General features: G+C 65.0%; 115 protein-coding genes and 1 pseudogene (1 of these 116 cut by a window edge). 58 read left to right on the top strand and 58 right to left on the bottom strand.

Features of this window, described 5'->3' with window-relative positions:
- The first annotated feature begins 54 nt into the window (after nt 1-54).
- A complete protein-coding gene (locus G9Q80_RS21205) occupies nt 55-522 on the top strand; it encodes a MarR family winged helix-turn-helix transcriptional regulator (protein ID WP_069209357.1) in 468 nt (155 codons plus the stop codon).
- A gap of 385 nt (nt 523-907) precedes the next feature.
- On the opposite strand, the gene G9Q80_RS21200 is transcribed toward G9Q80_RS21205, so the two are convergent.
- On the bottom strand, nt 908-1,594 hold the full coding sequence (locus G9Q80_RS21200; protein ID WP_043136238.1) for a response regulator transcription factor: 687 nt from the start codon (nt 1,592-1,594) through the stop codon (nt 908-910).
- Nucleotides 1,595-1,740: 146 nt separating this feature from the next.
- Here G9Q80_RS21200 and ribA point away from each other — a divergent pair, with 146 nt between their 5' ends.
- The 11 genes from ribA (at nt 1,741) to G9Q80_RS21145 (ending at nt 14,023) form a co-directional block, all read left to right on the top strand.
- A complete protein-coding gene (gene ribA / locus G9Q80_RS21195; RefSeq protein ID WP_088715213.1) occupies nt 1,741-2,823 on the top strand; it encodes a GTP cyclohydrolase II in 1,083 nt (360 codons plus the stop codon).
- Nucleotides 2,824-2,980: 157 nt separating this feature from the next.
- Nucleotides 2,981-3,982: an LLM class flavin-dependent oxidoreductase gene (locus tag G9Q80_RS21190; protein ID WP_088715214.1), complete on the top strand. Its 1,002-nt coding sequence runs from the start codon at nt 2,981-2,983 to the stop codon at nt 3,980-3,982.
- Between the two features lie 3 nt (nt 3,983-3,985).
- Nucleotides 3,986-4,444 (top strand): DUF2267 domain-containing protein, encoded by a 459-nt coding sequence (locus G9Q80_RS21185; RefSeq protein ID WP_088715215.1) that lies wholly within the window; start codon nt 3,986-3,988, stop codon nt 4,442-4,444.
- Nucleotides 4,441-4,971, top strand: a complete 531-nt coding sequence (locus G9Q80_RS21180; protein WP_088715216.1) for a L,D-transpeptidase family protein — start codon at nt 4,441-4,443, stop codon at nt 4,969-4,971. The genes G9Q80_RS21185 and G9Q80_RS21180 overlap by 4 nt, the downstream gene beginning before the upstream one ends.
- Nucleotides 4,972-5,225: 254 nt before the next feature.
- Nucleotides 5,226-6,329 carry an ABC transporter ATP-binding protein gene (locus G9Q80_RS21175; RefSeq protein ID WP_043136250.1) on the top strand — a complete coding sequence of 368 codons (1,104 nt, stop codon included), beginning with the start codon at nt 5,226-5,228 and terminating at the stop codon, nt 6,327-6,329.
- A 115-nt stretch (nt 6,330-6,444) separates the two neighbouring features.
- Nucleotides 6,445-7,560 (top strand): extracellular solute-binding protein, encoded by a 1,116-nt coding sequence (locus G9Q80_RS21170; RefSeq protein ID WP_069209221.1) that lies wholly within the window; start codon nt 6,445-6,447, stop codon nt 7,558-7,560.
- Nucleotides 7,561-7,662: 102 nt separating this feature from the next.
- On the top strand, nt 7,663-8,268 hold the full coding sequence (locus G9Q80_RS28590) for a DUF1330 domain-containing protein (protein WP_308421209.1): 606 nt from the start codon (nt 7,663-7,665) through the stop codon (nt 8,266-8,268).
- Nucleotides 8,265-10,037, top strand: coding sequence for an ABC transporter permease (locus G9Q80_RS21160; protein ID WP_083242254.1), 1,773 nt, complete (start codon nt 8,265-8,267; stop codon nt 10,035-10,037). Before G9Q80_RS28590 ends, G9Q80_RS21160 begins: the two co-directional genes overlap by 4 nt.
- A 113-nt stretch (nt 10,038-10,150) precedes the next feature.
- Nucleotides 10,151-11,335, top strand: a complete 1,185-nt coding sequence (locus G9Q80_RS21155) for an ABC transporter permease (protein WP_088715217.1) — start codon at nt 10,151-10,153, stop codon at nt 11,333-11,335.
- Nucleotides 11,336-11,445: 110 nt separating this feature from the next.
- A complete protein-coding gene (locus G9Q80_RS21150) occupies nt 11,446-12,684 on the top strand; it encodes a PAS domain-containing protein (RefSeq protein ID WP_088715218.1) in 1,239 nt (412 codons plus the stop codon).
- A 91-nt stretch (nt 12,685-12,775) separates the two neighbouring features.
- Nucleotides 12,776-14,023 carry a PAS domain-containing protein gene (locus tag G9Q80_RS21145; protein WP_088715219.1) on the top strand — a complete coding sequence of 416 codons (1,248 nt, stop codon included), beginning with the start codon at nt 12,776-12,778 and terminating at the stop codon, nt 14,021-14,023.
- Nucleotides 14,024-14,058: 35 nt separating this feature from the next.
- On the opposite strand, the gene dxs is transcribed toward G9Q80_RS21145, so the two are convergent.
- From dxs to G9Q80_RS21115, 6 genes are all read right to left on the bottom strand, one after another.
- Nucleotides 14,059-15,984, bottom strand: a complete 1,926-nt coding sequence (gene dxs / locus G9Q80_RS21140) for a 1-deoxy-D-xylulose-5-phosphate synthase (RefSeq protein ID WP_088715220.1) — start codon at nt 15,982-15,984, stop codon at nt 14,059-14,061.
- A gap of 16 nt (nt 15,985-16,000) precedes the next feature.
- Entirely contained in the window at nt 16,001-16,873 is an 873-nt protein-coding gene (locus G9Q80_RS21135; RefSeq protein WP_088715221.1) for a polyprenyl synthetase family protein, read from the bottom strand.
- Nucleotides 16,873-17,115, bottom strand: coding sequence for an exodeoxyribonuclease VII small subunit (locus G9Q80_RS21130; protein ID WP_043136271.1), 243 nt, complete (start codon nt 17,113-17,115; stop codon nt 16,873-16,875). The genes G9Q80_RS21135 and G9Q80_RS21130 overlap by 1 nt, the downstream gene beginning before the upstream one ends.
- Nucleotides 17,112-18,035 carry a histone deacetylase family protein gene (locus G9Q80_RS21125; RefSeq protein WP_088715222.1) on the bottom strand — a complete coding sequence of 308 codons (924 nt, stop codon included), beginning with the start codon at nt 18,033-18,035 and terminating at the stop codon, nt 17,112-17,114. The genes G9Q80_RS21130 and G9Q80_RS21125 overlap by 4 nt, the downstream gene beginning before the upstream one ends.
- Before the next feature lie 100 nt (nt 18,036-18,135).
- Nucleotides 18,136-18,837, bottom strand: a complete 702-nt coding sequence (locus tag G9Q80_RS21120; protein WP_069209215.1) for a response regulator — start codon at nt 18,835-18,837, stop codon at nt 18,136-18,138.
- On the bottom strand, nt 18,834-19,337 hold the full coding sequence (locus G9Q80_RS21115; RefSeq protein WP_043136758.1) for a MarR family winged helix-turn-helix transcriptional regulator: 504 nt from the start codon (nt 19,335-19,337) through the stop codon (nt 18,834-18,836). The genes G9Q80_RS21120 and G9Q80_RS21115 overlap by 4 nt, the downstream gene beginning before the upstream one ends.
- A gap of 168 nt (nt 19,338-19,505) precedes the next feature.
- Here G9Q80_RS21115 and G9Q80_RS21110 point away from each other — a divergent pair, with 168 nt between their 5' ends.
- Nucleotides 19,506-20,378 (top strand): branched-chain amino acid aminotransferase, encoded by an 873-nt coding sequence (locus tag G9Q80_RS21110; protein WP_043136279.1) that lies wholly within the window; start codon nt 19,506-19,508, stop codon nt 20,376-20,378.
- A 49-nt stretch (nt 20,379-20,427) separates the two neighbouring features.
- Here the strand turns inward: G9Q80_RS21110 and G9Q80_RS21105 are convergent, their stop codons facing one another.
- The gene (locus G9Q80_RS21105; protein WP_088715223.1) at nt 20,428-21,051 is read right to left on the bottom strand and encodes an exopolysaccharide biosynthesis protein; all 624 of its coding nucleotides are present in this window, start codon (nt 21,049-21,051) and stop codon (nt 20,428-20,430) included.
- The gene (locus G9Q80_RS21100; protein WP_088715224.1) at nt 21,048-21,914 is read right to left on the bottom strand and encodes an SDR family oxidoreductase; all 867 of its coding nucleotides are present in this window, start codon (nt 21,912-21,914) and stop codon (nt 21,048-21,050) included. Before G9Q80_RS21100 ends, G9Q80_RS21105 begins: the two co-directional genes overlap by 4 nt.
- Before the next feature lie 185 nt (nt 21,915-22,099).
- On the opposite strand from G9Q80_RS21100, the gene G9Q80_RS21095 reads away from it, so the two are divergent.
- Together G9Q80_RS21095 and G9Q80_RS21090 are read left to right on the top strand one after the other, a co-directional pair.
- Nucleotides 22,100-22,579 (top strand): transglycosylase SLT domain-containing protein, encoded by a 480-nt coding sequence (locus G9Q80_RS21095; RefSeq protein WP_052244208.1) that lies wholly within the window; start codon nt 22,100-22,102, stop codon nt 22,577-22,579.
- A 35-nt stretch (nt 22,580-22,614) separates the two neighbouring features.
- Nucleotides 22,615-23,241, top strand: a complete 627-nt coding sequence (locus G9Q80_RS21090; protein ID WP_088715225.1) for a class I SAM-dependent DNA methyltransferase — start codon at nt 22,615-22,617, stop codon at nt 23,239-23,241.
- 17 nt (nt 23,242-23,258) lie between these two features.
- Here G9Q80_RS21090 and G9Q80_RS21085 read toward each other — a convergent pair whose 3' ends face one another.
- The 3 genes from G9Q80_RS21085 to G9Q80_RS21075 all read right to left on the bottom strand — a co-directional run bounded on the left by G9Q80_RS21085 (nt 23,259) and on the right by G9Q80_RS21075 (nt 25,023).
- Nucleotides 23,259-24,014 (bottom strand): class II aldolase and adducin N-terminal domain-containing protein, encoded by a 756-nt coding sequence (locus tag G9Q80_RS21085; protein ID WP_088715226.1) that lies wholly within the window; start codon nt 24,012-24,014, stop codon nt 23,259-23,261.
- Nucleotides 24,015-24,049: 35 nt separating this feature from the next.
- Nucleotides 24,050-24,532, bottom strand: coding sequence for a hypothetical protein (locus G9Q80_RS21080; protein ID WP_088715227.1), 483 nt, complete (start codon nt 24,530-24,532; stop codon nt 24,050-24,052).
- A gap of 71 nt (nt 24,533-24,603) precedes the next feature.
- Nucleotides 24,604-25,023, bottom strand: a complete 420-nt coding sequence (locus G9Q80_RS21075) for a VOC family protein (protein ID WP_088715228.1) — start codon at nt 25,021-25,023, stop codon at nt 24,604-24,606.
- A gap of 80 nt (nt 25,024-25,103) precedes the next feature.
- Between G9Q80_RS21075 and G9Q80_RS21070 the strand changes: the two genes are divergently transcribed.
- Both G9Q80_RS21070 and G9Q80_RS21065 read left to right on the top strand, forming a co-directional pair.
- Nucleotides 25,104-26,588 (top strand): AMP nucleosidase, encoded by a 1,485-nt coding sequence (locus G9Q80_RS21070; RefSeq protein ID WP_088715229.1) that lies wholly within the window; start codon nt 25,104-25,106, stop codon nt 26,586-26,588.
- Between the two features lie 134 nt (nt 26,589-26,722).
- On the top strand, nt 26,723-27,010 hold the full coding sequence (locus G9Q80_RS21065) for an HU family DNA-binding protein (RefSeq protein WP_043136303.1): 288 nt from the start codon (nt 26,723-26,725) through the stop codon (nt 27,008-27,010).
- A 126-nt stretch (nt 27,011-27,136) separates the two neighbouring features.
- On the opposite strand, the gene G9Q80_RS21060 is transcribed toward G9Q80_RS21065, so the two are convergent.
- The 3 genes from G9Q80_RS21060 to G9Q80_RS21050 form a co-directional block, all read right to left on the bottom strand.
- Entirely contained in the window at nt 27,137-27,733 is a 597-nt protein-coding gene (locus G9Q80_RS21060) for an ImmA/IrrE family metallo-endopeptidase (RefSeq protein WP_088715230.1), read from the bottom strand.
- 123 nt (nt 27,734-27,856) lie between these two features.
- Nucleotides 27,857-28,552, bottom strand: coding sequence for a GNAT family N-acetyltransferase (locus tag G9Q80_RS21055; RefSeq protein ID WP_088715231.1), 696 nt, complete (start codon nt 28,550-28,552; stop codon nt 27,857-27,859).
- Nucleotides 28,553-29,944 (bottom strand): aminotransferase family protein, encoded by a 1,392-nt coding sequence (locus tag G9Q80_RS21050; protein ID WP_088715232.1) that lies wholly within the window; start codon nt 29,942-29,944, stop codon nt 28,553-28,555.
- 369 nt (nt 29,945-30,313) lie between these two features.
- Between G9Q80_RS21050 and G9Q80_RS21045 the strand changes: the two genes are divergently transcribed.
- From G9Q80_RS21045 to G9Q80_RS21035, 3 genes are all read left to right on the top strand, one after another.
- A complete protein-coding gene (locus tag G9Q80_RS21045; protein WP_088669616.1) occupies nt 30,314-31,315 on the top strand; it encodes a taurine ABC transporter substrate-binding protein in 1,002 nt (333 codons plus the stop codon).
- Nucleotides 31,316-31,432: 117 nt separating this feature from the next.
- A complete protein-coding gene (locus tag G9Q80_RS21040) occupies nt 31,433-32,239 on the top strand; it encodes a taurine ABC transporter ATP-binding protein (protein WP_043136316.1) in 807 nt (268 codons plus the stop codon).
- A gap of 19 nt (nt 32,240-32,258) precedes the next feature.
- Nucleotides 32,259-33,524: an ABC transporter permease gene (locus G9Q80_RS21035; protein ID WP_088715233.1), complete on the top strand. Its 1,266-nt coding sequence runs from the start codon at nt 32,259-32,261 to the stop codon at nt 33,522-33,524.
- A 129-nt stretch (nt 33,525-33,653) separates the two neighbouring features.
- On the opposite strand, the gene G9Q80_RS21030 is transcribed toward G9Q80_RS21035, so the two are convergent.
- Nucleotides 33,654-34,553, bottom strand: coding sequence for a zinc-ribbon domain-containing protein (locus tag G9Q80_RS21030; protein WP_088715234.1), 900 nt, complete (start codon nt 34,551-34,553; stop codon nt 33,654-33,656).
- Nucleotides 34,554-34,724: 171 nt separating this feature from the next.
- Between G9Q80_RS21030 and G9Q80_RS21025 the strand changes: the two genes are divergently transcribed.
- The 5 genes from G9Q80_RS21025 (at nt 34,725) to G9Q80_RS21005 (ending at nt 38,436) form a co-directional block, all read left to right on the top strand.
- Nucleotides 34,725-35,402 (top strand): cell division ATP-binding protein FtsE, encoded by a 678-nt coding sequence (locus G9Q80_RS21025; protein ID WP_043136765.1) that lies wholly within the window; start codon nt 34,725-34,727, stop codon nt 35,400-35,402.
- A complete protein-coding gene (locus G9Q80_RS21020) occupies nt 35,399-36,301 on the top strand; it encodes a cell division protein FtsX (RefSeq protein ID WP_088715235.1) in 903 nt (300 codons plus the stop codon). The genes G9Q80_RS21025 and G9Q80_RS21020 overlap by 4 nt, the downstream gene beginning before the upstream one ends.
- Nucleotides 36,301-37,032 (top strand): lysophospholipid acyltransferase family protein, encoded by a 732-nt coding sequence (locus G9Q80_RS21015; RefSeq protein WP_168246577.1) that lies wholly within the window; start codon nt 36,301-36,303, stop codon nt 37,030-37,032. Before G9Q80_RS21020 ends, G9Q80_RS21015 begins: the two co-directional genes overlap by 1 nt.
- Nucleotides 37,010-37,615, top strand: coding sequence for a pyridoxamine 5'-phosphate oxidase family protein (locus tag G9Q80_RS21010; RefSeq protein ID WP_088715236.1), 606 nt, complete (start codon nt 37,010-37,012; stop codon nt 37,613-37,615). The genes G9Q80_RS21015 and G9Q80_RS21010 overlap by 23 nt, the downstream gene beginning before the upstream one ends.
- A 110-nt stretch (nt 37,616-37,725) precedes the next feature.
- Nucleotides 37,726-38,436, top strand: coding sequence for an intradiol ring-cleavage dioxygenase (locus G9Q80_RS21005; protein ID WP_088715237.1), 711 nt, complete (start codon nt 37,726-37,728; stop codon nt 38,434-38,436).
- Nucleotides 38,437-38,483: 47 nt separating this feature from the next.
- Here G9Q80_RS21005 and G9Q80_RS21000 read toward each other — a convergent pair whose 3' ends face one another.
- From G9Q80_RS21000 to mdh, 17 genes are all read right to left on the bottom strand, one after another.
- Nucleotides 38,484-38,825 (bottom strand): hypothetical protein, encoded by a 342-nt coding sequence (locus G9Q80_RS21000; protein WP_088715238.1) that lies wholly within the window; start codon nt 38,823-38,825, stop codon nt 38,484-38,486.
- Nucleotides 38,815-39,060 (bottom strand): RebB family R body protein, encoded by a 246-nt coding sequence (locus G9Q80_RS20995; RefSeq protein WP_043136329.1) that lies wholly within the window; start codon nt 39,058-39,060, stop codon nt 38,815-38,817. Before G9Q80_RS20995 ends, G9Q80_RS21000 begins: the two co-directional genes overlap by 11 nt.
- An 11-nt stretch (nt 39,061-39,071) precedes the next feature.
- Nucleotides 39,072-39,287: a RebB family R body protein gene (locus G9Q80_RS20990; protein ID WP_069209199.1), complete on the bottom strand. Its 216-nt coding sequence runs from the start codon at nt 39,285-39,287 to the stop codon at nt 39,072-39,074.
- Nucleotides 39,288-39,289: 2 nt separating this feature from the next.
- Nucleotides 39,290-39,586, bottom strand: a complete 297-nt coding sequence (locus G9Q80_RS20985) for a RebB family R body protein (RefSeq protein ID WP_052244209.1) — start codon at nt 39,584-39,586, stop codon at nt 39,290-39,292.
- Nucleotides 39,587-39,600: 14 nt separating this feature from the next.
- Nucleotides 39,601-39,777: a hypothetical protein gene (locus G9Q80_RS20980; protein ID WP_157903829.1), complete on the bottom strand. Its 177-nt coding sequence runs from the start codon at nt 39,775-39,777 to the stop codon at nt 39,601-39,603.
- Between the two features lie 170 nt (nt 39,778-39,947).
- The gene (gene lpdA / locus G9Q80_RS20975; RefSeq protein ID WP_088715239.1) at nt 39,948-41,342 is read right to left on the bottom strand and encodes a dihydrolipoyl dehydrogenase; all 1,395 of its coding nucleotides are present in this window, start codon (nt 41,340-41,342) and stop codon (nt 39,948-39,950) included.
- Between the two features lie 146 nt (nt 41,343-41,488).
- Complete coding sequence (locus G9Q80_RS20970) at nt 41,489-41,899, bottom strand: MAPEG family protein (protein ID WP_043136332.1); 411 nt, start codon at nt 41,897-41,899, stop codon at nt 41,489-41,491.
- Between the two features lie 55 nt (nt 41,900-41,954).
- A complete protein-coding gene (locus G9Q80_RS20965) occupies nt 41,955-42,929 on the bottom strand; it encodes a glycosyltransferase family 2 protein (RefSeq protein ID WP_088715240.1) in 975 nt (324 codons plus the stop codon).
- Nucleotides 42,926-43,345: a hypothetical protein gene (locus G9Q80_RS20960; RefSeq protein WP_133066406.1), complete on the bottom strand. Its 420-nt coding sequence runs from the start codon at nt 43,343-43,345 to the stop codon at nt 42,926-42,928. Before G9Q80_RS20960 ends, G9Q80_RS20965 begins: the two co-directional genes overlap by 4 nt.
- Nucleotides 43,346-43,388: 43 nt before the next feature.
- Complete coding sequence (gene odhB, locus G9Q80_RS20955) at nt 43,389-44,921, bottom strand: 2-oxoglutarate dehydrogenase complex dihydrolipoyllysine-residue succinyltransferase (RefSeq protein ID WP_088715241.1); 1,533 nt, start codon at nt 44,919-44,921, stop codon at nt 43,389-43,391.
- 4 nt (nt 44,922-44,925) lie between these two features.
- A complete protein-coding gene (locus tag G9Q80_RS20950) occupies nt 44,926-47,898 on the bottom strand; it encodes a 2-oxoglutarate dehydrogenase E1 component (RefSeq protein WP_088669627.1) in 2,973 nt (990 codons plus the stop codon).
- A 790-nt stretch (nt 47,899-48,688) separates the two neighbouring features.
- Entirely contained in the window at nt 48,689-49,570 is an 882-nt protein-coding gene (gene sucD, locus G9Q80_RS20945) for a succinate--CoA ligase subunit alpha (RefSeq protein ID WP_043136337.1), read from the bottom strand.
- Between the two features lie 89 nt (nt 49,571-49,659).
- Nucleotides 49,660-50,802 carry a hypothetical protein gene (locus tag G9Q80_RS20940; protein ID WP_088715243.1) on the bottom strand — a complete coding sequence of 381 codons (1,143 nt, stop codon included), beginning with the start codon at nt 50,800-50,802 and terminating at the stop codon, nt 49,660-49,662.
- A 43-nt stretch (nt 50,803-50,845) separates the two neighbouring features.
- Complete coding sequence (locus G9Q80_RS20935; protein ID WP_088715244.1) at nt 50,846-51,724, bottom strand: hypothetical protein; 879 nt, start codon at nt 51,722-51,724, stop codon at nt 50,846-50,848.
- 164 nt (nt 51,725-51,888) lie between these two features.
- A complete protein-coding gene (locus tag G9Q80_RS20930) occupies nt 51,889-52,404 on the bottom strand; it encodes a hypothetical protein (RefSeq protein WP_043136342.1) in 516 nt (171 codons plus the stop codon).
- Between the two features lie 10 nt (nt 52,405-52,414).
- The gene (gene sucC, locus G9Q80_RS20925; protein WP_069209191.1) at nt 52,415-53,608 is read right to left on the bottom strand and encodes an ADP-forming succinate--CoA ligase subunit beta; all 1,194 of its coding nucleotides are present in this window, start codon (nt 53,606-53,608) and stop codon (nt 52,415-52,417) included.
- A gap of 278 nt (nt 53,609-53,886) precedes the next feature.
- Nucleotides 53,887-54,849: a malate dehydrogenase gene (gene mdh / locus G9Q80_RS20920; protein WP_043136345.1), complete on the bottom strand. Its 963-nt coding sequence runs from the start codon at nt 54,847-54,849 to the stop codon at nt 53,887-53,889.
- A 159-nt stretch (nt 54,850-55,008) separates the two neighbouring features.
- Here mdh and G9Q80_RS20915 point away from each other — a divergent pair, with 159 nt between their 5' ends.
- Nucleotides 55,009-55,764, top strand: coding sequence for a sulfite exporter TauE/SafE family protein (locus tag G9Q80_RS20915; protein WP_043136347.1), 756 nt, complete (start codon nt 55,009-55,011; stop codon nt 55,762-55,764).
- A 48-nt stretch (nt 55,765-55,812) separates the two neighbouring features.
- On the opposite strand, the gene G9Q80_RS20910 is transcribed toward G9Q80_RS20915, so the two are convergent.
- A complete protein-coding gene (locus G9Q80_RS20910) occupies nt 55,813-56,106 on the bottom strand; it encodes a hypothetical protein (RefSeq protein ID WP_088669745.1) in 294 nt (97 codons plus the stop codon).
- Between the two features lie 346 nt (nt 56,107-56,452).
- Between G9Q80_RS20910 and G9Q80_RS20905 the strand changes: the two genes are divergently transcribed.
- From G9Q80_RS20905 to G9Q80_RS28505, 11 genes are all read left to right on the top strand, one after another.
- Nucleotides 56,453-57,301, top strand: a complete 849-nt coding sequence (locus G9Q80_RS20905; RefSeq protein WP_074621172.1) for an HpcH/HpaI aldolase/citrate lyase family protein — start codon at nt 56,453-56,455, stop codon at nt 57,299-57,301.
- A 36-nt stretch (nt 57,302-57,337) separates the two neighbouring features.
- Nucleotides 57,338-57,883 (top strand): NnrU family protein, encoded by a 546-nt coding sequence (locus G9Q80_RS20900; protein WP_088715245.1) that lies wholly within the window; start codon nt 57,338-57,340, stop codon nt 57,881-57,883.
- A gap of 4 nt (nt 57,884-57,887) precedes the next feature.
- On the top strand, nt 57,888-58,091 hold the full coding sequence (locus tag G9Q80_RS20895) for a DUF1737 domain-containing protein (RefSeq protein ID WP_043136354.1): 204 nt from the start codon (nt 57,888-57,890) through the stop codon (nt 58,089-58,091).
- 3 nt (nt 58,092-58,094) lie between these two features.
- A complete protein-coding gene (locus G9Q80_RS20890; protein ID WP_043136355.1) occupies nt 58,095-59,123 on the top strand; it encodes a MaoC family dehydratase in 1,029 nt (342 codons plus the stop codon).
- A gap of 136 nt (nt 59,124-59,259) precedes the next feature.
- Complete coding sequence (locus G9Q80_RS20885; RefSeq protein WP_043136359.1) at nt 59,260-59,463, top strand: hypothetical protein; 204 nt, start codon at nt 59,260-59,262, stop codon at nt 59,461-59,463.
- Nucleotides 59,464-59,878: 415 nt separating this feature from the next.
- Nucleotides 59,879-60,262 (top strand): succinate dehydrogenase, cytochrome b556 subunit, encoded by a 384-nt coding sequence (gene sdhC / locus G9Q80_RS20880; RefSeq protein ID WP_043136362.1) that lies wholly within the window; start codon nt 59,879-59,881, stop codon nt 60,260-60,262.
- A 13-nt stretch (nt 60,263-60,275) separates the two neighbouring features.
- Nucleotides 60,276-60,647 (top strand): succinate dehydrogenase, hydrophobic membrane anchor protein, encoded by a 372-nt coding sequence (gene sdhD, locus G9Q80_RS20875; RefSeq protein ID WP_088715246.1) that lies wholly within the window; start codon nt 60,276-60,278, stop codon nt 60,645-60,647.
- A gap of 79 nt (nt 60,648-60,726) precedes the next feature.
- Nucleotides 60,727-62,529 (top strand): succinate dehydrogenase flavoprotein subunit, encoded by a 1,803-nt coding sequence (gene sdhA / locus G9Q80_RS20870; protein WP_088715247.1) that lies wholly within the window; start codon nt 60,727-60,729, stop codon nt 62,527-62,529.
- A complete protein-coding gene (locus G9Q80_RS20865) occupies nt 62,529-63,389 on the top strand; it encodes a class I SAM-dependent methyltransferase (protein WP_088715248.1) in 861 nt (286 codons plus the stop codon). The genes sdhA and G9Q80_RS20865 overlap by 1 nt, the downstream gene beginning before the upstream one ends.
- Before the next feature lie 4 nt (nt 63,390-63,393).
- Nucleotides 63,394-64,173, top strand: a complete 780-nt coding sequence (locus G9Q80_RS20860) for a succinate dehydrogenase iron-sulfur subunit (RefSeq protein WP_088715249.1) — start codon at nt 63,394-63,396, stop codon at nt 64,171-64,173.
- A 183-nt stretch (nt 64,174-64,356) separates the two neighbouring features.
- Complete coding sequence (locus tag G9Q80_RS28505; protein WP_261394597.1) at nt 64,357-64,488, top strand: hypothetical protein; 132 nt, start codon at nt 64,357-64,359, stop codon at nt 64,486-64,488.
- 159 nt (nt 64,489-64,647) lie between these two features.
- Here the strand turns inward: G9Q80_RS28505 and G9Q80_RS20855 are convergent, their stop codons facing one another.
- The gene (locus tag G9Q80_RS20855; protein ID WP_088715345.1) at nt 64,648-65,811 is read right to left on the bottom strand and encodes a type III PLP-dependent enzyme; all 1,164 of its coding nucleotides are present in this window, start codon (nt 65,809-65,811) and stop codon (nt 64,648-64,650) included.
- 326 nt (nt 65,812-66,137) lie between these two features.
- Here G9Q80_RS20855 and G9Q80_RS20850 point away from each other — a divergent pair, with 326 nt between their 5' ends.
- Both G9Q80_RS20850 and G9Q80_RS20845 read left to right on the top strand, forming a co-directional pair.
- Nucleotides 66,138-66,341: a hypothetical protein gene (locus G9Q80_RS20850; RefSeq protein ID WP_088715250.1), complete on the top strand. Its 204-nt coding sequence runs from the start codon at nt 66,138-66,140 to the stop codon at nt 66,339-66,341.
- A 57-nt stretch (nt 66,342-66,398) separates the two neighbouring features.
- Entirely contained in the window at nt 66,399-67,247 is an 849-nt protein-coding gene (locus G9Q80_RS20845) for an urea carboxylase-associated family protein (protein WP_088715346.1), read from the top strand.
- Between the two features lie 113 nt (nt 67,248-67,360).
- On the opposite strand, the gene deoD is transcribed toward G9Q80_RS20845, so the two are convergent.
- The 3 genes from deoD to G9Q80_RS20830 form a co-directional block, all read right to left on the bottom strand.
- Nucleotides 67,361-68,065, bottom strand: a complete 705-nt coding sequence (deoD, locus tag G9Q80_RS20840) for a purine-nucleoside phosphorylase (RefSeq protein ID WP_088715251.1) — start codon at nt 68,063-68,065, stop codon at nt 67,361-67,363.
- A gap of 1 nt (nt 68,066) precedes the next feature.
- Nucleotides 68,067-68,375 (bottom strand): H-NS histone family protein, encoded by a 309-nt coding sequence (locus G9Q80_RS20835; RefSeq protein WP_043136375.1) that lies wholly within the window; start codon nt 68,373-68,375, stop codon nt 68,067-68,069.
- Nucleotides 68,376-68,634: 259 nt separating this feature from the next.
- Nucleotides 68,635-70,608: a protein meaA gene (locus G9Q80_RS20830; RefSeq protein ID WP_088715252.1), complete on the bottom strand. Its 1,974-nt coding sequence runs from the start codon at nt 70,606-70,608 to the stop codon at nt 68,635-68,637.
- 296 nt (nt 70,609-70,904) lie between these two features.
- Here G9Q80_RS20830 and G9Q80_RS20825 point away from each other — a divergent pair, with 296 nt between their 5' ends.
- The 6 genes from G9Q80_RS20825 (at nt 70,905) to G9Q80_RS20800 (ending at nt 77,322) form a co-directional block, all read left to right on the top strand.
- Nucleotides 70,905-72,248: a 1-acyl-sn-glycerol-3-phosphate acyltransferase gene (locus G9Q80_RS20825; protein WP_088715253.1), complete on the top strand. Its 1,344-nt coding sequence runs from the start codon at nt 70,905-70,907 to the stop codon at nt 72,246-72,248.
- Nucleotides 72,249-72,482: 234 nt separating this feature from the next.
- Complete coding sequence (ccrA, locus tag G9Q80_RS20820; RefSeq protein WP_043136379.1) at nt 72,483-73,769, top strand: crotonyl-CoA carboxylase/reductase; 1,287 nt, start codon at nt 72,483-72,485, stop codon at nt 73,767-73,769.
- A 216-nt stretch (nt 73,770-73,985) separates the two neighbouring features.
- A complete protein-coding gene (locus G9Q80_RS20815; RefSeq protein ID WP_088715254.1) occupies nt 73,986-74,195 on the top strand; it encodes a hypothetical protein in 210 nt (69 codons plus the stop codon).
- Nucleotides 74,125-74,862 carry a helix-turn-helix transcriptional regulator gene (locus G9Q80_RS20810; RefSeq protein ID WP_074621181.1) on the top strand — a complete coding sequence of 246 codons (738 nt, stop codon included), beginning with the start codon at nt 74,125-74,127 and terminating at the stop codon, nt 74,860-74,862. Before G9Q80_RS20815 ends, G9Q80_RS20810 begins: the two co-directional genes overlap by 71 nt.
- A gap of 113 nt (nt 74,863-74,975) precedes the next feature.
- Entirely contained in the window at nt 74,976-75,617 is a 642-nt protein-coding gene (locus G9Q80_RS20805; RefSeq protein ID WP_043136380.1) for an acyl-homoserine-lactone synthase, read from the top strand.
- 169 nt (nt 75,618-75,786) lie between these two features.
- A complete protein-coding gene (locus G9Q80_RS20800) occupies nt 75,787-77,322 on the top strand; it encodes an ATP-dependent DNA helicase (RefSeq protein ID WP_088715255.1) in 1,536 nt (511 codons plus the stop codon).
- A 145-nt stretch (nt 77,323-77,467) separates the two neighbouring features.
- Here the strand turns inward: G9Q80_RS20800 and G9Q80_RS20795 are convergent, their stop codons facing one another.
- Complete coding sequence (locus tag G9Q80_RS20795; protein ID WP_088715256.1) at nt 77,468-78,487, bottom strand: NADP-dependent oxidoreductase; 1,020 nt, start codon at nt 78,485-78,487, stop codon at nt 77,468-77,470.
- Between the two features lie 97 nt (nt 78,488-78,584).
- On the opposite strand from G9Q80_RS20795, the gene G9Q80_RS20790 reads away from it, so the two are divergent.
- From G9Q80_RS20790 to G9Q80_RS20770, 5 genes and pseudogenes are all read left to right on the top strand, one after another.
- Nucleotides 78,585-80,219 (top strand): long-chain-fatty-acid--CoA ligase, encoded by a 1,635-nt coding sequence (locus G9Q80_RS20790; RefSeq protein ID WP_088715257.1) that lies wholly within the window; start codon nt 78,585-78,587, stop codon nt 80,217-80,219.
- Nucleotides 80,209-80,652, top strand: coding sequence for a MaoC family dehydratase (locus G9Q80_RS20785; protein ID WP_088715258.1), 444 nt, complete (start codon nt 80,209-80,211; stop codon nt 80,650-80,652). The genes G9Q80_RS20790 and G9Q80_RS20785 overlap by 11 nt, the downstream gene beginning before the upstream one ends.
- Nucleotides 80,653-80,747: 95 nt before the next feature.
- Nucleotides 80,748-81,983: pseudogene (locus G9Q80_RS20780) on the top strand (acyl-CoA dehydrogenase family protein).
- 51 nt (nt 81,984-82,034) lie between these two features.
- Entirely contained in the window at nt 82,035-83,057 is a 1,023-nt protein-coding gene (locus G9Q80_RS20775) for a phosphotransferase family protein (RefSeq protein WP_088715259.1), read from the top strand.
- Nucleotides 83,050-83,445 carry a PaaI family thioesterase gene (locus tag G9Q80_RS20770; RefSeq protein ID WP_088715260.1) on the top strand — a complete coding sequence of 132 codons (396 nt, stop codon included), beginning with the start codon at nt 83,050-83,052 and terminating at the stop codon, nt 83,443-83,445. The genes G9Q80_RS20775 and G9Q80_RS20770 overlap by 8 nt, the downstream gene beginning before the upstream one ends.
- Nucleotides 83,446-83,469: 24 nt before the next feature.
- On the opposite strand, the gene gph is transcribed toward G9Q80_RS20770, so the two are convergent.
- The 7 genes from gph to mreC all read right to left on the bottom strand — a co-directional run bounded on the left by gph (nt 83,470) and on the right by mreC (nt 90,424).
- Entirely contained in the window at nt 83,470-84,114 is a 645-nt protein-coding gene (gph, locus tag G9Q80_RS20765; RefSeq protein WP_088715261.1) for a phosphoglycolate phosphatase, read from the bottom strand.
- Nucleotides 84,111-84,800, bottom strand: a complete 690-nt coding sequence (rpe, locus tag G9Q80_RS20760; protein ID WP_043136392.1) for a ribulose-phosphate 3-epimerase — start codon at nt 84,798-84,800, stop codon at nt 84,111-84,113. Before rpe ends, gph begins: the two co-directional genes overlap by 4 nt.
- Before the next feature lie 74 nt (nt 84,801-84,874).
- Nucleotides 84,875-85,807 (bottom strand): 2-hydroxyacid dehydrogenase, encoded by a 933-nt coding sequence (locus G9Q80_RS20755; RefSeq protein ID WP_168246576.1) that lies wholly within the window; start codon nt 85,805-85,807, stop codon nt 84,875-84,877.
- Nucleotides 85,808-85,895: 88 nt separating this feature from the next.
- A complete protein-coding gene (rodA, locus tag G9Q80_RS20750; RefSeq protein ID WP_088715263.1) occupies nt 85,896-87,035 on the bottom strand; it encodes a rod shape-determining protein RodA in 1,140 nt (379 codons plus the stop codon).
- Nucleotides 87,032-88,975, bottom strand: a complete 1,944-nt coding sequence (gene mrdA / locus G9Q80_RS20745) for a penicillin-binding protein 2 (RefSeq protein ID WP_088715264.1) — start codon at nt 88,973-88,975, stop codon at nt 87,032-87,034. The genes rodA and mrdA overlap by 4 nt, the downstream gene beginning before the upstream one ends.
- Nucleotides 88,972-89,511: a hypothetical protein gene (locus G9Q80_RS20740; RefSeq protein WP_043136407.1), complete on the bottom strand. Its 540-nt coding sequence runs from the start codon at nt 89,509-89,511 to the stop codon at nt 88,972-88,974. Before G9Q80_RS20740 ends, mrdA begins: the two co-directional genes overlap by 4 nt.
- Nucleotides 89,504-90,424, bottom strand: a complete 921-nt coding sequence (mreC, locus tag G9Q80_RS20735; protein ID WP_043136409.1) for a rod shape-determining protein MreC — start codon at nt 90,422-90,424, stop codon at nt 89,504-89,506. Before mreC ends, G9Q80_RS20740 begins: the two co-directional genes overlap by 8 nt.
- Before the next feature lie 191 nt (nt 90,425-90,615).
- On the opposite strand from mreC, the gene G9Q80_RS20730 reads away from it, so the two are divergent.
- On the top strand, nt 90,616-90,951 hold the full coding sequence (locus G9Q80_RS20730; RefSeq protein ID WP_133066407.1) for a hypothetical protein: 336 nt from the start codon (nt 90,616-90,618) through the stop codon (nt 90,949-90,951).
- Between the two features lie 60 nt (nt 90,952-91,011).
- On the opposite strand, the gene G9Q80_RS20725 is transcribed toward G9Q80_RS20730, so the two are convergent.
- Both G9Q80_RS20725 and G9Q80_RS20720 read right to left on the bottom strand, forming a co-directional pair.
- Nucleotides 91,012-92,049, bottom strand: coding sequence for a rod shape-determining protein (locus G9Q80_RS20725; RefSeq protein WP_371931771.1), 1,038 nt, complete (start codon nt 92,047-92,049; stop codon nt 91,012-91,014).
- Nucleotides 92,050-92,205: 156 nt separating this feature from the next.
- Nucleotides 92,206-93,048, bottom strand: a complete 843-nt coding sequence (locus G9Q80_RS20720; RefSeq protein ID WP_088715265.1) for a hypothetical protein — start codon at nt 93,046-93,048, stop codon at nt 92,206-92,208.
- Between the two features lie 167 nt (nt 93,049-93,215).
- Between G9Q80_RS20720 and G9Q80_RS20715 the strand changes: the two genes are divergently transcribed.
- The 3 genes from G9Q80_RS20715 to G9Q80_RS20705 all read left to right on the top strand — a co-directional run bounded on the left by G9Q80_RS20715 (nt 93,216) and on the right by G9Q80_RS20705 (nt 96,946).
- Entirely contained in the window at nt 93,216-93,620 is a 405-nt protein-coding gene (locus G9Q80_RS20715) for a hypothetical protein (protein WP_043136416.1), read from the top strand.
- A gap of 166 nt (nt 93,621-93,786) precedes the next feature.
- Complete coding sequence (locus tag G9Q80_RS20710; RefSeq protein ID WP_088715266.1) at nt 93,787-96,294, top strand: GcvT family protein; 2,508 nt, start codon at nt 93,787-93,789, stop codon at nt 96,292-96,294.
- 202 nt (nt 96,295-96,496) lie between these two features.
- Nucleotides 96,497-96,946, top strand: coding sequence for a YtoQ family protein (locus tag G9Q80_RS20705; RefSeq protein WP_043136422.1), 450 nt, complete (start codon nt 96,497-96,499; stop codon nt 96,944-96,946).
- A gap of 43 nt (nt 96,947-96,989) precedes the next feature.
- On the opposite strand, the gene G9Q80_RS20700 is transcribed toward G9Q80_RS20705, so the two are convergent.
- Nucleotides 96,990-97,691: a glutathione S-transferase family protein gene (locus tag G9Q80_RS20700; protein WP_088715267.1), complete on the bottom strand. Its 702-nt coding sequence runs from the start codon at nt 97,689-97,691 to the stop codon at nt 96,990-96,992.
- 125 nt (nt 97,692-97,816) lie between these two features.
- On the opposite strand from G9Q80_RS20700, the gene mscL reads away from it, so the two are divergent.
- Nucleotides 97,817-98,242 (top strand): large conductance mechanosensitive channel protein MscL, encoded by a 426-nt coding sequence (gene mscL / locus G9Q80_RS20695; RefSeq protein ID WP_074621196.1) that lies wholly within the window; start codon nt 97,817-97,819, stop codon nt 98,240-98,242.
- A gap of 73 nt (nt 98,243-98,315) precedes the next feature.
- Nucleotides 98,316-99,203 carry a cation diffusion facilitator family transporter gene (locus G9Q80_RS20690; protein WP_069209165.1) on the top strand — a complete coding sequence of 296 codons (888 nt, stop codon included), beginning with the start codon at nt 98,316-98,318 and terminating at the stop codon, nt 99,201-99,203.
- A 13-nt stretch (nt 99,204-99,216) separates the two neighbouring features.
- Here G9Q80_RS20690 and ald read toward each other — a convergent pair whose 3' ends face one another.
- Nucleotides 99,217-100,335: an alanine dehydrogenase gene (gene ald, locus G9Q80_RS20685; protein ID WP_088715268.1), complete on the bottom strand. Its 1,119-nt coding sequence runs from the start codon at nt 100,333-100,335 to the stop codon at nt 99,217-99,219.
- 135 nt (nt 100,336-100,470) lie between these two features.
- Between ald and G9Q80_RS20680 the strand changes: the two genes are divergently transcribed.
- Nucleotides 100,471-100,929, top strand: coding sequence for an Lrp/AsnC family transcriptional regulator (locus G9Q80_RS20680; RefSeq protein ID WP_043136437.1), 459 nt, complete (start codon nt 100,471-100,473; stop codon nt 100,927-100,929).
- A 157-nt stretch (nt 100,930-101,086) separates the two neighbouring features.
- Here the strand turns inward: G9Q80_RS20680 and ccoS are convergent, their stop codons facing one another.
- The 5 genes from ccoS to G9Q80_RS20655 all read right to left on the bottom strand — a co-directional run bounded on the left by ccoS (nt 101,087) and on the right by G9Q80_RS20655 (nt 106,307).
- Nucleotides 101,087-101,248: a cbb3-type cytochrome oxidase assembly protein CcoS gene (gene ccoS, locus G9Q80_RS20675; RefSeq protein WP_043136439.1), complete on the bottom strand. Its 162-nt coding sequence runs from the start codon at nt 101,246-101,248 to the stop codon at nt 101,087-101,089.
- Nucleotides 101,249-101,258: 10 nt separating this feature from the next.
- Nucleotides 101,259-103,445, bottom strand: a complete 2,187-nt coding sequence (locus G9Q80_RS20670) for a heavy metal translocating P-type ATPase (RefSeq protein WP_088715269.1) — start codon at nt 103,443-103,445, stop codon at nt 101,259-101,261.
- A gap of 1 nt (nt 103,446) precedes the next feature.
- Nucleotides 103,447-103,911, bottom strand: a complete 465-nt coding sequence (locus G9Q80_RS20665) for a FixH family protein (RefSeq protein ID WP_043136444.1) — start codon at nt 103,909-103,911, stop codon at nt 103,447-103,449.
- Complete coding sequence (gene ccoG / locus G9Q80_RS20660) at nt 103,911-105,338, bottom strand: cytochrome c oxidase accessory protein CcoG (protein WP_069209162.1); 1,428 nt, start codon at nt 105,336-105,338, stop codon at nt 103,911-103,913. Before ccoG ends, G9Q80_RS20665 begins: the two co-directional genes overlap by 1 nt.
- A 93-nt stretch (nt 105,339-105,431) precedes the next feature.
- Nucleotides 105,432-106,307, bottom strand: a complete 876-nt coding sequence (locus G9Q80_RS20655) for a LysR substrate-binding domain-containing protein (RefSeq protein ID WP_074621199.1) — start codon at nt 106,305-106,307, stop codon at nt 105,432-105,434.
- 99 nt (nt 106,308-106,406) lie between these two features.
- Between G9Q80_RS20655 and G9Q80_RS20650 the strand changes: the two genes are divergently transcribed.
- Nucleotides 106,407-106,562 (top strand): hypothetical protein, encoded by a 156-nt coding sequence (locus G9Q80_RS20650; RefSeq protein ID WP_157903830.1) that lies wholly within the window; start codon nt 106,407-106,409, stop codon nt 106,560-106,562.
- A gap of 423 nt (nt 106,563-106,985) precedes the next feature.
- Here the strand turns inward: G9Q80_RS20650 and ccoP are convergent, their stop codons facing one another.
- The 3 genes in view from ccoP to ccoO are tightly spaced (at most 13 nt apart) and all read right to left on the bottom strand, a layout consistent with a single transcriptional unit that may run on beyond the window.
- Nucleotides 106,986-107,873: a cytochrome-c oxidase, cbb3-type subunit III gene (gene ccoP / locus G9Q80_RS20645; RefSeq protein ID WP_043136454.1), complete on the bottom strand. Its 888-nt coding sequence runs from the start codon at nt 107,871-107,873 to the stop codon at nt 106,986-106,988.
- 13 nt (nt 107,874-107,886) lie between these two features.
- Nucleotides 107,887-108,084, bottom strand: coding sequence for a CcoQ/FixQ family Cbb3-type cytochrome c oxidase assembly chaperone (locus G9Q80_RS20640; protein WP_043136457.1), 198 nt, complete (start codon nt 108,082-108,084; stop codon nt 107,887-107,889).
- 12 nt (nt 108,085-108,096) lie between these two features.
- A protein-coding gene (gene ccoO, locus G9Q80_RS20635) for a cytochrome-c oxidase, cbb3-type subunit II (protein ID WP_069209160.1) crosses the window boundary here: on the bottom strand, nt 108,097-108,754 show its 3' portion. The gene runs 71 nt beyond the window's last position; 658 of the gene's 729 nt are visible here — the last part of the coding sequence; the start codon falls outside the window, past its right edge; it ends in the stop codon at nt 108,097-108,099.

The following is a 108,754-nucleotide window of genomic DNA, read 5'->3' as shown; positions in this document are numbered from 1 at the left end:
TGTGTGGATTTGTCAATGCTTGCGATTTTATCCTGCGCGATCTATTCCTGTGTCATGTCCAGTTCTCTCTCTCCCTCGGAAATGCTCTGCTTCGCACTGTATTCGGCGGGCCACGCCATGCAGCAGGCCTACAAGCCGCTGTTGGATCCGCTTGGCCTGACCTATCCGCAATACCTGGTGCTGACGGCGCTTTGGTCGGCGGATGACCGGCCGCTGGGATCGCTGGCGGTGCAGATGCAACTGGCCTCGAACACCCTGACGCCCCTTGTCAAACGGTTGGAGGCCAAGGGCCTTGTGACCCGGCGCCGCGACCCGGAGGACGAACGCCAGGTGCGCATCCGGCTGACCGAGGAGGGGCGCGCATTACAGGCCCAGAGCGCGGATATCGCGCGCTGTTTCCTGGAACGGGCGGGGCTGACCATGAGCGACGCGGCAAGACTGCGAGACGAGGTGATGACCCTGCGCGACAACCTGCGCGACGAGGCGGAACTGGACCCCGTGCGGAACGATCCCGCCGCCTAGGGGCTGTCGGCGTGGCGGCCAAGGGGAACGACGGCCCCTTGTTTACCCTTATGCCCTCGCGCGTAAATCGGGATAGCACTGACACGGGAACGCCCCCTTCGGCACTCACGGGACGCACCCCGGGGTCCCGGTGTCATCGCCGGGACCCGACCCTTTGCGTGCGTATTGGAACCCCTTGACGGATCGGAACAAAAAAAGGCCGGGCATGATGCCCGGCCAGGTCCAACAGGGAGGTGCATGCGATAACCCGCACATGCGACGGGACCTCTTGGAGCCAGATTAAAACATGACCGAGTCATGAAACTATGATCTGGGTCAAATCCGCTCGAAACAAAACTTAGCCGTGCATCTTTGTTCCGTGCAATGCGACCTAAGTGTGTGCCACTCAGCTTACAAGGCGGTATCCGCCAGATTCTGTCACCAGCAAGCGCGCGTTCGACGGATCGGGTTCGATCTTTTGCCGCAGGCGATAGATATGCGTTTCCAGCGTGTGCGTCGTCACGCCGGCATTGTAGCCCCAGACCTCGTGCAGCAGGGTGTCGCGCGGCACGACACCCTCTGTCGACCGGTAGAGGAACTTGAGGATGTTGGTCTCTTTCTCGGTCAGGCGGATCTTCTTTTCGTCTTCCGTGACCAGCATCTTCATCGAGGGTTTGAAGGTATAGGGGCCGACGGTGAACACCGCGTCCTCGGACTGTTCGTGCTGGCGGAGCTGGGCGCGGATACGCGCCAGCAGGACCGGGAACTTGAACGGCTTGGTCACATAGTCGTTGGCGCCCGCATCGAGGCCAAGGATGGTGTCGGCGTCGCTGTCATGTCCGGTCAGCATGATGATCGGCGACTTCACGCCCTGCTTGCGCATCAACCGGCACAATTCGCGCCCGTCGGTGTCGGGCAGGCCGACGTCCAGGATCACCAGGTCGTAGATCTGTTCCTTGACCCGGGCCATCGCGCTGGCGCCTGCATCCGCCTCGAAGACCTCGAAGTCCTCGGTCATGACCAGTTGCTCGGCCAGGGCCTCGCGCAGGTCCTCTTCGTCGTCGACCAGCAGGATGTTTCGCAGTTGCGCCATTGTGCGGCCCTCCGTGTTGCCTTTTCTCGCAGATGTGGACAGAGTGCGCCTCCGGCAAGCTTTGCTGCAAGACTTTCACGTCCTCGTGTGCTGAGGGCGGAAATGTTACAGGATGCCGGGGAGTTGACCAGCCGGAGGGTGCAGAGGTGGGACTGGGTCCGGACCTGAATGAAACATTGGCGCGGGCCCGGGCGGACCTGCGCATGGGGGTGCCCGTGGGTCTGCGCGCGGATGGCGCGCATGTGCTCGTCGCCGCTGCCGAGACCCTGTCCGAGGCGCGGCTGCGCGCGATGCGGGCGCTGGGGCCTCTGGACCTGGCCCTGACCGATCGGCGGGCGGCCACGTTGAAGGCGCGGGCCTATGACGGCGACGTGGCGCGGGTGATCGTGCCCGGGGATGCGCGCCTGTCCTGGGTGCAGGACCTGGCCGATCCCGCCGATGACCTGGCTAACCCGATGAAAGGCCCGTTGCAGACCCGGCGCGACGGCTCGGTCATGCTACACCGGCTGGGGCTGCAGTTGTGCAAGGGCGCGCGGTTGCTGCCGGCAGCCTTGGTCGTGCCCGTGGCGCCCGGAACCGCCGCGGCACAGGGCCTGCTGGAAATAGACGGCATGGAGGCGGCCCCGCTGCTGGAGGCCCTGCCGGAGCTGGAGCATGTGGTCTCCGCCCGCGTGCCCCTGCGCGCCGCCGAAAACGCGCGTCTGCACATCTATCGCCCCGCGGACGGGTCCGAAGAACATTATGCCATCGAGATCGGCCGCCCCGACCGTGCCCGGCCAGTGCTGGCGCGGCTGCATTCGGCCTGTTTTACGGGCGATCTGCTGGGGTCGCTGAAATGCGACTGTGGCCCGCAGCTGAACGCGGCGCTGATGCAGATGGGGCAGGAAGGCGCGGGCGTGCTGCTGTACCTGCAACAGGAAGGGCGCGGGATCGGTCTGGCGAACAAGATGCGCGCCTATGCCTTGCAGGACCAGGGGTTCGACACGGTCGAGGCGAACCACCGGCTGGGGTTCGAGGACGACGAGCGCGATTTTCGGCTGGGGGCGCAGATCCTGGACAAGATGGGATTTTCCGCTGTCCGGTTGATGACCAACAATCCGGCCAAGATGCGGATGATGGAAAGCTGCGGCATTGGCGTGGCCGAGCGCGTCCCGCTGAAGGTGGGCGAGACCGTGCACAACACGCATTACCTGGCGGTGAAGGCGGCGAAGTCGGGACACCTGCTGTAAGTGAGCGCCCGTGGTGGTCGCCGGGGGCCTTGCCCCCGGACCCCCAAAGGTATTTTCAGCCCAAAGAAACGATAGGCGGTCCCAAGCCGGTGGCGCAGGGGAGGCGGCGTTGTCAGCGCGGCCTCGCGTGCCTAGCTTTGGTCCGAAGGAGACGCACATGCATTATTCCCTGCTCGACCTGTCGCCGGTGCCCGAGGGGTTCACCGCCGCCGACGCGCTGCGCAACACCGGCGATCTTGCCCAAAAGGCCGAGGCCTGGGGCTATCACCGCTACTGGATGGCGGAACATCACAACATGCCGGGCATCGCTTCGGCGGCGACGGCGGTCCTTGTGGGCCATGTCGCCGGTCTGACCAGCCGGATGCGCGTGGGGGCCGGGGGCATCATGCTGCCCAACCACGCGCCCCTGGCCGTGGCCGAGGCCTTTGGCACGCTGGCGACGCTGTACCCCGACCGGATCGACCTTGGCCTTGGCCGCGCGCCCGGGGGCGACGCGATGGTGATGCGGGCGCTGGGGGTGCATCCGGAACGCGCCGAGCAATTCCATGCCGAGGTGGGCGAGCTGCGCGAGCTACTGGGGCCGCCGCAGAAAGGCCGCCCGGTGCGCGCGCTGCCGGGCGAGGGGACCGAGGTGCCGCTGTGGATCCTGGGGTCTTCGCTGCACGGGGCGCAGGTGGCGGCTCTTTTGGGGCTGCCTTATGCCTTTGCCTCGCATTTCGCGCCGCAGGCGCTGGAACAGGCGCTGGAGGTCTACCGGCGGCATTTTCGGCCCTCCGCCACGCTGGACCGGCCCCATGCGATGGTGGCGATCAACGTCTTTGCCGCCGATACGGAGGCCGAGGCGCGAAGGCTGCGTACGACAATGCAGCAGGCCTTTTTCCGGTTGCGGACCGGGAAGCCGGGCAAGTTGCCCGCCCCGGTCGAGGACCTGTCCTCTGTGGTGCCCCCGGGCGCGATGCCCGCGCTGGACGAGGCGCTGCGGATCAGTGCCGTGGGCGACGCGGGGCAGGTTGATGCGCAACTGCGGGGCTTTATCGACCGGTTCGCGCCGGACGAGGTGATCCTGACGGGGCAGATCCACGACCACGCATCGCGCCTGCGATCCTTCGAGATCGGCGCCCAGGTGATGCAGCGCATCAACCGCGCCGAAGCGGCCTGAGCCATGCCGCAGCCCTGGACATACCGCCACGCCAGCCGCGAATACCGGGCCTTCCTGGACGATCTGAAGGCGCGGATGAACCTCGAGTCGGACAACATGGCCTACACGGCGCTGGATGGCGTGTTTCATGTTTTCCGGAGACGGGTGACGGCGGAAGAGGGGCTGCGCTTTGCCAGTGTGCTGCCCAGCGTGCCCCGGGCGATTTTCGTTGCGGGCTGGCAGCCAGAGGTGCCGCCTGCGCCCTGGGCATCGCGCGATGATCTGATCCGGGAGGCGCAGGCGCTCAGACCTAATCACAACCTGACCCCAGACACCTGCATAGAGGCGGTGGCCTGGGCCCTGCGGCGCGCCATCCGGGGGCCGGAGTGGGAATGCGCGCTGGCCGCCTTGCCGCCCGAGGCGCGCGCGTTCTGGCGCGTCGAGGTCGCCGATCCGAGCGAGCTGGAGCCCGGAATACGATGAGCGCCGGCGACATGATCCTGACGCCGCGCGGGCTGCGTTTCGGAGGGCGGGTCTGGCCCTGTTCTGTGGGACGGGGTGGCGTGAGTACGGACAAGCGTGAGGGGGACGGCGCCACCCCGGCGGGGGAGCACCGCATCACGGGCATGCTTTACCGTCCTGACCGGATCGCGCGACCCGCCGACTGGGCGGTGCCGATCGGGCCGGGTGACCTTTGGTCGGACGATCCTGGCGATGAGAACTACAACCTCATGGTGCGCGCGCCCTACGCGGGGAGCCATGAGCGTCTGCGCCGTGCCGACCGCCTGTATGATCTCGTCTTGCTGACCGACTGGAACTGGCCCCGGGCCGAACGGGGCAGGGGCTCTGCCATCTTCCTGCACCGCTGGCGCCGACCGGGGTTCCCGACCGAAGGCTGCATCGCATTCCGTCCGGACCACCTGCTGAAGATCGCGGTCCGGATCACGCCCGAGACACGGCTGATCGTGCCCGAAACCCTGGCGCGGACTCTGCCCGGACGGCTCCGTTGACCAGTGGTCATGGCATGTCGTGCCGGGCCGTGGCGGTCAAAACCGCTGTCAAGGGCGCAGGCATATTGCCCGAATCGGGCGATTTGACCTTCCGATCGGCTGGTTGCACGCCGTTTTTGTAACCGGAAGAGCCGTATTTGCCTGCCGCATACGCAGATTTCAGCGATTTGCTTGCATGTCCAAACGTCACGCGCTTTAGTCTGAGCACAATACAGCGGAGAAACATCCGCGAAATAACAGACAGGGAGTCTGACGTGGCTGATGGAGCTAGTGGCGACGCATTTGTCGCCTTTGAGCGCGTGCAAAAAAGCTATGATGGCGAAACGCTCGTCGTCAAAGACCTGAACCTCAGCATGCCGAAGGGCGAATTTCTGACGATGCTCGGGCCGTCCGGGTCAGGCAAGACCACGTGTTTGATGATGCTGGCCGGGTTCGAGACCGCCACGCATGGCGAAATCAAGCTGGACGGCATCAGCATCAACAACATCCCGCCGCACAAGCGTGGCATCGGCATGGTGTTCCAGAACTACGCGCTGTTCCCGCACATGACCGTGGCCGAGAACCTCAGCTTTCCGCTGGAGGTGCGCAAGATCGGCAAGGCCGACCGGGAAAAGAAGGTCAAGCATGCGCTGGACATGGTCCAGATGGGTGCCTTTGGCGGCCGCCGCCCGGCGCAGTTGTCGGGTGGTCAGCAGCAGCGGATCGCGCTGGCGCGCGCGCTGGTCTTCGAGCCCGAGCTGGTCCTGATGGATGAACCGCTGGGCGCGCTGGACAAGCAGCTGCGCGAGCACATGCAGTTCGAGATCACCAATCTGGCGCACCAGCTGGGCATCACCGTGGTCTACGTCACGCACGACCAGACCGAGGCTCTGACCATGTCGGACCGCGTCGCCGTCTTCAACGACGGGCGCATCCAGCAGCTGGCGCCGCCGGACGCACTGTACGAAAAGCCGCAGAACAGCTTCGTCGCGCAGTTCATCGGCGAGAACAACACGCTGGAAGGCGTGGTCACGGCGATGAAGGGCGATACCTGCGAGGTGAAGCTGGACAGCGGCGAGATGCTGGACGCGACTCCGGTCAACGTCAGCGAAGTGGGTGAGCGCACGCGGGTTTCGATCCGGCCCGAGCGGGTCGAGTTCAACAAGGACCGCCTGAAGGAAGGCGCGCACACTTTGAAGGCCGAAGTGCTGGAATTCATCTACATGGGCGATATCTTCCGTACGAGGCTCCGTGTCGCGGGCAATGACGACTTCGTCATCAAGACCCGTAACGCACCCGACCAGGTGCGTCTGGAGCCCGGCAGCCAGATCGAGATCGGCTGGCTGCCCGAAGATTGCCGGGCACTCGACGCCGGGTGATCCGAATGCCGTCGCCTGCGCCGTTTGCACGCGCGCGGGGACGCGACCTTGGGGCGAGGTTCGTACCCGTAACATCGCCTCAACCAAGATAACGGGTTAACTAGGGAGTTAAATAATGAAACTCACAAAGACACTGCTGGCCTCCACGGCCCTGACCGTGGCAGCCGCGGGCGTTTCGGCTCAGGACATGTCGCAAGACATGACCATCGTGAGCTGGGGCGGTGCCTACCAGAACTCGCAGCTGAAAGCCTACGTCGAACCCTATCTGGAAATGCACCCGGATGTGTCGGTGGCATGGGACGAAAGCTCTGCCGAGGCGGTGGCCAAGCTGCGCGCGATGAACGAAGCCGGCAACATCACCTGGGATCTCGTGGACGTGACCGCCGCATCGGCGATCCGCCTCTGCGACGAAGGCCTGGCGATGGAAATCGACTTTGACGACGTGCTGGCCGAAGCCCCCGATGGCACCGGCGCGGAAGATGATTTCGGCGACCTGATCGTCTCCGACTGCTTCATCCCGCAGATCGTCTACTCGACCACCTTCGGCTATCGTTCCGACATGGTGCCGGAAGGCGTCGAGCCGCCGTCCGACGTCTGCGCCGTCTTCGACCTGGAAACCTACCCGGGCAAGCGCGCGCTGGAAAAGCGCCCGCTGAACAACATGGAATGGGCGCTGTACTGTGACGGTGTGGCCAAGGACGAGATCTACGACGTCCTGGAAACCGACGAAGGCCAGGACCGCGCGCTTGCGAAACTGGACACCATCAAGGATCAGGTGGTCTGGTGGTCGGCCGGCGCCGACACGCCGCAGCTGCTGGCGGATGGCGAGATCTTCATGGGCTCGACCTACAACGGCCGCCTCTTCTCGGTCATCGAGGAGCAGGACCAGCCGGTGGCGATGCTCTGGGACATGCAGGTGTTCGACCTTGACGGCTGGATCGTGCCCGAGGGCCTGTCCGACGACGCCCTGGCGCGCGTGATGGACTTCCTCTACTTCGCGACCGACACCCAGCGTCTGGCCGACCAGGCCAAGTACATCTCCTACGGTCCGGCGCGCGAAAGCTCGGCCCCGATGGTGTCGCAGCACGCCGAACTGGGCATCGACATGGCGCCGCACATGCCGACCGATCCGGCGAACGCGGGCAACACCCTGCTCTACAACTACGAGTTCTGGGCTGACTACCGCGACGACATCGACGCGAAATTCCAGTCCTGGCTCGCCCAGAACTGATCTCGCGCCGTGGCGGGGATGATCCCCGCCCCGTGAGGACAAGATCGTTCGTGGCGGGCGGCACCGCCCGCCACGGACCAAGACAAACGACGGGGACACCACATGCCGAAGGGCTATATCATCGGCCACATCACGGTGACCGATCCCGAACCGTACAAGGAGTACGTGGCCCGGGACACGCCGATCCTGCTGAGCTACGGCGCCAGGCCCCTGGTGCGCGGCGGGCAGGCCGAAGTTGTCGAGGGAACGGCCAACGAGCGGCACGTCGTCTTTGAATTCGACAGCTACGATACGGCGCTGAAGGCCTATCACGACCCCGACTACCAGGACGTTGCCAAGATCCGCCGGGACAATGCGACCAGCGCGATCATGGTCGCCGAAGGCAATGACGAGGATCTGCCCGAGCCGGCCGGAGAGGCGCCGCTGGGCTACCTGATCGCCCATGTGACGGTGAACGATCCCGAGGCCTACAAGCCTTATGTCGACGGCAACACCCCGATCATGCGCGGCTTTGGCGCGCGGTACATCGTGCGCGGCGGACGGGCCGAAGTGCTCGAGGGGGAACTGGGAGCGCGCCACGTGGTGATCGCCTATCCCAGCTATGACGCGGCCAAGGCCGCCTATCACGATCCGGCCTACCAGGACCTCGTGAAAATCAGACAGGCCCATTCCGAGGGCACACTCATTCTAGTGGAGGGCGCGGCATGAGCACGCTGAAGGGATCCGGACCGCAGACGTCCGACGCACCGACGCCGGAGGATGCCTTTCACGAGGCGGCCGCACTGGACGCGCGGGAAAGTGAACCGCGGCACGGCTCCGGCAATGGGGGCCCGGTGCTGGCCGCCGACGGGACACCCCTGAAACGCAGCCTGGCGCGGGCCCTGCGGGCGCAGAAGATGCGCGCGCTGGCCCTGATCGCGCCGCTGCTGATCTTCGTGCTGCTGACCTTCATTGCCCCCATCGCGGACATGCTGTTCCGGTCGGTGGAAAACCAGATCGTGCGCGACACGCTGCCCCGCACCGTCGAGGCGCTGGCCGACTGGGATGACACCAGCGGCGAGCTGCCGGGCGATGCGGTCTTCGACGCGGCTTACACGGACATCTTCCTGGCCGCCGAATACAAGCTGCACACGCGGCTGGGCTCGCGTCTCAACTACGAGCTGACCGGCGTGTCTTCGCTGTTCCGCAAGTCGGGGCGTGGCCTGGACGACATCGGCGAAGTCTACCTGGACCAGTTCGAGGACCTCGACGAGGCCTGGGACGAGGCGCTACCCTGGGCAGAGCTGATGGGCACCGCCGACAGCGTGGCGGCCTACAAGGCCTGGGTCAAAGCCGAGGACAAGGCCAAGGAGAACAACGAGGATTTCAACGATCCTATCCCGGCCTTCGAGATGCGCGACGACATCGCCGATGTCTTGCCGCGCACGGCAGAGGCCTACAGCCGGTTCGCGACCTTCGTGCGTGACGAGGACGAGGACAGCCCGTTCGAGGAAGAGCCCTGGACCCTCGTTGTCACCCGGCTTTACGAAGACCTGCGGGATGGCGATGTCTCGTCCTATAACGGACCCCGCGCCGAGATGCTCAAGGCAGCCGACGCGCTGGTGGACAGCCCTGATTTCCAGACTGCCGATCTTCAGGCCGCATTCGGCGAGATCGACGAGGACTGGCTGGACACACGGGTCTGGCAGACCATCAAGACCTACAGCCCCGCATACACCAACGGCTATTTCCTGAACGCGGTGGACATGCAGAAGACGCCGGATGGCGCCGCCATGCGGGACGAGGACGAACGCATCTACGGCCTGCTGTTCAAGCGCACCATGTTCATGAGCCTTGTCATCACCTTCAGCTGTATCGCGCTGGCCTACCCGGTGGCCTACCTGCTGTCGACGCTGCCGATGCGCACCGCCAACCTGCTGATGATCCTGGTGCTGCTGCCCTTCTGGACCTCGCTGCTGGTGCGGACCTCGGCCTGGAAGGTCATGCTGCAGCAACAGGGGGTGATCAACGACGTGCTGGTCTGGCTGGGACTTGTGGCCGATGACGGACGATTGGTGATGATCAACAACCAGCTTGGCACGATCATCGCCATGACCCATATCCTGCTGCCCTTCATGATCCTGCCGATGTACTCGGTCATGTCCACGATCCCGCCCACCTACGTCCGCGCGGCGAAATCGCTGGGCGCGACGAACTGGACGTCCTTCTGGCGGGTCTACTTCCCGCAGTCCGTGCCGGGGATCGGGGCAGGCAGCATCCTGGTCTTCATCCTGTCGATCGGCTACTACATCACGCCCGAGATCGTGGGCGGCACCACCGGTACGTTCATTTCGAACCGGATTGCCTATCACATCTCGTCGTCGCTGAACTGGGGCCTCGCGGCCGCGCTTGGGACGATCCTGCTGGCGGTCGTGCTGATCCTCTACTGGGCCTACGACCGGATCGTCGGCATCGACAACGTGAAGCTCGGGGGCTGAGGATGACCATTTTTCTGGAACAGCCCGATACCGAATTCCGTCCGCACGTGATGCGGGCGGCAATCGAAAAGGCGCGCGCAATGTCCGCGCCCAAGACGCAGGAGCGCTGAGCAATGGCCGTCGAGACACAAGCCGTCAAACAGCCGATCCAGTTTTCTGCCCCCGTGGTCGGGGCAGCAGGGGGCTTTGCCGGGGTCTTCGTCGGGGCCGCCAACGGATCGGTCCTGATGGGCATCCTGCTGGGGTTCCTGATATTGGCCGCGCTGGCCTTTGTCGCGCTGGCCGTGCTGGACCCGAAACTGGAAAAGACCTTCAAGCTGGTCCTGATTGCCGTCATGGCGGTGGCCGGCTACCTGCTCGGTGGCCTGCCGGGCCTCGTGGTCGGTGCGATCTTTGGCTGGTTCTTTGGCTGGTTCACCTATTGGATCGGCATGGGGCGTCACCGCGTCCCGCTGCCGCCCTACCTGACCTCCGGGCAGGTGCTGTGGGAATACAGTTTCCGCGTGATCGCCGGCGCGATCTTCGTCTTCCTGATCACGCCGATCCTCGTGGTCATGCCGCTGTCGTTCAACGCCGAGGATTTCTTTACCTTCACGCCGGAGATGCTGCGGTTCGACCCCGAGGGCTACAGCCTCAAGCATTACCGCGACTTCTTTACCTCGTCGGAATGGCAACAGGCACTGCGCAACTCGCTGATCATCGCGCCGCTGGCGACGTTGCTGTCTGTCAGCTTCGGCACCCTGGCTGCCATCGGCCTCAGCTCGGAACATGTGCCGTTCCGTCGCGCGATCATGGCGATCCTGATTTCGCCGATGATCGTGCCGCTGATCATCTCGGCCGCCGGCATGTACTTCTTCTACTCGCGGATCGGCCTGCAGGGGACTCTGATGGGCGTGGTCCTGGCCCATGCCGCGCTTGGCATTCCCTTCGTGATCATCACCGTCACCGCGACACTGGTGGGCTTCGACCGTTCGCTGACGCGAGCGGCGGCCAATATGGGCGCGGACCCGGTCACGACCTTCTTCCGCGTGCAGATGCCGCTGATCCTGCCAGGGGTGATTTCGGGTGGCCTGTTCGCCTTCATCACCTCCTTTGACGAGGTGGTGGTTGTGATCTTCGTCGGCTCTGCCCAGCAGCAGACGTTGCCCTGGCAGATGTTCACCGGCCTTCGGGAACAGATCAGCCCGACGATCCTGGCGGTTGCGACGATCCTTGTCGCGATCTCGATCATGCTGCTGACCACGGTCGAGATCCTGCGCCGCCGGTCGGAGAAGATGCGGGGTATGAGCCCGGGTTAAGGATCAAATCCAACGAAAATCGGACGCGCGGCACCCCGGTGCCGCGCGTTTGCGTTCAGGATTCGAAAAGGGTTTGCGTTTTAGGGTCGCCCCAAGCAGGAGGCGCGCCCATGTCCGAACTCGATCCCGCATTCCCGTCCGGGGTGTCCAAATCAGAGGCCACGTTCCAGGTGAACGAGGCTTTCTATTCCCGCACCGACAAGCGGGCGGTGATAAAGGCGGGCAACGAGGTGTTCCAGCGTGTCGCGGGACATGAATGGGAAGAGCTGCTTGGCGCCCCGCACAAGCTGATCCGCCACCCGGACATGCCGAAGGGCGTGTTTCACATGCTCTGGGAACGGTTGAAGGCGGGCAAGCCGACCGGGGCCTATGTCAAGAATCGGCGGATCTGCGGGCGATTCTACTGGGTCTACGCGCTGGTGGCGCCGACCGAGGATGGCTACATCTCGAGCCGGATCAAGCCGGTCTCTTCCCTCCGGGCCGAGGTCGAGGCGCTGTATGCAGGGATGCTCAAGCACGAGCAGGACGGCATGAGCGCCGCGGACAGTGCCGAGACCTTGCAGAAGTGGATCCGCGACCAGGGTTTTGCCACCTATGACAACTTCCAGAGCCACGCTCTGGCGACGGAGTTTGAGGCCCGTTCGCGCCAGATGGGGCGTTCGCTGGACCCGATGCTGCAGCGGTTCGTCGACATGTCGCGTGCCATTGCCGAGGTCTGGGACGAGGCCGACAAGATGACCGAGGCCTTCAAGGCGATCCGTACAGTGCCGATGAACATGCGGATCATCGCCTCGCGGCTGGAAAACGTCGGAGGCCCGATCAGCGCGATTTCAGTCAACTACAGCCAGATGCTCGAAGAGATGTCGACCTGGGTCAAGACCTTCGTCGAAGGGGACGATTGCGTCTTTGCCCATATCCGCAGTGCCATTTTCATGGGGCAGTTCCTGTGTTTCGCCTCGGCCGTCGAACGCGAGATGATCACCGGCTTCGGCACCAGCCAGAACGCCTATCCGGACACCATCGACGTCGCGCGCGAGATTGCCGAACTGACGGAACATGAACGGCGGTTCATGCAGCAGACCATCGACAGGCTGTCGTCTGTGGAACGCGAGGCGCGGCGCTTTGCCCACAGCGTCCTCGACATGAAACGCTATGTCACCGGGCTCAGCTCGACACGGATGATGTGCAAGATCGAAAGCGCCAGCCTGTCGGAATCAGGCAGCTCTCTGGCCGGGATCGTCGAACAGCTGGACAGCTGCCAGCAGGAAATCGAGGATCGCCTTGCCCGGGTGATGGACCTCAATGCCGTGATCCAGAACAACACCGCTCTGTTGCGGTCGATGATCTAGACATGACGTGCCAGGACGGCCCCGTCTTTCCCCACTTCAATGGCGTCGTGCCGGTGTTCTGCCTGACGCCCTGTTGCCCCAGGATTGACCAATGACGGAACACAACCCGCGCTTTGCCGCCGAGTCGAATTTTGCCGCCGCCGAGGCCCAGTTTCACCTGACGGAACTGTTCTACTCCCGCACCGATGAGCGCGGCATCATCAAGGCGGGCAACTGTGTGTTCCAGCGTGTCGCCGCCTATCCCTGGGAAGAGATGCTTGGCGCGCCGCACAAGCTGATCCGGCATCCGGACATGCCCAAGGGGGTCTTTCACCTGCTGTGGGATCGGATCAAGGCGGGCAAGCCCACCGGGGCCTACGTCAAGAACCGCAGCAAGACCGGCCGGTACTACTGGGTCTTCGCGCTCGTCTCTCCCGCGGACGGTGGGTATATCTCGACCCGGATCAAGCCAAGTTCGGAGCTTTTTGCCACGGTGTCGGGCCTGTATGCCGATCTGCTGAGCCGCGAAAAGGAAGACGGGTTGAGCCCGAGGGACAGTGCCGAGGCGCTGCTGGCCGTCATAAGGGCACAGGGGTTTTCCAGCTACGACACCTTCCAGAGCCACGCGCTTGCGACCGAGTTCGAGGCGCGCGCCACTGCGACCGGGCAGGGGATCGACCCGCTGCAGCGGCGGTTTCTGGAAATGTCGCGGGCGATTGCGCAGGTCGGGGTGGAAACCGCAGACCTCACGGAGTCGTTCAAGGTGATCCGCACGGTGCCGATGAACATGCGGATCATCGCCTCGCGGCTGGAAAACGCCGGCGGCGCGATCAGCGCGATATCGGTGAACTACAGCCAGATGCTCGAAGAGATGTCGACTTGGGTAAAGACCTTTGTCGACGGCGACGCATGCGTCTTTGCCCGGATGCGCGACGCTATCCTGTGCGGCCAGTTCCTCGGTTTCGCGACTGCGGTCGAACACGAGATGATCGAATGTTTCGACACCAATGCGGCGCTTTATCCCGACTGCATGGATGCCAAGGTGGAGATGGCGGAAGTGGCCGCCCATCGTCAGAAATTCCTGGACGAAACCGTGGCATCTCTGGTGCGGGTAGAGGCCGAGGCCAAGCGTTTCGCCCGCAGCGTCCTGGACATGAAACGGTATGTTACGGGCCTCAGCTCGACCCGGATGATGTGCAAGATCGAAAGCGCCAGCCTGTCGGAGTCGCGCAAGGAGCTGGAGGGGATCGTCGAGCAACTGGATGCCTGCCAGAAGGGTATCGAGCAACGCCTTGCCCGCATGACGGAACTGAACGCGGTGATCCAGACCAACACGGCGATGCTGCGCGCGATGTTGTAGCATCGCGCGTCAGGTCCGGTTTCCGGTCTTGATCGTCAGGCGCGTTTGTCCAGAACCGCGGCGCCCAGGGTGGCCAGCACCTTGGCCTCGATGTCCTCGGCGTTCAGCTTGGCAACGGCGTACATGTCGCGTGGGCTGGCCTGGTCGATGAAGATGTCGGGCAGCACCATCGAACGGTACTTCAGCCCGGTGTCAAAGACGCCTTCCTCGGCCAATAGCTGCGCGACGTGGCTGCCAAAGCCGCCTACCGCGCCCTCCTCGATGGTGATCAGCGCGTCATGGTCTCGCGCCAGGCCCAGGATCAGATCCCGGTCCAGCGGCTTGGCAAAGCGCGCATCCGCAACGGTGGGGGAAACGCCGCGCGCCTCCAGCGCCTCGCAGGCCTCCAGCACCTCTTTCAGCCGCGTACCGAAGGACAGGATTGCCACGCCCTTGCCCTCGCGGATCATCCGGCCCTTGCCGATTTCCAGAAGCTCGCCACGCTCGGGCATCTCGACACCCATGCCCTCACCGCGTGGATAGCGAAAGGCGATGGGGCCGCTGTCATGCGCCGCGGCGGTGGCGACCATGTGTTTCAGCTCGGCCTCGTCGGCGGCTGCCATGACGACGAACCCCGGCAGGTTCGCCAGGTAGGCCACGTCGTAAGACCCCGCGTGGGTCGCCCCGTCGGCCCCGACCAGCCCGGCACGGTCGATGGCAAAGCGCACCGGCAGGCGCTGGATCGCAACGTCATGCACCACTTGGTCATATCCGCGCTGCAGGAACGTCGAATACATCGCGCAGAAGGGCCGCATGCCACCCGCCGCAAGCCCCGCGGAAAAGGTCACACCATGCTGTTCCGCGATGCCCACGTCGAAGCAGCGCGAGGGGTAGCGTTCCGCGAACAGGTCCAACCCGGTGCCATCGGGCATCGCCGCCGTCACCGCGCAGATGCGCGGGTCCTCGGCCGCCTCCTGCAATAGCGCCTGGGCAAAGACCTTGGTATAGGACGGCGCGTTCGAGGGCGCCTTTTTCTGCTTGCCCGTGACCACGTCGAACTTGGCCCGCGCGTGGCCCTTGTCCGGGGCGTGCTCGGCGTGGGAATAGCCCTTTCCCTTCTTGGTCAGCACATGCAGCAGGATCGGCCCGGTCGCCCGCTGCCGCACGGTGCGCAAGACCGGCAGCAACTGGTGCAGGTCATGCCCGTCCAGCGGCCCGAGGTAGGAAAACCCCAGTTCCTCGAACAGCGTGCCGCCGACGGTCATGCCCTTGAGCATCTCCTTGGCCCGCTTGGCCCCCTCGCGGAACGGTTCGGGCAGCATCGAGACGGCGCCCTTGGCGGCAGCCTTGAGGTCCTGGAACGGCGCCTCGGCATAAAGCCGGCTGAGATAGGACGACAGCGCGCCGGTGGGCGGCGCGATGCTCATCTCGTTGTCGTTCAGGATCACGATCAGCCGCTTGCCCAGGTGGCCGGCGTTGTTCATCGCCTCGAAGGCCATGCCGGCGCTCATGGCGCCATCACCGATCACCGCGATCGCATCGCCGTGACCCGTGTCGCAGACACCGCCAAGATCGCGCGCCACGGCAAAGCCGAGGGCTGCGGAAATCGAGGTCGAGCTATGGGCCGCACCAAAAGGATCGTAGGGCGACTCGGATCGCTTGGTGAACCCTGACAACCCGTCCTTCTGGCGCAGCGTGTTCATGCGATCGCGCCGCCCGGTCAGGATCTTGTGCGGATAGCATTGGTGGCTGACGTCCCAGATGATCTTGTCCCGGGGTGTATCGAAAATCGCGTGCAGGGCGACCGTCAGTTCGATCACCCCCAGGCCCGCGCCCAGGTGGCCGCCGGTTTCCGACACGGCGGCAATCGTCTCGGCGCGCAGTTCCTCGGCCAGCTGCTCCAGCTCGGCATCCGAGAAATGCTTGAGATCGGCCGGGCCTTGAACGCGGTCGAGCAATGGGGTCTGGGGCCGGTCGCTCATGGCGCCCTCCGTCTGGTCAGGTCCGGCGCGAAATAACGAAGCGCGCGGCGTCCTGCAAGTTTCCAGCTTCGCTGCCGTATACAGATAGGCAGTCGCAGGCCTCTGTCACAAGGGATTCGGCGCGGCGTTTCGCCCCGTCCATGCCCAGCAGGCTGACGAATGTCGCCTTGCCCCGGCCGGCGTCCTTGCCCACGGCCTTGCCCATCTGGGTGGCATCGCCCTCGACGTCCAGGATGTCGTCGGCGATCTGGAAGGCGAGGCCAAGCGCGCGGGCGTATCCCGTCAGCGGGGTGATGTCGGCCCGCGCCATGCGCGCGCCGGCCTCGGCCGACCAGCCGAACAGCGCACCGGTCTTGCCCGCCTGGAGCGCGGTGATCTGGTCCAGACTCAGGGGCGTGTCCGACTGTTCCGCCGCCATGTCCAGCGCCTGTCCCAGCACCATCCCGCGCGCGCCCGCCGCCCGGGCCAGGCTGAGCGCGAGATCGGCGCGCACCACGGCGTCCGGGTGACAGTCTGGGCAGGCCACCAGCTCGAACCCAAGGGTCTGCAGCGCATCGCCCGCCAGCACGGCGGTCGCCTCGTCCCACTTGCGGTGGACGGTCGGCATCCCACGCCGCATGTCGTCGTCATCCATGCAGGGCAGGTCGTCATGCACCAGACTGTAGGCATGGATCGCCTCGATGGCACAGGCGGGCCAGATCGCCTGCGCAGGCGCTATGCCGTGAATGCGCGCGCCTTCCAGCACCAGATAGCCGCGCAGGCGTTTCCCGCCCGCGGCAGCATAGCCCATCGCCTGCACCACCGGCAGGCCGCCCAAATCCGACAGAACGTGCCGGAGGTGATCCTCGATCGTGCGGGCCGCCTCTGCCAGCCCGTCCTGAAAGCCCATCAGAGCCCCTCGACCGGCTTCGTCCCCACCGGGTTGCCATCGCCGTCCAGCGTGATGGCCGCCACCTTTTCCTCGGCGTCCTTCAGCTTGTCCTCGCAGCGCTTCTTCAGCTTGGCGCCGCGTTCATAAAGCGAAATGGACTCTTCCAGCGCCACGTCGCCGCGTTCCAGCAGGCCCACGACCTTTTCCAGCTCGGCCATCGCCTGCTCGAAACTCATTTCCTCGACCGGGGTTTCGCTCATCTGCCCGCCTCCATCAGTAGTTCCACATGCGCCTTTCCGCTGTCGCTGAGCGCGCCAAGGTCATAGCCGCCTTCGAGGCAGGACACCACGCGTCCGCCGCATTCATCTGCCGCCAGCGCGCACAATTCGCGCGTGATCCAGCGGAAGTCCTCGACCGTCCATTCCAGTTGCGCCAGCGGATCGTCCTGGTGGGCGTCGAACCCGGCCGAGATGATCAACAGTTCGGGCCGGAAGGCGCGCATCCGCGACAGGGCAGGGGTCCAGGCCGCGCGCATCTCGGCGCCCCCCGATCCCGGCGGCAAGGGCAGGTTCTGCACGTTGTCATGGGCGCCGCGTTCCTCCGCGCTGCCGGTGCCGGGCCAGAGCGGCATCTGGTGCGAGCCGATGAACAGTGTGCGCGCCTCATCCCACAGAAGGTCCTGCGTGCCATTGCCGTGGTGCACGTCGAAATCGACCACGGCAACCCGGCTCAGCCCGTGCGTCTCCAGCGCATGTTTCGCGGCAATGGCCACGTTGCCGAAGAAACAGAAGCCCATCGGCGTCTCTGTTTCTGCATGGTGACCCGGCGGTCGCATGGCGCAAAAGGCATTGTCCACCTCGCCCGCCAGCACCGCGTCCACAGCCGCAACGGCGGCTCCCGCCGCCCGCGAGGCTGCACGGAAGGATCCCGGCGACATCCAGGTATCGGCATCCAGCTGGGTATTCCCGCTGTCCGGCACGCCGCCGCGGATCCGATCGATATACCGCTGCGGGTGGCACAGCCGCAGCTGCGCCTCCTCGACCTCGGGTGCGCTGCGACGATCAAGGTCCAAACCCGCCAGCGCATGCAGCAGGTGCTCGATCCGGGCCACGCGCTCCGGGTGCCCCTCGGGCGTCACATGATCCAGCGCATCCGCATGAGTAAAAAGTGCCGTTGTCATCGCGCCCCCCCTGTTTCTTCTCTCCAAAAATACTCAGAAACGCGCCCGGAGGGCGCGACTCCGCCCGACCAAACCGCGAAACGCCCGGGGCCGCAACCCGTCAGTCGGGCGCCAGCATGTATCCCGCCCCGCGCACCGTCTGCAGGTAGCGCGGCTGTTTCGGGTCGGCCTCCAGCTTGCGCCGCAACCGCGTGATCTGGACGTCGACCGCGCGTTCCTGGGCCTGTCCCTTGTCGCGGCCCAGTTCCTCGACCAGTTTCGCGCGGCTCAGCGCCTCGCCCGGGCGGGCGGAAAAGATGCGCATCAGCTGGCTTTCGGTGGCGGTGAGGCGGACCATCTCCTCCCCCTGCCACATCTCGCCGCGCTCGATGTCATAGCGGAAATCGCCCAGGGTCAGCAGTTTGGGCGCGCTATCCTCGGCGCTGGGTTCCGGCATCCTCCGAAGGATCGCGTTGATCCGGAGCAAGAGCTCCTTGGGCTCGAACGGCTTGGCGAGGTAATCGTCGGCGCCGGCTTCCAGCCCCTTGATGCGGTCCTCGGTCTCGGACCGGGCGGTCAGCAGCAGGATCGGCGTCTGAGAGGTTTCGCGGATGCTCTGGGTCAGGCTCACGCCGTCTTCGCCAGGCATCATCACGTCCAGGATGATCATGTCGAAATCCAGTCCCGACAGCAGCCGCCGGGCATGCGCCGCGTCGCGGGCCGCCGTCACCAGGAAACCGTTGCGTACCAGGAATTTCTGCAACAGTCCCCGGATGCGTTCGTCATCGTCCACGATCAGCAGATGCGCGTCGTTCTCGGTCATCCCCTGCCTCCCCTCAGCTTGTGGTACTGCCGTCGCAGTTCGGGGTCCATCATTGCCTCCAGGACCCGGCGAAATCCGGCGACCGCCTCGGGGCCGGCATCGCGAAAGGCGGCGCGCATGCGGCTCCTCTGGGCATCTGACAGTTCGCGTTCCAGCGTCTCGCCCGCCTCGGTAAGGTACAGATGCCTTTCTCGCTTGTCGGTGCGGCCGACCTGGCTTTGCACCAGGCCGTCCTCGATCAGGGTACGCAGCACGCGGTTGAGCGATTGTTTCGTCACGCCCAGGATCGTCAGCAGGTTGTTCACCGTGGTGCCGGGCGCGGTATGGATGAAATGCAATGCCCGGTGATGTGCACGGCCATAGCTGAGCCCGTCCAGGATCCGGTCTGGATCGGCGGTAAAGCCCCGGTAGGCAAAGAACATCGCCTCTGCACCCTGTCGCAACTGCTCGTCGGTAAGGAAAAGCAGGGTCTCGCCCTGCGGGCTGCGCCCCTCTGACATGGTTCCCTCTGCCCCTTGCTGGTTTTGCGCCATTTTAAGTCAGCCTTGTTGACATTCCAAGAGTCAACTGGTAGCGAGTCGCAGATTTAGCGCAACTTTATGTCCGCTCCGGACGCATATCGCGCAACAATCGAAAAATTTGGCCCGCTGCGCATGAGGAGAGAGAAAATGGCAGATGGAGCATATGACGATCGCGACGGCAAGATCTGGCTGGATGGTCAGATGGTGGACTGGCGGGCGGCAAATGTGCACGTACTGACCCACGGGCTGCACTACGCCAGCTCTGTCTTCGAGGGCGAGCGGTGCTACAACGGCAAGATCTTCCTTTCGCGCAAACATTCGGAACGGTTGCATTTCTCGGCCCGCGAGCTGGACTTCGAGATCCCTTATACCGTCGATGAGATCGAGGCCGCCAAGGTGGCCGTCCTTGCCGCCAACGGGCTGACCGATGCCTATGTCCGCGCTGTCGCATGGCGCGGCGCGGGACCGGACATGGGTGTCGCCTCGGCGCGCAACCCGGTTCGCCTGGCCATCGCGGCCTGGTCCTGGGGCAACTACTATGGCGACGCCAAGATGAAGGGCGCCAAGCTCGACATTTCCAAGTGGAAGCGCCCCTCGCCCGAAACCATCCCGGTCCATGCCAAGGCGGCTGGCCTTTACATGATCTGCACCACGTCGAAACACGCGGCAGAGGCCAAGGGCTGTTCCGACGCGCTGTTCATGGACTACCGCGGCTACGTGGCCGAGGCGACCGGCGCCAATATCTTCTTCGTCAAGGACGGAGAGGTGCACACGCCCAAGCCCGACTGCTTTCTCAACGGTCTGACACGCCAGACCGTCATCGGAATGCTGCAGGACAAGCAGATCAAGGTGCATGAACGCCACATCATGCCGGAAGAGATGGAAGGCTTTGAACAGTGCTGGCTGACCGGCACCGCCGCCGAGGTCACGCCCGTGGGCCAGATCGGCGACTTCAACTTCGAGGTTGGCGCGATGACGCGCGAGATCTCGGAAGATTATGAGAAGCTGGTCCGCAGCTGAGCCAGCCATTCCGGACAGGAACACGCGGCGCCCCACCGGGGCGCCGTTTTCATATCAGGCCCGACCAGATCGAGCCGAGGATCAGCACCAGTATGCCGGCCTGCACATAGCCCGCCAGAAGGTAGATGCCGTCGCGGGTCATCACTCCGAACATCATCATCGACACCGCCCCGGCAAAGAACGAGGTCACGAAGGGCAGGAGTTCCAGGATCGGCCAGGAAATCGCGATCAGCGTCACCGAGGCAAAGGCGAAGGGACGCAGCGCGCGCGAGCTGAGCAGCCGCAGGCGCCCGCTGCTGTGCCGGTCCATCCAACCGGCGGGTTTGCTGAGCCAGTTGATGGCGCGGTTCATCTTCCGCGCGCTGATGCTGCGGCGGCAGAGGAATTTCGGCAGCCAGAGGTGCCGCCGCCCCAAGAGCGCCTGTGTCGACACAAGGATGGTGATCAGCGCGCCGATGGTCGGCGTGCCGGGGATACCGGACACGGGCGAGACCAGCACGATGGCCACGACAAGGATCACGGCCACAAAGGACTGGTCGCCGACGCGGCTGAGAACCGTCTCGACAGAGATCCGCTCGGCGCCGTCTTCGGGGCGCATCGCCTCGAGCAGGTCGCCCAGGCTTTGCGGATTGCGCACAGTTTCGGTGTCCGGCGCCTCTTGGGCGTCCTTCATCCTTCGGACGCCTGTTCGGCGGCAAGAATGGCCGCCAGCGCGCTCTGGTAATCGGGATAGCGCAGGGTCACGCCCAGTTCCTCCTTGATGCGCGCGTTGCAGACGCGCTTGCTTTCGCCGTAGAAACTGCGTGCCATCGGGCTGAGTTCCGCCTCCTCGAAGGGCACTTCGGGCGGGATCGGCAAGCCCAGCATCTCGGCGGCGCAGGCGATCACGTCCTGCGGCGGGGCCGGGGCATCGTCGCACAGGTTGTAGGCCGCACCCGGATTGGGCCGCGCGATGGAGGCCCGCAGGACCTGCGCGATGTCCTCGACGTGGATACGCGAAAAGACCTGGTTCGGCTTGATGATGCGGCGCGCGGTGCCCTTGCGCAGCTTGGCGAAGGGGCCGCGCCCGGGGCCATAGATGCCGGCAAGGCGGAAGATGTGCAGGGGCAGGCCGGGGACGGCGGCCCAGGCGGCCTCTGCCTCGACCCGGAGTTGTCCGCGCCGCGTGGCCGGGTCGAGAGGCGTGTCCTCAGTCACCCATCCGCCCTGGTGGTCGCCGTAAACCCCGGTGGTCGACAGGTAGCCCGCCCATTCGATACGTGGCGCGCGCGCGGCGATGGCAGGGCCCACCAGCCGCAGCGCCGGGTCGCCCTCGGCGTCGGGGGCGGCGGACATCAACAGGTGAGTCGCGCGGTCCAGGGCCTCGGACACGCTGTCCTCTTGCCAGAGGATCGCGGTGACGCCAGTGGAGCGCATGGCCTCCAGCTTGGCCGGGTCGCGCGTCGTGCCGATCACCTCCCACCCCTCGGACAGGAGAAGCGGCGCCAGCGCCCGTGCGGAAAATCCGTGGCCAAGAGAAAGCAGGATCTTTGTCATGCGCCCTAGGTGGCGCCGCACGCGTCAAGATGCAAGTCTTGACGCGATGTCGCGGCCCGTGGGGCGGTCGGCACAGCGCCGCCGATCCGCGGTTGCGCGGCGGGCTTTCGCCGACGCGACGTCAGCGGACTCGCGCGGGCCGGGTCTGCGCGCTACGACAGCGCGCACCTTTCGGAGAGACTCGCATGCTGGCCCGTCGCCTGTTCCTTTTGTCGGCTCTTGCCACCGTCGCCGCCTGTTCGACCGGACGGCGTGACCCCGTCGCAGCCGATCCCGCGCCGCGCGCGATCCCGCTGCACCCGAACGAGACGCCGGAACTGCGCGCCAAGATCAACCGCTGGGCCGATCACTACGAGCTGCCCCGTGGGCTGGTCCACCGGCTGGCCATCCGTGAGAGCACCCACAACCCCGCCGCGCGGGCCGGACCCTATTGGGGCCTGTTGCAGATCCTGCCGCAAACCGCCCGCACGATGGGGTTCCAGGGCAAGAACAGTGACCTTCTGGATGCGGACACCAATCTGAAATACGGACTGAAGTACCTCAAGGGCGCCTATATCGTGGCGGACGGGGACTGGGACAATTCGATCAAGTGGTATGCGCGGGGCTATTACTACGAGGCCAAGCGCAAGGGGCTGCTGTACGAAACCGGGCTGCGGACGCGCTAGACAGGCAGGCCGGGCTGCGCTTAGTCTCCGGACCCATGCAGGATGATCCCGATCTGGAAGCGGCCTACGCGCTGCAAACCCCCGACGACAACCGCAGGCTCTATGCCGACTGGGCCGCGACCTATGACGACGAATTTGCCGTCGACATGGACTATATGCTGCCGCTGCACGTGGCAGAGGCTTTTGCCTCTGTGGGTGGACAGGGGCCCGTGCTGGACCTTGGCGCCGGAACCGGCCTTCTGGGGGCGGCCCTGAAGACATGCGGTATCGGCCCGGTGGATGCCACCGATCTCTCGCAAGAGATGCTGGACGTGGCCGGAACCAAGCGGCTGTATGCGCATCTGTTCACCGGCAACCTGCTGGCAACCCTGCCGGTCGATGACGGCGCCTACGCGGGTGCGGCCAGTTCAGGCACATTCACACACGGCCATGTCGGACCCGAGGCTCTGGACGAGGTGCTGCGCGTGGTGCGGCCGGGCGGCGTAGTGGCGCTGTCGATCAATGCGGAACACTGGGAGGCCAAGGGCTATGACGCCCGCCTGGCGGAGCTGGGCCCGCGCATCGCCGATCTGGCCGTGCGCGAAGTCCGTATCTTCGGGCCGGAGGCCTCCGGCCCGCATGCCAGGGATCTCAGTCGGGTGGTGACATTCACCCGGGCCTGACACTCGAAACCTGACGTTCAGGTCGCGTAGTCCGAGCCTTCCTCATCGAGGATCGCCTTGAGTTCCTCCAGGTGGTGATGATCGCCACCGGGGTATTCCTCGATCTCGCAGGCGGTCTTTTCGGCCACTTCGTCGCTGAGGATGTCCAGCGGCTGTCCCGTCTGTAGCGCGGTGACATAGACCTGGGCCGCGCGTTCGAACATGTACATCCGGTTGAAGGTCTCGGCCACCGTGTCGCCGATCACCATGATGCCGTGGTTGCCCATGACCAGCGTCTTGACCTTGGGGTCTGCCATCAGTTCGGCGCAGCGCTTGCCCTCTTCCTCGAAGGCCAGTCCGCCGTACTGGTCATCCACCGCCTGCCGGTTGAAGAACATCGCCGCGTTCTGGTCCAGCGGCGGCAGGCGCTTGTCCTTGAGACAGGCCAGCACCGTGGCGTTGATCGAATGGACGTGCATCGCGCAACGCGCGTGCGGGCAGGCGCGGTGCAGCCCGCCATGCAGGCCCCAGGCGGTGGGGTCCGGCGCGCCGGGGCGGTTCAGGGTTTCGGGATCGTTGGCATCCACCACCAGCATGTCCGAGGCCTTGATGCGCGAGAAATGCTTGCGGTCGGGGTTCATCAGGAACTTGGTGCCGTCCTCGTTGATCGACAGGCTGAAATGATTGGCCACGGCCTCGTGCATGTTCAGCCGGACGGTCCAGCGAAAGGCGGCGGCCAGATCCACGCGTTCCTGCCAATGGTCGATGTTGGCGATGTTCTGCGGTGCGTTCATGAGGGTCCCCCGGTTAGCGTTACCGGGCGACCCTATCAGCGCCCGCAGCTTGCACGCAACGTGTCGTAGGCCAGCTGTGCGTCCCGGGTCTTCCAATGTCCTTTCAGGACGTCCATGTCGCCCGCATCGGCGAGGTGGACCTCGAATCCGATCTCGGCGCTTTCAAGGAGGGTTTCGACCAGGCGTTCGGGGGAATCGCGATAGGTCCAGGCCCATTCCCCGCGTGAGCGGAACAGCACCTTGCGCGGACCCAGGAACAGCGCGTGATCGGCCGCGTCGTCGAAAATTGTGCCATCAGCGAAATCGATGAACATCGACACGCTTTCGTCCAGGTCCACGGTCAGCATCAGGCGGTCGTTGCCGGGCAGGCGCGTGTTCGTGGCCATCCAGCAATAGCCGCGGTCCTCGAAGAGCGCCCAGTTCGCGATACGCTCATGGCGCGTGATCTCTTGCTGTGCCAGTGCAGGCAGGGCCGCGGTGGCGAGGCCCGTCAGGGCGATGATCAAACGGTCGAGCATCAATCGGATCCCCTTGGCCAATAGTCGGGCCGTATGTCGATCATAGCTGTCCGGCCTGCCCGCGCAACGCCTCAGAGGGGGCGCGACGGCACCCAGGCATAGCCGTCGGGACAGATGAGAAAGGCCTCGCGCAGGCCGTGGGGTTTGTCCGTGGGCGGCTGCAGGATCAGCATCCCGTTGGCCTCTGCCTTTTCCGCTGCCGTGTCGGGGTCGCTGTCGTACAGGCGCAGTTCCGCCCCGGCGCCACGCGGCCCTGCCTCGGGCAGGAAAGACAGGTAGGGATTGGCCGCATACGTCCCGTCCGAATGCAGCTGGAACACGGTTGCGCCATAGCGGATGATGGCGAAATCCGCGCTGACCCGATGTGCGGTCATGCCAAAGACGGCCTCCAGCATGGCGGATTGACGGCGCACGTCGCGCACCAGCAGGTTGATGCCCATCCCGCGCAGGGAACCGCCGAAATTCTCGGCCGAAACGGTCTCGTAATCCATGTCAGCACCTATGACCTTTTTCGCCAACTTGAACCCGGCGAACTTACCTGTCAACCTCCGGCCAAAATCAGGGGGTGGTGATGCAGGACACGGCGGAAAATCTAGAGATCGTCACGCCCGATGTGCCGGGGCAGGAAAGCTACGATGACGCCGATCAGGCGGTCGAGCGGCTGTGCGAACTCTACGACGCAGCGGCGATTTTCCTGCGTGACGGGTTCCTCAAGGCGATGTCGGACGGGCACCCGGGCGTGCGCCTGCGGGCCTATTACCCCGAGATCCGGCTGACCACGACGCGCTTTGACAAGATCGACAGCCGGCTCAGCTTTGGTCATGTGACGCAGCCGGGCACCTATGCCACCACGGTCACGCGCCCGCACCTGTTCCGCAACTACCTGTCGCAGCAGATCGGCCTGTTGCTGGGCAACCACGGCGTCAAGATCCGCATCGGCCTGTCGACGACGCCCATGCCGGTGCATTTCGCCGTGGCCAATTTTCCGGACGTGACCGTCCCGCAGGAAGGCGCGGCCAATTTCGCGCTGCGCGATGTCTTTGATGTGCCGGACCTGACCACCACCAACGACGACATCGTCAACGGCCAGGCGCAGCCCGCCGCGGATGGGACCTTGCCCCTGGCGCCCTTCACCGCGCAGCGGGTGGATTACTCGCTGGCGCGGCTGGCCCATTACACCGCGACCGGCCCCGAGCATTTCCAGAACCACGTCCTGTTCACCAACTACCAGTTCTACGTCGACGAATTCGAGGCCTACGGCCGTGCCATGTTGGCCGATCCCAACAGCGGCTACACCAGCTTTGTCAGCACCGGCAATGCCGAGATCACCGACCCGGAGGCGCCGCTGCTGTCGCCCGAGCGGATGCCGCAGATGCCCACCTATCACCTCAAGCGGGGCAAGCAGCAGGGCATTACGCTGGTCAACATCGGGGTGGGGCCGTCGAACGCCAAGACCGCGACGGACCACATCGCCGTGCTGCGTCCGCACGCATGGCTGATGGTGGGGCATTGCGCGGGGCTGCGGAACTCGCAATCTCTGGGGGATTACGTCCTGGCCCATGCCTACCTGCGAGAGGACAAGGTGCTGGACGACGACCTGCCGGTCTGGGTGCCGATCCCGGCGCTGGCCGAGATCCAGATCGCGCTGGAAGACGCGGTCGAGGCCGAGACGCAATTGAGCGGTTTCGACCTCAAGCGCGTGATGCGGACCGGCACTGTGGCCTCGCTGGACAACCGCAACTGGGAGTTGCGCGAGAACGCAGGGCCGGTGAAACGGCTCAGCCAGTCGCGGGCCATCGCGCTGGACATGGAAAGCGCCACGATCGCGGCCAATGGATTCCGGTTCCGGGTGCCCTATGGCACCCTGCTCTGCGTCTCTGACCGGCCCCTGCACGGAGAGCTGAAGCTGCCCGGTATGGCCTCGGATTTCTATAGATCACAGGTCAGTCGGCACCTTCGCATTGGGATTCGTGCAATGGAAGCCTTGCGCGACATGCCGCTGGAACGTATCCACAGCCGGAAACTGCGCAGTTTCGAAGAAACTGCGTTCTTGTGACGTAGCGGAAACGGGCACAAAATGCACAATATAAGGGCCTGACGTGCCCCTAATCGTTGTGTTTTACCCCCATATCCGGTTTTATGTCGGATCAGAGGCCCAATGTAGAGACGGGCGGTGAAGGAGACCATGAAATGGCGAAACCGATGACCAAGACGCAGCTGGTGGCAGCACTGGCTGAAAAGATGGACGCGGACAAGAAGACGGCTGGTGCGGCACTGGACGCAATCGGCGAGATCATCACGGCCGAAGTGGCCGGCGGCGGCGCCGTGACCCTGCCCGGCGTTGGCAAGATCTATTGCCGTGAGCGCCCCGAGCGCATGGTGCGCAATCCCGCGACGGGCGAGCAGTTCAAGAAAGAAGCCGACAAGCAGGTCAAGGTGACCATTGCCAAGGCTCTCAAGGACAGCGTGAACGCCTGATCCCGGCGCGCGCCTTTGCGGCGCGCCATCGGGACCAAGGTCCCGGCAGAAATCTACAAGGGGTCGCTGCGGCGGCCCTTTGTCTTTTTTGGCGGCTTCCCTGTGTTCGGCGATGTGCGGGTCATGTCAGGGGCTGGTCGGCGTATCGGTGCGCGGCGTCCACTCGTACTTGTGACCCCCCGGGCCCTCCATCGGAATGTCCAGCATGGCGGCGCGTTCATAGACGACCTGCGTCGGCACGTTCAGCGTATCGGCGACCAGGTTCGCGCGCCCCTCGTACCAGAGGCTGCAGAACTCCTCGCGCGGCATCAGCAGCATCCGGGCAAAGCGCATCGCCTCTTTCTGGGCGGCACGGTTGGCGGGGCGATGCAGCGCCTGTATCCCGCAGCGCGGGTGTGCCTCGCGCGTGGTGGGGACATGCATGAGCCAGTAGCCGACCCCCATCGCGGCGATGAACCTGTCCTGGCGCGGCTTGCTTATCTTGGGCAGCCAGATACAGGCCTTTCGGTCCAGCGGCACGTCCAGCAGGATCTCATGCGGGGGGCCTGAATATTCCAGGTCGACGTTCAGGGCCCGGCACAAGGGATCCAGCGGCCCGCCGTCGCGTAGGGTCAGACCGGGTGTCTGGGACATCATGTCGTTTATCAGGTCCTCGATCTCGGCATTGGTGACGCCGGTCGCCATCGGCTCGACATAGGCATAGGATGGGTATCTGGACGGCATGGCAGCCTCCGCTAGGGCAAATCTTCGGGTTCATCGGCCAGGTTGCGGAGTTCTGTCACGCAAAGGGTTTCCAAACCCTCAAGAGGGGCGCAGTCCCATAAGATTGCAGGTTCTTTCCGGGTATCAGCCCGTGGCGCAGGCGCTCAGCGATTGCCGCTGCCGCCCGTCGGCGTCGAAATTCGCCGGGGCCAGCCATGTCTCAAAGGCGGTGCGCCGCGCGGGCCATTCGCAATCGATCACCGAATACCATGCGGTGTCGCGGTTGCGGCCCTTGTAGACCAGGGCCTGCCGGAAAATGCCCTCGAAGGTAAAGCCCAGCCGCAGCGCGGCCCGGCGCGACGGCGCGTTCAAGGCGTCGCATTTCCATTCGTAGCGGCGATAGCCGAGGTCCTCGAAGACATGGCGCATTAGCAGGTACTGCACCTCTGTTGCCGCGCGGGTGCCCTGCAACGCGGGCGAAAAGTGGATGAAGCCGACCTCGATGGAGGCGGCCTGCGGGTTGATCCGCAAGAGCGACAGGAACCCGACGGGACGATCATCGACCAGGACCGTGTAGAAAAGCGGATCGCGGCTGTTGGCCTTGGTCGCTGTCCAGGCACGGGCCGCGTCACGGTCGGCAAAGGGCGTCTCGTCGCCCAGGTAGGTCCAGCCGGCGGGATCGGTGAAGACCTCGAAAAAGCCGTCGGCATGATCCGCCGACAGCGGCACCAGCGTCGCAACCTCGCCGCGCAAGGCGGTGTGCGGGGGCAGCGGGCGGGGCAGGTCCAGCGCGACGGGCAGCCCGATGGGCTGCCCGTATCCGTTCAGGCGATGGTCCATTCAGCCAAAGACGCGCCCAAGCGCGCCGTCCACCGCCGAGACGATCTGGTCGATGTCGTCCTTGGTGGCGATCAGCGCCGGGGAGAAGCACAGCGTATTGTTGCGCCCGGGGACAGAGCGGTTGGTGGCGCCGATGATGACGCCCTGGCCCATGCAGTCGCCCACGACGGCCTGTACCTGCGCCTCGGGCACCGGCTCCTTGCTGGTGCGGTCAGCCACCAGTTCGGCCCCCAGGAACAGGCCCTTGCCGCGCACGTCGCCGATCACCGCGTGGCGGTCGGCCAGCGCGTTCAGCTGGTCGGTCATGTAGTCGCCCATCGCCGCGGTATTGGCCAGCAGGCCCTCGTCCTCGATGATGGCCATGTTTTCGATCGCGGCGGCAGGCCCGGCCGTGCAGCCGCCAAAGGTGGAAATGTCGCGGAAGTAGTTCATCGGGTCGTCGGCATCGTCCTTGAACATGTCAAAGACACGTTCCGAGGTCACGCAGCAGGCAATGGCCGCATAGCCAGAGGCCACGCCCTTGGCCATCGTCACGAAGTCCGGTTCGATCCCGTAGTGCTGGTAGCCGAACCAGGTGCCGGTGCGGCCGACACCGCAGACCACCTCGTCGATGTGCAGCAGGATGTCGTACTTGCGGCAGATTTCCTGCACCTTCTGCCAATAGCCCTCGGGCGCGGGGATCACGCCGCCGCCCGCTGTCACCGGCTCCAGGCAGAGCCCGCCGATGGTATCGGGTCCTTCGGCCAGGATCACCTGTTCGATCTGGTCGGCAGCCCATTCGCCGTAGTTCACGGCGGGGGCGCCTTCCTGCTCGTGCTTGCGGTATTCCAGGCAGTGCGGCACGCGCACGAAACCGGGCGTGAAGGGGCCGTATTGCGCGTTGCGCTCATCCTGGCCGCCTGCTGACAGGCAGGCGATCGTGGTGCCGTGATAGTCGCGGTCCCGGTACAGGATCTTGTGCTTCTTGCCGCCATAACGCTTGTGCGCGATCTGGCGGATCATCTTGAAGGCCTTCTCGTTCGCCTCGGAGCCGGAGTTCGTGTAGTAGACGCGGGTCAGGCCCGGCATCTTCTCGATCAGCTTTTCGGCGAACAGGGCGCCGGGCACCGAACCGGCGGCCCCGGCAAAGTAGTTCACCCGCATCAGCTGGTCGTAGACGGCCTTGGCGATGCGCTCGCGCCCGTAGCCCACGTTGACTGTCCAGACACCGCCGGACACCGCGTCGAGGTGTTCCTTGCCCGCCTGGTTCCAGACGCGCATGCCCTTGCCTTCGATGATGATGTTCGGGTCCTTGCTGTCGAAGGCCTTGTGCTGCACCAGGTGGTGCCAGACATGCGCCTTGTCGGCCTCGACAACATGGCTGAGGTCGTTCTGGGAATAGGTTCCGTCCATTCTCTTGCCCTCCTTGGGTCATCTTGCCGGTCTTGCGCGGAATGCTAGCACATGAGCCAGATTAATGGGCAGCCGTTAGGGCCAGATCTGGCGCGCATATAGGGCCAGTTGAGGCGCAAAACGAATGTTCCAAGCCTGCGTTTACAGGGTTTTGTGGGGGTTTCCAGTGGGTTGAATTGTTTTGCCTTTCCGAAATGGGCAGGCTGTTGGCGCCAAATCGGGCAGGCATCGGGGAAAAATCGTTGATCCGTTGCCCATTTTCCGTTCCGAATTGACCAGAGCGCCCGGCACGAGGCGCTGCCGAGCGCACATTTGCGTGCGTGAAGACGCGCCGCCCAGGTGGCGGCAAGACAACACGGGAGAAGCGAAATGACATTGAAGACCACCCTCAAGGGCGCCGCTGCTGCGCTGGCCGTCATGGCGGGCACCACAGCTGTTTCCGCGCAGGAGATCACCGTGGGCTATTTCCTGGAATGGCCGATGCCCTTCCAGTACGCCAAGGCCGAAGGCATGTACGACGAGGCGATGGGCGTGACCATCAACTGGGTCAGCTTCGACACCGGTACTGCCATGTCGGCGGCGATGGCCTCGGGCGACGTGCAACTGTCGGTCAGCCAGGGCGTGCCGCCCTTCGTGGTGGCGACCTCGGCCGGGCAGGACCTGCAGATCCTCGACGTGGCGGTCAGCTATTCTGACAACGACAACTGCGTCGTGCTGGAAGCGCTGGAGATCGACAAGGATTCGGCCATCGAGCTGGAAGGCAAGAAGGTCGCCGTGCCGCTGGGCACTGCGGCGCATTACGGTTTCCTCAAGCAAATGAACCATTTCGGCGTCGACATCACCACGATGGAAGTGGTCGACATGGCGCCGCCGGACGGGGCCGCCGCGCTGGCACAAGGCTCGGTCGACATGGCCTGTGGCTGGGGCGGTTCGCTGCGCCGTATGAAGGAACACGGCAACGTGCTGCTCACCGGCGCCGAAAAGGAAGACCTGGGCATTCTCGTCTTCGACGTGACCTCGGGCCCGGCGGGCTGGGTGGCCGAGAATTCGGACATCGTGGCCAGCTTTCTTGCCGTAACAGCCGAGGCCAACGCCATGTGGGCGGACCCGGCCAACCACGACATGATGCTGCCTGTCATCGCCAAGGACGCTGGCATGGACGTGGATGCGACCGAGGCGACGATCTCGACCTTCGTCTTCCCCTCGGTGGATGATCAGCTGACCGCCAAGTGGCTGGGCGGCGGCGCGCAGGAGTTCATGAAGGGCGTGGCCGACGTCTTTGTCGAGGCCGGGTCCATCGACGCCGCGCTCGACAGCTATGATGCCAACGTCAACACCGGTCCGCTGAGTTCGGCCGCCGGCGGCATGTAGGATCCGGCTTCGGGGGGCGGCACCGGTCGCCCCCCGGGCACGCGCTCACCACAGAGATTTTGCACGGCGGGCACGCCCTTGCGGTCCCGCAGCCGGATCCAACCGGAAGGCCCCACCATGAGCGGACTCTCCATCGACAACCTGTCCATGCGCTTTGACCTGCCCAACGGCACCTCGGTCCAGGCGCTCAAGGATGTTTCACTGCAACTGGCCGAAGGCGAACTGTTGAGCGTGCTGGGCCCGTCTGGCTGCGGCAAGACCACGCTATTGAACATCGTCGCGGGGTTCCTGGCCCCGACCGAGGGGCAGATCACCCTGAACGGCCATGTCGTCAAGGGGCCGGACGCGGAACGCGGCATGGTGTTCCAGCAGGGCGCGCTGTTCGAATGGATGAACGTGCGCGACAATGTCAGTTTCGGGCCCCGCATGGCCGGCAAGCGGAAACGGGACTGGGGGCAGCACGTCGATCACCTGCTGGACGTGGTCGGCCTGCGCGACTTCAAGGAAAAGGCGGTCTACGAACTGTCGGGCGGGATGCAGCAACGGGTCGCCCTGGCCCGCTGCCTGGCCAACGACCCGGACGTGATCCTGATGGACGAACCGCTGGGCGCGCTGGACGCGCTGACGCGGGAAAAGATGCAGGGCCTCGTGCTGAAGCTCTGGAAGGAGACCGGCAAGACCATCATCCTGATCACGCATTCGGTCGAAGAGGCGCTTTTACTGGGCGAACGCCTGCTGGTCATGGCGCCGCGCCCGGGCCGCATCCACCGTGAATACCGGTTGCCCTTTGCCGACATGGGGGTGAACGCCGACCTGCGCGAGGTCAAGAAACACCCCGATTTCGGGCAAAGACGCGAAGAGATCCTGGGCATGATCTGGGACATGGAAGAGGAAATCATGGGACGGGCGGAGGAAAGCGCATGATCCGGGCGGAGCAGGTGCAATGATCGTATTCGCAATCTACATCGCGATCTTCGTCGTCTCGTTCTTCGTCGTGAAATTCGTCGTCCACAAGACGGTGACGGATTACACCTCTCTCAAGACCGTAACCTTCGGTGACGAAAGCGCCGTGACCCCGAACCGCATCGCCAGCGTCATCTCGGTGCTGTCGATCTTCCTGCTCTGGGGGGCCTTCACCGGGTCATCCTATGTGCCCCGTTTCCTGCACGCGCCGGGGCCCTTCATCGGCGACGCGGTCTTTACCTATACCGCCGAGGCCGAGGGGCAGGCGCCCGATGATGCCACCGTGACGGTGCGTGTCTTCGAGGTGGGAACGGACGTGGACGACCCCAAGGTCGCGCCGGGGGACGGCTGGGCCAAGAACGACGTCGATACCGTGGGCGCCTGGCGTTCGGGGCTGATCCGCGTCGACCGCAACGACGACTTCGGTCGCGACGAGGGCCACAGGGTCGTCGCCGTGAACGGCGAGCCCATCGCTCCGGGCCAGTCTGTACAGACGGAATTCGGCCGTGTCGGCATGTCACCCAAGGGCACGCTGAATTTCGAACCGGCGAAGGGCTGGCAGATGGAGCCGATCTGGCTGCCGCCGCCCGAGGCCGTGTTGGCCCGCCTGGGCGAGATTGCCAGCGAGGGCTACCGCGACTCGACGCTGTGGGAGCATCTCGGCTATTCGCTTTTCCGGGTCGTTGTCGGATTCTTCTTTGGCGCGCTCGTGGGCATCCCGCTGGGCTACGCGATGGGCCTCAGCAACTGGTTCCGCGGCTGGTTTGACCCGATCGTCGAATTCATGCGGCCGGTGCCGCCCCTGGCGCTGATCCCGCTGGTCATCATCTGGGCGGGCATCGGCGAGGTCGGCAAGATCATCCTGCTGTTCCTGGCCGCGCTCTGGATCATGGCCATCGCGGCGCGCGCCGGTGTCTCGGGCGTGGCGATTTCCAAGGTGCACGCGGCCTATTCGCTGGGGGCCTCGAAGTTCCAGATCATGCGGCATGTCATCGTGCCGAATTCGCTGCCGGAGATCTTCACCGGCGCGCGCGTTGCGATGGGGGTCTGCTGGGGCACGGTGGTCGCCGCCGAGCTTGTCGCCGCCGAAAAAGGAGCGGGCATGATGATCATGGTGGCGTCGAAGTTCCAACTGACCGACATCGTCATCATGGGGATCATCCTGATCGGCGTGATCGGCTTTGGTATCGATATCCTGATGCGCATGGCCGAAAAGGCGCTGGTGCCCTGGAAAGGGCGGGTCTGAAGCGCAGCGGCGGCGGCGTCCTGCGCTTGTCGGGGCCTTTGGCCCCAACGTCGCCCCGCCCGCCGTCCCGCCATCGGCGCCAAAGGGCACCGTCGGACCTGCCAGCGAACGGGCCCATCGGGACTGGTGTCAGTCGCCCGCCGGGGGATCGGCGGGTTCCGCCGTCTCGGAGCTCATCTGGTCAAGCTGCTGCATCAGGGCCGTGACCCGGGCATCCAGCCATGTCCGGCCCTTGTTGACCGTTTCGACATAGCTTTGCAGGTAAGGGGCGATCTGCGGGAACTGCGCCGAGAGCCGCGGTGTCGCAACGTAAAGGCCCACGCCAAGCGCTGCCACCATCACCACCAGCATGAAGCCGCGGGCAAAGGGGCTGCCGGTCTGGCGCGGCGAGGTCTGTGACGGGCGACCGGCGTCGCGGTCGACCACACGGGGTTCCGAGGCCGAGCGGAGGGTCTGGTTGATCTCTTCGACATCCGGCAACATGTCGCGCCGCGAGGCGGCCGCCGCAGCCGCTGCGGCGGCGTGCAATGCGGCATCGTCCTGTTCCGGTTTCGCCTTTGGCTCGGGGCGCCTGGGCGGCTCTTGGACGTCCTCGCCCTTGAGCCGTGCCATGCGCTCGCGGCTTTCGCGGGCGCGGCGGGCCTGTTCGGATTCCGCGGGCGGCTCCAACCCAAGGTCGGGCTGCGTTTCCAGCCCTTCGGTGGCCCGCTGGCGCGCTTCGAATTCGCGTTCCTCGCGAAACAGCTCGGCCATTTCCGGGTCGATGCTGCTGCGCGGTGCGGTGTCCGCCGGGATCGGTGCGCTGGTGCCGTCCTCGTCCGGGTCGAGGTCAGGGTCCTCTATGGTGGGCGAGGTCGGGTCCGGCGCGGGTTTGGGCGCACGCTCGGGGCGGGCGGCGGGAGGCTGCGTCACGCGCTTCTGGAACCAGGTGTGCCCGCAGTTCGAGCACTGCACGTCGCGGCCCGCCTCGGGGATCACCTCGAGGGGCACGTCGTATTGAGCGCCGCAATTTGGGCAAACCAGCCGCATTCCGCCTTGTCCCCGTCTTTTCCGTCCCTTGCGGGGCGTCACCGCCCCGCGTGAACCTTAAGCTGCCCGTATCGGCGGGAAAAGTCCAATTCTGCGCGGCTTGCGTTGCAACGGCCCGATGGCTCGGGCAAAACTGCCGGCGAAACTGACAAGGCAGAGGCAGAACCGCCCGTGATCGAGCTGGACAACGTGGCCTATTCCTACAGCGGCGCGGCGATCCTCTCCGGGGTCAGCCTGCAGCTTGCTCCGGGGTCGTTCCATTTCCTGACCGGGCCGTCCGGCTCGGGCAAGACAACCTTCCTGAAACTCTGCTACGGAGCGCTGCGCCCGACCGAAGGGCAGGTGTCGATCTTTGACGAGGACCTGGCCGCGATGGACCGCGACGCGGTGGCGATGGCCCGGCGTCGGATCGGCGTCGTGCACCAGGATTGCCAGTTCCTCGACCACCTGCCGGTGGCCGAGAACGTGGCCCTGCCGCTGACGGTCTCGGGGCAGGCCTCGCCCGACCAGGCCGACAACCTGCGCGAGCTGATGACATGGGTCGGCCTGACCGAGAAGTTCGAGGCCCTGCCGCCGGAATTGTCGGGGGGCGAACGCCAGCGCGCCGCGCTGGCCCGGGCGCTGATCCTGTCGCCGGATGTGATCCTGGCCGATGAACCCACCGGCAACGTCGACTGGGAAATGTCCCAGCGCCTGCTGCGCCTGCTGGTCGAGCTCAACCGGATGGGCAAGACCGTGATGATCGCCACCCATGACCTCATGCTGATCCGCGCGGCCAAGAGCCTTGTGAACGCGCGCAACCTGCGTATAGCCGGCGGCACGCTGCAGGCGGCGGGGGCGGACCTATGAACGCGCTGGACCGGATCAAGACGCTGGCGGCCCGGGACGCGGGCGCGGACCGGGTGGTGCCCCCGGCGGGTTTTACCGTGCGGCTGACACTGTTCACCGCCGCCGCGATGGCCTTTCTGACGGTCTTTGCCCTGGCGCTGTCGCTGGCGGCGGGGCGCTTGGCGACCAGCTGGGGAGAGGACCTGGCCCGCGCCTCGACCATCCGTATTTCGGCGCCCGAGGGACAGCTTGCGGCGCAGACCGCTGCCGTCCTTCGGGTGCTGGAACAGACGCCCGGCGTCGCCTCGGCCCGGGCGCTGTCGCCCGAGGAGCAGCGCGCGCTGCTGGAACCCTGGTTCGGCCCCGACCTGCCGGTCGAGAGCCTTCCCATGCCGCAGCTTGTCGAGGTGCAGGAAACCGGCGACGGCTACGATGCCGACGGCCTCCGCCTGCGGTTGCAGGCTGAGGCGCCTGGCGCGGTCTTGGACGAACACAGCCGCTGGCGGCGGCCGCTGGTGACGGCGGCGGGACGGCTGCGCCTTCTGGGCTGGGTGGCGATCCTGCTGATCGGCGCGGCCACCGGGGCGATGGTGACGCTGGCCGCCAACGCGGCGCTGGCGGCGAACGCGCAGGTCATCGCGGTGCTGCGACTGGTCGGCGCCACCGACGGTTATATCGCGGGGGCCTTTGTGCGCCGCTTTACCCTGCGGACGCTGGCCGGGGCGGCGGCGGGCACGCTGATCGGCCTGCTGGCCCTGCTGGTCATGCCGGCGGGCGGGGACACGGGGGGCATCCTGACCGGGCTGCGCTTTGCCGGGCTGCAATGGCTCTGGCCGCTGTTCGTGCCGCCGCTGGCCGCCGTGGTGGCCTTTTTCGCAACCGAACTGGCCGCGCGCCGTGTCCTGGGAGAATTGGCCTGATGCGATGGGTGATGTCGTTCCTGTTCGTGATCCAGATGTACGCCATGATGGCGATCATGGGGATCGTCTTTCTGCCCTGGGCGCTGGTGTCGCGCCACGGGGCCCGCACGGCCTGCCGCACCTATTGCCGCTGGGTCCGCCTGACCGCGCGCCTTATGGTCGGGCTGCGCACAGAGGTGCGCGGTGAGGTCCCGCAGGGCGAGGTTCTGATCGCCTCCAAGCACCAGAGTTTCCTGGACATCATCCTGATCTTCGGCGCCGTTCCGGCGGGCAAGTTCATCATGAAACGAGAGCTGATGTGGGCGCCGGTGATCGGCCAGTACGCCCTGCGCATCGGCTGTGTCCCGGTCGAGCGCGGCAAGCGCGGGCAGGCCATCGCGCGCATGGTCAAGGACGTGGCACGCGGTGCCGCCGTTCCCGGCCAGCTCATCATCTACCCGCAGGGCACCCGGATCGCGCCGGGGGTCAAGGCGCCCTTCAAGGTTGGGACCGCGATCCTCTACGAACAAACTGGCCAGCCCTGTGTGCCTGCGGCGACGAACGTCGGCCTGTTCTGGCCACGCAAGGGTATCTACCGCAAGCCCGGGCTGGCGGTGGTGGAATTCCTGCCGGTGATCCAGCCGGGGCTGGAAAAATACGCTTTTCTCGAAAGGCTCGAGACAGAGGTGGAAACCGCCTCCAACGCGCTGATGAAGGAGGCCGGGTTCGATGCCGAAAGTCACCACGCTTGAGGAGTTGCACGCGCATTACGAAGCGCCCGTTCCCACCTCGCTCAAGAAGGTTGCGCGCCATCTGACCCCGCTCTACCGCCGCTGGATCGAAGGCGCGCGGTTCGCCGTCCTGTCGACGGTCGGGCCTGAGGGCGTGCATGGCTCGCCGCGTGGCGACGACGGGCCAGTGGTGCGGGTGGCGGATGAACGGACGGTGTTGATGCCGGATTGGTGGGGGAACAACCGGCTCGATTGCCTGCGCGACATCGTGCAGGACGGGCGCGCGGCGTTGCTGTTCCTGGTGCCGGGGACAAACACCACCGTGCGGGTCAACGGGCGGGCACACCTGACCGATGACGAGGACCTGCGCCGCAGCTTTGCCAAGGGCGACCGCCTGCCCGCCACGGTGATCGTGCTGGAAGTGGCAGAAGTCTATACCCAATGCGCCAAGGCACTGATGCGCTCGCGCCTCTGGACCTGCGGGGATCTGTCGGACGGACTGCCCACCACCGGAGAGATCCTGGCCGACATGTCGGACGGCGAACATGGCGGCAAGGACTATGACCGGACCTATCCGGAGTACGCCAAGCCCCGGCTGTGGTGACGAAGTGCGCCGAAAGGTGCGCGGCTGCACAGGCCATGTTCATCAGCACGGAGAGCGAAACCACGTCCTGATCCGTTTCATCCTGTGAACACGATCGAAAGGACATCCGCATGAGCACAGCTTCGACGACGCGCCGCGCCCTTCTGGCAGGCTTTGCCGCCTCTCCTATCGCCGTGGCGGGGGTGGGCGCCTTTCCCCGGGCGGCGCGCGCGCAGGCCCAGGCGGCTGGGCTGATCACGCCCAATGTCTGCATGGTCCTGCCTGAGACGACCGAGGGGCCCTACTACTTCGATCCCGAGCTTGTCCGCCGCGACATCACCGAGGGGCGCGAGGGCGAGGCGATGCGCCTGCAATTGCAGGTGGTCGACGCGGATTGCCAACCGATCGAAGGGGCCCGCGTGGACATCTGGCATTGCGATGCGCGCGGGATCTACTCGGGCTACAGGAACCGGGGCACCGACTTCGACGCGCGGGGCGAGACATTCCTGCGCGGAACGCAGACCACCGGCGACCGGGGCGTGGCGACGTTCGACACGATTTATCCCGGCTGGTATCCGGGCCGCACGACGCATATCCACTACAAGGTCTTCCTGGATGAGCGCAGCGTTCTGACCAGCCAGATCTTCTTTCCCGATGCGCTCAGCGAATACCTGTTCCAGGCAGTCGCCCCCTACAACGAGCGCGAGGACCCACGCGACACGATGAACCGGGACGACTGGATCGCACAACGTGCGGGTGAGGGCGCCTTTGCCGCGATCCGCGAACAGGCGTCGGGATATGACGCGGCGCTGGTTGTCGGGATCGACCCGGGCAACGCGTGACCGGATCAAGCCCGGCGCGGGGGGAGCACCGCGCCGGGCGCAGAGGCTCAGGCCAGGGCCTTTTCGGCCTCGGCCAGCATCGAGCGGGCGCGGTCCACGGCTGAATTGGCCGTGTCCATGATGGCCTGGCCCGCTTCGACATTGCCCTCTGCCTGTTTCGATACCGCCAGTGACATGGCGGCCTCGCTCAGGACCTGCATCCGGCGCAGATGCGCCACGGCGTCCTGCAGCGCCATGCTGAGCGCCAGGGTGCGGGCCTCGGCCTCGGCGTTCTTGGCCAGGTTCGCAGCCTCTGCCGGGGCCATCTGGCGGAGCTTGGTGACGGTGTCCGCGATCTGGCTGTTGACTTCGGCGCCGCCGGGCGCGGCCGTGTCGGATTTATCCGCCATGCGTGTCCCCCGATCCCGAAGCCTGCCCCATCCGTTTCAACGCCGCGGCAAGCGCCGCGTCGGCCAAGACCTGCGTGGCCTCCTGCTGGGCGGCTGCGGCCTGTGTGCTTGTTGCCAGGGCGGCCACCAACCCCTGTGACAACAGCGCCTGCGCCACGGAGCCGGCGGTCCCCAGCGTCATCAGCGTCGTCTGGCTGACTGTATCGGTGACCTGGCTGTTTGCCATGTTCGGCATGATGATCCCCCTTACGGTGTCAGCCCGGCAGCGGCCCGCACGATCACGGCCTGCCGCAAGAGCGTCATGTTGGTAGAGCCGCTCTGCAGAGCAGCCACCCGCAAGCCCGCCGCACTGGACGAGGCCTGAAGGCTGGTGGCGACGGCATGGGCCGCCGCCTGGCCCAAAACGGACAGATTGCTTTGGCTGACGGCATCCGTGACTTGGGGGTTTTCGGTTTCGGGCATGCTCAGGACCCTCCGGAGGCGGGCTTGCCTTTGGTCGGTTCGGATGCGTCCACGGCATCCTGCAGGCTGTGAGTGCCGGACTTGAGGCTGTACATCTGCATGACGCCCTGGTTCGCCGCGGCCTGGGCCAGGATATTGGCCTGCTGCTGGGCGTTCACGGCGTTTTCGAAAAGGATGCCGGTGCTGTGCGACATCGCCTGGTAGAGCGACCCAAGGGCCATTGCGGGCGCTTCGCTGACAACCTTGACGTTGGACTGCGTCACCGCGTCGGTGACTTGTGGATTGACGGTTTCGACCATGATGGCATTCCTTTTCAATCTTTTCCTGGGTTCAGAATCTTCGCGATGGCCTCTGCCGTTTCCTGCAATTGGGCCTGTTGGCGCGCCTGTTGAGCTTCGACGGCTTCAAACATCATCCGTGAGATGTTTTCGGCGGTACGCAGCCCGGCCAGGGCCACGGCCTCGGCAGAGTCGAGATCATTTTCGGACATGTGCTTTCCCTCGCGTCTTGTAACGTTAGGGGAGAGTTGAATTTGCCGAAAGCATTATTTTGGTTGTATTTCGGGGATGAGGGACGCCGCCCAAAGAAAAGACCCGCGACCAAGGGGGCGCGGGTCTGGGGATCGGACGCCCCGGGGGACGTCCGTTTGTGTTGTGTCGATCACATGTGGATCGGACCGTCGCCACAGGCCAGCGCCGCTTCGCGCACCGCCTCGGAGAAGGTCGGGTGCGCGTGGCAGGTCAGGGCCACGTCCTCGGCGGAGGCGCCAAACTCCATCGCCACGCAGATCTCGTGGATCAGGTCGCCCGCGCCCGGTCCGATGATATGGCAGCCCAGCAAGCGGTCGGTTTCCTTGTCGGCCAGCAGCTTGACGAAGCCCTCACCCTGGAACACGGCCTTGGCCCGCGCATTGCCCATGAAGGAAAACTTGCCAACCTTGTAGGCGCGGCCCGCATCCTTCAGCTCCTGCTCGGTCTGGCCGACACTGGCCACCTCGGGGGCGGTATAGATCACGCCCGGGATAACGCCATAATTGACGTGGCCGTGTTTGCCGGCGATCACCTCGGCGCAGGCCATGCCCTCGTCCTCGGCTTTGTGTGCCAGCATCGGGCCGTCGATCACGTCGCCGATGGCATAGACGCCCGGCACGTTGGTGCGCCACTGGCCGTCGGTCTTGATCTGGCCGCGCTCGCTCATCTCGATGCCCAGCTTGTCCAGGCCCAGCCCTTCGGTGAAGGGGCGCCGCCCGGTGGCGCAGAGCACCACGTCCGCGTCCACGGTTTCCTCGCTGTCGTCCTTGCGCAGCTTGTAGGTCACCTTGGCCTTGGTCTTGGTCGCTTCGACCTTTTGCACCGCCGCCCCCATGACAAAGCTCATGCCCTGTTTTTCGAGGATCTTCTTGAACTGGCGCTGCACTTCGGCGTCCATGCCGGGCGTGATCGCGTCGAGGAACTCGATCACCTGCACCTCCGTGCCGAGGCGCGCATAGACCGATCCCATCTCCAGCCCGATGACGCCGGCGCCGATGACGATCATCTTCTTCGGCACCTTGCCCAGCTCCAGCGCACCGGTCGAGGTCACGACAACCTTTTCGTCGACGGTCACGTCCGCGCCGGGCACGGGCGAGGCCTCGGACCCGGATGCGATGATGATGTTCTTGGCCTCGTGGACCTCGTCACCCACCTTGACCTTGCCCGCCTCGGGGATCGAGCCCCAGCCCTTGAGCCAGTCGATCTTGTTCTTCTTGAACAGGAATTCGATGCCCTTGGTGTTCTGGCCGATCACGTCGTCCTTGTAGGCCAGCATCTGTTTCCAGTCGACCGAGGGTGCCTTGCCCTTGAGGCCCATCTTGGCAAAGTTGTGCTCTGCCTCGTGCAGCTGGTGGCTGGCGTGCAAGAGCGCCTTGGAGGGGATGCAGCCCACGTTCAGGCAGGTGCCGCCCAGGGTCTCGCGCCCCTCGACGCAGGCGGTTTTCAGCCCCAGCTGCGCGCAGCGGATCGCGGCGACGTAGCCGCCGGGGCCCGCGCCGATCACGATGACGTCGTATTGTGCCATGTCGTTTTCCTTTCACTGTCGTTGTTCAGGGGAGGCGATGGCGCGTGGCGCCCCGACTGCCGGTGGCAGGCTCCCCGGGATGATTTTTCTCAAAGAAGGGCCGGGCCTGTGTTTTGTCCACAGCGGATATGTCCGATCTGGAAGTGTCACAGCACTGCCAGCAGCAGCATGAGGACAGTGGCGGCAAAACCCGCCAGCCAGATCAGGGACCGCCAGGGCGCCCAGCCGAAGTAGTAGGCCGGCACGTAGAGGATGCGCGCCAGCAGGTAGAGGCCCGAAAGTGCCGCCGTGATCCCGTTGCCCTGGTCCGACCAGGTGATGACGAAAACGGCGATGGCGAAAAGGATCAGCCCCTCGAAATGGTTGTCGAGCGCGCGTTTCAGACGGGCGGTTTTCACCGACAGCTGGTCCTCCAGCGACCCGCCCAGCCGGTCGCGGTCGCGCGGGCTCATGGTCTTTCCCATGCCCAGTTCGAGGTTGGCGGGCACGGACATCAGGACGTATTGCACCACCTGCAACAGCGCGGCGAGGGTGAGGGCGGTCAGCTCGGGCGTCATCGTGTCCCTCCGTCCCGGGCGTGCCCCGGCACCTTCGAGTGGCGGGCCGTTTCGGTCATGCCGGGTCCTTTCTGCGCGTCCAGGCCGCGCGGTTCACAGGGGTCAGCAACTGGGCACGGGTGTCCCTGAACCACGCCTGGCAGGCGGCCTCGGCCTGTGCAATGGCCGGATCACGTCGCCACTCTGCCAGGGTTGCGCGCAGGGCCGGGGCGCGGTCGGCGAGGCGCCTTTCCTCGACCTCGTTGCGGTTGGCGGCGCGGTGCCATGCGCTGTTCAGGTGATATTTCCCCTCGCCCAGCTTGCCCTGGCCGTCGCCGCGATTGTTCTTCATTAGGAAACAGTCCTCGGACCGGATCGCATAGTGAAACAATTGCGCGGTCCTGGCGCGGGCGGCGATGTAATGCGGGCGAAAGCGGGCGCTTTTCGCATTGTAGAGCGTGCGATTGTCCAGCCTTTCTCCATCCGGCGTCATCACCACGGGCTCTGGCACCTGCGGGTCGAGCGGGTTGTGATCCGTGGCGCGGGCAAAACTGGCCAGTTTGAACAGGCACTTGGTCTTGGTCTCTCGCGGGACGGGGCGCGGTTCGGCGCGGGTATTGCGTTCTGACACCAGGTCGCCGGGTGACCAATCGGTCACACCACTGTCGCCGAACGCCCGCCAGGGGATCGCGACGCAATCGGCCTGATCCGTGCGGGCCAGCAGGTCCGCCAGCGTGCCGTCCAGCAGCGCGAGGAACTCGTCGCTGTCGATGTGCAGGACATGGGTGATGCCCTGATCGCGCGCATGAGCCAGGACCTGATCCATACCGCTGTCCTGCGGCGCCGAGCCCTTGGGGACGTCTTGCCGGATATGAGTGACGAGGCCGCGCGCCGCGAGCGCATCCAGCAGCGTATCCGACCCGTCGGTGCAATCGTTCGTCACGACGATGACCTGCTCAAAGCCGAGCGCGCGATGATGCGCCAGCCATTCCAGCACGAAGATTCCTTCGTTTCGCATGCAGGCGGCGAGGGCGATGCGGGCCGATGTCATGTGACCCTCGCCGTGGGACGGAGGCTGACCAGCAGCAGAATTGCTCCGGGAGCCAGTACAATAACGGGGAGAACCCAATACGCGTTCTCAGATAGCCAGCGCTGGATTGCGTGCTGGATTTTTGGATATTTCTCAATCCAGAACAAAAGAAAAAGAATGAACAAAACGATGTCTACCGCGCGTGCAAAGCGCCGTCTTGGCTTTTCGGGACCGCTATCTCGTCCCTGCCCATGTGTCACAAAACCAAAAATCAAAGGCACCAGGTACAAGGACAACAGCGCAAACCCTTGAAAACCCGTCTTGTAAACTGGCTCATCCCCCAACAGCAGAAAGACACCCGCAACGATGGAAACGAGCCCGGACCAGAAGGTGATCTTCCGGACGTGTGACAACGATGTGGGAAAAGGGTTCAGCATGATCGGGGCCTAAGAATAGGCGGGGTTTCCCCCGCCCATCCAATCACAGATCCATCAACAGGCGGCGCGGGTCTTCCAGCGCCTCTTTCACCCGCACAAGGAAGGTCACAGCGCCTTTGCCGTCGACGATGCGGTGATCGTAGGACAGGGCCAGATACATCATCGGGCGGATCTTGATCTCGCCGTTGATGACCATCGGACGGTCCTGGATCTTGTGCATGCCAAGAATACCCGACTGCGGGGGGTTCAGGATCGGTGAGGACATCAGCGAGCCATAGACACCGCCGTTCGAGATGGTGAAGGTGCCGCCCTGCATTTCCGCCATCGACAGCTTGCCGTCACGGGCGCGCTTGCCTTTCTCGGCGATCGCCTTCTCGATCTCGGCAAAGCTCATCTTGTCCGCGTCGCGGATCACCGGAACCACGAGGCCCTGAGGCGTGCCCGCAGCGATGCCCATGTGCACGAAGTTCTTGTAGACGATCTCGTTTCCGTCGATCTCCGCGTTGACCTCGGGCACTTCCTTCAGGGCGTGGCAGCAGGCCTTGGTGAAGAAGGACATAAAGCCAAGCCGTGCGCCGTGCTTCTTCTCGAAAAGGTCCTTGTACTCCTTCCGCAGGGCCATCGTCTCGGTCATGTCCACCTCGTTGTAGGTGGTCAGGATCGCGGCGGTGTTCTGCGCGTCCTTGAGACGGCGGGCGATGGTCTGGCGCAGACGGGTCATCTTGACCCGCTCCTCGCGGCCCGCGTCCTCGGCCGGGACCGGCGCGCGCGGCGCGGAGGCGGGGGCCGATGCGGCAGGCGCGGCGGATGCGGCAGCCACGGCGGCGGCTACATCGGCCTTGGTGGCACGACCGTCACGCCCGGTGCCCTGCACCTGCTCGCGCTTGATCCCGGCCTCGGCGATTGCCTTCTCGGCGGCGGGGCCGTCCTTGATGTCCTTGCCCGGACCGCCGTCGCCGGCGGGCGGGGTCTGGTACTGCTTGCCCTGCGCGGCCTCGTCCGGCGCCGGAGCGGCGGCCACGGCGGCCCCGCCCGAGGACAGGACCGCCAGCTTGGCGTCCGCCTGCACGGTGGTGCCTTCCTCGGCGACGATCTCTGTCAGCGTGCCTGCGGCGGGGGCGGGCACCTCGACGGACACCTTGTCGGTTTCCAGTTCGCAGAGCATCTCATCCTGCGCGACCGTGTCGCCGACCTTCTTGAACCAGGTCGAAACGGTCGCCTCGGACACGCTTTCGCCCAGCGTCGGCACCATGACGTCGACGCTCTCGCCGCCGCCGCTGCTTTCCTTGGCCTCGGCCGCCGGTTCGGGTTTGGCCGTGGGCGCGCTTTCGGCGCCAGCGGCCCCTTCCGAGATATTGGCCAGCAGGGCATCGACGCCCACGGTCTCACCTTCGGCGGCGACGATGTCGCTCAGCGTTCCGGCGACGGGCGAGGGAACCTCGACCGTGACCTTGTCGGTTTCAAGCTCGCAGAGCATTTCGTCCACCGCCACGGCATCGCCGGGCTTCTTGAACCAGGTTGCGACCGTTGCTTCGGTCACCGATTCCCCAAGTGTGGGAACACGCACTTCGGTCATGGTCTTACTTTCCTTCCACTGTCAGCGCTTCGTCAACAAGCGCCTCTTGCTGTGCTTTGTGCTGGCTGGCCAGGCCCGTGGCGGGGCTGGCCGATGTGGCGCGGCCCACGTAGCGCGGGCGCGGATGCGTGGCGCCGATACGGCCCAGCACCCATTCGATATTGGGTTCGATAAAGCCCCAGGCGCCCTGGTTCTTGGGCTCTTCCTGGCACCAGAGCATCTCGGCCCCCTTGAAGCGTTCCAGTTCCTTGACCAGCGAAATCGCCGGGAAGGGATAGAACTGTTCGACCCGCAGCAGGTAGACGTCGTCGATGCCGCGCGCGTCGCGTTCCTCGAGCAGGTCGTAGTAGACCTTGCCCGAACACATCACCACGCGCTTGATCTTGTCGTCCGCCACCAGCTTGGTTTCGCTCTCGCCGGATTCCGCGCTGTCCCAGAGAACCCGGTGGAACGAGGAATTGGTGGTGAACATGTCGGCGTTCGACACGCAGAGTTTGTGCCGCAGCAGCGATTTCGGCGTCATCAGGATCAGCGGCTTGCGGAAGGTCCGGTGCAGCTGACGGCGCAGGATGTGGAAATAGTTCGCGGGCGTCGAACAGTTCGCCACGATCCAGTTGTCCTGCCCGCACATCTGCAGAAAGCGTTCCAGACGCGCCGAGGAGTGTTCCGGCCCCTGGCCCTCGAAGCCGTGCGGCAGCAGGCAGACAAGGCCCGACATCCGCAGCCATTTCGATTCACCCGAGCTGATGAACTGGTCGAACATGATCTGCGCGCCGTTGGCGAAATCGCCGAACTGCGCTTCCCAGAGGGTCAGCGCATTGGGTTCCGCCAGCGAATAACCGTATTCGAACCCCAGCACCGCGTATTCCGACAGGGCGCTGTCGATCACCTCGAACCGGGCCTGTCCTTCGCGGATGTTGTTGAGCGGGTAGTAACGCTCTTCGGTCTCCTGGTTCACGATGCCCGAATGGCGCTGCGAAAAGGTGCCGCGCGTCGAATCCTGACCCGCCAGGCGCACCGGGTAGCCCTCCAGTTGCAACGAGCCGAAGGCCAGGGCCTCGGCCGTGGCCCAGTCAAAGCCTTCGCCGGTCTCGAACATCTTGGCGCGGCTTTCCAGCAGACGTCCCACGGTGCGGTGTACCGGGAACCCGTCAGGCAGGTGGGTCAGGGCGTTGCCGACGTCGGCCAGGGCCTTTTCGGAAATCGAAGTCTTGCCGCGCTGGTACTTGCCCTCTTTCTGCTTGTCGAGGTGGCTCCACCGGCCATCCAGCCAGTCCGCCTTGTTCGGGCGATAGACCTTGCCGGCCTCGAATTCCTCGTTCAGCAGCGCCTGGAAGGCGGCCTTCATGTCCTCGATCTCGCCCTCGGGGATCAGACCGTCCTTGACCAGCCGTTCCGTGTAGAGAGTCAGCGTGGTCTTCTGCTTCTTGATCTTGTTGTACATGATCGGGTTGGTGAACATGGGCTCGTCGCCCTCGTTATGACCGAACCGGCGATAGCAGAAGATGTCGATGACCACGTCCTTGCCGAATTTCTGGCGGAACTCGGTTGCGACCTTGGCGGCATGCACCACGGCCTCGGGGTCGTCGCCGTTGACGTGGAAGATCGGCGCCTCGACCACCAGCGCGTTGTCGGTGGGATAGGGCGACGAGCGCGAGAAGTGCGGCGCGGTGGTAAAGCCGATCTGGTTGTTTACCACGATGTGGATCGTGCCGCCGGTGCGGTGCCCGCGCAGGCCCGACAGGGCGAAACATTCCGCCACCACGCCCTGGCCGGCAAAGGCCGCGTCGCCGTGCAGAAGGATCGGCATGACCTGGATGCGGTCATGGTCGTGGTACTGGTCCTGCTTGGCGCGGACCTTGCCCAGGACCACCGGGTTCACCGCCTCGAGGTGGCTGGGGTTGGCGGTCAGCGACAGGTGGACCGGATGGCCGTCAAAGGTGCGGTCGGAAGAGGCGCCGAGGTGGTATTTCACGTCGCCCGAACCGTCCACGTCCTCGGGCTTGAAGCTGCCGCCCTGGAATTCGTTGAAGATCGCCTTGTAGGGTTTGTTCATCACGTTCGCCAGCACCGACAGGCGGCCGCGGTGGGGCATTCCGATGACGATTTCCTTGACGCCCAGGTTGCCGCCGCGCTTGATGATCTGCTCCATCGCGGGGATCAGGCTTTCGCCGCCATCCAGGCCGAACCGCTTGGTGCCCATGTACTTGACGTGCAGGAACTTCTCGAAGCCCTCGGCCTCGACCATCTTGTTCAGGATCGCCTTGCGGCCTTCGCGGGTGAACTTGACCTCCTTGCCAAAGCCCTCGATCCGCTCCTTCAGCCAGCTGGCCTGTTCGGGGTCCGAGATGTGCATGTACTGCAGGGCGAAGGTGCCGCAATAGGTGCGCTTGATGATCGACAGGATCTCGCGCAGCGATGCGATCTGCAGGCCCAGCACGTTGTCGATGAAGATCGGGCGATCCATGTCGCCCTCGGTGAAGCCATAGGACTTGGGATCAAGCTCGGGGTGGTTCGAGGTGTCGCGCAGGCCCAGCGGGTCAAGATCGGCGGCCAGGTGGCCCCGGATCCGGTAGGCGCGGATGATCATCAGGGCGCGGATGCTGTCCAGCACGGCACGCTGCACCTGGTCGTCCGTGACCTTGACGCCCTGTTCCTCGGCCTTGTCCTTGATCTTCTTGCCGGCGCCCTTGGCCTCGGCCGGAACTGCGGGCATCGGCCATTCACCGGTCAGCGCCCCGGTCAGGTCATCCTCGAGCGCAGGCGGCCAGTCGGCGCGGGCCCAGCTGGGGCCGCTGGCCTCCTTGCGCACGTCCGCCTCTGCATCGCCCAACTGGCGAAAGAACTCGGCCCAGGCATCGTCGACCGCGTTCGGATCGGCGGCATAGCGGGCGTACATCTGTTCGAGGTACTCCGCGTTGTGCCCCTGCATGAAGCTGGAGGCATGGAAGAGGTCGTTGGGGCTTTGGTCGGTCATTGAGGCACCTCGTTGGGGTTGGGACCGTATTCGTTGGGACCGGGGTGAGAGGGTTTGGCAAGCCATCGGAGGATGGCGACCAATGTCTCCAGGTAACCGATGAACATGAAAGGAAGGGCCATCGGGAAATGCTGCCGACCGGCGCGCCACGACAAGGTCCGTTCAGTGAGGAAACAGGTCCTTGTTGCATGGCCCGGTGACGTAGGCATGTTCGTCGTGGCGGCTGTCATGGATGCACCTCGTCTAGCGGGGCGGCATTGCACGACAGGCACAGCGGCGCTCCCGCTGCCCATCCGGCAAGACAGCAGCTGAGCAGCAGCGCACCGGTCGCAAGGTTTACCAGCCGCCAGTGCCCGGAGGTCTCCCGCTTCGGCTGCATGCCTGCCCGGCTCATAACAATCTCTGCGCTCTCCAATTCCGGTCCCAGTATGTCACGGCGGGCGTTCACGTGAAGGCTTGACGGACCGGACAGGGGAGCCGCGGGCATGAGACGATGGAAGACCGGGCTACGGAAGTGCGTCCGGACCTGCGCCAGAAGTTGGGGCGCCGCATGGTGCATGTCTGGGGGGAAATCCGGCGACAGGGCGGCAGCACCGGTTGTCGGTACGACAGCCTCCGGCAATGCGCTGGCCGCGCTGCCGTTCTTCCGCCGATCCGTGACACCGCGTGCCATCTGTCCTCTCCGTGCCCCGGGCCTGCCCCGGGGCCTCCTGATGTGGCGCCCGGTCCGGATCTCTCCGGGCCGGGCCGTTGGGTCAGGTCATGCCGGGCAGGGCGCCCGGCGCCGCGTTCAGCCGATGGCCTTCAGCACGGCCTCGCCCAGCGTCGCGGGGCTGTCGGCCACCACGATGCCGGCGGCGTTCATCGCCTCGATCTTGTCCTCGGCGCCGCCCTTGCCGCCGGCGACAATTGCGCCCGCGTGGCCCATGCGGCGGCCCGGAGGTGCCGTGCGGCCGGCGATGAAACCGGCGGTGGGCTTCCAGCGGCCCTTCTTCTTTTCGTCGGCCAGGAACTGTGCCGCTTCTTCCTCGGCGGAGCCGCCGATCTCGCCGATCATGATGATCGCCTCGGTTTCGTCATCGGCCAGGAACCATTCCAGCACGTCGATATGCTCGGTGCCCTTGATCGGGTCGCCGCCGATGCCGACGCAGGTCGACTGGCCCAGGCCCACGTCGGTGGTCTGCTTGACCGCCTCGTAGGTCAGCGTGCCGGAACGCGACACGACGCCGACCTTGCCGCGCTTGTGGATGTGGCCCGGCATGATGCCGATCTTGCAGGCGTCCGGCGTGATGACACCGGGGCAGTTCGGACCGATCAGGACGGACTGCGAGGTTTCCAGCGCGCGCTTGACCTTCATCATGTCCAGCACCGGGATGCCCTCGGTGATGCAGACGATCAGCTCCATTTCGGCGTCGATGGCTTCGAGGATCGAATCCGCGGCGAAGGGCGGCGGGACATAGATCACAGAGGCATTGGCCTCGGTCACATGCTTTGCCTCGTGGACCGAGTTGAAGACCGGCAGGTCCAGGTGCGTCTGTCCGCCTTTGCCCGGGGTCACGCCGCCGACCATCTTGGTGCCGTAGGCAATCGCCTGCTCGGTGTGGAAGGTGCCTTGCGAGCCGGTGAGGCCCTGGCAGATCACTTTGGTGTTTTCATCGATGAGGACGGCCATGTGCTTTCCTGTCTTTGGGTGATGATCAAGCAGCGCGGCTGCGCGGCGTCGGGTTGGGCCTGCAAGCAGGCGATGAAAGGGGCCGCTGGTCAGAAGGTCTCAATGTGGTCGACCTCCTGTCTTGCGGCGGCTTCGGTGCGTTTCGCCACCGTCATCTCGTCCCACCAGTCCAGCAGGACCTCGATGGCGACACGGGCGACGGCATCGGCCTCGTCGTCCGCCTCCTGCGCCTGTGGCGCGGGCAGCGGGCGCTCGGGGAACAGCGTCTCGCGCTCGGGGAAATAGGTTTCCAGGATCGCCTTCTCATGCGGGGCGTTGCGGCGGCGGATTTCCTGCGCCTGCTCCGGCGTCAGGCGCAGTTTCTCGCGGCCGGCGGCGGCCCCGTCCAGCGCCTGCACCAGGCGCGCGCGGAACCCGGCAGGCAGGCGATCCCCAAGTTCCGGCAGCAATTGGTTCATCCGGACAAGGAAGGGCACGGCCTCGGGCCAGTAGGCTTCGTTGCTGCGCTCCGAGATAGACAGCTCGGCCGGGTTCACACCGAAAAGGCCGAAGAAATCCTGCATCAGGTCGCCGCCGTCCAGGGTGCTGCGGTCGAACAGGCGCACGTGCAGGCGGTCGCGCCCGACATGGGCGGCCCAGCGGTCCAGCACCGTGCGGGTGTCGTAGAGCGCCGGGTTGGTCATGAATTCGTCCAGCGTGTGCGACACGCCCCCGCGCAGGGTCTGGGAATAGCGGCTCAGAATGCGGTCTTCCTGGCGGCGGATGTAGACGAGATAGGTCACTTCGTCGAACCGGGGTTCGATCAGCTCGCGCAGGATGCGGAACTGTTCATCCGTGCGCACGCTCAGCGACAGGTCCTCGCAGGACAACAGCACTGTGCCGGGTCCCTGCAGGTTGGCGACCTCGTTGATCGCGTTGTGCAGCCGTGCCGGGAAGCCCTGCACGAAGGCCGCGCGTTTTTCCGGTGTCTCCAGTGGCAGGCGGCGCGCAATGTATTGTGGCAGGTCATCGCCCGAGGCGAGCTGCACATAGGCCGACAACGAGATCTGCGCGTAGCGCTCGCCGTAGAGGTTCGGAAAGAACAGGCCGCGCGTCTTGAGCAGGCCCCAGTTGGCATGCAGCACGGATTGGATCGCGGTCGTGCCCGTCTTGGACAGGCCGATATGCACGACACAGCGCCGGGTCCCGTCGGAACGGGGGGCGAAGGGGCTCTGTGCGGCGGTTTCGGTCATCTTGCTGGCAGGCTCTTGTTCTGTGTCGTGTCTGTTATCGGATCTATTCTGCGGCCCAGGTCCGGAACTCGGCGCGCCGGTCGGCAAAGCAGTGCCCCTCGATCCAGGCCATTGTCTCGGCATTGCGGTTGGCAATGGCGCTGCGGGTCTCGGCGGAAAGGCTGGGCCGTTTCGGGGCGCGGGTCAGCGGCATCAGCCCGCGCAGCCCGTCCCGGAACGAGGTGTTGAGCCGCTTGGCGCGCGTTTCCATCACGCCGCTCGGCAGGCCCAGGACGCTCGCGAAGTCCTCGACCAGGCCACTGCCGCGCAGCCAGTCTTCGCGAAACAGCCGCACGTCCAGTGCCTCGGGGCCCACGGCCTGTTGCCACATGCCCAGGAGCCGGGCGAAGGGGGCCTGACCGACGCGCTTGGCGAATTCCGCCAGCGACTCGTCCTGGCCGCTTCTGCGCTTGTGATGGCCATAAAGGCTCACCAGCCAGGGTTCGGGGCGGCGGATATAGGCGACATAGCGGACGCGGCCGAACAGCGATGACAGCCAGTCGGCCAGGGCCTGCGTTGCGGCGGGGGTCATGTTCCGCCCCACCAGCGCCTCGCTCGATCCGACCCAGGTGTCGAAACCGCCCTTGGCCACCCTTGCCTCGAAGTCGCGGCGAAAGTCCTCTGCCACGCGGTCCTGGCTGGTGCGATCGGTGATGCCCAGAACGGCATTCATCGGGCGCGCGGGCACGTCCTCACCGGCCAGCGTGCAGGCCAGGACCTGCAACTGCGGATTGGTGCAGACGACGTCGTCACGCGGGTCCATCCGGCGATACCAGATGCCCTGGTCGGCCAATGCAGAGGCCTGATCGCCCAGCCATTGCTGCAGGGCGGTCGAGCCGCATTTGTTGAAGCCGATATGAAGGATGGCGTCGGGGCGGGACATGGGGACGGATCTACGAATTGGGACCGGGGGACATCCCCCATGCCCGGGTTGCGCTTTTGACGTTCCAGAGGACGGCCATTGCGGCGGTCTCCTTGCTCAGGTTCGGCAGGGGGGGCTGCCTTGTGTTCGGGGGCTGCGGGCGGGTGGTCCGCCCGCAGCCAGTGTCACGCGGCCCGTTGCCGGGCCTTGTTCGCGTAGTCGAGCACCTCGTTGCCGAAGTCGTCCAGGGACGTGCTCAACATGTTCCTGGTGTAGCCGATGCCGGCGTCCGGTCGGGACGTCACCATCTTGCTGAAGAACCGCACCCCGGCTGCCTTGTAGGCGTCCGGAGAAACCTGCAGCAGGACGGCATCCCAGCGCCCGTTGTTGGACTTCCCGATGGTGACGGACTGCAGGGCGGACCAGGGGATCTCGTTGCGAAACATCCGGGCGTCCCGAAAGCCGGTGGGCGTCAGGTGCAGGCCTTTCGGCCCGGCCAGGAGCAGGCGCAGTCCCATCAGGAACGGAACCGCGCCGACAACCATGAAGACCAGCCCCACGATCTGCAGGGCCTCCCGGTCGCTTCTGCCGCGCAGGCTCAGGATGTTCAGGGCAAGGCCCAAGCCGATAGCCAAGAGAACAAGGCCGAACAACAGCACATGAATGCCGATACCGGAGGTCTTGATGATCTTCGTTTCCATGACCGGAGGATCAGCCCTTGACCGCTTTCACGATCTTCTCGGCGCCGTCCTTGAGGTCATCCGCGGCGATCACGTCGAGGCCGGAGTTCGAGATGATCTCCTTGCCCTTCTCGACGTTGGTGCCTTCCAGGCGCACGACCAGCGGAACCTGCAGGCCCACTTCCTTCACCGCGGCGATCACGCCCTCGGCGATCACGTCACAGCGCATGATGCCGCCGAAGATGTTGACCAGGATGCCCTTCACGTTCGGGTCGCTGGTGATGATCTTGAACGCCTCGGTCACCTTCTCTTTGGTGGCGCCGCCACCGACGTCGAGGAAGTTGGCCGGTTCCGCGCCATACAGCTTGATGATGTCCATCGTGGCCATCGCAAGGCCCGCGCCGTTGACCATGCAGCCGATCTCGCCGTCCAGCGCGATGTAGTTCAGGTCGTACTTGGAGGCTTCCAGTTCCTTGGGATCCTCCTCGGTGGTGTCGCGCAGTTCGGCGATGTCGGCGTGGCGGTAGACCGCGTTGCCGTCAAAACCCATCTTGGCGTCGAGGCATTTCAGATCACCCGCGTCGGTCACGATCAGCGGGTTGATCTCCAGCATCTCCATGTCCTTCTCGATGAACAGCTTGTAGAGCGTGCCCATGAGCGCGACGCACTGCTTTACCTGCTTGCCGGTCAGGCCCAGGTTGAAGGCGATGCGGCGGCCGTGGAAGGCCTGGTAGCCGGTGGCCGGGTCGACGGAGAAGGACAGGATCTTTTCCGGGGTGCTCTCGGCCACTTCCTCGATGTCCATGCCACCCTCGGTCGAGGCGACGAAGGAGACGCGGCTGGTCTGGCGGTCGACGAGCAGGGCCAGGTACATCTCGGTCTCGATGCCCGAGCCGTCCTCGATGTAGATACGGTTGACCTGCTTGCCGGCGTCGCCGGTCTGCTTGGTCACCAGGGTGCGGCCCAGCATCCGCTTGGCCTCCATCTCGGCCTCTTCCACGGATTTGGCCAGGCGGACGCCGCCCTTCTCGCCGGCGTCGGCCTCCTTGAAGGAGCCCTTGCCGCGGCCGCCTGCGTGGATCTGTGCCTTGACGACCCAGAGCGGACCGTCCAGCGCGCCGGCGGCGGTCTTGGCTTCTTCGGCTTTCAGGACAACGCGGCCGTCCGAGACAGGCGCCCCGTAGCTGCGCAGGAGGGCCTTGGCCTGGTATTCGTGGATGTTCATGGGTCGTCTGTCCCCGTGTTGCTGCGGATTTTCCCTACCTAGGCAGTCTACGGGGTCGGTTAGAACCGATATTTTGCCGCATCGGCGAGATTGGGCCGGTTTTCCGACATTTGTGATCACAGCCCCGAAAGCTGTGATCACATATTCGCAAGCCCTTATGGGAAAGGTGATTCGCAGCGAGCGCTACCAGCCCCGGGCGACCGTCCAGGGGGCCGTCCGCAAAAGCAAAACGCCCGGGCGCTTGGCCCGGGCGTTTGGTTTTTCTGTTCGGACCTGGCTTACGCCAGCGAGCTGTCGATGCCCTTGCAGGCCTCGACCAGGCCCTGGACGGCCTTGACCGAGGTGTCGAACATTTCCTGCTCTTCCTTGGTCAGCTTGATGTTGACGATTTTCTCGATGCCGCCGGCACCGATCACGGTGGGCACGCCGACATACATGCCGTTCAGGCCGAAATCGCCATCGCAGTATGCCGCGCAGGGCAGGACGCGCTTCTGGTCCTTGAGATAGGCTTCGGCCATTTCGATGGCCGAAGTGGCCGGCGCGTAGAAGGCCGAGCCGGTCTTCAGCAGGCCGACGATCTCGGCGCCGCCGTCACGGGTGCGCTGCACGATGGCGTCCAGCTTGTCCTTGGTGGTCCAGCCCATGTCGATCAGGTCGGGCAGGGGGATGCCGGCAACGGTCGAGTAGCGGACCGAGGGCACCATCGTGTCGCCGTGGCCACCCAGAACGAAGGCGGTGACGTCCTTCATCGAGACGCCGAATTCCAGGCTCAGGAAGTGGCGGAAGCGGGCCGAATCCAGCACGCCTGCCATGCCGCAGACCTTGTTCGCGGGCAGGCCCGAGAACTGCTGCAGAGCCCAGACCATCGCGTCCAGCGGGTTGGTGATGCAGATCACAAAGGCGTTGGGTGCGTGTTCGGCGATGCCTTCGCCGACCGACTTCATGACCTTGAGGTTGATGCCCAGCAGGTCGTCGCGGCTCATGCCGGGCTTGCGCGGCACACCGGCGGTCACGATGCAGACGTCGGCGCCGGCAATGTCGGCGTAGTCCTGCGTGCCCTTCAGCGCGGCGTCGAAGCCTTCCGAGGGGCCGGACTCGGCGATATCGAGCGCCTTGCCCTCGGGCGTGCCCTCGGCGATGTCGAACAGGACGACGTCGCCCAGTTCCTTCATTGCTGCGAGGTGGGCAAGCGTGCCACCGATCTGTCCCGCGCCGATCAGGGCAATCTTGGGTCTGGCCATGAATTCATCTCCGCCTTGCGTGAATTTGGCGCTTTGCGTACGCGCAGACGCGCCGCTTCGCAAGGGTGCTGCGCTGCGGCGCTTGGTCCGGAGCCCTTGTAGATAGCGCTAAAGGCACGATAAGAACCTGTCACCGGGGAAAATTTCGCGGAGGCAAGCATGGAACTCTTCACGCCGTCCGTCTTCGCGGTGGCGATCCCGGCGGTGATCTTCGCGGGCATTTCCAAGGGCGGTTTCGGCTCTGGCGTGGCCTTTGCCAGCGCCTCGATTCTGGCGATTGTGCTGGACCCGGGCATCGCGCTGGGGCTGATGTTGCCGCTGCTGATGCTGATCGACGTGGCCAGCCTGCCGGCCTATTGGCGCAAGTGGGATTGGGCGGCGGCGCGGGTGCTGCTGATCGGGTCGATCCCCGGCACCATCCTTGGCGCGCTCTTCTATGCCTGGACCGACCCTGACGCGATCCGCCTGCTGATCGGGCTGGTGGCCTTGTTGTTCGTGGCCTGGCAGATGGCGCAGGCCACGGGGTTGGTTCGCCTGGGCGAAACGAAATTCGGTCCGGGCGTGGGCCTGGTCTCGGGTGTCGTGCTTGGCTTCACCAGTTTCGTCAGCCACGCGGGCGGGCCGGCGGCCTCGGTTTACCTGCTAGGGCAAAAACTGGGCAAGACCGCCTTCCAGTCGACGACTGTCCTGATCTTCTGGGCGGTGAACCTGTCGAAATCCGGCATCTATGCCGGCATGGGCATCTTCACCTGGGAAACGCTGAAACTGGATTTGGTCCTGATCCCTTTTGCGCTGCTTGGCACATGGCTGGGGGTCAAGGCGCATCACATGGTGCCCGAACGCCTGTTCTTCGGCATCGCTTACGTCGCGCTGACCCTGACCGGGGCAAAGCTGGTCTTCGATGCGCTGACCTGAACGGTCATGGAACCGGAACGTCCCGCTGGCCCCCGGTTCCCCGTGGCGTCACGCATCGTCCCCCTTGGGCGGCAGCGCCTCGGCCAGTTCCTCGAAAGATTGCCCGCTGGCCACGAGGCAGGTGATGCCGTTGGCCATCGTCACCGTGATCGTCCAGGAGCCGGATTCGATCGAGGCAAAGACCTCCATCACCGCGTTGTTGGCGCCCAGGCCCATGCTCTGCCGGGTTTCGCCGTACTTCGTGGCCAGGCGGTCGATCACCTGGTCGCGCGGGGCGCAATGGCGGAGGTCCTGCGCCTCGACGTAAGAGGCCGCGCCCAGCACAAGACCTGCCGAGAGCATCGCGAGCTTGATGTATTTCTCAGTCATAGTGTTACCTTTCGGCTGCGCGCCGGGCGGATGATGACGCGGCTTTGCCGCGCGCCCGGCACAGGGTAGGTCCCCTCGATCCCGGCGTGCCGTCCCTGTGGCCCGGCGCGCCTTGCCGCTTTGACGGCATGGGGATGATCGTCCACCCGGACCCGCTACAATCAGGTTAACGCAGCGTGCGTTGCGTCGATTCCGCCCCGCTTTCGGCGCCATTGTGCACCAAAATATACCGAATTGCTGCAATGCGGCGACTTCGGCCTTGAATAATCCCTCCAAAAATGCGCATTACCGCGCAACATTATTTCTCGAGGAGACTCAGATGGACCTGCGCGCACGCCCTTACCGCTCCGTTCTGTACATCCCCGGCTCCAAGGAGCGGGCGCTGGAAAAGGCCCGCGCCATGCCCATCGACGCCATCATCTTCGACCTCGAAGATGCTGTCGCGCCGGCCGAGAAACCTGCTGCCCGCGCGATCCTGGCCGAGGCGCTGACCCGCCCCTACGGCAACCGTACCCGCATCGTGCGCATCAACGGGTTCGACACGGAATGGGGCAAGGCCGACGCCAAGGCCGCCGCGGCGATGGACTGCGACGCCATCCTCTTGCCCAAGGTCGAATCCACTGCCCAGCTGGACGCCCTGGCAGAGCTGACGGACAAGCCGCTCTGGGCGATGATGGAAACGCCCGCCGGCATGTTGGCCGCGAACGAGATTGCCGCCCATCCCCGCCTGCAGGGCATGGTCATGGGCACCAACGATCTCGCCAAGGAGTTGAACTCGCGCTTCCGCGCGGACCGTCTGCCGATGCTGACCGGGCTCGGCCTTTGCGTTCTGGCCGCCAAGGCGCATGGCAAGGTCATCGTCGATGGCGTCTACAATGCCTTCAAGGATGACGCGGGGCTGCAGGAGGAATGCGCCCAGGGTCGCGACATGGGCATGGACGGCAAGACGCTGATCCACCCCGCCCAGGTCGACATCGCCAATGCCGCCTTTGCCCCCGGCACAGAGGAAATCGACCTGGCCCGCCGCCAGATCGACGCCTTTGAGGAGGCCGAGAAGGCAGGGCAGGGCGTTGCCGTGGTCGATGGCAAGATCGTCGAGAACCTGCATGTCGAGACCGCCCGCAAGACCCTCGCCAAGGCCGAGGCCATTGCGGCCCTGGCCGATTAACAGCAGGGTCCCGGCGAACAGCTAGGGAGACCAGCCATGTTTCTATTGATTCTCGGTGTCGCGCTCTGGTGGGCGGCGCATCTCTTCAAGCGGATTGCCCCCGGCCTCCGCGACCCGATGGGCGAAAAGGGCAAGGGCCTTGTCGCGCTGGCACTGCTTGTCAGCGTTGTCCTGATGATCTTCGGCTATCGAATGGCCGATGGTGCCTTCTTTTGGGGCCGTCACCCGGCGACCGTGGGCATCAACAACCTGCTGATCCTCGTCGCCATCTTCATGATGAGCCCGGCGCCGAAAAAGGGGAAGCTGCTGGCCGGGATGCGTCACCCGATGCTGACGGGCTTTTTCCTCTGGGCCGTTGCACACATCCTGGTGAACGGCGACGTGCCCAGCCTTGTCCTTTTCGGCGGCTTGGCCGTCTGGGCCATCGTCGAGATGATCGTCATCAACCGCGCCGTGCCGAACTGGACGCCGTCCAAGCCGGGACCGATCAAGAAAGACGTGATCTTCCTTGTCGCCTCGATCGTCCTCCTGATGGTGATCGGCTATGTCCACAAGTGGCTTGGCTACAACCCCTTCGGATAAGCTCATGAAACTTTATCGCTTTCTCTCCGAGGACGACACCTCGGCCTTTTGCCACAAGGTCACCGCCGCCCTGAACAAGGGCTGGGAACTTCACGGGGCGCCCACCTATGCCTTTGACGCCGCCAACGGCGTCATGCGCTGCGGTCAGGCGGTCGTGAAGGAGGTCGACGGCACCTATACCCCTGACACCAAGCTGGGAGATCACTGACACATGGCCAAGACCAATCCGGGCCGCTTCTTCGAAGACTACACCGTGGGCGAGGTCATCGATCACGCCGTGCCGCGCACCGTGTCCGGGGGAGAACGGGCGCTGTATCACGCGCTCTACCCGATGCGCCACGCGCTCTATTCCTCGGATGAATTCGCGCGGTCGTGCGGTCTGCCGGCGGCGCCGATCGACGATCTGGCCGCTTTCCACATCGTCTTCGGCAAGACGGTCCCGGATGTGTCGCTGAACGCCGTGGCGAACCTCGGCTATGCCGAGGGCCGCTGGCTGAAGCCGGTCTGGCCGGGTGACACAATCCGGTCGCAGTCCGAGGTGATCGGCCTCAAGCAGAACTCGAACGGGCGCACCGGTGTGGTCTACGTCCGCTCGCGCGGGCTGAACCAGCGCGGCGAAACGGTCATGGAATATGCCCGCTGGGTCATGCTGCGCAAACGCAACCTCGACGCGCCCGCGCCCGAGGCGGTGATCCCCGACCTCAAGAACAGCCTCGCACCAGAGGATCTGGTGATCCCCGAAGGTCTGGATTTCACCAGCTACGACTTCACCCTTGCGGGTGAAAAGCACCGGCTGTCCGACTACGAGATCGGCGAGACCATCGACCACGTCGACGGTGTCACCATCGAAGAAGCCGAACACATGATGGCCACGCGCCTGTGGCAGAACACCTCCAAGGTGCATTTCGACGTCACCGCACGGCCCGACCAGCGGCTGATCTATGGCGGGCACGTCATCTCGATGGCGCGGGCATTGTCCTTCAACGGTCTGGCCAATGCGCAGGTCATCGCAGGCCTGAACGGCGGCGCCCATGCCAACCCCTGCCTTGCGGGCAATACTGTCAAGGCCTGGTCCGAGGTGCTGGACAAGGCAGAGACCTCTGCCCCCGGTGTCGGCGCAATCCGGCTGCGTCTGGTGGCGACCAAGGGCGGCGCCCCGTTCGAGCTCAAGGGGCCAGATGGCAAATACCTGCCCGACGTGCTGCTTGACCTCGATTACTGGGCGCTGATGCCGGTCTGAGTCTGCTTCTCCCGGTCACGCCGGTGGCGGGGGGAAAGACCATACAGACCAAAGGCCAATGGAAGGAAATGTGACACCTGGAATAAAGCTTTGCGACATTGCGGCTGCTGTGCCGCCCGATCCGGAGAGCCTGTCCATGTCGTCATTCAAACTGCCCGAAGCCTCGCATGATCTGCTCGAGATTCCGCGTCAGGACATCCCGGCGGTGGTGCATGATCTGATCGGGCGCCGCAGCTTGTCGGCGCTGGTCCGCACCATCCACGGAGAACTTGCCTCGGAAGATCCCGGCCTGCGCCGCCAGGCGCGGATGGCCCTGGACCGGCTGGGCTTCCCCGAGTAACCTGCACTGGCCGTACAAGGGCAAGACGGGTCTTCATCCCGTCCTGCCTTGCGCGCCGATGCAGTCCGCTTTCTCATGTCGAACACGGGGCGGGCCCTCTTCCCCGGTACGCGGTCTTTGACTGGCGGTCAGTTTGTTCGCGTGCTGGCGGGCACCTTGTCGTCATCGCCATTGTCTGCGCCGACTATCCCGACCGAATCCGTCAAAAACTCTTTCGGGAGCCGACCAAACAATCGGCAGGGGAAGGCGTGTCACGTTAGCGCAAATATGTGATCACAGCCCGCGATTGCGTGATCACAAACTGCGCAAATCCGCCCGATTGCGCCAAAAAACCGCAGAAATCCCATACAGGGCCTCGTGACACGGCCCTTGAAAGCATTAAACAGAGAGCGACGGAACCGAAAGGACATCATTCATGGCCGACGTGAACCGGGGCAATCGCCCGCTCTCACCGCACCTGCAGGTCTACCGCCCCCAGCTTACATCGATCAGTTCGATCCTCACGCGCATCACCGGCAATGCCCTGTTGCTTGGCGCGCTGCTGGTGGTCTGGTGGTTCCTGGCCGCCGCCACTTCCGAAGCCTACTTTGCCACCGCCAACGCGGTCCTGACCTCCTGGTTCGGCGACCTCGTCATGCTCGGCTCTGTCTGGGCCATCTGGTATCACACGCTGGCCGGCGTGCGTCACCTGATCTGGGACGAGGCCAAGATGCTGCAGATGGACCAGGCAGAGATGCTGGGCTGGGCCGTCATCATCGGCTCTGTCGTCCTGACCCTTTTCACCATCATCGTCGTCTGAGGAGGCCCCCGAAATGGCATTTCTGACCGACCGCAAGCGCGCCGTTGGCTGGGGCGCGGCCAAGTCCGGCACAGCGCATCACTGGGCGATGAAGAAAAGCTCTGTCGCGCTGCTTATCCTGGTGCCGCTCTTCGTCTTTTCCTTCGGCGGCGCGCTTGGGGGCACCTACGAAGAGGTGACCGCCTATTTCGCGCGTCCCTTCCCGGCGATCATCGCGGCACTGACCATCCTGGTGGGCTTTCACCACTTCAACATGGGTGTGCAGGTGCTGATCGAGGACTACGTTCATGGCGCGATGGAAAAGATCCTGATCCTCGTCATGACCTGCCTCAGCTACGGCGCCGCCGCCGTCGGCCTCTTTGCCATCGCGCGCCTCGCGCTCTGAGGCGCCGGCAGCCCCGAATCGCCAGAGACGGCGCTCACACGGATCGCCGTCCCCCGCACAGATGAACAGGTAAACACCAATGGCAGCATACGAATACGAGACGCATGATTATGACGTCGTGGTTGTCGGGGCTGGCGGCGCGGGTCTGCGCGCCACGCTCGGCATGGCCGAACAGGGCCTGCGCACGGCCTGCGTGACCAAGGTTTTCCCGACCCGCTCGCACACCGTCGCAGCCCAGGGCGGCATCGCCGCCTCGCTGTCGAACATGGGGCCCGACAATTGGCAGTGGCACATGTACGACACCGTCAAGGGATCGGACTGGCTGGGTGACACGGACGCGATGGAATACCTCGCCCGCGAGGCGCCCAAGGCGGTCTACGAGCTTGAACACTACGGCGTGCCCTTCAGCCGCACCGAAGAGGGCAAGATCTACCAGCGTCCCTTTGGCGGCCACACCACCGAATTCGGTGAAGGCCCGCCCGTGCAGCGCACCTGCGCCGCCGCGGACCGCACCGGCCACGCCATCCTGCACACGCTCTATGGCCAGTCGCTCAAGAACAACGCCGAGTTCTACATCGAATATTTCGCCATCGACCTGCTGATGGAAGATGGCGAGTGCAAGGGCGTCCTCTGCTGGAAGCTCGACGATGGCACCTTCCACGTCTTCAACGCCAAGATGGTCGTGCTGGCCACCGGCGGTTACGGCCGTGCCTACTTCTCGGCCACCTCGGCCCATACCTGCACCGGTGACGGCGGCGGCATGGTGGCCCGCGCGGGTCTGCCGCTCCAGGACATGGAATTCGTCCAGTTCCACCCGACCGGCATCTACGGCTCGGGCTGCCTCATCACCGAGGGCGCACGGGGCGAGGGCGGCTACCTCACCAACTCCGAGGGCGAGCGGTTCATGGAACGCTACGCGCCGACCTACAAGGACCTCGCACCGCGCGACTATGTCAGCCGCTCGATGACGATGGAAATCCGTGAAGGCCGGGGTGTGGGTGCCGAAGGCGATCACATCCACCTCAACCTCAGCCACCTGCCCGCCGAGGCGCTGGCAGAGCGCCTGCCGGGGATCTCGGAATCCGCCAAGATCTTTGCCGGTGTCGATGTGACCAAGGAGCCGATCCCGGTCCTGCCCACCGTGCACTACAACATGGGCGGCATCCCGACGAACTACTGGGGCGAGGTGCTGAACCCGAGTGCCGATGATCCGACCGCCGTCGTGCCGGGCCTCATGGCCGTGGGCGAGGCGGGCTGTGCCTCGGTGCACGGGGCCAACCGTCTCGGCTCCAACTCGCTCATCGACCTCGTGGTGTTTGGCCGCGCCGCCGCGATCCGTGCCGGCAAGGTCGTGAACCCCGAAACCGCCGTGCCCGCAGCGCCGGTCTCCGAGATCGACAAGGCCTTCGACCGGTTCGACGGGATCCGCAACGCCAGCGGCACGGTGCCCACCGCCGAGCTGCGGCTGGAGATGCAGAAGACGATGCAGCGTGACGCCGCCGTCTTCCGTACCGCCAAGACGATGGCCGAAGGTGTCGAGGCTATGACAGCAATCGCCGCCAAGATGGACGACCTCAAGGTTACCGATCGCAGCCTGGTCTGGAACTCGGACCTGATGGAGACGCTTGAGCTGACCAACCTGATGCCCAACGCGCTGGCCACCATCGTCGGCGCAGAGGCCCGCAAGGAAAGCCGCGGCGCCCATGCGCACGAGGACTTCTCCGAGCGTGACGACGAAAACTGGCGCGTCCACAGCGTTGCCCGCGTCGAAGGCAACAAGGTGGACCTCAGCTATCGCCCGGTCATCGTCGATCCGCTGACCACCGAGGACGAAGGCGGCATCAGCCTGAAAAAGATCGCGCCCAAGGCAAGAACGTTCTGATGCGGTCCGGTCCAGAGATGAAGCTGTTCGGAGCGAAACAGAAGACCAAGGTAAAGATCGAGCCAATTGGCGCGGTGACTCCTTTGGGGCACCGTGCCACTGGCTTGGGCGACCGTTTGCCGGCAGAGGCGCGTGCCCGTGTCGAACCGGGCTTTCCGCTGGTGGACGGGCCGCACTATCATGATGTCCTGGCCGCGTTGCACGAGGTGCTGACACCTGACTGGTATCTCGAGATCGGGACGTTTCGGGGCGCCAGCCTATCGCTTTGCCCCGGAAAATTCGTGGCCATCGATCCCCAGTTCCTGCTGACTCATTTCAACTGGGCTGGGGCACCGCGCGGACACTTCTTTCAACAGACCTCTGACGATTTCTTTGCCGGCGATTTTCTGCATCGCAACGGCATCCAGCCTCAACTCGGGTTTCTGGACGGGATGCATCTGTTCGAATACCTGCTTCGGGATTTCATCAATTTCGAGCGCGTTGTGGCGCCCGGCGGCGCAGTTGTCCTGCATGATTGTCTGCCGGGAAATTCGCAGATGGAAGCGCGCGACCGCAATGTGGCCGGGGCGGGCGAACCTTGGACCGGCGATGTCTGGAAGGTCTTACAGATCCTTCTCGATCATCGCCTGGACCTGACCATCGACGTGGTGGACGCCTTTCCCACAGGGCTGGTGATTGTGCGCGGCCTTGACCCGGACAATGACACGCTGGCCCAGATCTATAACGACACCGTGGCCCGTCTCAAGGACGTGCCCCTGGCCGAATTTGGACCAAACAACTATTTCGACCGGTTCACAATCCAGAGCAGTCACAGCTTCCTCAAGGCGCTGACCGCACAGACATCAGAAAAAGGGACCTAAGGACATGGTACAGTTCACTCTGCCCAAAAACTCCAAGATCCGTGTTGGCAAGACCTGGCCCAAGCCCGAGGGCGCCAAGAACGTCCGCAAGTTCCAGATCTACCGCTGGAACCCCGATGACGGAAAGAACCCGCAGGTCGATACCTATTTCCTCGACATGGACGCCTGCGGCCCGATGGTCCTGGACGCGCTGATCAAGATCAAGAACGAGGTCGACCCGACGCTGACCTTCCGCCGCTCCTGCCGCGAGGGGATCTGCGGGTCCTGCGCGATGAACATCGACGGGATCAACACGCTGGCCTGCATCTACGGCCTGGATGAGATTTCGGGTGACGTGAAGATCTACCCGCTGCCGCACATGCCCGTGGTCAAGGACCTGATCCCCGACCTGACCCATTTCTACGCACAGCATGCCTCGATCATGCCCTGGCTGGAAACCAAAACCAACCGCCCGGCGAAAGAGTGGAAACAGTCCATCGAGGACCGCAAGAAGCTCGACGGGCTGTATGAATGCGTGATGTGCGCGTCCTGCTCGACCTCCTGCCCGTCGTACTGGTGGAACGGCGACCGCTACCTCGGACCGGCGGCCCTGCTGCACGCTTACCGCTGGATCATCGACAGCCGCGACGAGGCCACCGGCGAGCGCCTGGACCAGCTCGAAGACCCCTTCAAGCTGTACCGCTGCCACACGATCATGAACTGCGCCAAGACCTGCCCCAAGGGGTTGAACCCGGCGCTGGCGATTGCCGAGATCAAGAAGATGATGGTCGATCGCGCGGTCTGATCCGCCTCCCATCGCAAGAGTTTGCCCCGGTTGCCCGCGCAGCCGGGGTTTTTCCTTGCTTGACGCAACTTCCCTTGCAGCGGGCGCAATCCAACCTTGCGACCTTGGCTGAGGTCATCGTCGGCGACCGCGACTATGTAGCGGGGCAGGGAGGGGATTTGTCGAACCCGAAAGGCAACCCCGATGCAAGAGCAGCAGAAAACCAGCGCCCAACGTGCCCTCGAAGCCCTCGACCAGGCCTGGGCCTACTTCACGCCCGAAAAACGTGTCGAGAGCAAGGCTCCGGTCTACGAGGACCTGCCGCTGGCCGCTTGACCCCGCGTGACCGGGGATCCTCCCCATCACCCGGATGCCCAAACGCCCGACCGTCAGGCCGGGCGTTTCGCGTTTTAGGATGCGGTTCAGCCACCAATAACGCCCGGCTTTTCGACCGGGCGCGTCAGTGCCTACCTTTGGTGGGGGTGCCCCGCCGTGTCAGATCACCACCACGTCCAGCGGCGGGAACCCGTTGAACCCGATCGACGCATAGGTCGAGGTATAGGCGCCGCAATTGCGGATCACGATCCGGTCGCCTGCCGCCAGGCCGACGGGCAGTTGCACCGGTTGCCTTTCATAAAGAACGTCTGCGCTGTCGCAGCTTGGACCCGCCAGGATGCAGGAACCCATCGGCTCGAAATCCTTGTCGGTCACGAACTGGTAGCGGATCGCCTCGTCCATCGTCTCGGCCAGACCCGAGAACTTGCCGATGTCCAGGTAGACCCAGCGGTGCAGGTCGTTCTCGGTCTTGCGCGACACCAGCAGCACCTCGGCGGCAATCGCACCGCATTCCGCCACCAACCCGCGGCCGGGCTCTGCCATGATCCGCGGCACATCGCCGAAACGCGCGCGCACCAGCCTCATGACCTCACCCGCATAGGCCTCGGGACCCTGCACCGACTGGCCGTAATAGGCCGGGAAGCCGCCGCCGATGTTCAGCAGGTCCAGTTCGAAACCGGCCTCCTGCGCCGCGTGCCAGACCTTTGCGACTTCGTCGAGGACTGGCGCCCACATCGCGGCCCGTCGGGTCTGCGACCCGACGTGGAAGGACAGGCCCACCGGACGCAGGCCAAGCATGACCGCGCGGCCCATCAGGTCCAGCGCCATTTCCGGTGCGCAGCCGAACTTCCGCGACAGCGGCCAGTCGGCTTCGGTCGCCATGACGAGAAGGCGGATGTAGACCTGCGCGCCGGGGGCATTGCGCGCGATCTTGACCAGCTCTTCCTCGGCATCCGCGGCAAAGAGATCGACGCCCGCCTCAAAGGCCCAGGCGATATCCGCCGGGCGCTTCACGGTGTTGCCAAAGCTGATCTCATGCGGCTCTGCACCGGCGGCAAGGCACATCTCGATCTCGGGGCGGCTGGCCGCGTCGAAACGCGATCCGGCGGCCACGAGCGTCGACAGGATTTCCGGCGCCGGGTTTGCCTTGACGGCGTAGTGGATGCGCGCGCGACCCAGGCCCTGTGCCAGGGCTGCGTACTGACGGGCGACCACTTCGGTGTCCAGGACCAGCGTCGGACGGTCGAAACGATGTGCGAGGATGTGGCGCTCGGCACGGGACAGAGTATCGCGGGCGGACAGCCCGGCGGCAAAAGCGTTCATGGTCATCTCCAATCAGACCCGGCCATTCCGGTTTCCCGGCGCAGACCGCTCAGTTCCAAGGGAGACGTTACCGTCGCTACGTAACCGCGTGGGTGCTGTTGCCCACCTCGACAGAGGTGCGTGCGTTGGCGTCTATGGCCGCGCATATGGGGCAGGGGCTCGAGTCGATCAAGACATAAATTCGGCTCGGACTCATTTTTTCCGGTCGGGGAGACAGCGGGCCGCGCGTTGCATTATTCGGACCTTTCCGGCGGGGCTTCGACGTTGGCAGACGGCTTGGGAGGGGCGGGCTTTTCGCCCGCCCGTCCTGCGGTTACACGGAGGCCATGTTCGTCGTCGTCGGCCTCATCATCGCCTTTGTCCTGATCGCGGTCTTTTCCAATCGCGCCACGCGGTATTGTCGCTGGCGCGAACGGCGCGGCGCCGAGGGCAGCACATGGAGCTGCATCCATTGCGGGGCGCAGGTGCAGGGCCTGCGGGGCGTGCCGCCGAAAGACTGCCACAGGGACCGGGCGCCGCCCCGGGGCTGAACGCGCTTGCCAATCCGGCTTCCCGCGTCTTCACTCCGCCCCGAAAGGAACCATATGATGACCCAGCCCCCCGCCGATGCCCAGGCCCGCCGTGCCATCCCCCCGGTGATCTGCTATCCCACGGAAACCCTGCCGCAGCCTGACCTTCCGCTCTACCGCGCCGCACTGTCCGGCGCGGAGGTCACGGACACCACCCTGGCCCCGCCCCGCGACGCCTGCAGCTTTTCCGTTCCTGCCGGGCATTTCTTCCGCATCAGTTCGGTCGATGGGCCCCAGGTCGGGGACCTGAACCTCTGGAACGCCCATGACCTGACCGAGCGTTTCTACTCCGGCAAGACCCGCGCCCTGCACGGCACCCATGTCACCACCGGCGACCGGCTCTGGTCCAGCTTTCCCACGCTGCGCCCGCTTGCCACCGTGGTCGAGGACAGCCTTGACTGGTACGGCATCGACGCATTCGGCGGCTCGGTCCATGACGTGATCGGCACCCGCTGCGATCCCTACACCGGCAACCTGTTGTCGGGCACACAGTACCACCACTGTTGCCACTCCAACCTGACCCGCGCGCTGGCCGAGGCCCGGGATCTGCCGCTGCACGAGGCAGAGCGCCACGTCCACGACGTTCTCAACGTCTTCATGTGCACCGGGTTCACCCGCGACACCGGGCAATATTTCATGAAGGCCAGCCCGGTCCGCCCCGGCGATCATCTGACCTTCTTCGCCGAGATCGACCTCCTGGGCGCGCTCAGCGCCTGCCCGGGCGGGGACTGCTCGTCAGAGCACAGCTCCGATGCAGCCGCCTGTTACCCGCTCAAGGTCGAGGTTCTGACGCCTGCGGCGGGCGCATTGGGCGATTGGCAGAGCCCGCAGGTCAACGGCTATGACCGCACACATGGCACGGACTGACCGGCTGCCTGTTTCTTTGGGCTGAAAATACCTCGGGGAGCGCGAGGGGCTGGCCCCTCGCATTTCCTTTTGGTCATCCGCGCCGGGCAGGGCGGGGTCCCCCCGCCAAGCCCTCATGCAAAGGCGGCTTCCAGCGCGATTTCCACCATCTCGCCAAACGAGCTTTCGCGTTCGTCCGACGACAGGGCCGCGCCCGTCGGCAGGTGGTCCGAGACCGTCAGTACCGCCAACGCCCGCGCCCCGAACCGCGCGGCCACCGTGTATAGTTCCGCCGCCTCCATCTCGACCGCCAGGATGCCGTGGCGCACCATCTGGTCGTTCAGGTCCTGACGCTCGTCGTAGAACACGTCCGAGGAATAGATCCCGCCGACATGGGTCGTGACTCCATGTCCGCGCGCCGCCGCAACCGCCCGTTCCAGCAATCCGAAATCCGCGCAGGGCGCGAAATTCAATTCCCGGAAAAAGCCACTGGATGGAGTCGAAAGCGTGGTCGAAGTCATAGCGATCACGATATCGCGCAGCCCGACATGATTCTGCATCCCGCCACATGACCCGATGCGGATCAGCGTTTTCGCGCCGTAGTCGCGGATCAGTTCATTGGCATAGATCGACAGGCTGGGCATTCCCATGCCCGATCCTTGTATCGTGACCCGGTGTCCTTGCCATGTGCCGGTGAATCCCGACATGCCGCGGACATCGTTTATGCAGGTGGCGTTTTGCAGAAAGTTTTCCGCCGCCCATTTCGCGCGGCGGGGGTCTCCCGGCATCAGTACCGTTTCCGCGATGTCTCCGGGCGCGGCCCCGATATGGATCGTCATCTCAAAGTGCGAGATCGTCGAGCGTCTTGCCTTCTTCGAGCGCCGCGATCACCCAGTTGGGTTTGCGGCCACGGCCCGTCCAGGTTTGCGAGGGATCGGCCGGGTTCGCGTATTTCGGCGCGCCCTTGCTGCCTTTGGGTCCGGCATCCAGAACCTCGTCCAGCGAGAAACCGAATTCTTTCGCGGCCTTTTCCGCCGCGCGTTTCGCCTCTGCGCGGCGGCGCGCATCGACCGATTTCAGGGCTTTTTGAGCGTCGGAAATCAATTGCTGAAGTTCATCACGCGAAAGAGCTTCCAGATCGATATCCATGTCATTTCTCCGTTTTTCAAGATTGGCGGGTTCTCCACCCGATTTTGACAGCTTTCAACTGCTATTTTGTGTCAAAATATGGTGAGTCAAGCGCGCGCCGTAGCGTAACGAAATTTCGATATGCCGGGCGGCGGTTTTCTTCCTATTTCGAAAGCTGTCAAAGACCTGACGCGATATGGCGACAGATGTAAATGGAAAAGGCCCCGCCAGTTGCGCGGGGCCTTTTCAAAGGATCATGTCCGATTTTCGGAATATCTGCCTATTCGGCGGCGACAGAGGCCGGATCGACCAGGGTCACGATATCGCGCATGATCGTGTTCAACTCGAAGTCCTTGGGGGTATAGACCTGCGCCACGCCCATGCCTTTCAGGCGCCGGGCGTCCTCGTCGGGAATGATCCCGCCGACGATCACCGGCACATGGCCAAGCCCCTCGGTGCGCATCCGGGTCATCAGGTCCTCGACCAGCGGGATATGGCTGCCCGACAGGATCGACAGGCCGACCACATGCGCGCCGTCCTTGGCGGCCTCGACGATCTGTTCCGGGGTCAGGCGGATGCCTTCATAGTCGATCTCCATGCCGCAGTCGCGGGCGCGAAAGGCGATCTGCTCGGCGCCGTTGGAATGTCCGTCCAGTCCCGGCTTGCCCACAAGGAAGCGCAGCCGCTTGCCCAGCTTGTCGCTGACCGCGTCCACGGCCTCGCGCAGGTCGTCCAGCCCCTCGGTCTTGTTCGACACCGACCGCGACACGCCTGTCGGGCCGCGATACTCGCCAAAGACGCTGCGCATCTGCGCCGCCCATTCCCCCGTTGTGACACCCGCCTTGGCGCAGGCGATCGAGGCCGGCATGACGTTCTCGCCCGCGGCCGCCGCCGCGCGCAGGTCGACCAGGGCGGCCTTGACCGCCGTGTCGTCGCGTTCCGCCCGCCAGGCGTTGAGTCGCCCGATCTGGTCCTGTTCCACCGCCGGGTCGACGGTCATGATGCCGCCGTCCTCGTCCATCAGGGGGCTGGGTTCGCCCTGCTGGAACTTGTTGACCCCCACGACCGTGGTCTCGCCGCGCTCGATCCGGTTCAGGCGTTCGGCGTTACTGTCGACCAGGCGGCCCTTCATGTATTCGATCGCCTCGACGGCGCCGCCCATGCCGTCGATCAGGGACAGCTCGTGCCGCGCGCCCTCTTTGAGCGCCTCGACCTTGGCATCCACCGCCGGGTTGCCGTCAAAGAGGTCGTCGAACTCCAGCAGGTCGGTTTCATAGGCCATGATCTGCTGCATCCGCATCGACCATTGCTGATCCCAGGGGCGGGGCAGGCCAAGCGCCTCGTTCCAGGCCGGCAGCTGCACTGCGCGGGCACGGGCCTTTTTCGACAGGGTGACGGCCAGCATCTCGATCAGGATGCGGTAGACGTTGTTTTCCGGCTGCTGCTCGGTCAGGCCAAGGCTGTTGACCTGCACGCCATAGCGGAACCGGCGGTATTTCGGGTCTTCAACGCCATAGCGCGTGGCGCAGATCTCGTCCCAGAGGTCGACGAAGGCGCGCATCTTGCACATCTCGGTCACGAAACGGATGCCCGCGTTCACGAAAAAGCTGATCCGCCCGACCAGCCGGGGGAAATCCTCTGCGGGGACGCGGGTCTTCAGCTCGTCCAGAACCGCCGTGGCCGTGGCCAGCGCAAAGGCCAGTTCCTGCTCAGGTGTCGCCCCCGCCTCTTGCAGGTGGTAGGAACAGACGTTCATCGGGTTCCACTTGGGCACGTTGGTATAGCAGTATTCAGCCACGTCTCCGATCAGCTTCAGGCTGGGTTTTGGCGGGCAGATGTAGGTGCCGCGGCTCAGGTATTCCTTGATCAGGTCGTTCTGCACCGTGCCCTGCAGCTTGGACACATCCGCGCCCTGTTCCTCGGCCACCGCGATGTAAAGCGACAGGAGCCAGGGTGCCGTCGCGTTGATCGTCATCGAGGTGTTCATCTGTTCCAGCGGGATCTCGTCGAACAGCGTGCGCATGTCGCCCAGGTGGCAGACCGGCACGCCCACCTTGCCCACTTCGCCCTTGGCCAGAATGTGATCGCTGTCATAACCCGTCTGCGTCGGCAGGTCGAAAGCCACGGAAAGCCCGGTCTGCCCCTTGGCAAGATTGTTGCGGTATAGCGCGTTCGAGGCCTGTGCCGTGGAGTGGCCCGCATAGGTGCGGATCAACCAGGGCTTGTCGCGGGGCGGCATCTGGGTCTCGGTCATCGGGGCCTCCGTGGCGTGAATCGTTGTTCGCAATCTTGTTGCGTCCGGATTGGGATACGCGAAAGATTATGTCGCTGTCAATTCGCCGCGTCGCAGCGCGAGCAGATGCAGCATAGGCGAGGTGCCGGGGCGCGGGAAAGCACGTTGGTCGCGCAGGCCCTGCCTTGCCGGAGGCCGGAAGGGGCGGGCTGACGGGTTTTGTACAAAATGCTGGAAACGGCGTACGTTTTGTACAAAACGTACAAAGCTCCGGTCGGGCTTGTCGCGGGCCTCATGGCCTGCAAAAGTCCCTCGGAATGACCGCACCCGTCACCCTTCCGCTCTGGCTGTTCGCCCTGATCTTCGCCTTTGCCGCGGTGAGTTTCGCGACCCATTTCCTGTTCCCCTCCGTGCGCTGGTTCCTGCGCAGACGGCTGGAAAAGGCCGTGGCGCGGCTGAACGAACGGCTGGAACGGCCCATCGAACCCTTCCGCCTTTTGCGTCGCTATGACCTGATCCAGCGCCTGCTCTATCACCCGGAGGTGACGCAGGCGATTGTCGAGTACGCCGCCAAGAACGGGGTGCGCGAAGACGTGGCCTTTGAAAAGGCCCGCCGCTATGCCCGTGAAATCGTTCCGTCCTTTTCGGCCTTCACCTATTTCGGGCTGGGCCTGCGCGGGGCGCGCTGGCTGTCGAACACGCTGTACCGCGTGCGTCTGGGCCACCACGAGGCCGACGCCCTGAGCACGATCGACCCCGAGGCGACGGTGATTTTCGTCATGAATCACCGCTCGAACATGGACTATGTCCTGGTCACCCACCTTGCGGCCAACCGGTCGGCCCTGTCCTACGCGGTGGGAGAGTGGGCGCAGGTTTGGCCATTGTCGCAACTGATCCGCGCGATGGGGGCCTATTTCATCCGGCGCAAATCGCGCGACGCGCTCTATCGCAAGGTCTTGCGGCGCTATGTGCAGATGGCCACAAGCGGTGGGGTTACGCAGGCCATTTTCCCGGAAGGCGGGCTAAGTCTCGACGGTGCTCTGGCCGAGCCGAAGGTCGGCTTACTGTCCTATATCCTCGACGATCTCGACCTTGCCGCGCGGGACGTGGTTTTTGTTCCCGTGGGTCTGAACTATGACCGGGTGCTCGAGGACAAGGTCCTGACGAAAGCCGGTCAAAGCGGGACGCGGCGTTTCGATGCCTCTGTCAGTCGCGTGATCCGGGGGGTGTTCCACCAGTTCTGGCTGCGTATGACGGGGCGCTTCCACCGCTTTGGCTATGCGGCGGTCAGCTTTGGTGCGCCGCTGTCGCTGAGGGCCAATGTTCCGCTGGCGGGGGACGCGACGGACCTCGCGCGCGACCTGATGTCCCGGATCGCCCGCATCGTCCCTGTGCTGCCGGTGCCACTGGTCGCCTACCTGCTGATGCGGGGTCCGCAAAGCCGTGCGGATCTGGCAGCGGCCTTTTCCGCCGCGCTCGATGCGCTGCCGGATGCGCATGTCCACCTGCCGCGCAACAGCAGGGACTATGCCGTCGAAGTGGGCCTGCGAGCCCTGATCGAACGCGGCATCGTGCACGAGCAGGATGGCCGTCTTGCCATCGTCCCCGACCAGGCCGCGCTGGCCAACTATTACGCACGTTCCATCGAACACCTGTTCTAATCCGATCTCATGCCATCCTCTTTTGGCTGCTCGCAGGTTCTGGCCTGCGGGTTCTGCAGGCGTGTCATGCTGCAGGCGCATTGGGATTTCTGCAGTTGCTGGGTCATAAAATTACAAAATCTGGACAAATGATGTTGCAATGTTGCGCAGCGACGAATATTCCAAGGGTCAGCCCCGCGATTCTGCGCCGCAGAACCGGTCCGAACATCAACACTGGCTTAACAGGAGGCCGTCATGGCTCTGGACACGCAAACAGGCATCGCCCAGTACGATGCACCGGAAAAAGACCTCTACGAAGTCGGCGAAATGCCCCCGATGGGCTACGTCCCCAAGAAGATGTACGCTTGGGCGATCCGCCGTGACCGTCATGGCGATCCGGAGCAGAGCTTTCAGCAGGAAGTGGTCGACGTCTGGGACATCGACAGCCACGAGGTGCTGGTTCTCGTCATGGCCGCCGGCGTCAACTACAACGGCGTCTGGGCCGGCAAGGGCGTTCCGATCTCTCCCTTCGACGTGCATGGCCAGGACTTCCACGTTGCGGGCTCCGACGCCTCGGGCATCGTCTGGAAAGTCGGTGACAAGGTGAAGAACTGGAAAGTGGGCGACGAGGTTGTCATCCACTGCAACCAGGACGACGGCGACGACGAGGAATGCAACGGCGGCGACCCGATGTTCTCGCCCAGCCAGCGGATCTGGGGCTACGAGACCGGCGACGGGTCATTCGCTCAGTTCACCAAGGTGCAGGCCCAGCAGCTGATGCCGCGCCCCAAGCACCTGACCTGGGAAGAAAGCGCCTGCTACACGCTGACGCTGGCCACTGCCTACCGGATGCTCTTCGGCCACCACCCGCATGAGCTCAAGCCCGGCCAGAACGTCCTGGTCTGGGGCGCATCGGGCGGTCTCGGCTCCTACGCGATCCAGCTGGCGAACACCGCCGGTGCCAATGCGATCGGCGTGATCTCGGACGAGAGCAAGCGCCAGTTCGTGATGGACCAGGGCGCCAAGGGCGTCATCAACCGCAAGGACTTCAACTGCTGGGGCCAGCTGCCCACGGTCAACACGCCGGAATACAATGCGTGGCTGAAAGAGGCGCGCAAGTTCGGCAAGGCGATCTGGGACATCACCGGCAAGGGTGTGAGCGTCGACATGGTCTTTGAACACCCCGGCGAGGCGACCTTCCCGGTCTCCACCCTGGTGGTCAAGAAGGGCGGCATCGTGGTGATCTGTGCCGGTACGTCGGGCTATAACTGTACCTTTGACGTGCGCTACATGTGGATGCATCAGAAGCGCCTGCAGGGCTCGCACTTCGCCAACCTCAAGCAGGCCGCCTCGGCCAACCGCCTGATGATCGAGCGCCGTCTTGATCCCTGCATGTCCGAGGTTTTCCCCTGGAACGAGATCCCGGCCGCGCACACCAAGATGATGAACAACGAGCACAAGCCCGGCAACATGTCGGTCCTGGTGCAGGCGCCCAAGACCGGGCTGCGCACGCTCGAGGACTGCCTGGACGCGCGCAAGTAAGAATCTCATCGGTCTGACAGACCTTCCGACGCCCGCGAATCGCCCCCCGGCATCGCGGGCGTTTTACGTTTCCGACTGGCCCTCAACGCTTTCAGTCACTTGGCGCGAGGCCCCCTCGCTATTTCTGGGGAGTTAGATTCCGTGAATTTTGCGCTCTCCCGGCGCATGCTAGAGTTGTCTTAATGAAGCGTTAACCATCTATGCACGAGGCTGATCATGGGACATGACTGGATTTTGGACGTTCTCACCGACCTGAAAACATTCGCACGCGCCAACGGCATGCCGTCGCTGGCCGCGCAACTGGATGATGCCGCATTCGTGGCACAGGCGGAGATCACGTCCCAGGCCGAGGGTAATGGCATTGGGCTTTTTGTCGGGAAACGCACCGCGACTGGACGGGCTGATCGAGCGGCTCGAGTCCGCTGAAGGACTCGAGGATCTGCAGATCCTCATAGAGGAACTGCGCGACAGGTACGGGGTCGATCACATTGTCTATCATTGGGTCAACAGCAATGGCGAACAATACGGGTGCGGGACATATGACCTGGAATGGGTCAACCGCTACCTCGATAAGGGCTATCTGCGTGTCGATCCGGTGGTGGCAGGGTGTTACCAGAGATTCCACCCGGTCGACTGGAAGCGGCTGGACTGGTCCAGCAAGGCGGCGCGAGCCCTCATGCAGGATGCCATCGCCTATGGAATCGGCAACCAGGGCTATTCGATTCCGCTGCGCGGACCGAACGGCCAGTTCGCCCTGTTCTCTCTCTCGCACAATTGCAGCGACGAAGAATGGGAGGACTTCACGATAAGCAACCGGCGCGACCTGATCCTGGTGGCGCATTACTTCAACCAGAAGGCACTGGAATTCGAACCGGGACGCACACCTGACCCAGCTCAGCCCTTGTCCCCGCGCGAGATCGAAGCCATGACCCTCCTCGCCGTGGGCTATAGCCGGGCGCAAGCCGCTGATACCCTTTCGATTTCAGAGCATACCCTTCGGGTCTACGTCGAAAGCGCCCGCCATAAACTGGGTGCGCTGAACACCACTCACGCGGTCGCCCGGGCGCTCAGCCGGGGGGTGATCGTGGTCTGAGGACGCGCTTTGGTAAAGCGTGCGTTCTAGCAGCGCGCGCTCAGGTTGAATCCCGTTAACTATTCCAGCGGCAATCTTTCCCCATCGAATACACATTCCGAGGGGAAAACGAAATGATCCGCTACATCTACGGCACCGACCTGCACAAGTTCCCGAAGCTGGCCGAAACCATGTTCCGCGACCGCGCGGACCAGTTCAAGACGCGCCTGGGCTGGGAAGTCAGCGTCGACGAAGAGACCGGTTACGAGCGTGACGAATACGATGACGAGAACCCGCTTTACGTCATTTGGGAAAACGCCGACGGCACGCATGGCGGCTCCATGCGCCTGTTGCCTACCACGGGCCGCACGATGGTGAACGATCACTTCGTCCACCTGACCGACGGCGTGCGGATCCAGTCGCCTCTAATCTGGGAGTGCACCCGCTTTTGCCTGTCCCGAGGTGCGACACCGGGTGTCGCGGCGGCCCTGATGCTGGCTGGCGGCGAGGTCATGCAGGAATTCGGTGTGGAACATTACGTCGGCGTTTTCGATGCCCGCATGGTGCGGATCTATCGCCGCATCGGGTCCTCTCCCGAGGTTCTGGGCAGCCAGGGCCAGGGCCGCGAACAGATCAGTGTCGGCCTGTGGGAGTTCACGCCCGAGGGCCAGGCCCAGGTGTCGAAGAGCGCGGGCATCACGCCGGAAATGTCCAAGCGCTGGTTCGCGCTGTCCTTTGGTCAGATCGTCCAGCCCAAGGAACTTGCGGCCGCCTGAGAGCGACCGGACAGGGCAGCCGACAGGCGCGCGTGGGCAGACGCCCGCGCGCGCTTTTTCTTGTCCGGACGGTGAGTGCGGCTGGGAAGCGCGGCCCCATAAGTTTTCACCGGGAAGATGTGGCAAAGGGTTCTGGTGGCCGCGCTTGGCGCGGGATAGGGTGCGCCGCATGACAGTTCCCGCTCTTGTATTTTCCGATGATCAGGCCGCCGCCTATGACAGCGTGACCGAGCTTTTGCGCGGCGCGGGCGTTGATCTTGAAGAGGGGCTGTGCCTGCCCGCGCAGGAAGGCCGGTCGCGCGTCATGGCACTGATGGGAAAGGCGGGTAGCGGCAAGACATTGCTTCTGGCCGAACTGGTCAAGGCACTGGAAGCGGTTGGGGTTGAGACCGTTTCTGGCGACTACGAAAGCCGCCGTGCCCGCGAGAAACGGACGCTGGCCGTGCTGGCGCCGACGAACAAGGCAGCCAGCGTGTTGCGGATGCGCGGCGTGCCCGCGACCACAATTCATCGCATCATCTATACCCCGGTCTATGACCCCGAATATGAACGCGTCGCCGAATGGCTGATGGGCAACGAGGACGAACGGCCCGAGATCGAGGGGCTGGCCGATATCGCCCTGGATCGGGCGCTTGCCGTCTACGAACAGCACAAGTCGATCCCGGCGGCGCTGGCGGCGGCGGGGCTGCGCGGCAGCGATTTCATCACCGGCTGGAAGCGACGGGAAGAACCGCTGGACATCGGTTTTGTCGACGAATCCTCGATGCTGGACGAACGACAGTTCGATGACCTCTGCGAGATCTTTCCCAACCTCGTCCTCTTTGGCGATCCCGCACAGCTGGCACCCGTAAACCAGTCGGGCAAGATGGTCTTCGACGGGTTGAAGGACAGCCAGAAACGCGAGCTGCACCGCATCCACCGGCAGGAGGCGGACAACCCGATCCTGGACCTCGCCCATGCCCTGGCGGACCCGGCACTGGGGTTCGAAGACTTCGAGCGCATGATCGAAGAGGCCGCCCGCAAGGATGATCGCGTGGTCTTCGCCAACCGGGTCGAGGTGGACCTGATGGCGCGTTCGCCGGTGCTGGTCTGGCGCAATGCCACTCGGATTCGGCTGATCAATGCGTTTCGCCGGGTGCATGACGCACCCGAGGACAGCCTTCTGCCCGGAGAGCCGCTGATTTGCGACGGGATCGAGCTGCCGCTGAAACATCGGCGCAAGCGGCTGGACCTGGAGGCGCGGGGGCTGATCAAGGGTGCCCAGGTGATCTATCTCGGCCCGGGCAAAAAGCCGGGGTTCTCGCGGTTGCACGTCGTGGGCGCGATCGAGCCGCAGGTTTCGGCCGCTTCGATCGTCAAGATCGAGAAGCCCGAGGAGGAAGAGCCCTTCATTCCCTTCGCGGCGCGGATGGGGGCCACCTTTCTGCATGGTGCTGCGGTCACAATCCACAAGGCCCAGGGCTCGCAGTGGGAGGAGGTGCAGGTCTTTGCGCCGGATCTCTACGCGGCGGCGCGGACCGGTCGGAACGAAGCCGGGCAACCGCTGTGGAAGCGGCTGGCCTATGTGGCGATCACCCGCGCGCAATCGCGGCTTTACTGGGTTGTGCGCAATAGGCTGTCACGCCCGTCTGGGGCGTTGCGTGTCGATGACCTGAGCGCGCCGGCGGCCCCGCTGGAACTGACGGCGGAAGATCCGGCACTCTGACAGGTCGAAAACCCGAAGGTGTCGCCGGGCCGGGACTGTTTGCGGCTGTGCCGCAAAGGCGCCCGCCCGCCGACCCGTGTGAACAGGCTCCGCCTGTTTTCGCCATGCCGCACCCCTGTGCAAGGGCCGGACGCCGGGATGCAGATCAGGCCAGTTGCACGATCTGCTTGCCGGTATTGCCGCCCGTCAGCATCGAGATGAAGGCCGCCGGCGCGTTTTCCAACCCCTGCGCCACGTCCTCGAGAAAGCTGATGTCGCCGGCGGCGACCCTGGGTGTCATTTCCTCCAGGAACGCCGGATAGCCGTCCCAATGGTCGAAGATGATGAACCCGTTGACCGAGAGGCGCTTGACCAGGATCGATCGCCAGACCTTTGGCAACCGGTCCTCTGTGCCGTCGGCGCCGCCGTACCAGGCGATTGTGCCGCAGATCGGGATACGGCCATGCGTGTTCATCAGCGGCATGACCGCCTCCAGCACCTTGCCGCCGGTATTCTCCCAGTAGATGTCGATGCCATCCGGGGCCTCGGCGGCAATCGCCTCGCGCAGGGCGCTGGCGCCGACGCAGGCGCGGTGGTCGATGGCGGCGTCGAAGCCGAAGCGTTCCGTCGCCAGCCGGCATTTCTCGGCCCCGCCCGCGATGGCGACGGTCCGCAGGCCTGCGGCCTTGGCCAACTGGCCGACCAGTGAGCCGACCGGCCCGGTCGCGGCGGCGACGGCCAGGGTTTCGCCTGCCTTTGGACGACCGAAGTCCCGCAGGCCCGTCCAGGCGGTGAAGCCCGGCATGCCGAGAACGCCAAGCGCCGTGGTGGGCGGCAGGCGGTCGTCGAGCTTGCGCAGCCCCTGTGCGGGAACGACCGCGTGGCTGGCCCAGCCGGTCATGCCCGTCACCAGATCGCCTTCGTCGAAGGCATCGTCGCGCGAGGCAATGACGCGGCCAACGCCCTGTCCGACCATCGTGCCGTCTAAGTCGACCGAGGCGGCATAGCTGCCCGCATCGTCCATCCGTCCCCGCATGTAGGGGTCAAGCGACAGGTGTGTGACCTCGACAAGCACCTCGCCAGCGCCCGGGGCCGGCATCGGCGCCTCTTTCAGCGCAAAATCTTCGGGCACGGGCAGGCCGGACGGGCGGCGGGCGAGGGCGATGCGGCGCATCTGGCTGGACATGGGCACTCCTTGCGTCACTTTCTGGAAAAACGGTTGCACGGTGGCAATGCTCGCGCGCAGTCTAACCGGACGCAGGCAGACGGCAAGGGAGGGCCAGATGCAAGGCATGATGATGCATATGCCGTTGAGGATCATCGAGATTCTCGACTACGCGGCACAGGCGCACCCGGGAGGAGAGATCGTCTCGGTCCGGACCGAGGGGGACATTCACCGCGAAACCTATGCCGAGGCCTTTGCCCGCGCCGGGCAGTTGGCGCATGGGCTGTCCGCCCTGGGGGTGAGCGACGGCGACCGCGTGGCGACACTGGCCTGGAACGGCTACCGCCACTTCGAGCTGTACTATGCAATCAGTGGGATGGGCGCGGTCTGTCACACAATCAACCCGCGTCTTTCTGCCGAGCAGATGTTGTACATCATCGGGCACGCCTCGGACCGGGTGATTTGCGTGGATCTGACCTTTGTGCCGATCGTCGAGGCCCTGGCGGACCATTTGCCCGAGCGGCTGACTCTGGTGGCGATGACCGACCGGGCGCATATGCCGGACAGCAAGCTGGACTGGCTGTGCTACGAGGACCTGCTGGAAGGGCAGCCCAGCGCCTATGACTGGCCAGTGATGCCCGAGGACAGCGCGGCGGGGCTTTGTTACACCTCGGGCACCACGGGGAACCCAAAGGGGGCGCTGTATTCGCATCGCTCGACCGTGCTGCATGCGCTTTACCTGGCGGTGACGGTGCCGCGGTCGCTGCATGAGGGCGCGCGTATCCTGCCGGTGGTTCCCATGTTCCACGTCAATTCCTGGGGCCTGCCCTATGCGGCGCCACTGGTGGGGGCCTCGCTGATCATGCCGGGGGGCAAGCTGGACGGTGCCTCTGTCTTCGACCTGATGGAAGAGGAAAAGGTGACGGCCTCCTGGGGCGTGCCGACCGTCTGGTTGGGGCTTCGGGCCGAGGTGGAACAGCGCGACGCGGTGCCCTCGGCGCTGGACCAGCTGGTGATCGGCGGGTCTGCGGCGCCGCGGGCGATGATCGAGTTCTTCGAGAAACGCGGGGTGGATGTCTGCCACGCCTGGGGCATGACAGAAATGAGCCCGGTGGGGACGCATGGACAATTGTCCAAACCGATGCAGGAGTTGCCCTTCGATGAGCGCATGGCGTTGAAGGCAAAACAGGGACGGCGGGTCTTTGGGGTCGAATTGCGGATCGACGGCGAGGACGGCAAGCCTCTGCCTCATGACGGTACATCCTCCGGAGAGCTGCACGTGCGGGGGAACACGATCATTTCCGGCTATTTCGGGGATGAGGCCGCGACGGAAGACGCTTTTGATGCCGACGGCTGGTTCGGTACGGGTGACGTGGCGGTGATCGACGAACGCGGTTTCCTGGCAATACAGGATCGGTCCAAGGACCTGATCAAGTCGGGGGGTGAGTGGATCAGTTCGCTGGATCTCGAGAACATCGCGATGGGGCACCCCAAGGTTGCCAGTTGCGCGGTTATCGCGGTGTCGCATCCCAAGTGGGAGGAACGTCCCTTGCTGGTGGTGGTCCCGCGGCAGGCCGATGATCCGCCGGACCTGGAGGAGATTCACGAGATGATGCTGGAGCATCTGGCGAAATGGCAGTTGCCGGACGCGATGGAATGCGTCGAAGACCTGCCGCTGACAGCGACGGGCAAAGTGTCGAAACTGACCCTGCGCAAGCGGTTTGCGGACTACGTGCTGCCCGATGCTGGCTGACGACCTGAGGGACATGGCGCCGCGCGAAAGCGGCTGGGTGACGCTGGACGCGGCACGGGTCAAGCTGTTCGCCGATGCCACGGAGGACTGGCAGTTCATCCACCTGGACGAGGAAAGGTCGGCGGCCGAAACGCCCTTTGGCGGCTGTGTCGCGCATGGGTTCCTGACGCTGTCGATGCTGTCCAAGATGTCCTACGAGATCATGGAGGGGCTCGAGGGCGTCAGGTCCAGCATCAACTACGGTTTCGACCGCATCCGCTTCGTCTCGCCGGTCCGGGTGGGGCGTCGGATCCGGGGGCGTTTTACGGTGGCCAGTGTCGACGAACGCGAGGGCTGTCTTGACGTGCATTGGGACGTGGAGGTCGAGATCGAGAGCGCCGAGCGGCCGGCGCTGGCCGCCAACTGGATCACGCGGTTGTACTTGGACGGGTAGCGACGAGTACGCCTGGAGCGGCGCGACGCCCATCCGCCCACCCCGTGCGCGCCGCTCCAGGCGCGGGCGGTGAGGGGCTGTCGAGAGGAGGGGACATGGACCTGGGGATGACGGAGCGCCTGCGCCTACTGGTGACGCAGGTGCGAAAGATGATCGACGAGGAGATCGCGCCGCTGGATGCCGAGTTTCATGCGCTTGTCGGCACGCATCCCTCGGGCAACCGCTTTGCCTTGGTGCCGCGGCAACTGGACATCCTGGACGGGCTGAAGGCCGAGGCCAGGGCGCGGGGATTGTGGAATTTCTGGCTGACGGACTCCGACAGGGGTTATGGGCTGACCACGGTGGAATATGCCTACCTGGCCGAGGAAATGGGCAAGGTCGGTCTGGCGGCGGAGGTCTTCAACTGCAGCGCGCCGGACACCGGAAACATGGAGGTACTGGAGCGTTACGGCGAAGGCTGGATGAAGGCGCGCTGGCTGGCGCCCCTGCTGGAGGGAGAAATCCGGTCTGCCTATGTCATGACGGAACCGGATGTCGCCTCTTCGGATGCGACGCAACTGGCCTTCGAGGCGCGGTGGGATGGCGATGACTACGTGCTGAACGGAGAGAAATGGTGGATCAGCGGCGCCGGCGATCCGCGCTGTGGGCTGTATATCCTGATGGCCTGTACCGACCCCGGTGCGGCATGACATGCTCGGCACACGATGTTCGTCATGGATCCGGGGGCCCCCGGGATCGAGATGCTGCGGCCGATGACCGTCTTTGGCCAGGATGATGCGCCGCATGGGCACATGCACCTGAGATTCACCGATGTGCGCCTGCCCGCCCGGAATGTCGTTCTGGGCGAGGGGCGCGGCTTTGAGGTGGCGCAGGGACGGCTGGGTCCGGGGCGCATACATCATTGCATGCGGGCCATCGGCCAGGCAGAGAAAGCATTGGAATTGATGTGCCGCCGGGGCCTGTCGCGCGAGGCTTTCGGCAAGCGCATCGCCGATCTGGGCGCCAATCACGACATCATCGCCAATGCTCGGATGGAGATCGAGATGGCGCGCCTGTTGTGTCTCAAGGCGGCCTGGATGATGGACACGGCCGGTGTGCGCGCGGCGCAGCCCTGGATTTCCAAGATCAAGGTGGTGGCGCCGCTGATGGCGGCCCGGGTGGTGGACGAGGCGATGCAGATGCACGGCGCGGGCGGGATCAGCCAGGACCATGATCTTGCCGCGATGTGGACGCATATCCGCACGTTGCGCTTTGCCGACGGACCCGATGCCGTCCACCGGCGACAGGTGGCGCGGGCGGAACTGCGAAAATATGCCAGCGAGAACCACTGACGGGTTCTGTTGCAGGTGAGTATTTGAAGAGAAAAGAAACAGGGGGGCGGGATGCAGGCGGTGGACTTGGCGCGCGTGGCGGAATGGATGCAGGACCATGTGCCGGGGTTTTACGGGCCGCTGCAGGCCGAGCAATTCGAACAGGGCCAGTCCAACCCCACCTTCCGGCTGGACAGTCCCTCGGGTCGCTATGTCCTACGACGCAAGCCTCCGGGGAAGCTGTTGAAATCCGCGCATGCGGTGGACCGGGAGTTTCGCGTCCAGTCTGCGCTGGCCGGGACTGGCGTGCCCGTGCCGAGGATGTTGGCATTCTGCCAGGACGACGCGGTGCTGGGCAGTGCGTTCTACATCATGGAGCATGTCGCCGGCCGCACCCTTGTCGAACCCGACCTGCCGGGGGAGGCGCTGACCGGACGGGCCGCGATCATGGACGAGATGAACCGCGTTCTGGCTGCGCTCCACTCCCTCGACCCGGTCCGCCTTGGCCTGTCTGATTACGGTGCGCCCGGAAACTACTATGAACGACAGCTGGCGCGGTGGACGGGGCAGTACCGCGCCTCGGAAACCGAACGGCAGCCTGACATGGAGGCCCTGATCACCTGGCTGGAACGGGCCGTGCCTGCCGATGACGGGCAGCGGACGCTCGTGCATGGCGATTTCCGCCTGGACAACCTGTTGTTCGCGCCAGAGGGGGCAGAGTGCAGGGCGGTGCTGGACTGGGAGTTGTCCACGCTGGGCCATCCCCATGCGGACCTCGCCGGGGTCCTGATGCAATGGCAGTTGCCGCCGGGGCCGGAGACGCGCGGACTGGCCGGGGTGGACCGGGCAGCACTGGGCCTGCCCTCGGACCAGGCATTCGTCACCACCTATTGCGCGCGACGCGGGATCGACGGGATCGGCAACCTTGGCTTTTGTGTGGCCTTCGCCTTCTTCCGCATGGCAGCGATCCTGCAGGGGGTCAGGAAACGTGCCCTTGACGGCACTGCCGCGAACCCGGAAAAGGGTTTGAAACTGGGCGCTTATGTGCCGACATTTGCAGCTATGGGGCTGGAGGCCCGGCACGGATATGGATGAGGCTTTCCGCGAGGCACCCTATGCCTATTCCCGGCACATCGGGATGAAGATGACCGAATGGCACGAGGGCTATGCCGCCTTCGAGCTGCCGCTGGAAGATTTCCTGATGAACCGCCACGGCAATCCGCACGGCGGTGTCCATGCCTCGCTGCTGGACACGGTCATGGGCTACGCCGGCTGCTGGACCGGCGATCCCGAGCGCAAGCAGCTGTGCCTGACGCTGAGCCTGAACGTGCAGTATCTCTCGCGCCCGAGGGGCCAATTGCTGAAGGGCGAGGGCTGGAAGACCGGCGGTGGGCGGTCGTCCTTCTTCGCCGAGGCGCAGATCGCGGATGAAACCGGCGAGCTGATTGCCAAGGGCACGGGCGTGTTCAAGTACCGGTCTTGAAGGCGCGGCGGGCTGAACCCCTCCCTACGCCAGGTCCGCGACCAGCGCGGGCAGATCTGCGTGATCCGCGAAACTGGCCCTGTGCGGCAGGTCCCCGACCGGGGTCTTGCGATAGCCCTCCGTGAACAGCAGGAACGGGATGCCCGCGTTCTGTGCCGTCTCGACGTCTGTTTCGCTGTCGCCCACGTAAAGCGCGCGAGAGGCGCCGTCGAGCGCGGCGTGCAGCATGGCCGGGTCGGGCTTGCGCGTGGGCAGGCTGTCCCCGCCGATGACAACCTCGAAGAAGGACGCCAGCCCGGTGTCGCGCAGCGCGGACAGCGTGGCCTCATGTGGCTTGTTGGTGCAAAGGGTCAGCCGATGGCCTGCCTCTTGCAGTGCGGTCAGTGCCTCGCGCGCGCCGGGATAGACCGAGTCCGGGTCGCTGGGCGTGTTGACGTAGTGATGCATGGTGCGGCGCGTCAGCTCGGCGTGATGGTCCTGCGAAACGCCGACGTGATCCAGCACCCGTTCCAGCAGGATCGGCAAGCCCCGTCCGACAAAGCCTTGCGTCGTGTGGCGGTCGATCCCGGGCAGGGACATTTCCGCCAGTGCCGAGGCCACGCCGTGATGGATATGCGGCACGCTGTCGATCAGTGTGCCGTCCAGGTCGAAGGCGATGGTCAGGCTCATGCGGCGAGCGTGGTGGCCGCAGTGCGGATCGCGCGGATGTTCTCGCCATAGGGCGCCGGGTTCTCGACCGATCCGCCGCGGAACACGGCAGATCCGGCCACCAGAACGTCGGCGCCAGCCTCGACCACAAGCGGCGCGGTGGTCGGATCGACGCCGCCGTCGATCTCGATATGCACCGGGCGGTCCCCGATCATCTGGCGCAGGGTGCGGACCTTGCTGGTCATGTCGATGAATTTCTGCCCGCCGAAGCCGGGGTTCACGGTCATGACGCAGACCAGATCGGTCAGGTCCAGCAGGTGTTCGATGGCCTGCGCCGGGGTGCCCGGGTTCAGCGCCACACCCGCCTTCATTCCGGCGGCGCGGATTGCCTGCAGGGTGCGATGGGTATGCGCCCCGGCCTCGACATGGGCGGTCAGGATGTCGGCGCCCGCTTCGGCGTAGGCCTCGATATAGGGATCGACGGGGGCAATCATCAGGTGCACGTCCATGACCGTCTTGACATGTTTGCGGAAGGCTTTGACCGCGGGCGGGCCAAAGGTGAGGTTCGGGACGAAGTGCCCGTCCATCACGTCGACATGGATCCAGTCGGCGCCCTGATCCTCGACGGCGCGGATCTCACGCCCGAAATCGGCGAAATCGGCGGACAGGATGGAGGGGGCGATCTTGACGGTGCGGTCGAAGGGCATGGGTTTTCCTGAAAGCAAGGCGGTTGAACAGGGATTTGGCCGCTGAAGGGCGCCGGGTCAAGTCCGGTACGGGGTCAGTACCCGGCGTCGCGGTCCACGAGGTGCAACAGGGGCTCTCCGGCTTCGCCACGGCGGATGTTTTCGGCGATGACGCGGGCCGCCGTCCCGGGGCGTGTCGTGGAGGCGATATGCGGGGTGACGGTGACATGGGGGTGGGACCAGAAAGGATGATCTTCCGGCAGTGGCTCGACGCGAAAGACGTCGAGCGTGGCATGCGCGATCTGCCCCGCGTCCAGCGCGTCGATCAGCGCGCCATCGTCGATCAGCGGCCCGCGCCCCGGGTTGATGAGGAAAGCGCCGCGCGCCGGCAGCGCCAGCGTCTCGGCGTCGATCAGGTTCAGGGTGGCGGGCGTATCCGGCAGCAGCAGGATGACGATCTGCGCATCGGTCAGGGCCTTGCGCAATCCGTCCTCCCCTGCATGGCAAGTGACACCGGGCAGTTCCTTTTGCGTGCGGCTCCACCCCGTGACCGGGAAACCCAGCGCGGCCAGAGCCTTGGCACAGGCTTGCCCCAGCGCGCCCATCCCCAGGATCGTCACGGGGCGGTCAGCCGACAGCGGCGGCGGGGTCGCGTCCCATTCGCGGTCCGGGTTCACGATATGGGCGTCCATGCCAAGGTGATGGCGCAGCGTATGGCCGGTGACCCATTCCACAATGCCCTGGGTCAGACCGTCCTCGTCGACCATGCGGGCCAGCGGCACGTTCAGGGTCTCGTTCCCGGTGATGCCCTCGACCCCGGCCCAGAGGTTCAACACGGCCTTGAGCCGGGTATAGGGCGCGAAATCCTGCACGTCCGAATTCGGCGCATAGACGATGTAATCGACCTCGGCGGCGGGCAACTCGGTACCGAGCCGATAGTCCAGCCCGGCGGCGTCAAGCGCGCTGCGCAACGGGCCTTCGTAGTCCTCCCATTTCTCGGAGCGGGCGGCGAAGAGGATATTGGTCATGGTCGGGGCTCCGGTCTGCTTTTGACCCCTTAGACCACGCGCACCGGCCAAGGGAAAGCGGGTGCCCCGGGGCCAGGTCCGGCCCGGTTCACCTTGGCCGGTGGATATGCGCGCTTTGCACCAGGCCAAAGGCCAGCATCAGGACCAGCATGGCCGACCCGCCATAGCTGACCATCGGCAGCGGCACACCAACGACCGGGGCCAGCCCCATGACCATCGACATGTTCACGGCGAAGAACAGGAAGAAGGTCAGCCCGATTCCCAGGATCAGCAGTGAAGAGAACCTGTCGCGGTTCTGCAGGGCCGCCACGATGCAAAAGACCAGGATCAGGACGTAAAGCGCCAGCAGGGAAACCCCGCCGACGAAACCGAATTCCTCGGCCAGCGTGTTGAAGATGAAGTCGGTGTGTTTCTCGGGCAGGAAGTTCAGCCGCGATTGCGTGCCCTGCATGAAACCGCGCCCTGTCCAGCCGCCCGATCCCATCGCGATCTTGGCCTGGGTGATGTGATAGCCCGCCCCCAGCGGATCCTGTGACGGGTCCAGGAACGTGTCGATGCGACGGAACTGGTAGTCCGCCAACAGCTGCCAATCGGTGCCGCGGCTCTGGAACACGGCCCAGATGGTGCCGATGCCTGCGCTGATCACGGTGGCAAAATACAGCCAGTGCACCCCGGCAAGGAACATCATCAGTCCGCCTGCCGTCATCAACAGGACCGCGGTCCCCAGGTCCGGCTGCGTCAGCACCAGGCCCGTGGGCACAAGGATGATGAGGATGGGAACGAGCACCCAGAGCGGGCGTGAGGTGCGCGACAGCGGCAGCCGGTCATAGTAGGCGGCCAGCAGCATGACCATCGCGATCTTCATCACCTCGGAGGGCTGCAACCGCATGAAGCCTAGGTCGATCCAGCGCTGGGCGCCCATGCCGACGGCGCCGAACAGCTCGACCATCACCAGAAGGCCGAGCGAGCCGAAATAGGCGACCAGCGCCATGTTGCGCCAGAACCAGATCGGCACCATCGCGACGATGAACATCAGCGCCAGGCCCAGGCCAAAGCGTTTCATCTGCGGTTCCGCCCAAGGGCTGAACGACCCGCCCGCAACCGAGTAGAGCATCAGGAACCCGATGCCCGCCACCGCCGTCAGCAGGACGATCAGCGGCCAGTTCAGGTGCAGGATCTTGCGCCAGCCGGTTGGGACCGTCTTGACGTTGTACTCAAGATACGTCACGCGCTGTCGCTCCCCTGAGCGCGACGTTCGGCGCGTTCGCGCGCCAGCCGTTCCTGCTGGGCCTTGATGCGGCGCCGGTCAGCCGTGGGATAGGCCTCGAGTGGGGGATCGCCCTTGTAGAGCGCCTGCAGCGTGACGTCGCGGGCGATCGGCGCTGCCGTGGTACTGCCGCCGCCGCCGTGTTCGACCACCACCGAGACGGCGATCTGGGGCGCCTCTGCCGGGGCGAAGTTCACGAACAATGCGTGGTCACGCCGTTCCCAGGGCAGGTCGTCGTTCGAGGTGACGCCGCGCGCACGTTCGGCAGCGGTGATATTGCGGACCTGGCTTGTACCGGTCTTGCCGGCCATGCGCATCTCGGCCGCGTCGATGCGCGACCGGTAGGCGGTGCCGTGGCGATGGTTCGACACCGCGAACATGCCGCGGCGAATCTGGCGCAGGTGGTTGGGGTTGATCCCGAGGTCTGCCCCCTCCAGGTGCACGGTCTCGATGCCGTCGACGCTCTTGACGAGGCGCGGCGTGACCGCCTTGCCGGTGGCGATGCGTGCCGTCATTACCGCCAGTTGCAGCGGCGACGACAGGACGAAGCCCTGGCCGATGGAGGCGTTGACGGAGTCCCCGATCACCCACTCCGCGCCGCGGTTGCGCCGTTTCCATTCCTTGTCGGGGATCAGGCCGCCGGTCACCGCCGACATCGGGATGTCATGCGACTCGCCCAGACCCAGACGGCGCGCCATGTCGGCGATGCGTTCGATGCCGACCTTCAGCGCCATCTCGTAGTAATAGACGTCGCAGCTTTCGCGCAGGCTCTGTTCCAGGGTCATGTGGCCGTGGCCGACGCGTTTCCAGCAGTGGAACTTGCGTCCGCCGACCTCCAGGTGGCCGGGGCACCAGACAGTGTCGTCGGGCGTCATCAGGCCCGCGTCCATCGCCGCCAGCGCCGTGACCATCTTGAAGGTCGAGCCGGGCGGATAGGCGTCCTGCACGGTTTTCGAGGCCAGCGGGCGGTGGTCATTGTCGCGCAGCTCGCCGTAGTCGGCCACCGAAATCCCGCGTACGAACTTGTTGGGGTCGTAGGACGGGGCCGAGGCGATGGCCAAGAGGTCTCCGCGGTTGACGTCCATCACCACGACAGAGGCACTTTCCTGTCCAAGGCGGGCCTGGACGTATTCCTGCAGCGCCGTATCCACGGTCAATTGCAGGTCGGCGCCGGCCTCGCCCTCGCGCCGGTCGAGTTCGCGCATGACGCGGCCCACGGCGTTGACCTCGACCCGTTTGGCGCCGGCATTGCCGCGCAGCTGTTCCTCGTACTTGGCCTCGACGCCCACTTTGCCGATCTGGAACCGGGGGATGCGCAGCACGGGCGGCGGATCCTCGTAGCGCGACAGGTCGCGTTCCGAGACCGGCCCGACGTAGCCCGCCACATGGGCATAGAGATCGCGGTTCGGGTAGACCCGGCTCAGGCCCACCTCGGGCGTGACGCCGGGCAGGGCTGGGGCGTTGACCGCGACGCGGCTGATGTCCTCCCACCGGACGCGATCGGCGATGGTGACGGGAAAGAAGGGGGCCGTCCGCTCCATCTCGACCAGGGCGCGGTTCAGGTCGTCCTCGTCCAGTTCCACCAGTTGGCCCAGGCGGCGGATCACCGTGGTCACGTCCCCCGCGTCCTCACGCGTCAGCGTGATGCGGTATGTCTGTTCGTTCTCGGCGATCACCCGGCCTTCGCGGTCGAAGATGCGGCCACGGGCGGGAGGAATCAGCCGGATGTTGATGCGGTTTTCCTCGGCCAGGAGGCGGAATTCATCCGCCTGGTCGACCTGCATGTGACGCATCCGCAGGGCCAGCACGCTGGCAAAGCCAAGTTGCAGTCCGCCCAGCATCAGCCCGCGTCGCGTGATGCGACGGGCACTGTCGGCGGTTTCGCGTGGGCTTCGTCTCATAGCGGGCGTCCCGTGTGATCATATTCTCCCGGCGTGCTGCGGCGCACGCCAAGTGCAAGGTAGCTGATCGCGGCCACCAGGGGGTAGATCGCGACCGTCATACCATATTGCATCACCCATAGAGAAAGCATTCCCGGCGTCACGATCAAGAGTGCGAGAGTGACGCGGTAGATCACGGTGATGACCAGAAGGCCGGTCGCGGCGGTCAGCCATTCGGCGGCAAAAGTGTTCTCGCGCACGTGGCGGCCCCGCACCTTGAGCCATTCCGAGGTCAGCAGCACCAGCAGCGCCCAAAGTCCGGGGGGCCGATGAAAAAGGAAGTCCGCCAGCAGCATGACCCCGGCGATGGACATCATCGGAACGTAGTCGGGCCGCCGCAGTGCCCAGGCAAAGGTCAGTGCCGTCAGGACGTCCGGCCCCGCGATGCGCGAGGGCATGATCTGCAGGGGCAGCAGGTGGACGAAGAAGATCGCCAGGGCGAGCGCCACGTAGGTGGCCCGCATCGTCCAGAGCCGCGCCGGGCTGTTCTCAGCCATCGCCGGGCGTTCCCGGTGCTGCGGGGGGCGGCGGCGCACCGGCGTCGGGCAGGGCCTCCGGCAGGATCAGCGAAGAGGGTGCCTCGACCCGGCGTGCGCCGTGGTCACGCAGGACGCGCAGGAATTCCAGTTGTTCGTAATCGGCGGCCAGGCGCACCCGCAACCGCCCGCCGGGGTCCTGCGCCACCTGGCCGATCAGCAGGCCGGGCGGAAAGACCTCGCCGTCGCCGGTGGTCACGATCCGGTCACCGGGGCGCACCAGGTCGGGGTTTTCCAGGAAGTCGATGGGCGGGGCAGAGGTGTTGTCACCCGCGATGATGGCACGCTGGCCCGAAGGCTGGATTTCCGCCGGGATGCGCGATGTCGCATCGGTCAGCAGGATCACGCGGCTGGTATTGGCGCCCACGCCGGAGACCCGGCCCACCAGCCCGATCCCGTCCATCGTCGCCCAGCCGTCCACGATGCCGTCGCGCCCGCCCACGTTGATCAGCACCGACTGCCGGAACGGAGAGCCGGAATCCGCCAGAACCACGGCGGTGATATAGGTCAGACGCGGGTCCAGACGGACGTTGTTGAGGTCGCGCAGGCGGGCGTTTTCCTGTTCCAGCTGCAGCGCCGCCTCTTTCCAGGCGGTCATCTTGCGCAGCTCGCGGCGCAGCTCCTCGTTCTGTTCATACAGCTGCTGATAGCTCTGGAAATCGCGCACCAGCCGGATGGTGGCCGTCACCGGCGCCATCGCCCAGTCCATGCGCGGAACCACCGCGTCCACGACCTGCGCGCGGAACCGTTCCACGCGCGGACTGTCGATGCGCCACAGCAGGAAGATCCCGAAGAGCACCAACGCAAGGACGACAAGCAACAGCCGCTTGAGCGGGCCGGTAAAGTCGTCGGATGCATTGCGGTCGCTGGCCATGAGACTCGTCGGGTTCGTTTAGCCTATTCTGTATAGATTGGTGCCCGGTTACTACAGTCACGCTTGACCCAGAGCCAGCACAACTTTGCCGACCCGCGACGGTGGCATAGGCTGCATGTGCGGGAAGTCGCCTCCCCTGTCTTTAAGGTGCGGCTGTCTACCGATCCCGTTTCGAGTACATGGAGCTCGCTATGACACCATTCTTTTTGTCGGCCCTTTTCGCCGCAAGCCTTTCTTTTGCGACATTACCCAGTTTTGCCGCGGCGCAACAGATGCTGTCCGACGGGCAGGAAATTGTCGCAACGTTTTCGAAAGGCCCCTTTTCAAGTTTTCAGGGTCGATATGGTACAGGGAAGGTCGGCTTTACCTATCGCAAATCGTCAAACACTCTCGGTCCAGCCAGCATCCTATCACACACGGGCAACGAGATCGTTGCGCGGGGGACCTCAACTACCTGTACGTTCCGCAAAAACGCCTCCGTCAGTTGCAAGAACGGTAGCCGGGGCGTTTGGCAGTTGGCCAAGTAGAACACGACCAAAGCTTGCCGAAACGGGCAGAGGGCAAGCTCTGGCAATCGTGCCGCGCGTTCAGCTGTCGTAGTCGATGGCGTGGCGCAGTTGTTTTTCGTATTCCAGCGCCTTGCCGGTGCCCAGGGCCACGCAGTTGAGGCTTTCATCCGCGATGGACACGGCGAGGCCGGTCTGTTCACGCAGGGCGAGGTCCAGATCCCCCAGCAGTGCGCCGCCGCCGGTCAGCATAACGCCCCGGTCGACGATGTCGGCGGCGAGGTCCGGCGGTGTCGCTTCCAGCGCGGTCATCACCGCCTCGCAGATCGCCTGCACGGGTTCGCTCAGCGCCTCGGCCACCTGGGCCTGGCTGATCTCGGTTTCCTTGGGCACGCCGTTCAGCAGGTCGCGGCCCCGGATCTGCATGGACGAGCCACGCCCGTCGTCCGGCATCCGCGCCGTGCCGATCGAGGTTTTGATGCGTTCGGCGGTGGATTCACCCACCAGCAGGTTCTGCTGGCGGCGCAGGTAGTTGATGATCGCCTCGTCCATCCGGTCGCCCCCCACGCGGACCGAGCGCGCGTAGACGATGTCGCCCAGTGACAGCACCGCGACCTCGGTCGTGCCGCCGCCGATGTCGACGACCATGTTGCCGGTCGGGTCGGTGATCGGCATGCCGGCGCCGATGGCTGCTGCGATGGGTTCCGCGATCAGGCCCGCCTTGCGCGCGCCTGCCGACAGCACCGACTGGCGAATGGCGCGTTTCTCGACCGGGGTCGCGCCGTGCGGGACGCAGACGATGATCTTGGGCTTGGAGAAGGTCGAGCGGCGGTGAACCTTGCGGATGAATTCCTTGATCATCGCCTCGGCGGTGTCGAAATCCGCGATCACGCCTTCGCGCATCGGGCGGATCGCCTCGATGCTGCCGGGGGTCCGGCCCAGCATCAGCTTGGCGTCTTCGCCCACGGCCAGGACTTTCTTCTGGCCATCCTTCACATGGTAGGCGACCACCGAGGGCTCCGACAGGATAACCCCCTTGCCCTTGACGTAGACCAGCGTGTTCGCCGTTCCCAGGTCAATGGCCATGTCCGAAGAAAACAGGCCCAGGATGCCATCCATGCCAAACATATTGCTCTTGCCCCATTGCCTCATTGGCCCGCGACTCTGCGAGCCCGGACCTGCGCCGTTATAGGGCTGAGCCACTGGATGCGGAAGGGGGGCAGGGGGGCAAATCAGCGGGGAATCGCCGCATGCCGCCTTGTCAGGCAGGCGCGATCAGTGTGGCGGGCCGTTTAGCCGGACCTGTGCCGCCTCTGTCGCGGGCGGGACATGCGGCATGTCCCGGGGTTTCTCGGATTCGGGCCGGGCCGGGCGCCCGCTTTTTGCTGCAAGCGCGCGCAAAGCGCCAAGATCGACGGTGTCCAGAAAGCCCAGGATCGCCGGGTCCGGCGCGCGGGTGGTCAGGCGCAGGTCTATGGCGCCGACCCGGGCGACAAAGCCGCGCAGGCGGTGCGGGCGCTGCCCGTCGTCCGCGATCTGGACCGGCCCCAGGATCTCGAACCAGGTCAGGTCCTGGGCGCTGCTGTGTTCGATCAGCGTGTCGATACGGTCGAAATGCGAGTCGATGGCGCGGAGATGCGCCCGCCAAACCGGGTGCGGAATGCTGCGGTCCGGGTCCTCGACGGACAGGACGATCAGGCCGCTCTTGCCGCGATAGGTGCGCGTGGTGTCTGCGCGGTAGCGCTCCAGCGCGGCGACCTCCCGGCGGGGCAAGCCATCGGCGGGGGGCAGTCCCAGTGTGGCGCGGCCCAACTCGCGGTCGCGGGCCGCCGCCTGCGCGGGACTGAAGAGAAAGGCTGCCTGTCCAACGGTGTCGGGTTCCTCCGTCCAGCCCGGAGGAGCCGGCGGCATGGCGTCGCGGACAAGCGAGGACCGGCGCAGAACCCGGCCCATGACGCCGCCGCGGTCGCCGAACCGCTCGATCAGGGTGGTGATGTAGTGCGCCTTGCCGAAGTCGGCCCCGGCACGCGACCACTGTACGGCATAGTCGACACCGAGAGGGCCAAGCCCGGCCAGCCCGGCAAGGGCGAGGATGCCGAAACCTCTGGCGCGTGACATTCCCAACTCCTGTGCAACCCACAGGAGATCAACTGGCCTCCAATCGGGGCACGAGTTTGGCGTCGCGACGTCGAAAGCGGGAAAATCATGCGGACGAAAAGGTTTGACAGGTTCTAGAGCATGAGCGGAAACTAAAATGACCAAGCGTCAACGTGAGAGGCATTTCAATGAAGCGACTGATTTCCATGATCCTTGCCTGCCTGGCGGCCAGCCCGGCATTCGCGGACTCCTGCTGGGATCACAACGGATCCATCATGCGCCTGACGGATCAGGGCAACAACCGCTGGTTCTGGTACGAAACCACGCCGCACAGCTGGCAATACCCGGCGGGCGTGACGCCCGGCGTGTTGCTGTTCAACGGCTGGAAGAACGGTGAGTGGTACAGCGGCACGGCGCGGCGGTTTTCCAAGTACTGTCCCGGCACTCCGCTGGAATACCATGTCGAGGGGCCGGTCCTGCAGAACCCGCTGCGCGTTCAGGTCACAGGGCAATATCAGGTCCAGCAGAACTGCCAGCCGACCGGCGAATGGCGTAGGGATACGCTGGTCTTTACCTACCGATACCAGTGCTAGACTCGGGCGCCTGACGCAGGGGAAAAGCCGCGGCGCCGTCCCGCGGCTTTTTGCATGCCCAGCGATCTTCTTGCGCGTCGTTTTCCCCGCATGACGTGTCGGGCGCGCGCGGCGCCGGGATGTGCGGCGCGGTATTGAGGGGAAAATGAACCCGGAGAGTCGCGTCATGAAAACCCATGTCAAAGCTTTGGTCGTCGGCGGTGGCGCCGTCGGCACCTCGATTGCCTATCACCTGGCCAAGGCCGGCTGGGAAGACGTCATGCTCGTCGAGCGTGACGAACTCACCTCCGGCTCGACCTGGCACGCAGCCGGCCTGTTGCCGCTGTTCAACATGTCCTATGCGACGACCCACATCCACAAATACTCGGTCGATTTCTACAAGACTCTCGAGGAAGAGACCGGGCTGAACGCCGGTTTCGCCGTGGTGGGCAACCTGCGCATGGCGCAGACCGAAGAGCGCATGGACGAATATCGGCTCTATGCCTCGACCGCCGAGACCTGCGGCGTGCCCTATGTCTGGCTGACCCCGGACGAGATCAAGGAGCGCTGGCCGCTGATCAACACCGAGGATCTGAAGGGCGCACTCTACCACCACACCGATGGCTACATCAACCCGGCCGACGTGACCCAGGCGATGGCCAAGGGCGCGCGTCAGCGCGGCGTCGAGATCGTGCGCAAGCTGCAGGCCGACAGCTACAACTGGACCGGCACGCACTGGGAAGTCACCTGCACCAAGATGGTGGAAAAGGGCGGCAACCTGGTCGAAAGCGACGAGACCGTCACCATCACCGCCGAGCATGTTGTGACGGCGTCCGGCAACCACGCGCAGCGCACCGCCAAACTGCTGGGCATCAAGATCCCCGCGATCCCGGTCGAACACCAGTTCATCGTCACCGACGTGGACCCCGCGCTGCAGGCCTGGCGCGCCGAGGGCAACCCCGAGCACCCGGTCATCCGCGACGCCGACGCGCAATCCTACGTCCGCGAAGAGCGTGGCGGCTGGATCCTGGGCGTCTACGAAAAGCACGCGCCCGCCTGCTTTGAATACGGTGTGCCTGACAGCTTCCGCGCCGACCTTTTCCCGCTCGACCTCGAGCGGATCGAGGATCAGTACATGGCAATGATCCACCGGATGCCCTCCTGCGAGGAATCCGGCCTCAAGGACGATTTCAACGGTCCGATCTGCTACACCCCGGACGGCAACCCGCTGGTCGGCCCGGCCCCGGGTCTGCGCAACATGTGGCTGGCAGAGGGCTTTTCCTTCGGCATCACAGCTGCCGGCGGCACCGGCTACTACCTTGCCCAGATGATGGTGGACGGCGAGGCCGAGATCGACATGGCCTCGCTCGACCCGAAACGCTATGGTCAGGGCTGGATGACCACCGAGTTCGCGGCACGCAAGAACGAAGAGTGCTACGACCACGTCTACATCCTGCACCACCCGGACGAGGAACGCCCGGCCTGCCGTCCGCTGCGCACCGCGCCGGCCTATGACCGGCAAAAGGCCAAGGGCGCGCAGTTCGGGTTTGTGAACGGCTGGGAACGTCCCAACTACTACGGTCCGCTGGATGCACCGGAAAACTTCGACCACGACGCGCGCAGCTTCCGCCGCGGCGGCTGGTGGCAATATGCCGTGGACGAGGCCAAGGCCGTGCGCGAAGGCGTGGGCCTGATCGACGCGACCGCCTTTACCAAGCACATCGTCGAGGGCCCCGGAGCGACACAGTTCCTGGACTGGTTCACCTGCAACAAGCTGCCCAAGGTCGGCCGCATCAACCTGACCTACGCGCTGACCAGCCACGGCACCACCCGCACGGAATACACCATCGTGCGCCTGGCCGAGGACAAGTACTACCTGGTCTCCGCCGGTGCCTGGACCTCCTATGACAGCGATTTCCTGCGCAAGGCGATCGAGGACAAGCGCGACGAATTCGGCTGGATCTCCTGCCATGACGTGACCACCCAGTGGGGCGTCTTTGCCATCGCCGGGCCGAAATCGCGCGACGTGCTGAAAGAGATCGTCAAGGATGCCGACCCGTCGACGGCGCTGGGCAACAAGCGTTTCCCCTGGCTGTCGATGCGCCACATCGAACTGGGCATGGTGCCGGTCATGGCGATCCGCGTGGCCTATACCGGCGAACTGGGCTGGGAACTGCATCACCCGATCGAGATGCAGAACAACCTGTGGGACCAGCTGACCACCGCCGGCGAAAAGCACGGGATGAAGCTGGTCGGCGCGCGCGCCCAGAACTGGCTGCGGCAGGAGAAATCCTACCGTGCCTTCGGCAACGAGTTGGGCCGCGACGCCACCCCGCTGGAGGCCGACCTGCCGCGCTTTGTCGATCTGTCCAAGGATTTCCAGGGCAAGGCCAAGCTGGAGGAAACCGGCGTGCGTTCCAAATGCGTGACGCTGCTGATCGACGGGCCGGCGGATGCCGATCCCTGGGGCCGCGAGGCGCTTTATGCGCCGGATGGCACGCGCGTCGGGCGCCTGACCTCGGGCGGCTACTCGGTCGCCTTCGGCAAGTCCATCGGCATGGGCTACGTCAAGCCGGAACTGGCGGTCGAGGGCACCCAGCTGAAGGTCAAGATGCTGGACCAGCTCTGGGACGCGACGATCACCCAGGACAGCCCCTATGACCCGAAGAACGAGGTCATCCGCGTCGACGGCTGACACTGACACTCCGGACGGAGGCCGGAAAACGGCCTCCGCTCTCTGGCCGGGCGCCCCTACCGGGGCCGCCCGGCCATTGCATTTCAGGGAGCGGAAATACCCGGCGGTCGTGCCGCCGCCGCCTTGCAACGGGCGCTGCCACCGATATGTTGACAGGAAACAGGGCGCCCAATGCGCCCTTTTTCATCGAAAGGAACGCGGAATGGGACTGAACGTCTATCTTTCGGGCGAGATTCACACCGACTGGCGCGACCAGATCATCGACGGCGCGCAGGGGCTGGACATCACCTTCAATGCGCCGGTCACCGACCACGCCGCCAGCGACGACTGCGGTGTCGAGATCCTGGGCGCCGAGGACAACAAGTACTGGCACGACCACAAGGGCGCGATGGTCAATGCCATCCGCACCCGAAAGGGCATTGCCGACGCGGATGTGGTCGTCGTGCGCTTTGGCGACAAATACAAGCAGTGGAACGCGGCCTTCGACGCGGGCTATGCCAGCGCGCTGGGCAAGTCGCTGATCATCCTGCAGCCGCCGGAACACGATCACGCCCTGAAAGAGGTCGATGCCGCCGCCCTGGCGGTGGCGCGGACGCCGCAGGAGGTGGTGCAGGTCCTGCGTTACGTCCTGACCGGTGCTTTGCCGGGCTGAGGAGGCTCGGGGCGGGGGAGACCCTGCCCCGAGGCCGGTCAGATCAGCCCTCGCGCGCCGGGATCTTCATGCCGCGCTGCACGGCCGTGCGTTCCAGGAAGCGTTCGAGATAGGCATTGGTGCGGGGAAACGACGTCCAATCGACCACGTCACGCGCACCGTAGAAGTCGAGGATGTTCAGCCACGGCGCGATGGCGATGTCGGCGATGGAATAGTCGCCGGCAATCCAGTCCTTGTCCGCCAGTTGGCCTTCGATCACGTTCAGCAGGCGCTTGGCCTCGTTGACATAGCGCTCGCGCGGGCGCGGATCCTCTATCTCGGAGCCCGCGAACATGTGGAAGAAACCAAGCTGGCCCAGCATCGGGCCCACCCCTCCCATCTGGAACATCAGCCATTGGGTGATCTGGTGCTTTTCACGGGCAGAGTTCCCAAGAAGCTTGCCGCTCTTTTCCGCCAGGTACAGCAGGATCGCGCCGGACTCGAACAATGCCAAGGGGGCGCCGTCCGGTCCGTCCGGGTCGATGATCGCGGGGATCTTGTTGTTGGGGTTGAGGCTCAGGAAGGCCTCGCTCTTGACGTCCGCATCCGCCAGCGTGACCAGGTGCGGCTCGTAGGGCAGGCCGGTCTCTTCCAGCATGATCGAGGCCTTGACCCCGTTCGGCGTGGGAAACGAGTACAGCTGGATGCGCTCGGGATGCTGTGCGGGCCAGCGGGCCGCGACGGGATGGGTGGCGAGATCGAACATTTGCTTGGCCTTTTTCCGGTTTGGGGGAAAGCTAGGCATGTTTTTCCCGGTTTCACAGGGGCCGGGCTGTGCAATGGCGCAGAACGCATGTGGACAGGCGGATACGCCGGAACAGGGACAAGGGTATGTTTCAGGAATTCAGGAACTTCATCGCCAAGGGCAATGTCATGGACATGGCCGTGGGCATCATCGTCGGTGCGGCCTTCACCGCCATCGTGACCTCACTGGTCGGCGACATCATTAATCCGGTGATCGCGCTCTTTACCGGCGGCATCGACTTTTCCGGCTGGTTCTACGCGCTGGACGGCAATGACTATGCCTCGCTCGAAGCCGCCAAAGAGGCCGGGGCGCCTGTCTTTGCCTTCGGCAAGTTCGTCATGGCCGTCATCAACTTCCTGATCGTGGCCTTCGTGGTCTTCCTGCTGGTCAAGATGGTCAACCGAATCAAGGATGCCGCCGCCAAGGAGGAAGAACCCGTTGCCGAGGCACCCAAGGGGCCGACCGAGCTGGAGGTCCTGCTGGAAATCCGCGACGCGTTGAAGCGGGACTGACCGGCGCCCCCGGGTTGCGCAGCCCGGGAGGCTTGGCTATCAGGCCGGTGCGACGCGCCTGCCAGGAGATGTCATGCCAAGAGCCGTGAAAATCGCCCTGGGCAGTATCGCTGTCGGGGTTGCCGTGCTGGCGATCAAGCTACTGGCCTGGTGGCTGACCGGCTCTGTCGCGCTGCTGTCGGACGCACTGGAAAGCATCGTCAACGTGGCCACGGCCATCGCCGCCTTCGTGGCGGTGCGCATTGCGGTGCAACCGGCCGATGCGGATCACCCCTTCGGCCATCACAAGGCCGAGTATTTCAGCGCCGTCATGGAAGGCGTGATGATCGTCGTGGCGGCGATTCTCATCCTGAACGAGGCGTGGGGCGCCTGGAATGCCCCGCGCGACATCGACGCGCCCTTTACCGGTCTGGTTCTGATTGGCCTTGCCAGTGTCATCAACGGGATCTGGGCCGTTGTCCTGATGCGCGAGGGGCGCAGCCTGCGCTCACCCGCGCTGGAAGCGGACGGGCGTCATCTTATGACCGACGTGGTCTCCTCTGCCGGGGTCGCGATCGGCGTGGTGGCCGCCGTGTTGACCGGGGCGCTCTGGCTGGATGCCCTGCTGGCGGCGCTGGTGGCGGTCAACATCCTGTGGTCGGGCTGGCAGGTGTTGCGCGGTTCCGTCGGCGGGCTGATGGACGAAAGCGTGCCCGAGGACGACCTCGAGGCCATGCGCGAACTGATCTCGGCCAATGCCGAAGGCGCGGTCGAGGCGCATGACCTGCGGGCCCGCCACGCGGGGCAGGCGACATTTGTCGAGTTTCACCTGGTGGTGCCGGGGGAGATGTCGGTCGATACGGCGCATGACATCTGCGACCGGATCGAGGCGGCCATGATGGCCGCCTTCGACGGGTGCCGCGTCACGATCCATGTCGAGCCCGAGCACAAGGCCAAGCACAGCGGGATCGTGGTTCTCTAGCAGCGGCGCCTGGTCAGCCCTTGATGACCAGTTGCGGAGAGGTCACGTCGATGCCCTGCGCCTGGCCGACCGCGAAATAGGTCAGCTTGCCCGCGTGCACGTTCAGCCCGTTCAGCAGGTGCGGATCGTCGGCGCAGGCCTGTTTCCACCCCTTGTCCGCCAGCGCCAGCATGTAGGGCATGGTGGCATTGCCAAGCGCGATGGTCGAGGTGCGCGCCACGGCGCCGGGCATGTTGGCGACGCAGTAGTGCATGATGCCGTCCACATCGTAGATCGGATCCGCATGGGTCGTGGCGCGCGAGGTCTCGAAGCAGCCGCCCTGGTCGATCGCCACGTCGACCAGCGCCGCACCCGGTTTCATGGATGCGAAATCGGCACGTTTCACCAGTTTGGGCGCCTCGGCGCCGGGGATCAGAACCGCGCCGATCACCATGTCGGCCTGTTCCAGGTGTTCGGCCAGGAGGCCGGCGCTGGAATAGCCGGTGCCGAAGGTGCCGCCAAAGACATCGTCGAGATAGCGCAACCGGGGCAGCGAGCGGTCCAGCACGGTGACATCCGCGCCCATCCCGGCGGCAATGCGCGCCGCGTGGGTGCCGACGACGCCGCCGCCGATCACCAGCACGCGGGCCGGACCGACGCCGGGCACACCGCCCATCAGCACGCCACGCCCGCCATTGGCCTTTTGCAGCGTCCAGGCGCCCATCTGCGGCGCAAGCCGCCCGGCGACCTCGGACATCGGGGCCAGCAGCGGCAGCCCGCCGCGTTCGTCGGTGACGGTCTCATAGGCGATGGCGGTGCAGCCGGAGGCCAGCAGGTCCTGCGTCTGCGCCGGGTCGGGCGCCAGGTGGAGATAGGTGAACAGCAACTGCCCCTCGCGCAGCATGGCGCGTTCGACGGCCTGGGGCTCTTTGACCTTCACGATCATCTCGGCCTCGGCAAAGATCTCGGCCGCGGTCTCGGCCAGCCTTGCGCCTGCTACGGTGTAATCCTCGTCGACAAATCCGGCGCCGGTGCCGGCGCCTTTCTGCACGATGACCTCGTGACCATGTCCCACCGCCTCGCGGGCGGCATTCGGGGTCAGGCCGACGCGGAATTCCTGGGGTTTGATCTCGGTGGGGCAACCGATCTTCATGTGTTCTCCTCCTCGGGTGTGCACAACAGTATGCCAGCGAAGCCTTGCAAAGGGGTCGCAAGCTCGCGCATTCTGGCGGGGCACGGCGCACGAATTTTCGATGAATGATCGTTTGGGGTGGAGGATCTTGCGTATATGACGCTGGATGAGACAGACAGGCGCATCCTGCGCGTATTGCAGCGCAAGGGGCGCATCTCGAACGCCGACCTTTCCGAAGAGGTACATCTGTCGGCCTCGGCCTGTCACCGAAGGGTTCAGCGCCTGGAAACCGAAGGTTACGTGCGCGACTACGTGGCGCTGCTGGATGCGCGACGGATGGGGTTTCCTTCGACCGTCTTCGTGGAAATCACCCTGACCGCCCAGGCCGACGAGGTGCTGGAGGCCTTTGAAAAGGCGGTGTCACGGGTGCCGGCGATCCTGGAATGCCACCTGATGGCCGGGACGGCGGACTATATTCTCAAGGTCGTGGCCGAGGATACCGAGGATTTCGCCCGCATCCATCGCCAATATCTCAGCCGGCTGCCGGGCGTGGCGCAGATGCAAAGCTCATTTGCCCTGCGCACCGTGTTCCGGACCACGGCCCTGCCGGTGTGAGGGGGCAGGGGGCGCTGCCCCCGTCTCCCTCCGGTCGACTCCCCCGGGTGTATTTTGGCCAAGAAGAAGCCGGAAGGGGGCTGGAGAGGACAGGAGCGTCCGTGTCCCAAGAGGTCTGTTCCGATCCGCCAGGCTGTCCGCGCGCGGACTGGACCTGTCAGTCTTGCTTTGGGCGGTCGTCGTATTCGCCCGACAGGATGCGCTGGGCGTCGCCCTCGGGGTCGTCGTACTGGTTCGAGCGCAGGGTGAAGACGAAAAAGGCCAGACCCGCGCCGCCCAGCACCAACGAGATCGGAATCAGGTAGGTCAGGATGTTCATGACGGGCCTCCTATCGCAGTCTCAGCGCGTTCAGCGACACGGTAATCGAGCTGGCCGACATGGCCAATGCGGCAATCAGCGGCGAACAGAGCCCGGCCACTGCCAGGGGGACCGCGATGATGTTGTACCAGGTTGCCACGGTGAAATTCTCTCGGATGCGGCGGGTGGCCTTGCGGGCGGTCTGCACCGCCTCGGGGATCGGCGCCAGTGAGCCGCCCAGAAGGACGATGTCCGAGGCGACGCGCGCCGCGTCCAGCGCCGAGGCGGGCGAGATCGAGGCATGGGCGGCGGTCAGCGCCGCCGTGTCGTTCAGCCCGTCACCCACCATCAGCACATGCGCGCCGTCGCGGCTCATCATGGCGATGCGGGTGGATTTGTCCTGCGGCAGGGCCTCTGCCATCCACTGCGTGATGCCCAGCCGTTCCGCCAGCGACTCGACCGCCGGGGTGGTGTCGCCGGAAATTAGGATGACCTTGAGTCCGGCCTCCCGCAGGGCGGTGACGGCCTCTTCGGCCCCCTCTCGCAGGCGGTCGGTAAAGAGGAAGGCCTGTGCCGGTCCGTCCCCCACCCGCAGCCAGGCGGCGGTCTTGTCGGTCTGGCCGCCGCCGACCCAGGTTGCCCGGCCCAGCCGGACCTCCTGCCCGCGCCAGATGCCCGTGGTGCCGTGGCCCGGGATCTCGGTCACGTCGGTCAGGGTCTCGGGCTTGATCCCGGCCTCGCGCGCGGCGGCGGCCAAGGATTGCGACAGCGGATGGCTGGAACCATCGGCCAGCGCCAGCGCGAGTTCCAGGTCTCGGCGGGTGAAATCGCCGAGGTTGGTCAGTTCCGGCGTGCCGGAGGTCAGCGTGCCCGTCTTGTCAAAGACGACCGTGTCGACCTGCGCCAGCCGTTCCAGGGCGGTCGAATCCTTGATCAGCAGCCCGCGCTTGAACAACCTTCCAGAGGCGGCGGTTGTGACGGCGGGCACGGCAAGGCCAAGGGCGCAGGGGCAGGTGATGATCAGCACGGCGGCGGCGATGTTCAGGGCCACGCGCAGGTCGCCTGCGTAGATCAGCCAGCCGACGAAAGCCAGCGCAGAGAGGATGTGCACGCCGGGGGCGTAGAGTTTCGCGGCCCGGTCGGCCAGCGAGGTATAGCGCGAGCGGCCGGACTCGGCCACGGCGACCAGATCGGCCATGCGGTGCAACGAGGTGTCGCGGCCCACGGCGCTGGCACGGATGGTCAGCGGACCGGTCAGGTTGACCTCACCGGCACTGACCGTGCGCCCTGGTTCCGCGAAGACGGGCAGGGTCTCGCCGGTCAGCAGGGAACGGTCCAGCTCGGAGGTGCCCGAGACGATTTCGCCATCTACCGGCATCCGCCCGCCGGGGCGCACGCGGATCAGGTCACCGACGGCCAGTTCGCCCACCGGGACCTGCGTTTCGCCCGCGTCGGTGACGCGCCAGGCGCGGGGCACCTCGAGCGCGGCCAGTTCCTCGGCCGCCGACCGGGCCACCGAGCGCGTGCGGTGATCGAGATAACGGCCTGTCAGCAAAAAGAAGGTCAGCGCGATGGCGGCATCGAAATAGGCGTGCTCGCCCGACAGCGAGGTTTCCCAGAGCGAGGTGCCAACCGCCAGCAGGATGGCCAGCGAAATCGGCACGTCCATGTTCAGGCTGCGGGCGGACAGCGCCGTCCAGGCGTTACGGAAGAATGGCATGGCCGAGAAACCGACCGCCGGCAGGACAATCGCCGCCGAGATCCAGTGGAACAGATCGCGCGTCGGCCCTTCTGCCCCGGACCAGACCGCGATCGACAGCAGCATGACGTTCATCGCCGCGAAGCCGGCAACCGCCAACCGCATGAGCAGATCCCGCCCGGCCTTGTCCGTGGCCGTGGCCGAAATCGCCGTGTTGTCGAGTTCATGCGCCTCGTAGCCCGCGCCCTGGACCACCGGGATCACGTCGGCGGCGGTCAGGTCCGGGTCGGCCTCGATGCTGACCCGTTTCAGGGTCAGGTTGACACGGGCCGAACGGACCTGGGGCACCTTGTCCAGCGCGCGTTCCACGGCGGACATGCAGGCGGCGCAATGGATCGTCGGCAGGGACAGGACGATATGCGCCTCCTGCGGCGCCTCATGGTGTGCAAGCGCCTCTGCCGCCGGGGCGGCGGCGCAGGCCGGGCAGGCCGAGGCGGGGGGGCGCAGGGTGGCGGTCATCTCAGTTTGTCACCGTCATTTCCAGCCGCTGTTCGAAAGGCGTGCCATCGAGCGCGGTGGCCTTCAGCCAGACGTCCCAGTTTCCGGGGCGCAGGTCCTCGTAGGCGATGTAGGCGTGGCCGTTGAAGGCGAATTCGGGCTCGCGGTCCTCGCTGACGTTGGTCGGGCGGCCAACCGTCGCGGTCAGCTTGCCCGCCTGGACCGGGCGCCCGTCCTCGTCGGTGATCGAGAGGATCAGCATGTCTTCTTCCAGCCGGGCCTCGACGGTCCAGCCCAAGGCCTCCTGCGCCTCGCGGCGCTTGTCGAAGGTCTGGCTGGCGACGTAGGAGTTCGCCACCTCGAGCCCGGGGAAGGTGCTGACGGCATTGACCGCCAGCGCGATGTTCACCCCGATGATGATGCCGAAGGCGCCGCCGAAGATGCCCAGCACATGCCAGCCGGTCAGCTTGAACTCTTTCCTGGCCATCAGTTCGCCGCTCCGTTGAAGATCGTGTCGCTATGGGCCCGGTCGCCGTTGGTCAGATCCTCGACCCAGAACCGGAATTCGGTGCGTTCTGCCTCTGCCGGCCCGGAATCGGGCGGCGCGATGACGTAGACCCTTTGGAGGTAGGTCTCGTTGGCGGGCACGTCCACGGTTTCATAGGGCGTGCCTTCCAGCTGGACCCGCAGGTATTCGTTTCCGATCAGGGAGATCCGGAACGGACGGTCCTCGCCGTGCTTGTTCAGGAGACGCACGTCGTAGGTGTTCCGGATCGAGCCGTCCGACAGGGTCACGAAGGTCGGGTTGCGGACAGGTGCGACCGTCATCTCGATGTCCGGTCGGATGAAGAGCGCAAAGACAAGCCCGATGCCGACGAGAGACCACAGCGCCGTGTACATCATCGTCCGCACGCGAAAGACGTGCTGCCAGACCGGGCGCGGCGTGTTGCCCTCGCGCTCGCGCGGCTCGTCCGACAGGGCCAGGTAGTCGATCAGACCGCGGGGCTTGCCGATCTTGGCCATCATGTCGTCGCAGGCGTCGATACAAAGCGCGCAGGTGATGCATTCCAGCTGTTGCCCGTCGCGGATGTCGATCCCCATCGGACAGACGTTGACGCAGGCCATGCAGTCGATGCAGTCGCCCAGGTTCTCTGCGCCCTCTGCCTTGCGGTGCTTGCCGCGCGGTTCACCGCGCCATTCGCGATAGCCGACGGTCAGCGTGTCCTCGTCCATCATGGCGGCCTGGATGCGCGGCCAGGGGCAGGCATAGATGCAGATCTGTTCGCGTGCGAAGCCGCCAAAGAAGAAGGTGGTCGCCGTCAGGATCAGCATGGTGGTGTAGGCCACGGGATGCGCCTGCCCGGTCACGAGGTCGACCAGCAGCGTCGGCGCGTCGGTAAAGTAGAACACCCAGGCGCCGCCGGTGGCGAGGCCGATCAGGAACCATATCGTCCATTTCGTCAGCCGCAGCCGCACCTTGCGAAAATCCAGCTTGTCCTGGCGGTGCAGGCGCAGGCGCGCATTGCGGTCGCCCTCGACCCAGCGTTCCACGAGGATGTAGAGATCGGTCCAGACGGTCTGCGGGCAGGCATAGCCGCACCAGACCCGGCCCAGCGCCGAGGTGAACAGGAACAGTCCCAGCCCGGCCATGATCAACAGGCCCGCGACAAAGTAGAACTCATGCGGCCAGATCTCGATCCAGAAGAAGAAGAAACGGCGGTTGGCCAGGTCGATCAGCACCGCCTGGTCCGGCAGCTGCGGTCCGCGGTCCCAACGAAGCCAGGGCGTGATGTAATAGATGCCCAGCGTGATGATCATGATCACCCACTTGAGGTTGCGGAACTTGCCGCTGACCCGCCTGGGGAAGATCGGTTCGCGCGCTGCGTAAAGGGACGGTGGGGTACTGTCGGACACGGGGAATCGCTCCGTTGGACTCGGGTTCGCGAGGGGTTTACCCAGTGCGGCAGGACAACAGCTTTGACCTGTATCAATTTTTGAGTTTGTGACTCAGCTTTTGCCCGCCTCCCGGCGCAGCCAGGTCAGGAAGGCCTTGAGCGGGGGACGCGGCACGCCGGGGCGCGTGACGATGTGATAACCCTTTTTTCGCTTGTCTTCGAAGAGCTTGCGCAGACGCCCGGCGCGGACGTCGTTTTCCACGAAAACCCCTGCGACAATGGCGACGCCCTGTCCTGCGCGGGCGGCCTCCAGCATGTGGTTGCCCGGAAGGGCGGTGAAACCGCGCCCGGCGTCGCGGTCGACGCCGTGCTGGGCAAACCACTCTGTCGCCTCGTTGGTACCGAGCTCCTGGAGCCAGTGATAATCGCGCAGGTCGGCGGGTGACGTGATGTCGCGGGTGCCGACAAGGTCGGGCGCGGCGACCACCACGATGGGCGACCGGATCAGCAGATCCGATTCCAGCCCTGGCCAGTTGCCGTCGCCATAGCGCAGCGCCATGTCGATGCCGCCGGGTTCCAGCGGTTGCACCAGCGCCGAAGGGTCGATCATCAGGTTGATGTCCGGGTGCTTTTCCCGGAACCCGTTCAGCCGCGGCATCAGCCAGGCGGCGGCAAAGGTCGGCGTGACCGAGATCTGCAAGGGACGCGAGGCATCGGCGCCGGTCAGCGCCTCGACAGTCTGGGTGATCGACCCGAAGGCCTCGATCAGGCTGCGGCCCAGGGTCTCTCCCTCGTGGGTCAGGGCCAGCTTGCGCCCGGACCGGTCCAGCAAGGCAACGCCCAGGTGGCTTTCCAGCGCCCGCATCTGCTGGCTTATGGCAGCGTGGCTAACATTCAGTAACCCCCCGGCCGCGTTGACAGATCGCGTTTCCGTGTAGGCTGCAAAGGCGCGCAGGGCGGCCAGCGGGGGCAGGGAGGACCAGTTCATATGTAAGCCAGGGTTACACTGCGGATTTATTCCTGAGTCGCATGAGGCGGTCCCTTCCGTCAAGTTGAGGGCAGAACAGGACACGCAAAGGAGACCGAGATGTTCGGAATTTTCGCCAAGAGCTTTTTCACCGCCACCCGGAACGAGCCGCGGGCACCGCACCGCAACGCGCAGGACCTGCCCAAGCTGGGCTGGCTCGACGAGGACATGCCGTTTCGCAATCACGCCGGACGCCGGAGCGGGCGCGATGATTGACCCGATCGTCTATCGCCCCGACCTTTGGCGGGTGGTCACATTGCCGACCGGATGCAGCGCACCGCGCCCTGATGGTGGAGCGCCTGCGGGAACCTTGCCGGTGGATCGTCGGTGAGGGGAATGAAAAGGGCGCTGGTGTCCCAGGAAACGCGCGAACAGGACAGGACACCAGCGCCATGCCCGACCTTTCAGGCCGGGAAGACTGCGTCGGGTTGGTGTTCCCGACGACCTTGACCCGACAATAACAGGCCGTCGCACGGCAGCCTTGACTTGCATCAAACCGCCGGGCCTCCGCGCGGTTTTTTTGATGTCCAACAATGTTTTTTCGACATGCGGCGAGGGCGGAATAGCCAGACCCTGTGCATGAAAAAATCCCCCCGCCTTTCGGCGAGGGGATCGCTTTGTTTTACCTTGTGCGGGCGATTACTCTTCCGAGGCTTCCCCCCCGCCCAAGCCGTGCACATAGACCGACACGGCGCGGATTTCTGCCTCGGTCAGGTCGGCGCCACCCATCGGGGGCATCACGCCGAACCGCGAGTTGTAGACCGTCTGGTAAAGCGAGTCGAAGTCGCCGCCGTAGAGCCAGATCCGGTCGGTCAGGTTGGGCGCACCCTGGAACCGGTCGCCAGTGCCGTCTTCCATGTGGCAGCCCGAGCAGTTGATGTCGTAGACCTCGGCGCCCGCTTCTGCGGCGGCGGGATCACGCGGCTCCTGCCCGGACAGCTGCATGACGTAGTTGACGACCTGCACGACCTCTTCCTCGACCAGCAGTTCGTCCCGGCCAAAGGCGGGCATCTGCGACCAGCGGGCCATGTCGTCCACCTCGTTGCGGATGCCGTGGCTGACGGTCTCGTGGATCGCCTCGATGGAGCCACCCCAGAGCCAGTCGTCGTCCAGCAGGTTGGGATAGCCCTTGGCGCCCGCTGCGCCAGAGCCGTGGCACTGTGCGCACCAGGTGCGGAAGACCGCGCCGCCGGCGTTGTTGGCGTATTGCAGCAGTTCCTGGTCATCCGCGATGGCGGTCAGCTCGACCGAGGCGAGCTTGTCGTTGATCGGACCCAGTTCCGCCTCGTGGTCGGTGATGGCCTTTTCCACGTTGCCCCGCGTCGAGAAGCCCAAGAGCCCCGGGGTCGCCCCCGAAATGCCGGGCCAGGCGGGGTAAGCGATGGTATAGCCGATCGCCCAGACGATGCAGGCATAGAAGGTCCACAGCCACCACTTGGGAAGGGGCTTGTTGTATTCCTGGATGCCGTCCCACTCGTGGCCCGTCGTCTCGTAGTCGAGATCGTCGTTCTTCTTGTTGTTGCTCATTTTCCCGGCCTCCTCAGTTTGCGGCGGGTGTGTCGTCGCCCGAAGCGGGCGCGGGGCGGTTCTCGTGGCGGAACGGGATGTTGGCCGTGTCCGAGTGGACCTTTCCCGATCCGGGCCGGAAGGCCCAGATCACGATCCCCACGAAGAAGGCGAACATCGCCAGAAGTGCCCAGCTGTCGGCCAGTTGCCGAAGGAAGGAATAGGTTTCCATGTCGGTTCCTCCTCAGCGGCTTGCGTCGGGCGTGAAGGTCGAGAAGTCGACCAGCGTGCCCAGCATCTGGAGGTAGGCGATCAGCGCGTCCGCCTCCGAGACGCCTGGGGCGCCGTCAAAGTTCCGCACGTTCACGTTCTCGCCGTAGCGCTCCAGCAGGCCGTCGTAGTCGCTGTCCGGATCGGCCTGCGCCAGGAAGTCGGCCTGCGCAGCTTCGATCATCTCGTCGCTGTAGGGCACGCCCACCATGCGGTTGGTGCTCATCAGGTCGCCGATATAGGTGCCTTCGATCAGCTTGGCCTCGAGGAAGCCGTACTTGGGCATGACCGATTCCGGCACCACCGACTGCGGGTTGCGCAGGTGGTCGACGTGCCACTCGTCCGAGTAGCGGCCACCGACGCGCGCCAGGTCTGGCCCGGTCCGCTTCGATCCCCACTGGAACGGGTGGTCGTACTTGCTCTCGACCGCAAGGCTGTAGTGGCCATAGCGTTCGACCTCGTCCCGCATCGGGCGGATCATCTGGCTGTGGCAGACGTAGCAGCCCTCACGCAGGTAGACCTCGCGGCCCGCCAGTTCCAGCGGCGTGTAGGGGCGCATGCCTTCGACGTCCTCGATGGTGTTTTCGAGGTAGAAGAGCGGCACGATCTGCACCAGGCCCCCAATCGTCACC

The sequence above is a fragment of the Mameliella sp. LZ-28 genome, assembly GCF_012274245.1.
GTDB lineage: Bacteria > Pseudomonadota > Alphaproteobacteria > Rhodobacterales > Rhodobacteraceae > Antarctobacter > Antarctobacter albus.
The sequence above is the reverse complement of the archived record's forward strand: the minus strand, read 5'-3'. Positions and strand labels throughout refer to the sequence as shown.

Excerpts from the sequence above, each read along its gene's own strand:
- G9Q80_RS21205 (WP_069209357.1), top strand. The coding sequence starts at position 55 with ATGTCCAGTTCTCTCTCTCCCTCGGAAATGCTCTGCTTCGCACTGTAT.
- G9Q80_RS21200 (WP_043136238.1), bottom strand. The coding sequence starts at position 1,594 with ATGGCGCAACTGCGAAACATCCTGCTGGTCGACGACGAAGAGGACCTG.
- G9Q80_RS21190 (WP_088715214.1), top strand. The coding sequence starts at position 2,981 with ATGCATTATTCCCTGCTCGACCTGTCGCCGGTGCCCGAGGGGTTCACC.
- G9Q80_RS21185 (WP_088715215.1), top strand. The coding sequence starts at position 3,986 with ATGCCGCAGCCCTGGACATACCGCCACGCCAGCCGCGAATACCGGGCC.
- G9Q80_RS21180 (WP_088715216.1), top strand. The coding sequence starts at position 4,441 with ATGAGCGCCGGCGACATGATCCTGACGCCGCGCGGGCTGCGTTTCGGA.
- G9Q80_RS21170 (WP_069209221.1), top strand. The coding sequence starts at position 6,445 with ATGAAACTCACAAAGACACTGCTGGCCTCCACGGCCCTGACCGTGGCA.
- G9Q80_RS28590 (WP_308421209.1), top strand. The coding sequence starts at position 7,663 with ATGCCGAAGGGCTATATCATCGGCCACATCACGGTGACCGATCCCGAA.
- G9Q80_RS21160 (WP_083242254.1), top strand. The coding sequence starts at position 8,265 with ATGAGCACGCTGAAGGGATCCGGACCGCAGACGTCCGACGCACCGACG.
- G9Q80_RS21155 (WP_088715217.1), top strand. The coding sequence starts at position 10,151 with ATGGCCGTCGAGACACAAGCCGTCAAACAGCCGATCCAGTTTTCTGCC.
- G9Q80_RS21150 (WP_088715218.1), top strand. The coding sequence starts at position 11,446 with ATGTCCGAACTCGATCCCGCATTCCCGTCCGGGGTGTCCAAATCAGAG.
- G9Q80_RS21145 (WP_088715219.1), top strand. The coding sequence starts at position 12,776 with ATGACGGAACACAACCCGCGCTTTGCCGCCGAGTCGAATTTTGCCGCC.
- dxs (WP_088715220.1), bottom strand. The coding sequence starts at position 15,984 with ATGAGCGACCGGCCCCAGACCCCATTGCTCGACCGCGTTCAAGGCCCG.
- G9Q80_RS21135 (WP_088715221.1), bottom strand. The coding sequence starts at position 16,873 with ATGGGCTTTCAGGACGGGCTGGCAGAGGCGGCCCGCACGATCGAGGAT.
- G9Q80_RS21130 (WP_043136271.1), bottom strand. The coding sequence starts at position 17,115 with ATGAGCGAAACCCCGGTCGAGGAAATGAGTTTCGAGCAGGCGATGGCC.
- G9Q80_RS21125 (WP_088715222.1), bottom strand. The coding sequence starts at position 18,035 with ATGACAACGGCACTTTTTACTCATGCGGATGCGCTGGATCATGTGACG.
- G9Q80_RS21120 (WP_069209215.1), bottom strand. The coding sequence starts at position 18,837 with ATGACCGAGAACGACGCGCATCTGCTGATCGTGGACGATGACGAACGC.
- G9Q80_RS21115 (WP_043136758.1), bottom strand. The coding sequence starts at position 19,337 with ATGTCAGAGGGGCGCAGCCCGCAGGGCGAGACCCTGCTTTTCCTTACC.
- G9Q80_RS21110 (WP_043136279.1), top strand. The coding sequence starts at position 19,506 with ATGGCAGATGGAGCATATGACGATCGCGACGGCAAGATCTGGCTGGAT.
- G9Q80_RS21105 (WP_088715223.1), bottom strand. The coding sequence starts at position 21,051 with ATGAAGGACGCCCAAGAGGCGCCGGACACCGAAACTGTGCGCAATCCG.
- G9Q80_RS21100 (WP_088715224.1), bottom strand. The coding sequence starts at position 21,914 with ATGACAAAGATCCTGCTTTCTCTTGGCCACGGATTTTCCGCACGGGCG.
- G9Q80_RS21095 (WP_052244208.1), top strand. The coding sequence starts at position 22,100 with ATGCTGGCCCGTCGCCTGTTCCTTTTGTCGGCTCTTGCCACCGTCGCC.
- G9Q80_RS21090 (WP_088715225.1), top strand. The coding sequence starts at position 22,615 with ATGCAGGATGATCCCGATCTGGAAGCGGCCTACGCGCTGCAAACCCCC.
- G9Q80_RS21085 (WP_088715226.1), bottom strand. The coding sequence starts at position 24,014 with ATGAACGCACCGCAGAACATCGCCAACATCGACCATTGGCAGGAACGC.
- G9Q80_RS21080 (WP_088715227.1), bottom strand. The coding sequence starts at position 24,532 with ATGCTCGACCGTTTGATCATCGCCCTGACGGGCCTCGCCACCGCGGCC.
- G9Q80_RS21075 (WP_088715228.1), bottom strand. The coding sequence starts at position 25,023 with ATGGATTACGAGACCGTTTCGGCCGAGAATTTCGGCGGTTCCCTGCGC.
- G9Q80_RS21070 (WP_088715229.1), top strand. The coding sequence starts at position 25,104 with ATGCAGGACACGGCGGAAAATCTAGAGATCGTCACGCCCGATGTGCCG.
- G9Q80_RS21065 (WP_043136303.1), top strand. The coding sequence starts at position 26,723 with ATGGCGAAACCGATGACCAAGACGCAGCTGGTGGCAGCACTGGCTGAA.
- G9Q80_RS21060 (WP_088715230.1), bottom strand. The coding sequence starts at position 27,733 with ATGCCGTCCAGATACCCATCCTATGCCTATGTCGAGCCGATGGCGACC.
- G9Q80_RS21055 (WP_088715231.1), bottom strand. The coding sequence starts at position 28,552 with ATGGACCATCGCCTGAACGGATACGGGCAGCCCATCGGGCTGCCCGTC.
- G9Q80_RS21050 (WP_088715232.1), bottom strand. The coding sequence starts at position 29,944 with ATGGACGGAACCTATTCCCAGAACGACCTCAGCCATGTTGTCGAGGCC.
- G9Q80_RS21045 (WP_088669616.1), top strand. The coding sequence starts at position 30,314 with ATGACATTGAAGACCACCCTCAAGGGCGCCGCTGCTGCGCTGGCCGTC.
- G9Q80_RS21040 (WP_043136316.1), top strand. The coding sequence starts at position 31,433 with ATGAGCGGACTCTCCATCGACAACCTGTCCATGCGCTTTGACCTGCCC.
- G9Q80_RS21035 (WP_088715233.1), top strand. The coding sequence starts at position 32,259 with ATGATCGTATTCGCAATCTACATCGCGATCTTCGTCGTCTCGTTCTTC.
- G9Q80_RS21030 (WP_088715234.1), bottom strand. The coding sequence starts at position 34,553 with ATGCGGCTGGTTTGCCCAAATTGCGGCGCTCAATACGACGTGCCCCTC.
- G9Q80_RS21020 (WP_088715235.1), top strand. The coding sequence starts at position 35,399 with ATGAACGCGCTGGACCGGATCAAGACGCTGGCGGCCCGGGACGCGGGC.
- G9Q80_RS21015 (WP_168246577.1), top strand. The coding sequence starts at position 36,301 with ATGCGATGGGTGATGTCGTTCCTGTTCGTGATCCAGATGTACGCCATG.
- G9Q80_RS21010 (WP_088715236.1), top strand. The coding sequence starts at position 37,010 with ATGCCGAAAGTCACCACGCTTGAGGAGTTGCACGCGCATTACGAAGCG.
- G9Q80_RS21005 (WP_088715237.1), top strand. The coding sequence starts at position 37,726 with ATGAGCACAGCTTCGACGACGCGCCGCGCCCTTCTGGCAGGCTTTGCC.
- G9Q80_RS21000 (WP_088715238.1), bottom strand. The coding sequence starts at position 38,825 with ATGGCGGATAAATCCGACACGGCCGCGCCCGGCGGCGCCGAAGTCAAC.
- G9Q80_RS20995 (WP_043136329.1), bottom strand. The coding sequence starts at position 39,060 with ATGCCGAACATGGCAAACAGCCAGGTCACCGATACAGTCAGCCAGACG.
- G9Q80_RS20990 (WP_069209199.1), bottom strand. The coding sequence starts at position 39,287 with ATGCCCGAAACCGAAAACCCCCAAGTCACGGATGCCGTCAGCCAAAGC.
- G9Q80_RS20985 (WP_052244209.1), bottom strand. The coding sequence starts at position 39,586 with ATGGTCGAAACCGTCAATCCACAAGTCACCGACGCGGTGACGCAGTCC.
- G9Q80_RS20980 (WP_157903829.1), bottom strand. The coding sequence starts at position 39,777 with ATGTCCGAAAATGATCTCGACTCTGCCGAGGCCGTGGCCCTGGCCGGG.
- lpdA (WP_088715239.1), bottom strand. The coding sequence starts at position 41,342 with ATGGCACAATACGACGTCATCGTGATCGGCGCGGGCCCCGGCGGCTAC.
- G9Q80_RS20970 (WP_043136332.1), bottom strand. The coding sequence starts at position 41,899 with ATGACGCCCGAGCTGACCGCCCTCACCCTCGCCGCGCTGTTGCAGGTG.
- G9Q80_RS20965 (WP_088715240.1), bottom strand. The coding sequence starts at position 42,929 with ATGACATCGGCCCGCATCGCCCTCGCCGCCTGCATGCGAAACGAAGGA.
- G9Q80_RS20960 (WP_133066406.1), bottom strand. The coding sequence starts at position 43,345 with ATGCTGAACCCTTTTCCCACATCGTTGTCACACGTCCGGAAGATCACC.
- odhB (WP_088715241.1), bottom strand. The coding sequence starts at position 44,921 with ATGACCGAAGTGCGTGTTCCCACACTTGGGGAATCGGTGACCGAAGCA.
- G9Q80_RS20950 (WP_088669627.1), bottom strand. The coding sequence starts at position 47,898 with ATGACCGACCAAAGCCCCAACGACCTCTTCCATGCCTCCAGCTTCATG.
- sucD (WP_043136337.1), bottom strand. The coding sequence starts at position 49,570 with ATGGCCGTCCTCATCGATGAAAACACCAAAGTGATCTGCCAGGGCCTC.
- G9Q80_RS20940 (WP_088715243.1), bottom strand. The coding sequence starts at position 50,802 with ATGACCGAAACCGCCGCACAGAGCCCCTTCGCCCCCCGTTCCGACGGG.
- G9Q80_RS20935 (WP_088715244.1), bottom strand. The coding sequence starts at position 51,724 with ATGTCCCGCCCCGACGCCATCCTTCATATCGGCTTCAACAAATGCGGC.
- G9Q80_RS20930 (WP_043136342.1), bottom strand. The coding sequence starts at position 52,404 with ATGGAAACGAAGATCATCAAGACCTCCGGTATCGGCATTCATGTGCTG.
- sucC (WP_069209191.1), bottom strand. The coding sequence starts at position 53,608 with ATGAACATCCACGAATACCAGGCCAAGGCCCTCCTGCGCAGCTACGGG.
- mdh (WP_043136345.1), bottom strand. The coding sequence starts at position 54,849 with ATGGCCAGACCCAAGATTGCCCTGATCGGCGCGGGACAGATCGGTGGC.
- G9Q80_RS20915 (WP_043136347.1), top strand. The coding sequence starts at position 55,009 with ATGGAACTCTTCACGCCGTCCGTCTTCGCGGTGGCGATCCCGGCGGTG.
- G9Q80_RS20910 (WP_088669745.1), bottom strand. The coding sequence starts at position 56,106 with ATGCTCTCGGCAGGTCTTGTGCTGGGCGCGGCCTCTTACGTCGAGGCG.
- G9Q80_RS20905 (WP_074621172.1), top strand. The coding sequence starts at position 56,453 with ATGGACCTGCGCGCACGCCCTTACCGCTCCGTTCTGTACATCCCCGGC.
- G9Q80_RS20900 (WP_088715245.1), top strand. The coding sequence starts at position 57,338 with ATGTTTCTATTGATTCTCGGTGTCGCGCTCTGGTGGGCGGCGCATCTC.
- G9Q80_RS20895 (WP_043136354.1), top strand. The coding sequence starts at position 57,888 with ATGAAACTTTATCGCTTTCTCTCCGAGGACGACACCTCGGCCTTTTGC.
- G9Q80_RS20890 (WP_043136355.1), top strand. The coding sequence starts at position 58,095 with ATGGCCAAGACCAATCCGGGCCGCTTCTTCGAAGACTACACCGTGGGC.
- G9Q80_RS20885 (WP_043136359.1), top strand. The coding sequence starts at position 59,260 with ATGTCGTCATTCAAACTGCCCGAAGCCTCGCATGATCTGCTCGAGATT.
- sdhC (WP_043136362.1), top strand. The coding sequence starts at position 59,879 with ATGGCCGACGTGAACCGGGGCAATCGCCCGCTCTCACCGCACCTGCAG.
- sdhD (WP_088715246.1), top strand. The coding sequence starts at position 60,276 with ATGGCATTTCTGACCGACCGCAAGCGCGCCGTTGGCTGGGGCGCGGCC.
- sdhA (WP_088715247.1), top strand. The coding sequence starts at position 60,727 with ATGGCAGCATACGAATACGAGACGCATGATTATGACGTCGTGGTTGTC.
- G9Q80_RS20865 (WP_088715248.1), top strand. The coding sequence starts at position 62,529 with ATGCGGTCCGGTCCAGAGATGAAGCTGTTCGGAGCGAAACAGAAGACC.
- G9Q80_RS20860 (WP_088715249.1), top strand. The coding sequence starts at position 63,394 with ATGGTACAGTTCACTCTGCCCAAAAACTCCAAGATCCGTGTTGGCAAG.
- G9Q80_RS28505 (WP_261394597.1), top strand. The coding sequence starts at position 64,357 with ATGCAAGAGCAGCAGAAAACCAGCGCCCAACGTGCCCTCGAAGCCCTC.
- G9Q80_RS20855 (WP_088715345.1), bottom strand. The coding sequence starts at position 65,811 with ATGAACGCTTTTGCCGCCGGGCTGTCCGCCCGCGATACTCTGTCCCGT.
- G9Q80_RS20850 (WP_088715250.1), top strand. The coding sequence starts at position 66,138 with ATGTTCGTCGTCGTCGGCCTCATCATCGCCTTTGTCCTGATCGCGGTC.
- G9Q80_RS20845 (WP_088715346.1), top strand. The coding sequence starts at position 66,399 with ATGACCCAGCCCCCCGCCGATGCCCAGGCCCGCCGTGCCATCCCCCCG.
- deoD (WP_088715251.1), bottom strand. The coding sequence starts at position 68,065 with ATGACGATCCATATCGGGGCCGCGCCCGGAGACATCGCGGAAACGGTA.
- G9Q80_RS20835 (WP_043136375.1), bottom strand. The coding sequence starts at position 68,375 with ATGGATATCGATCTGGAAGCTCTTTCGCGTGATGAACTTCAGCAATTG.
- G9Q80_RS20830 (WP_088715252.1), bottom strand. The coding sequence starts at position 70,608 with ATGACCGAGACCCAGATGCCGCCCCGCGACAAGCCCTGGTTGATCCGC.
- G9Q80_RS20825 (WP_088715253.1), top strand. The coding sequence starts at position 70,905 with ATGACCGCACCCGTCACCCTTCCGCTCTGGCTGTTCGCCCTGATCTTC.
- ccrA (WP_043136379.1), top strand. The coding sequence starts at position 72,483 with ATGGCTCTGGACACGCAAACAGGCATCGCCCAGTACGATGCACCGGAA.
- G9Q80_RS20815 (WP_088715254.1), top strand. The coding sequence starts at position 73,986 with ATGGGACATGACTGGATTTTGGACGTTCTCACCGACCTGAAAACATTC.
- G9Q80_RS20810 (WP_074621181.1), top strand. The coding sequence starts at position 74,125 with ATGGCATTGGGCTTTTTGTCGGGAAACGCACCGCGACTGGACGGGCTG.
- G9Q80_RS20805 (WP_043136380.1), top strand. The coding sequence starts at position 74,976 with ATGATCCGCTACATCTACGGCACCGACCTGCACAAGTTCCCGAAGCTG.
- G9Q80_RS20800 (WP_088715255.1), top strand. The coding sequence starts at position 75,787 with ATGACAGTTCCCGCTCTTGTATTTTCCGATGATCAGGCCGCCGCCTAT.
- G9Q80_RS20795 (WP_088715256.1), bottom strand. The coding sequence starts at position 78,487 with ATGTCCAGCCAGATGCGCCGCATCGCCCTCGCCCGCCGCCCGTCCGGC.
- G9Q80_RS20790 (WP_088715257.1), top strand. The coding sequence starts at position 78,585 with ATGCAAGGCATGATGATGCATATGCCGTTGAGGATCATCGAGATTCTC.
- G9Q80_RS20785 (WP_088715258.1), top strand. The coding sequence starts at position 80,209 with ATGCTGGCTGACGACCTGAGGGACATGGCGCCGCGCGAAAGCGGCTGG.
- G9Q80_RS20775 (WP_088715259.1), top strand. The coding sequence starts at position 82,035 with ATGCAGGCGGTGGACTTGGCGCGCGTGGCGGAATGGATGCAGGACCAT.
- G9Q80_RS20770 (WP_088715260.1), top strand. The coding sequence starts at position 83,050 with ATGGATGAGGCTTTCCGCGAGGCACCCTATGCCTATTCCCGGCACATC.
- gph (WP_088715261.1), bottom strand. The coding sequence starts at position 84,114 with ATGAGCCTGACCATCGCCTTCGACCTGGACGGCACACTGATCGACAGC.
- rpe (WP_043136392.1), bottom strand. The coding sequence starts at position 84,800 with ATGCCCTTCGACCGCACCGTCAAGATCGCCCCCTCCATCCTGTCCGCC.
- G9Q80_RS20755 (WP_168246576.1), bottom strand. The coding sequence starts at position 85,807 with ATGACCAATATCCTCTTCGCCGCCCGCTCCGAGAAATGGGAGGACTAC.
- mrdA (WP_088715264.1), bottom strand. The coding sequence starts at position 88,975 with ATGAGACGAAGCCCACGCGAAACCGCCGACAGTGCCCGTCGCATCACG.
- G9Q80_RS20740 (WP_043136407.1), bottom strand. The coding sequence starts at position 89,511 with ATGGCTGAGAACAGCCCGGCGCGGCTCTGGACGATGCGGGCCACCTAC.
- mreC (WP_043136409.1), bottom strand. The coding sequence starts at position 90,424 with ATGGCCAGCGACCGCAATGCATCCGACGACTTTACCGGCCCGCTCAAG.
- G9Q80_RS20730 (WP_133066407.1), top strand. The coding sequence starts at position 90,616 with ATGACACCATTCTTTTTGTCGGCCCTTTTCGCCGCAAGCCTTTCTTTT.
- G9Q80_RS20725 (WP_371931771.1), bottom strand. The coding sequence starts at position 92,049 with ATGGATGGCATCCTGGGCCTGTTTTCTTCGGACATGGCCATTGACCTG.
- G9Q80_RS20720 (WP_088715265.1), bottom strand. The coding sequence starts at position 93,048 with ATGTCACGCGCCAGAGGTTTCGGCATCCTCGCCCTTGCCGGGCTGGCC.
- G9Q80_RS20715 (WP_043136416.1), top strand. The coding sequence starts at position 93,216 with ATGAAGCGACTGATTTCCATGATCCTTGCCTGCCTGGCGGCCAGCCCG.
- G9Q80_RS20710 (WP_088715266.1), top strand. The coding sequence starts at position 93,787 with ATGAAAACCCATGTCAAAGCTTTGGTCGTCGGCGGTGGCGCCGTCGGC.
- G9Q80_RS20705 (WP_043136422.1), top strand. The coding sequence starts at position 96,497 with ATGGGACTGAACGTCTATCTTTCGGGCGAGATTCACACCGACTGGCGC.
- G9Q80_RS20700 (WP_088715267.1), bottom strand. The coding sequence starts at position 97,691 with ATGTTCGATCTCGCCACCCATCCCGTCGCGGCCCGCTGGCCCGCACAG.
- mscL (WP_074621196.1), top strand. The coding sequence starts at position 97,817 with ATGTTTCAGGAATTCAGGAACTTCATCGCCAAGGGCAATGTCATGGAC.
- G9Q80_RS20690 (WP_069209165.1), top strand. The coding sequence starts at position 98,316 with ATGCCAAGAGCCGTGAAAATCGCCCTGGGCAGTATCGCTGTCGGGGTT.
- ald (WP_088715268.1), bottom strand. The coding sequence starts at position 100,335 with ATGAAGATCGGTTGCCCCACCGAGATCAAACCCCAGGAATTCCGCGTC.
- G9Q80_RS20680 (WP_043136437.1), top strand. The coding sequence starts at position 100,471 with ATGACGCTGGATGAGACAGACAGGCGCATCCTGCGCGTATTGCAGCGC.
- ccoS (WP_043136439.1), bottom strand. The coding sequence starts at position 101,248 with ATGAACATCCTGACCTACCTGATTCCGATCTCGTTGGTGCTGGGCGGC.
- G9Q80_RS20670 (WP_088715269.1), bottom strand. The coding sequence starts at position 103,445 with ATGACCGCCACCCTGCGCCCCCCCGCCTCGGCCTGCCCGGCCTGCGCC.
- G9Q80_RS20665 (WP_043136444.1), bottom strand. The coding sequence starts at position 103,911 with ATGGCCAGGAAAGAGTTCAAGCTGACCGGCTGGCATGTGCTGGGCATC.
- G9Q80_RS20655 (WP_074621199.1), bottom strand. The coding sequence starts at position 106,307 with ATGAACTGGTCCTCCCTGCCCCCGCTGGCCGCCCTGCGCGCCTTTGCA.
- G9Q80_RS20650 (WP_157903830.1), top strand. The coding sequence starts at position 106,407 with ATGTTCGGAATTTTCGCCAAGAGCTTTTTCACCGCCACCCGGAACGAG.
- ccoP (WP_043136454.1), bottom strand. The coding sequence starts at position 107,873 with ATGAGCAACAACAAGAAGAACGACGATCTCGACTACGAGACGACGGGC.
- G9Q80_RS20640 (WP_043136457.1), bottom strand. The coding sequence starts at position 108,084 with ATGGAAACCTATTCCTTCCTTCGGCAACTGGCCGACAGCTGGGCACTT.